General features: G+C 60.9%; 90 protein-coding genes and 3 tRNA genes (2 of these 93 cut by a window edge). 26 read left to right on the top strand and 67 right to left on the bottom strand.

Annotation, left to right across the window (positions count from 1 at the left end; genetic code table 11):
• The 11 genes from QWI20_RS16345 to iolC all read right to left on the bottom strand — a co-directional run.
• Positions 1–1,507, bottom strand: partial view of a methyl-accepting chemotaxis protein gene (locus QWI20_RS16345; protein WP_369306334.1) — the 5' portion only. 116 nt of this gene lie to the left of the window's left edge; the window shows 1,507 of its 1,623 coding nt (coding positions 1–1,507); it begins with the start codon at positions 1,505–1,507; its stop codon lies off the left edge, out of view.
• A 186-nt stretch (positions 1,508–1,693) separates the two neighbouring features.
• The gene (locus QWI20_RS16350; RefSeq protein ID WP_122537744.1) at positions 1,694–2,098 is read right to left on the bottom strand and encodes a TraR/DksA C4-type zinc finger protein; all 405 of its coding nucleotides are present in this window, start codon (positions 2,096–2,098) and stop codon (positions 1,694–1,696) included.
• A gap of 348 nt (positions 2,099–2,446) precedes the next feature.
• Positions 2,447–3,469 carry an ABC transporter permease gene (locus QWI20_RS16355; RefSeq protein WP_192174120.1) on the bottom strand — a complete coding sequence of 341 codons (1,023 nt, stop codon included), beginning with the start codon at positions 3,467–3,469 and terminating at the stop codon, positions 2,447–2,449.
• A gap of 109 nt (positions 3,470–3,578) precedes the next feature.
• Complete coding sequence (locus QWI20_RS16360; protein WP_369306335.1) at positions 3,579–5,141, bottom strand: sugar ABC transporter ATP-binding protein; 1,563 nt, start codon at positions 5,139–5,141, stop codon at positions 3,579–3,581.
• A gap of 79 nt (positions 5,142–5,220) precedes the next feature.
• Positions 5,221–6,147 (bottom strand): sugar ABC transporter substrate-binding protein, encoded by a 927-nt coding sequence (locus tag QWI20_RS16365; protein WP_369306336.1) that lies wholly within the window; start codon positions 6,145–6,147, stop codon positions 5,221–5,223.
• A 558-nt stretch (positions 6,148–6,705) separates the two neighbouring features.
• Positions 6,706–7,725, bottom strand: a complete 1,020-nt coding sequence (locus QWI20_RS16370) for a Gfo/Idh/MocA family protein (RefSeq protein ID WP_369306337.1) — start codon at positions 7,723–7,725, stop codon at positions 6,706–6,708.
• Positions 7,726–7,904: 179 nt separating this feature from the next.
• Positions 7,905–9,836: a 3D-(3,5/4)-trihydroxycyclohexane-1,2-dione acylhydrolase (decyclizing) gene (gene iolD / locus QWI20_RS16375; RefSeq protein ID WP_369306338.1), complete on the bottom strand. Its 1,932-nt coding sequence runs from the start codon at positions 9,834–9,836 to the stop codon at positions 7,905–7,907.
• Between the two features lie 211 nt (positions 9,837–10,047).
• The gene (locus QWI20_RS16380) at positions 10,048–11,547 is read right to left on the bottom strand and encodes a CoA-acylating methylmalonate-semialdehyde dehydrogenase (protein WP_369306339.1); all 1,500 of its coding nucleotides are present in this window, start codon (positions 11,545–11,547) and stop codon (positions 10,048–10,050) included.
• A 23-nt stretch (positions 11,548–11,570) separates the two neighbouring features.
• Positions 11,571–12,380: a 5-deoxy-glucuronate isomerase gene (gene iolB, locus QWI20_RS16385; protein WP_369306340.1), complete on the bottom strand. Its 810-nt coding sequence runs from the start codon at positions 12,378–12,380 to the stop codon at positions 11,571–11,573.
• A gap of 2 nt (positions 12,381–12,382) precedes the next feature.
• A complete protein-coding gene (gene iolE, locus QWI20_RS16390) occupies positions 12,383–13,336 on the bottom strand; it encodes a myo-inosose-2 dehydratase (RefSeq protein WP_369306341.1) in 954 nt (317 codons plus the stop codon).
• Between the two features lie 52 nt (positions 13,337–13,388).
• The gene (iolC, locus tag QWI20_RS16395; RefSeq protein ID WP_369306342.1) at positions 13,389–15,326 is read right to left on the bottom strand and encodes a 5-dehydro-2-deoxygluconokinase; all 1,938 of its coding nucleotides are present in this window, start codon (positions 15,324–15,326) and stop codon (positions 13,389–13,391) included.
• A gap of 246 nt (positions 15,327–15,572) precedes the next feature.
• On the opposite strand from iolC, the gene QWI20_RS16400 reads away from it, so the two are divergent.
• Both QWI20_RS16400 and QWI20_RS16405 read left to right on the top strand, forming a co-directional pair.
• Positions 15,573–16,499: a MurR/RpiR family transcriptional regulator gene (locus QWI20_RS16400; protein WP_369306343.1), complete on the top strand. Its 927-nt coding sequence runs from the start codon at positions 15,573–15,575 to the stop codon at positions 16,497–16,499.
• A 171-nt stretch (positions 16,500–16,670) separates the two neighbouring features.
• Positions 16,671–17,984 carry a methyl-accepting chemotaxis protein gene (locus QWI20_RS16405; RefSeq protein WP_369306344.1) on the top strand — a complete coding sequence of 438 codons (1,314 nt, stop codon included), beginning with the start codon at positions 16,671–16,673 and terminating at the stop codon, positions 17,982–17,984.
• Between the two features lie 484 nt (positions 17,985–18,468).
• Here QWI20_RS16405 and QWI20_RS16410 read toward each other — a convergent pair whose 3' ends face one another.
• From QWI20_RS16410 to blaOXA, 10 genes are all read right to left on the bottom strand, one after another.
• Positions 18,469–19,470, bottom strand: a complete 1,002-nt coding sequence (locus QWI20_RS16410; protein WP_369306345.1) for a lysylphosphatidylglycerol synthase domain-containing protein — start codon at positions 19,468–19,470, stop codon at positions 18,469–18,471.
• Positions 19,467–20,708 carry a cardiolipin synthase ClsB gene (clsB, locus tag QWI20_RS16415; RefSeq protein WP_369306414.1) on the bottom strand — a complete coding sequence of 414 codons (1,242 nt, stop codon included), beginning with the start codon at positions 20,706–20,708 and terminating at the stop codon, positions 19,467–19,469. Before clsB ends, QWI20_RS16410 begins: the two co-directional genes overlap by 4 nt.
• Positions 20,709–20,722: 14 nt before the next feature.
• Entirely contained in the window at positions 20,723–21,436 is a 714-nt protein-coding gene (locus QWI20_RS16420) for an endonuclease/exonuclease/phosphatase family protein (protein ID WP_369306415.1), read from the bottom strand.
• Between the two features lie 77 nt (positions 21,437–21,513).
• Positions 21,514–22,431: a DUF72 domain-containing protein gene (locus QWI20_RS16425; protein WP_369306346.1), complete on the bottom strand. Its 918-nt coding sequence runs from the start codon at positions 22,429–22,431 to the stop codon at positions 21,514–21,516.
• A gap of 142 nt (positions 22,432–22,573) precedes the next feature.
• Positions 22,574–23,209 carry a CGNR zinc finger domain-containing protein gene (locus tag QWI20_RS16430; RefSeq protein WP_369306347.1) on the bottom strand — a complete coding sequence of 212 codons (636 nt, stop codon included), beginning with the start codon at positions 23,207–23,209 and terminating at the stop codon, positions 22,574–22,576.
• A gap of 107 nt (positions 23,210–23,316) precedes the next feature.
• Positions 23,317–24,168, bottom strand: coding sequence for an ATP-binding protein (locus tag QWI20_RS16435; protein ID WP_369306348.1), 852 nt, complete (start codon positions 24,166–24,168; stop codon positions 23,317–23,319).
• Positions 24,169–24,173: 5 nt separating this feature from the next.
• Positions 24,174–26,792, bottom strand: coding sequence for a PAS domain S-box protein (locus tag QWI20_RS16440; protein ID WP_369306349.1), 2,619 nt, complete (start codon positions 26,790–26,792; stop codon positions 24,174–24,176).
• 185 nt (positions 26,793–26,977) lie between these two features.
• Positions 26,978–27,886, bottom strand: coding sequence for a glutaminase B (gene glsB / locus QWI20_RS16445; RefSeq protein WP_369306350.1), 909 nt, complete (start codon positions 27,884–27,886; stop codon positions 26,978–26,980).
• A 190-nt stretch (positions 27,887–28,076) separates the two neighbouring features.
• Positions 28,077–28,574 carry an HIT family protein gene (locus tag QWI20_RS16450; protein WP_369306351.1) on the bottom strand — a complete coding sequence of 166 codons (498 nt, stop codon included), beginning with the start codon at positions 28,572–28,574 and terminating at the stop codon, positions 28,077–28,079.
• A gap of 72 nt (positions 28,575–28,646) precedes the next feature.
• A complete protein-coding gene (gene blaOXA, locus QWI20_RS16455) occupies positions 28,647–29,462 on the bottom strand; it encodes a class D beta-lactamase (RefSeq protein WP_369306352.1) in 816 nt (271 codons plus the stop codon).
• Positions 29,463–29,753: 291 nt separating this feature from the next.
• Here blaOXA and QWI20_RS16460 point away from each other — a divergent pair, with 291 nt between their 5' ends.
• Positions 29,754–30,206, top strand: a complete 453-nt coding sequence (locus tag QWI20_RS16460; protein ID WP_369306353.1) for a thiol-disulfide oxidoreductase DCC family protein — start codon at positions 29,754–29,756, stop codon at positions 30,204–30,206.
• A gap of 5 nt (positions 30,207–30,211) precedes the next feature.
• Complete coding sequence (locus QWI20_RS16465) at positions 30,212–30,607, top strand: DoxX-like family protein (protein WP_369306416.1); 396 nt, start codon at positions 30,212–30,214, stop codon at positions 30,605–30,607.
• Between the two features lie 47 nt (positions 30,608–30,654).
• Here QWI20_RS16465 and QWI20_RS16470 read toward each other — a convergent pair whose 3' ends face one another.
• Entirely contained in the window at positions 30,655–30,954 is a 300-nt protein-coding gene (locus tag QWI20_RS16470; protein WP_369306354.1) for a hypothetical protein, read from the bottom strand.
• A 281-nt stretch (positions 30,955–31,235) separates the two neighbouring features.
• Between QWI20_RS16470 and QWI20_RS16475 the strand changes: the two genes are divergently transcribed.
• Positions 31,236–32,132 (top strand): serine hydrolase domain-containing protein, encoded by an 897-nt coding sequence (locus QWI20_RS16475; RefSeq protein ID WP_369306355.1) that lies wholly within the window; start codon positions 31,236–31,238, stop codon positions 32,130–32,132.
• Between the two features lie 550 nt (positions 32,133–32,682).
• On the opposite strand, the gene QWI20_RS16480 is transcribed toward QWI20_RS16475, so the two are convergent.
• The 3 genes from QWI20_RS16480 to QWI20_RS16490 form a co-directional block, all read right to left on the bottom strand.
• Entirely contained in the window at positions 32,683–34,632 is a 1,950-nt protein-coding gene (locus QWI20_RS16480; protein WP_369306356.1) for a hypothetical protein, read from the bottom strand.
• Complete coding sequence (locus QWI20_RS16485) at positions 34,632–35,657, bottom strand: type III secretion system chaperone (protein WP_369306357.1); 1,026 nt, start codon at positions 35,655–35,657, stop codon at positions 34,632–34,634. Before QWI20_RS16485 ends, QWI20_RS16480 begins: the two co-directional genes overlap by 1 nt.
• Before the next feature lie 229 nt (positions 35,658–35,886).
• Positions 35,887–36,708 (bottom strand): SDR family oxidoreductase, encoded by an 822-nt coding sequence (locus QWI20_RS16490; RefSeq protein ID WP_369306358.1) that lies wholly within the window; start codon positions 36,706–36,708, stop codon positions 35,887–35,889.
• 177 nt (positions 36,709–36,885) lie between these two features.
• On the opposite strand from QWI20_RS16490, the gene QWI20_RS16495 reads away from it, so the two are divergent.
• Positions 36,886–37,656, top strand: coding sequence for an SDR family NAD(P)-dependent oxidoreductase (locus QWI20_RS16495; protein ID WP_369306359.1), 771 nt, complete (start codon positions 36,886–36,888; stop codon positions 37,654–37,656).
• A 33-nt stretch (positions 37,657–37,689) separates the two neighbouring features.
• Here QWI20_RS16495 and QWI20_RS16500 read toward each other — a convergent pair whose 3' ends face one another.
• The 8 genes from QWI20_RS16500 to QWI20_RS16535 form a co-directional block, all read right to left on the bottom strand.
• Entirely contained in the window at positions 37,690–38,472 is a 783-nt protein-coding gene (locus tag QWI20_RS16500) for a hypothetical protein (RefSeq protein ID WP_369306360.1), read from the bottom strand.
• 77 nt (positions 38,473–38,549) lie between these two features.
• Positions 38,550–39,539 carry a twin-arginine translocation pathway signal gene (locus tag QWI20_RS16505; RefSeq protein WP_369306361.1) on the bottom strand — a complete coding sequence of 330 codons (990 nt, stop codon included), beginning with the start codon at positions 39,537–39,539 and terminating at the stop codon, positions 38,550–38,552.
• Positions 39,536–40,201 carry an alginate O-acetyltransferase AlgF gene (locus QWI20_RS16510; RefSeq protein WP_282371729.1) on the bottom strand — a complete coding sequence of 222 codons (666 nt, stop codon included), beginning with the start codon at positions 40,199–40,201 and terminating at the stop codon, positions 39,536–39,538. Before QWI20_RS16510 ends, QWI20_RS16505 begins: the two co-directional genes overlap by 4 nt.
• A gap of 8 nt (positions 40,202–40,209) precedes the next feature.
• Entirely contained in the window at positions 40,210–42,786 is a 2,577-nt protein-coding gene (locus QWI20_RS16515; RefSeq protein WP_369306362.1) for a bacteriophage N4 adsorption protein A, read from the bottom strand.
• Positions 42,783–44,891, bottom strand: a complete 2,109-nt coding sequence (locus QWI20_RS16520) for a glycosyl transferase family protein (RefSeq protein WP_369306363.1) — start codon at positions 44,889–44,891, stop codon at positions 42,783–42,785. The genes QWI20_RS16515 and QWI20_RS16520 overlap by 4 nt, the downstream gene beginning before the upstream one ends.
• A gap of 12 nt (positions 44,892–44,903) precedes the next feature.
• Positions 44,904–47,117, bottom strand: a complete 2,214-nt coding sequence (locus QWI20_RS16525; RefSeq protein ID WP_369306364.1) for a hypothetical protein — start codon at positions 47,115–47,117, stop codon at positions 44,904–44,906.
• Between the two features lie 50 nt (positions 47,118–47,167).
• On the bottom strand, positions 47,168–48,385 hold the full coding sequence (gene wecB / locus QWI20_RS16530) for a non-hydrolyzing UDP-N-acetylglucosamine 2-epimerase (RefSeq protein WP_369306417.1): 1,218 nt from the start codon (positions 48,383–48,385) through the stop codon (positions 47,168–47,170).
• 728 nt (positions 48,386–49,113) lie between these two features.
• On the bottom strand, positions 49,114–50,373 hold the full coding sequence (locus tag QWI20_RS16535; RefSeq protein WP_369306365.1) for a hypothetical protein: 1,260 nt from the start codon (positions 50,371–50,373) through the stop codon (positions 49,114–49,116).
• 369 nt (positions 50,374–50,742) lie between these two features.
• Between QWI20_RS16535 and QWI20_RS16540 the strand changes: the two genes are divergently transcribed.
• A complete protein-coding gene (locus tag QWI20_RS16540) occupies positions 50,743–51,366 on the top strand; it encodes a glutathione S-transferase family protein (RefSeq protein ID WP_369306366.1) in 624 nt (207 codons plus the stop codon).
• 217 nt (positions 51,367–51,583) lie between these two features.
• Here the strand turns inward: QWI20_RS16540 and QWI20_RS16545 are convergent, their stop codons facing one another.
• From QWI20_RS16545 to QWI20_RS16555, 3 genes are all read right to left on the bottom strand, one after another.
• Entirely contained in the window at positions 51,584–52,762 is a 1,179-nt protein-coding gene (locus QWI20_RS16545; RefSeq protein WP_369306367.1) for an MFS transporter, read from the bottom strand.
• A gap of 46 nt (positions 52,763–52,808) precedes the next feature.
• Complete coding sequence (locus QWI20_RS16550; RefSeq protein ID WP_369306368.1) at positions 52,809–53,507, bottom strand: haloacid dehalogenase type II; 699 nt, start codon at positions 53,505–53,507, stop codon at positions 52,809–52,811.
• A 179-nt stretch (positions 53,508–53,686) separates the two neighbouring features.
• Positions 53,687–54,814, bottom strand: a complete 1,128-nt coding sequence (locus QWI20_RS16555; protein ID WP_369306369.1) for a serine hydrolase domain-containing protein — start codon at positions 54,812–54,814, stop codon at positions 53,687–53,689.
• A gap of 144 nt (positions 54,815–54,958) precedes the next feature.
• Between QWI20_RS16555 and QWI20_RS16560 the strand changes: the two genes are divergently transcribed.
• From QWI20_RS16560 to QWI20_RS16575, 4 genes are all read left to right on the top strand, one after another.
• Complete coding sequence (locus tag QWI20_RS16560; protein WP_369306370.1) at positions 54,959–55,222, top strand: hypothetical protein; 264 nt, start codon at positions 54,959–54,961, stop codon at positions 55,220–55,222.
• A 49-nt stretch (positions 55,223–55,271) separates the two neighbouring features.
• Positions 55,272–55,511: a hypothetical protein gene (locus QWI20_RS16565; RefSeq protein WP_133776550.1), complete on the top strand. Its 240-nt coding sequence runs from the start codon at positions 55,272–55,274 to the stop codon at positions 55,509–55,511.
• Between the two features lie 255 nt (positions 55,512–55,766).
• Positions 55,767–57,344, top strand: a complete 1,578-nt coding sequence (locus QWI20_RS16570; RefSeq protein ID WP_369306371.1) for a diguanylate cyclase — start codon at positions 55,767–55,769, stop codon at positions 57,342–57,344.
• A gap of 86 nt (positions 57,345–57,430) precedes the next feature.
• The gene (locus QWI20_RS16575) at positions 57,431–59,050 is read left to right on the top strand and encodes a methyl-accepting chemotaxis protein (RefSeq protein WP_369306372.1); all 1,620 of its coding nucleotides are present in this window, start codon (positions 57,431–57,433) and stop codon (positions 59,048–59,050) included.
• A gap of 67 nt (positions 59,051–59,117) precedes the next feature.
• Here QWI20_RS16575 and cysC read toward each other — a convergent pair whose 3' ends face one another.
• Genes cysC through QWI20_RS16605 form a run of 6 tightly spaced genes read right to left on the bottom strand, consistent with a single transcriptional unit; the run spans position 59,118 to position 64,313 of the window.
• The gene (gene cysC, locus QWI20_RS16580) at positions 59,118–59,720 is read right to left on the bottom strand and encodes an adenylyl-sulfate kinase (protein ID WP_369306418.1); all 603 of its coding nucleotides are present in this window, start codon (positions 59,718–59,720) and stop codon (positions 59,118–59,120) included.
• A 28-nt stretch (positions 59,721–59,748) separates the two neighbouring features.
• Positions 59,749–60,531, bottom strand: a complete 783-nt coding sequence (locus tag QWI20_RS16585) for a class I SAM-dependent methyltransferase (protein ID WP_369306373.1) — start codon at positions 60,529–60,531, stop codon at positions 59,749–59,751.
• A complete protein-coding gene (locus QWI20_RS16590) occupies positions 60,500–61,702 on the bottom strand; it encodes a hypothetical protein (RefSeq protein ID WP_369306374.1) in 1,203 nt (400 codons plus the stop codon). Before QWI20_RS16590 ends, QWI20_RS16585 begins: the two co-directional genes overlap by 32 nt.
• 45 nt (positions 61,703–61,747) lie before the next feature.
• On the bottom strand, positions 61,748–62,479 hold the full coding sequence (locus QWI20_RS16595) for an SDR family NAD(P)-dependent oxidoreductase (protein WP_369306375.1): 732 nt from the start codon (positions 62,477–62,479) through the stop codon (positions 61,748–61,750).
• Positions 62,476–63,213, bottom strand: a complete 738-nt coding sequence (locus tag QWI20_RS16600; RefSeq protein ID WP_369306376.1) for a sulfotransferase family protein — start codon at positions 63,211–63,213, stop codon at positions 62,476–62,478. The genes QWI20_RS16595 and QWI20_RS16600 overlap by 4 nt, the downstream gene beginning before the upstream one ends.
• Positions 63,210–64,313 carry a transaldolase family protein gene (locus QWI20_RS16605; protein WP_369306377.1) on the bottom strand — a complete coding sequence of 368 codons (1,104 nt, stop codon included), beginning with the start codon at positions 64,311–64,313 and terminating at the stop codon, positions 63,210–63,212. The genes QWI20_RS16600 and QWI20_RS16605 overlap by 4 nt, the downstream gene beginning before the upstream one ends.
• Positions 64,314–64,988: 675 nt before the next feature.
• On the opposite strand from QWI20_RS16605, the gene QWI20_RS16610 reads away from it, so the two are divergent.
• Positions 64,989–65,531 carry a cytochrome b gene (locus QWI20_RS16610; RefSeq protein WP_369306378.1) on the top strand — a complete coding sequence of 181 codons (543 nt, stop codon included), beginning with the start codon at positions 64,989–64,991 and terminating at the stop codon, positions 65,529–65,531.
• Positions 65,532–65,563: 32 nt separating this feature from the next.
• Here QWI20_RS16610 and QWI20_RS16615 read toward each other — a convergent pair whose 3' ends face one another.
• From QWI20_RS16615 to QWI20_RS16630, 4 genes are all read right to left on the bottom strand, one after another.
• A complete protein-coding gene (locus tag QWI20_RS16615) occupies positions 65,564–66,775 on the bottom strand; it encodes a cytochrome c biogenesis protein DipZ (RefSeq protein WP_369306379.1) in 1,212 nt (403 codons plus the stop codon).
• Positions 66,776–67,012: 237 nt separating this feature from the next.
• Entirely contained in the window at positions 67,013–68,128 is a 1,116-nt protein-coding gene (locus QWI20_RS16620; RefSeq protein WP_369306380.1) for an HlyD family secretion protein, read from the bottom strand.
• A gap of 119 nt (positions 68,129–68,247) precedes the next feature.
• A complete protein-coding gene (locus QWI20_RS16625) occupies positions 68,248–69,927 on the bottom strand; it encodes an MFS transporter (RefSeq protein WP_369306381.1) in 1,680 nt (559 codons plus the stop codon).
• A gap of 95 nt (positions 69,928–70,022) precedes the next feature.
• Complete coding sequence (locus QWI20_RS16630; RefSeq protein WP_369306382.1) at positions 70,023–71,195, bottom strand: XdhC family protein; 1,173 nt, start codon at positions 71,193–71,195, stop codon at positions 70,023–70,025.
• Between the two features lie 459 nt (positions 71,196–71,654).
• Here QWI20_RS16630 and egtB point away from each other — a divergent pair, with 459 nt between their 5' ends.
• The 3 genes from egtB (at position 71,655) to QWI20_RS16645 (ending at position 76,191) form a co-directional block, all read left to right on the top strand.
• Positions 71,655–73,802 carry an ergothioneine biosynthesis protein EgtB gene (gene egtB, locus QWI20_RS16635; protein ID WP_369306383.1) on the top strand — a complete coding sequence of 716 codons (2,148 nt, stop codon included), beginning with the start codon at positions 71,655–71,657 and terminating at the stop codon, positions 73,800–73,802.
• Positions 73,803–73,938: 136 nt separating this feature from the next.
• Positions 73,939–75,036 carry an enoyl-CoA hydratase/isomerase family protein gene (locus tag QWI20_RS16640; RefSeq protein WP_369306384.1) on the top strand — a complete coding sequence of 366 codons (1,098 nt, stop codon included), beginning with the start codon at positions 73,939–73,941 and terminating at the stop codon, positions 75,034–75,036.
• 3 nt (positions 75,037–75,039) lie between these two features.
• A complete protein-coding gene (locus tag QWI20_RS16645; RefSeq protein ID WP_369306385.1) occupies positions 75,040–76,191 on the top strand; it encodes an acyl-CoA dehydrogenase family protein in 1,152 nt (383 codons plus the stop codon).
• A gap of 59 nt (positions 76,192–76,250) precedes the next feature.
• Here QWI20_RS16645 and QWI20_RS16650 read toward each other — a convergent pair whose 3' ends face one another.
• Together QWI20_RS16650 and QWI20_RS16655 are read right to left on the bottom strand one after the other, a co-directional pair.
• Positions 76,251–81,548 carry a DUF6543 domain-containing protein gene (locus QWI20_RS16650; protein WP_369306386.1) on the bottom strand — a complete coding sequence of 1,766 codons (5,298 nt, stop codon included), beginning with the start codon at positions 81,546–81,548 and terminating at the stop codon, positions 76,251–76,253.
• Positions 81,549–81,775: 227 nt separating this feature from the next.
• Positions 81,776–82,339, bottom strand: coding sequence for an NADPH-dependent FMN reductase (locus QWI20_RS16655; RefSeq protein WP_369306387.1), 564 nt, complete (start codon positions 82,337–82,339; stop codon positions 81,776–81,778).
• 331 nt (positions 82,340–82,670) lie between these two features.
• Here QWI20_RS16655 and QWI20_RS16660 point away from each other — a divergent pair, with 331 nt between their 5' ends.
• Positions 82,671–82,883, top strand: coding sequence for a hypothetical protein (locus QWI20_RS16660; RefSeq protein WP_192174094.1), 213 nt, complete (start codon positions 82,671–82,673; stop codon positions 82,881–82,883).
• 81 nt (positions 82,884–82,964) lie between these two features.
• Here the strand turns inward: QWI20_RS16660 and QWI20_RS16665 are convergent, their stop codons facing one another.
• The 4 genes from QWI20_RS16665 to QWI20_RS16680 form a co-directional block, all read right to left on the bottom strand.
• Positions 82,965–83,531 carry a GNAT family N-acetyltransferase gene (locus tag QWI20_RS16665; RefSeq protein WP_369306388.1) on the bottom strand — a complete coding sequence of 189 codons (567 nt, stop codon included), beginning with the start codon at positions 83,529–83,531 and terminating at the stop codon, positions 82,965–82,967.
• 92 nt (positions 83,532–83,623) lie between these two features.
• Positions 83,624–84,370, bottom strand: a complete 747-nt coding sequence (gene dnaQ, locus QWI20_RS16670) for a DNA polymerase III subunit epsilon (protein WP_369306419.1) — start codon at positions 84,368–84,370, stop codon at positions 83,624–83,626.
• A gap of 222 nt (positions 84,371–84,592) precedes the next feature.
• Positions 84,593–85,045 (bottom strand): ribonuclease HI, encoded by a 453-nt coding sequence (rnhA, locus tag QWI20_RS16675; RefSeq protein ID WP_172611340.1) that lies wholly within the window; start codon positions 85,043–85,045, stop codon positions 84,593–84,595.
• Between the two features lie 45 nt (positions 85,046–85,090).
• A complete protein-coding gene (locus tag QWI20_RS16680) occupies positions 85,091–85,849 on the bottom strand; it encodes a class I SAM-dependent methyltransferase (RefSeq protein ID WP_065986459.1) in 759 nt (252 codons plus the stop codon).
• A gap of 99 nt (positions 85,850–85,948) precedes the next feature.
• On the opposite strand from QWI20_RS16680, the gene gloB reads away from it, so the two are divergent.
• The 8 genes from gloB (at position 85,949) to fabI (ending at position 96,846) form a co-directional block, all read left to right on the top strand.
• Positions 85,949–86,728: a hydroxyacylglutathione hydrolase gene (gene gloB / locus QWI20_RS16685; protein WP_369306389.1), complete on the top strand. Its 780-nt coding sequence runs from the start codon at positions 85,949–85,951 to the stop codon at positions 86,726–86,728.
• A gap of 99 nt (positions 86,729–86,827) precedes the next feature.
• Positions 86,828–88,441 carry a LysM peptidoglycan-binding domain-containing protein gene (locus QWI20_RS16690; RefSeq protein WP_369306390.1) on the top strand — a complete coding sequence of 538 codons (1,614 nt, stop codon included), beginning with the start codon at positions 86,828–86,830 and terminating at the stop codon, positions 88,439–88,441.
• Positions 88,442–88,587: 146 nt separating this feature from the next.
• Positions 88,588–90,417 (top strand): extracellular solute-binding protein, encoded by a 1,830-nt coding sequence (locus QWI20_RS16695; protein ID WP_369306391.1) that lies wholly within the window; start codon positions 88,588–88,590, stop codon positions 90,415–90,417.
• Positions 90,414–92,324 carry an extracellular solute-binding protein gene (locus QWI20_RS16700; RefSeq protein WP_369306392.1) on the top strand — a complete coding sequence of 637 codons (1,911 nt, stop codon included), beginning with the start codon at positions 90,414–90,416 and terminating at the stop codon, positions 92,322–92,324. The genes QWI20_RS16695 and QWI20_RS16700 overlap by 4 nt, the downstream gene beginning before the upstream one ends.
• Position 92,325: 1 nt before the next feature.
• Complete coding sequence (locus QWI20_RS16705) at positions 92,326–93,399, top strand: microcin C ABC transporter permease YejB (RefSeq protein ID WP_122624745.1); 1,074 nt, start codon at positions 92,326–92,328, stop codon at positions 93,397–93,399.
• Position 93,400: 1 nt separating this feature from the next.
• A complete protein-coding gene (locus QWI20_RS16710) occupies positions 93,401–94,420 on the top strand; it encodes an ABC transporter permease (protein WP_074891214.1) in 1,020 nt (339 codons plus the stop codon).
• Position 94,421: 1 nt separating this feature from the next.
• Entirely contained in the window at positions 94,422–96,032 is a 1,611-nt protein-coding gene (locus QWI20_RS16715) for an ABC transporter ATP-binding protein (protein WP_369306393.1), read from the top strand.
• A gap of 19 nt (positions 96,033–96,051) precedes the next feature.
• The gene (gene fabI, locus QWI20_RS16720) at positions 96,052–96,846 is read left to right on the top strand and encodes an enoyl-ACP reductase FabI (RefSeq protein ID WP_037013635.1); all 795 of its coding nucleotides are present in this window, start codon (positions 96,052–96,054) and stop codon (positions 96,844–96,846) included.
• Between the two features lie 1,004 nt (positions 96,847–97,850).
• Here the strand turns inward: fabI and QWI20_RS16725 are convergent.
• From QWI20_RS16725 to tig, 6 genes are all read right to left on the bottom strand, one after another.
• Entirely contained in the window at positions 97,851–99,725 is a 1,875-nt protein-coding gene (locus QWI20_RS16725; protein WP_369306394.1) for a SurA N-terminal domain-containing protein, read from the bottom strand.
• A gap of 239 nt (positions 99,726–99,964) precedes the next feature.
• On the bottom strand, positions 99,965–100,252 hold the full coding sequence (locus QWI20_RS16730) for an HU family DNA-binding protein (RefSeq protein ID WP_272631174.1): 288 nt from the start codon (positions 100,250–100,252) through the stop codon (positions 99,965–99,967).
• Between the two features lie 121 nt (positions 100,253–100,373).
• Entirely contained in the window at positions 100,374–102,770 is a 2,397-nt protein-coding gene (gene lon / locus QWI20_RS16735) for an endopeptidase La (RefSeq protein WP_192174103.1), read from the bottom strand.
• A 201-nt stretch (positions 102,771–102,971) separates the two neighbouring features.
• A complete protein-coding gene (clpX, locus tag QWI20_RS16740) occupies positions 102,972–104,255 on the bottom strand; it encodes an ATP-dependent Clp protease ATP-binding subunit ClpX (RefSeq protein WP_037013640.1) in 1,284 nt (427 codons plus the stop codon).
• Between the two features lie 115 nt (positions 104,256–104,370).
• The gene (gene clpP / locus QWI20_RS16745) at positions 104,371–105,012 is read right to left on the bottom strand and encodes an ATP-dependent Clp endopeptidase proteolytic subunit ClpP (protein ID WP_122537614.1); all 642 of its coding nucleotides are present in this window, start codon (positions 105,010–105,012) and stop codon (positions 104,371–104,373) included.
• 91 nt (positions 105,013–105,103) lie between these two features.
• Complete coding sequence (tig, locus tag QWI20_RS16750; protein ID WP_369306395.1) at positions 105,104–106,414, bottom strand: trigger factor; 1,311 nt, start codon at positions 106,412–106,414, stop codon at positions 105,104–105,106.
• A gap of 490 nt (positions 106,415–106,904) precedes the next feature.
• Here tig and QWI20_RS16755 point away from each other — a divergent pair, with 490 nt between their 5' ends.
• A complete protein-coding gene (locus QWI20_RS16755; protein ID WP_369306396.1) occupies positions 106,905–107,690 on the top strand; it encodes a cyclopropane-fatty-acyl-phospholipid synthase family protein in 786 nt (261 codons plus the stop codon).
• 145 nt (positions 107,691–107,835) lie between these two features.
• Here the strand turns inward: QWI20_RS16755 and QWI20_RS16760 are convergent.
• The 3 genes from QWI20_RS16760 to QWI20_RS16770 form a co-directional block, all read right to left on the bottom strand.
• A tRNA-Leu gene (locus tag QWI20_RS16760) sits at positions 107,836–107,920 on the bottom strand.
• A gap of 56 nt (positions 107,921–107,976) precedes the next feature.
• Positions 107,977–108,052: transfer RNA gene (locus QWI20_RS16765), tRNA-His, on the bottom strand.
• Between the two features lie 59 nt (positions 108,053–108,111).
• Positions 108,112–108,188 (bottom strand) — tRNA-Arg (locus QWI20_RS16770).
• 310 nt (positions 108,189–108,498) lie between these two features.
• Between QWI20_RS16770 and folD the strand changes: the two genes are divergently transcribed.
• The gene (folD, locus tag QWI20_RS16775; RefSeq protein WP_369306397.1) at positions 108,499–109,353 is read left to right on the top strand and encodes a bifunctional methylenetetrahydrofolate dehydrogenase/methenyltetrahydrofolate cyclohydrolase FolD; all 855 of its coding nucleotides are present in this window, start codon (positions 108,499–108,501) and stop codon (positions 109,351–109,353) included.
• Positions 109,354–109,442: 89 nt separating this feature from the next.
• Here folD and QWI20_RS16780 read toward each other — a convergent pair whose 3' ends face one another.
• The 6 genes in view from QWI20_RS16780 to QWI20_RS16805 are tightly spaced (at most 52 nt apart) and all read right to left on the bottom strand, a layout consistent with a single transcriptional unit that may run on beyond the window.
• Complete coding sequence (locus QWI20_RS16780) at positions 109,443–111,248, bottom strand: ABC transporter substrate-binding protein (protein WP_369306398.1); 1,806 nt, start codon at positions 111,246–111,248, stop codon at positions 109,443–109,445.
• A gap of 52 nt (positions 111,249–111,300) precedes the next feature.
• Positions 111,301–111,573: a DUF2160 domain-containing protein gene (locus tag QWI20_RS16785; RefSeq protein ID WP_037013651.1), complete on the bottom strand. Its 273-nt coding sequence runs from the start codon at positions 111,571–111,573 to the stop codon at positions 111,301–111,303.
• Positions 111,574–111,584: 11 nt separating this feature from the next.
• Positions 111,585–112,385 carry a carbohydrate ABC transporter permease gene (locus tag QWI20_RS16790; RefSeq protein WP_074892149.1) on the bottom strand — a complete coding sequence of 267 codons (801 nt, stop codon included), beginning with the start codon at positions 112,383–112,385 and terminating at the stop codon, positions 111,585–111,587.
• 27 nt (positions 112,386–112,412) lie between these two features.
• The gene (locus QWI20_RS16795; RefSeq protein ID WP_133776582.1) at positions 112,413–113,279 is read right to left on the bottom strand and encodes a carbohydrate ABC transporter permease; all 867 of its coding nucleotides are present in this window, start codon (positions 113,277–113,279) and stop codon (positions 112,413–112,415) included.
• Positions 113,272–114,402, bottom strand: coding sequence for an ABC transporter ATP-binding protein (locus tag QWI20_RS16800; protein ID WP_369306399.1), 1,131 nt, complete (start codon positions 114,400–114,402; stop codon positions 113,272–113,274). The genes QWI20_RS16795 and QWI20_RS16800 overlap by 8 nt, the downstream gene beginning before the upstream one ends.
• A protein-coding gene (locus QWI20_RS16805; protein ID WP_074892082.1) for an ABC transporter ATP-binding protein crosses the window boundary here: on the bottom strand, positions 114,402–115,343 show its 3' portion. It continues 153 nt past the right edge of the window; the window shows 942 of its 1,095 coding nt (coding positions 154–1,095); its start codon lies off the right edge, out of view — the gene reads right to left on this strand; its stop codon occupies positions 114,402–114,404. The genes QWI20_RS16800 and QWI20_RS16805 overlap by 1 nt, the downstream gene beginning before the upstream one ends.

Consider the following 115,343-nt stretch of genomic DNA (forward strand, 5'->3'; position numbering starts at 1 on the left):
ACAGCACCGGCTGCTGGTGACTGCCGCAGCGAATGCCGGTGCGGTCGTCGAACTTGCGCTTGGTGCGGTTGTTTACCGCGTCGACCGCCGTATCCCCGGTCAGCGGCCGGCTGAACACCTGATTGTGGGTCGGCACGTAACCTTGCTGCGTGCAGGCGATGGCGAAAACCAGACCCTCATGTCGGGTCAGCAGCGGCTCCTGAATGGCCGGCAGCGTCTGATCGGTGTAGCGGTCGAAGCGCGTCTGGTACTTGGCCGGCGAGGTGTTGGGGATGGGCTGATAGGTGCGGTCGAACAGATCGGTCAGGCTGACCCGGCCCTGATCGATGTCCTGCTCGAACGTCGCGGCGATCTGGCTGGCCCCTTCCCGGGCGAGGTCGTAAATGCGCTGGTGATAATCATCCAGACCCACCTGAGCGAGGCGTTCGCTGATGGTTTCCGCCTGTTCTTCCATCTGCAACGCTGACTGCGCCAGGCGCCGGGTCTGGTCATCGCTGATCGCAAGGTCGCTGCGCATTTGCTCGACCGCCACGAACAGGCCGCTCAGTTGCTCCTGATTGGTCTGGGCACCGCGTGCGATCTCACCCACCTGCTGCTCTACCCCAACCGCCAGCCGAGCGATGTTCGCCAATTGCTGCCCAGTGGATTCCACCTGCGCCACACCGCCACTCAGGTCGCCCGACAACTGCCGAATCTGCTCGACCACCTGTCGGGTGCGCTGCTGAATATCCACGACCATCTCCCCCACTTCACTGGTCGCCGTCGCCGTGCGCCCGGCCAACCCGCGCACTTCGTCGGCCACAACGGCAAAGCCACGGCCGTGTTCGCCAGCGCGCGCGGCTTCGATGGCGGCGTTCAGGGCGAGCAGATTGGTCTGGCTGGCGATGGACTGAATCACCGCCGTCACACGCTGGATGTCTTCGCTGCGCTGGCTGAGGGCTTCGATGAGTTCACGGCTGCTGTCGGCCCGTTCGCTGAGTTGGTGCATCAGGCCGATGGATTCATTGAGGACGTTGAGCCCGGCGCCGCTGCTCTCCCGCGCCTGGCTGGCGGCGGTCAGCGCTTGCTGGCTCAGGGTCGAGGCGGCGCGTTCGGTGGCGATCATCACGTCTGCGCTGCTGACGATCTGCTCGGCGGCATTGACCTGAGACTGCAGCTTGCCCGCCAGTTGCCGGACCGAAAACGCCACGGCCGCCGCAGACAGCGCGTTGTGACTGGTGCTCCGGGACAAATCGCGGGTCAGACGGGTCATGTTGTCCTCGCCCGTCTGCGCAACCGCCACGGGCATTCGACCCATGACAAGCGGCGGCAACCACAGGAGCAACAGCCCAACGGGCAGGCACACATAAACCGACACACCACCCCAGGCCAGCGCCGCGAACAGCAGGCACAGCCCAAGGCTTTGCAGGGCGGGCGTCAGCCAGCGCGAACCGGCGGCGGTCTGCTTGTCGGGAGCCGCGTGAGCGGGCTGAGAGGGTGTTGCGGCGTGACGACCTTTCGCATCCATGTCCGGGACCTGCCCTGCTTTCATTATTGTGAAAGCATTAAACGCCCAAATAGCGGCCATGCGCCATGCGTCATTGGTGGTAGTCGGTCGGAATGTGTGACGAAGGAAGGGGTTACGCAGTCAGCGCGTAAAGGGTACGCACTGGAACGGTTCGACCACCCGTTGCGGGCGGTCGAACCCGAGGGATCACGCCTGACGCTGGTGGCGGTCGATCTGCTCGTGACGTTCCTGAGCTTCGATGCAGTACTTGGTGGTCGGGCTGATCAGCAGGCGCTTGAGGCCAATGGGCTCGCCGCTGTCTTCGCACCAGCCAAAACTGTCGTCAGCGATACGGCTCAAGGCCATTTCCAGCTGTGGCAGCATGCGCTGATCGCGGTCAATCACGTTCACCAGCCAGTGGCGCTCTTCTTCCACGGAAGCGGCATCGGCCGGGTCAGCCGGGGTGTCCAGGCTTTCGATCGCGATACGGCTCTGCTCGATGCGCTCGTGGATTTCGACTTTCATGGCTTGCAACAGGTCGACGAAGAACGCGTGCTGCTCGGCGTTCATGTAGTCATCGGCCGGCATCGCCAGCAACTTTTCCTTGGTCATTGATTTCTCTATAAAAAAACGTGCATTAAGGCGATCTCAAAGGTGCGCCTCAACCTGGCATTAAACGCGCCGTAGTCTCGAAGCGCCGCTTGGCACTCAATTTACGAGGGGCGGCAGTCTAAGGCCGGGTTCGGTACTCGGCAACATAATTGATCAGGATTCGTCCAACAAGGGTTTGAATACCCGGTGGCATTGGGTCGCGCCGGGGTTTTATCGCACCCTTCACCCGGCCCGGGCGTCCTCGAAACGAGGCAGATGGTGTCTGACCGACCGTGGCCTGATCGGTTCAAACCGATGAAAAACGAAAAGGGCCTGACAACAGGCCCTCTTTGATAACACCTGAGCGACTCAGCGCTTGAGCTTGCGCTTGTTGCGGTACTGATCGATGACCACGGCGATGACGATGATCAAGCCCTTGATGATGTCCTGCACGTAGGCATCGACGCCAACGAAGGTAAAGCCGCTGGCCATGACCCCGAGAATCAGCGCGCCGATGACCGTGCCGGTGATCCGCCCCACGCCACCGGCGAGGCTGGTGCCGCCGATTACCGCCGCCGCGATGGCGTCCAGCTCGTAGGAAACGCCCATCCCGGCCTGCCCCGTGGCCGCCCGCGCCGAGGCGACGACGCCCGCCAGCCCGGCCAGCAGACCGGCGATGCTGTAGACGATCACCAGATGACGCTTGACGTTGATGCCCGAGGTGCGCGCCGCCTGCATGTTACCGCCGATGGCGTAGGTGTATTTGCCGTACTTGGTGTAACGCAGGGCGATGTGAAAGATCACCGCGACCACCAGAAAGATGATCACCGGCATGGCGCCCTGGCCGATCGCGGTGTAGGAATCATTGAGCATGCTCACCGGCTGACCGCCGGTGTAATAGCGCGCCAGGCCCCGCGCCGACACCATCATGCCCAGCGTGGCGATGAACGGCGGGATGCCGGTGATGGCGATGATGCTGCCGTTGATCGCCCCGGCGAGCAGACCCACCCCAAGCCCGGCGATGACCGGCGCCCACACCGGCAGGTCGGTCAGCGACGGAAACACCGCACGGGTGTAATCCGACGATTGCGCGAGACTGGCAGCAATCATCGCCGACAGCGCCAGCACTGACCCTGACGACAGATCGATGCCGGTGGTGATGATGACCTGCGTCACGCCGATGGCCAGCAGGCCGATGATCGACACCTGCAGAATCATCAGCACCAGCCGCTGGGAATTCATCAGAAAGCTCTGATCGCGGACGATCCAGCCGAACAGCTCGAAAATCAGGCCGATGCCGATCAGCACCAGAAAAATGCTCAGTTCGGTGGGCAGCCGGCGCTTGTGTTTACGAGGCGCCAGCGCGGGTTTGTTTTCCAGCATCGCGTTCATCTTCATGTGTGCCTCTTGTTCTTGTTCGACCCGACTGGGCATTGCGACTGGGGCGTGAAGCGGTGCTCGAAACCGGCGCTTCAGTCGCCAGAGATCGTGTGAATGGGAGTCAGTGAACAGGGTTTCCGGACGCCAGGTGCATCACCCGTTCCTGGGTGGCCTCGGCGCGGTCGAGGGTGCCCATCATTTCGCCTTCGTGCATGACCATGACCCGGTCGCTCATGCCCAGCACTTCCGGCAGTTCGGAAGAAATCATGATTACCGCCATGCCTTCGCTGGCGAGCAGTGAAATCAGCCGATAGATCTCGGCCTTGGCGCCGACGTCGATGCCACGGGTCGGCTCATCGAGAATCAGCACCCGCGGGTTGGTCATCAGCCAGCGCGCCAGCAGGGCTTTCTGCTGATTGCCGCCGGACAGCGTGTCGATGCACTGCTCAAGGGACGGCGTCTTTACCCGCAGCTTTTTGCACATGTCTTCGCACAGCACGCGCAGGGCTTTCTGGTGGACAAACCCGTTGCCGACGTAATGGGGCAGCACGGCCATTTCCATGTTTTCACCCACCGACAGGCACGGAAACAGGCCGCTGAGCTTGCGGTCTTCGGTGAGCAGCGCAAAGCCTTTCTCGATGGCGAAGTGCGGGTCGCTGACCCGGATCGGCGTGCCGTCGAGGAGGATTTCCCCGCGCGTGCTCGGGGTGATGCCGAAGATCGTTTCAGCGACGTTGGTGCGTCCCGAGCCCATCAGCCCGGCGATGCCCAGCACTTCGCCGGCGTGCAGGTCAAACGACACGCCTTCAAACACGCCGTCCAGCGCCAGGTCGCGCACCGACAGCAGCAACGTGCCAACGGGCTGGTCGCGTTCGGGAAACAGCTGGGTCAGTTCACGGCCCACCATCATGGAAATCAGGCTGTCGCCGTTCATGCTGTCGGCCCGCTGCAGGCCGATGTAGGCGCCATCGCGAAACACCGCGACTTCATCGGCAATGGCGAACACTTCGTTCATCTTGTGGGTGATGTAGATGATGCCCTTACCCTGCGCGCGCAGGTCGGCAATGATCGAAAACAGGTGGGCCACCTCCGTCTCGGTGATGGCGGAGGTCGGTTCGTCCATGATCAAGACGTCGGAGTCATAGGAAACGGCCTTGGCGATCTCGACCATCTGCCGTTCGGCGATGCTCAGGTTGCCGACCATTTCTTCCGGATCGAGGTTGATGCGCAGGCGTTCCAGCAATTCTGCCGTGCAGCGGTGCATCGCGCGGTGATCGACCATGTGCAGGCCGTTGAGCTGCTCGCGGCCGATCCAGATGTTCTCGGCGATGCTCATGTGCGGCATCAGGTTGAGTTCCTGATGGATCATGGCAATGCCCGATTGCAGCGCCGCCAGCGGCGACTGGAACACCACCGGCTTGCCGCGCAGGCGGATTTCGCCGGTGTCGGGCTGGTAGATGCCGGCGATGATTTTCATCAGCGTGGACTTGCCCGCGCCGTTCTCGCCCATCAGCGCCAGCACGCTGCCGGGCCGCACGCGCAGTTGCACGTTGTCCAGCGCCACCACCCCGGGAAAGCCCTTGCTGATGTTGGTGATTTCCAGCAGATAAGGGTGCTCGGCGTCGCTCGCCATCCCGGACGCGGGAGGATTGTTTGAAGCCGAAGCGGTTGCGGAAGCGAACATGGTCACAGGCTCCTCGGGTGACAGGGCGGCAGAGGCACGGCGGCGCTCTGCCGGGTGTCAGTCGGTCTGAGATGAGCGGTTATTTGAAGGTGTTGACGTTTTCCGGGGTGATCAGCTTGAAGGGAATCACGATGGCCTGTTCGGGCAGCGTTTCCTTCTTCGCCAGCTTCACGGCCGCATCGATGGCGCCCTCGCCCTGCCCCTTGGCGTCCTGAAACACCGAGACCGAGAGGTCGCCTTTCTTCACGGCGCTCAGACCGTCCGGCGTGCCGTCGACACCGGCCACAAACACTTCGCCTTTCTTGCCGGCCTGCTTCAGGGCCATGGCGGCGCCGATGGCCATTTCGTCGTTGTTGGAGATAACCGCTTTGAAGTCACCGCCCTGGGTCAGCCAGTCATTGGTGACGTCCATGCCGCGCTGACGCTGCCAGGCGCCGGTCTGTTCCTGGGTGACTTTGATGTTGGGGTAGTTTTTCAGGACTTCTTTCACGCCCGCCGTACGGTCGCGGGTCGAGTTGTTGGCCAGTTCACCGAGCAAGATGACGACGTTGCCTTTACCGTCCATTTTCTTGGCCAGGTATTCCATCTGCATGCGCCCGGCTTCCTTGTCGTCGGAGGTCACGGAGGCGACGCCTGCGGGCAACTTGGGATCATCCGGGCGGCGGTTGACGTAGACCAGCGGAATGCCGGCGGCGGTGGCCATCTTGGTAATGCGGTTGGTCGCTTCGGTGTCGACCGGGTTGACGATCAGTGCATCGACTTTTTTGCCAATCAGCTCCTGCACCTGATCGAGCTGTTTGTTCACGTCATTGCGGCCATCGACGAACTGCAGATCGACGCCGCCCATGGCTTTGACTTTCTTGTCCATGTCCTCGCGCATGTAGGTCAGGTACGTGTCATCGAACTGAGACATGGACACGCCAATCTTCAGGTCGGCCGCCAGGGTGACGCCGCTGCTCAGCATCAGGGCCAGGGCGAGTGAGGTGAAACGGAGTGGGGTATTCATGAACGGTCTTTCTCCAGATTCTTGTTGTTGTAATAGCGGGATAACGACTGCTGGAGGGGCTGGCGTTTAGCGCGGAGCAGCAGACGCCGCGTCTGAAAGGTGCGCGACCGAGCCGCCCGATGCCCCGCACACCACAACGCCGCGGCTTTCGACGCAGAGCACGTGGGCGATGGTTTCGAGGGCGGATTCGAACGCGGGGGCAGCGTTGATCATTCTGCGGGCTACAGTGTGGAAAAGCGCGTGGGAAACAGCTCGGGGAATGGCGGGAAGCGCGAGTAAGAAGGGACGGCAAGCCTTGGCGGCTGATCTGAAGATGTTCATCGGCGGTACCTGTCTGCGATTGGCTTTCTTGTTTTTGTGTCGCTCGTTCGGCCTGCTGCCGGGAGACCCGACACCAGGCGCTGACGGCGATCGTCGGCAACCTGGAAATGACTCTATTGGAAAATAATTTCTACTTCAACAGCTTTTAGAATTAATTTCTATTTTCGTTTTGATGCGCCACGTACGACCTGTTGGTGGGTGTAGCGCAGTGCGTCACAGGGCATCTGCGTGTGCTTTTCACAGCACCACCACCCTGCCCTCCATCGCGCTAATCCTTGCGGCATCCAGCACCCTGGCCGAGGCCACCGCATCGTTTGCATCCACAGGATTACGCCCCTGATTCATCACCGCCTCCTGCCATTGCCGGTAAAACTCGGTCCAGCAGCCACGCTCCGACGGGACCCGCTCACGGTGCTCGCCCTGTTCGAACCAGCCCCAGCGTCGGTGTTCTTCCACGCCCCAGCGTTCGCCTTCGGACTTGGGTGACAACCCGGCGAGTGCGGCAGCCTCCTGACCGTCGAGGCCCTCCACGGTATAGCAGCCCTGTGAACCGTTGACCCGAAATCGCGGGCCCTGGGCGTTTTGCAGGCAGCTGCCCCAAAGGTGTGAGATCACGCCGCTGTTATGGGTCAGTGAAATAAAGAAGCCGTGATCGACCTTTTGCTCCGGCGTCGCGAACTCAAGCTCGGCGTACACCCGCTTCGCCGGCCCGAACAGCAGCAGTGCCTGATCCACCAGATGGCTGCCGAGATCCCGCAGAATGCCGCCGCCGCTTTCCTTGCCCACGGAGGAAGGCGAATAGCGCTCGACCCGGGACTCGAAGCGGCTGATCTCACCGAAAACGCCCTGATCGATCAGCTTGCACACGGTGAGAAAATCCGAGTCCCAGCGTCGGTTCTGGTACACCCCCAGCAGCACGCCCCGGCGTTTGGCGGCGTCCACCAGTTCCTGCGCCGCTGACGCATCCGGCGCAAACGGCTTGTCGCTGACGACCGGGACGCCGAGCTCGATGGCTTCAAGAATCAATTCACGCCGGGAGGCCAGCGGCGTCGAGATCACCACCGCATCGACACCGGCGGCGACCAGATCGGCCAGGCTGTCGAAGGCCGGGACTTTGGGGTAATCGTTGCGCAGGTCCTGACGGCGTTCCGGCGAACGGGTGACCACGCCGGCAAAGGTCGCGCCGGGCTGGCTGGCAATCAGCGGCGCGTGAAAGTAACGCCCGCCTTTGCCGTAGCCGATGAGTCCGATTTTCATGGGTAAGTCTCCTTGCTAACGCCCTGTATCTGGCTCCTGCAGGACAAATATGTCTCTGCAGGATGACAGCGCTCTCACTGTAGGAGTGAGCTTGCTCGCGATAGCTTTCCCTCCGGTACATATCGGTATCGGATACATCGTCATCGCGAGCAAGCTCACTCCTACAAGGGTCGTATAGATCAATACTGACGGGCCTTGGCCAACGCCGCTTTTTGTCGCTCGTACGCTTCGGCGGTCGTGCCCGTCGTCGACACCTGCGCCACGCCCACGCGCCACCACGACAGGTAGCCGTGGATCATGGTTTTCGGCAGTACCTTGATGTCGATCAGCGTCGAAACGGTCTGCGTACGGGCATCGGCCAGTGCCGCTTCCAGCTCCTGGGCGTTGCTGACCTTGTAGGTCTTGCAGCCATAGGCCGCGGCACTCATCGCAAAATCCACCGGCACGAAGTCGCCGTCCAGCTGACCGGTCTCGGGATTGCGGTAGCGGAACTCGGTGCCGAAACTGCCCATGCCGTTGCCCATCTGCAAATTATTGATGCAACCGAAGGCCATGTTGTCGAGCAGTATCACGTTGATCTTGCGCCGTTCCTGAATCGAGGTGGCCAGTTCCGAGTGCAGCATCATGTAGGAACCGTCGCCCACCAGCGCGTACACCTCACGCTCCGGCGCCGCCATTTTCACGCCCAATGCGGCATTGACCTCATAGCCCATGCACGAATAGCCGTACTCGACGTGGTAACTGTCGACACTGGTGCTGCGCCATGCCCGCTGCAGATCCCCAGGCAGACTGCCGGCCGCCGCGACGATCACCGCGTCGGTGGGCAATTGCTGATTGAGCACCCCCAGCACGCGGCTCTGGGTCAGGCACGAACCGGTCATCTCGATGAAGTCGCGCAGCACCTGCGGATCGAGATGGCCGCTGACTTCCGGCTCGAAATCTTCGGTCTGGTATTCCACGGCGTATAGCCGATCCACTTCCGCGTCCAGGGCAGCTCTGGCTTCACTCGGTTGATCACCCCACTGTGCGCGGTAGTCGCCCAACTGATCCGCCAGGGAACGAAGCGCCCGGCGCGCATCGGCCAGCACCTGCACGCCATCGAGTTTCTGCACATCGAAGGCGCCGACGTTGAGGTTGAGGAACTGAACGTCAGGGTTCTGGAACAGGGATTTCGAACCGGTGGTGAAGTCGCTGTAACGGGTGCCGACGCCGATGATCAGGTCCGCTTCCCGCGCCAGGGTATTGGCCGCCAGGGTGCCGGTCTCGCCGATGCCGCCCATGTTCAGCGGATGGGCGGAAACGATGGCGCTCTTGCCGGCCTGGGTTTCGCTGAACGGAATGCCGAAGCGCTCGGCGAACGCCTGCAGCTCGGCGGCCGCGCCGGAATAACGCACGCCGCCGCCACAGATCAGAAGCGGTTTGCGCTTGCCTTTGAGCAGCCCCACGGCGTCATTGAGCATGGCTTCGGTGGGCGGACGGCGGTCGATGCGGTGCACGCGTTTTTGCAGGAATGAATCGGGGTAGTCGTAGGCTTCGGCCTGTACGTCCTGGGGCAGCGCCAGTGTGACGGCGCCGGTTTCGGCAGGATCGGTGAGCACGCGCATGGCGTTGAGGGCCGCGCTCATCAATTGCTCGGGGCGGGTGATGCGGTCCCAGTATTTGCTCACGGCCTTGAAGGCGTCGTTCGTGCTGATGCTGAGGTCGTGGAACTGTTCGATCTGTTGCAGCACCGGATCGGGCTGGCGACTGGCGTAGACATCGCCGGGCAGCAACAGCAGCGGAATGCGGTTGGCCGATGCGGTGGCCGCGGCGGTGATCATGTTGGCGGCGCCGGGGCCTACCGATGAACTGCAGGCGTAGATCTTGCGCCGCAGGTGTTGCTTGGCAAACCCCATGGCGGCGTGGCACATGCCTTGTTCGTTGCGGCCTTGATGCACGATGAGATCGCCGCTGTCCTGCTCCAGCGCCTGGCCCAGGCCGAGCACGTTGCCGTGGCCAAAAATGGTGAACACCCCGGCGACGAACTTGCTCTGCACGCCGTCGACTTCGACGTACTGGTTATCGAGAAACTTCACCAGGGCCTGGGCCATGGTCAATCGAGTCGTGTTCATGCTTGCACCTTTTTGTTATTGGCGGTGATGAAAGCCTGCACAATTTCAGTTGGCGAAATGCGGTCACCTGTGGGAGTGACCGGGGTGGCGCCCCACCTTGCTCGCGAAGGGGCCATTGGGTCCGGCACATCCCTAGTGGTCGGAAAACCGCATTCGCGAGCAAGCTCGCTCCCACATTGACCGCGTGCGACAGACGGTCAGCGCAAATTCTCTACTTGGCCGTCGGCATGCTGAATTCCGCGCCCTTGGCGATACTGTCCGGCCAGCGCTGCATCACGCTTTTGTAGCGGCTGTAAAAGCGCAGGCCTTCTTCGCCGTAGGCATGGTGGTCGCCGAACAGCGAGCGCTTCCAGCCGCCGAAGGAATGCCAGGCCATCGGCACCGGGATCGGCACATTGATGCCCACCATGCCGACCTTGATGTTGCGCGCAAAGGCCCGGGCAATACCGCCGTCGCTGGTGAAGCACGACACGCCGTTGCCGAATTCGTGGGCGTTGATCAGCTCCACCGCCGAGGCAAAATCAGGCACGTGGACGATCCCCAGCACCGGCCCGAAGATCTCTTCCTTATAGATCGTCATTTCCGGCGTCACGTCATCGAACAGCGTGGCGCCGACGAAGAAGCCCTGTTCCGCGCCCGGCACGCTGAAGTTGCGCCCGTCGACGATCAGCTTTGCGCCTTCCTGCACGCCCTGAGCGATATAGCCCTCGACCTTGGCCTTGTGCACCGCCGTGACCAGCGGACCCATGTCCGAATCGGCGTTCATGCCGTTGCCGACCTTGAGTGCATCGATGCGCGGCAGCAGTTTGTCGATGAGTTTCTGCCCCACGTCGCCCACCACCACAGCGATGGAAATCGCCATGCAGCGCTCCCCGGCCGAACCGTAGGCCGCACCGATCAACGCGTCAGCCGCCTGATCCAGATCGGCATCGGGCATGACGATCATGTGGTTTTTCGCACCGCCGAGGGCCTGCACCCGCTTGCCGTGGGCCGTGCCCTGCTGATGAATGTATTCGGCGATGGGCGTGGAGCCGACAAACGAAATCGCCTCGATGCCCTTGTGTTGCAGCAGCGCGTCCACGGCCACCTTGTCGCCCTGCACCACATTGAACACGCCATCGGGCAGGCCCGCCTGTTTCAACAACTGCGCCATCAGCAGGCTCGCCGACGGGTCGCGCTCGGACGGTTTGAGGATGAAGCAGTTGCCGGTGACCAGCGCCATGGGGATCATCCACAGCGGCACCATCACCGGGAAGTTGAACGGCGTGACGCCGGCGCACACCCCCAGTGGCTGACGCAGGTTCCAGTTGTCGATGCCGCCACCGATGTTGTCGCTGTAGTCGCTTTTCAGCAGGCTCGGCGCGCCACAGGCAAACTCGACGATCTCGATGCCACGCACCACTTCTCCCTTGGCATCGGAAAATACCTTGCCGTGCTCGCGGCAGATGATGGCCGCCAGCTCGTCGTGATGCTGGTCGAGCAATTCCTTGAACTTGAACATCACCCGCGCCCGCCGCAGGGACGACTGATCCGCCCAGGCGGGAAACGCCGCCTGGGCAGCGGCAACCGCCTCGTCGACGGTCTTCAGTTCCGCCAGCGCCACCCGGGCCTGGACAGCGCCGGTGGCCGGATTGAACACATCACTGAAACGCTCGGCGCTGTCGTGAATCTGGCCGTTGATGTAGTGGCCGATGATCGGGGCAGTGCTCATTTCGAGCTCCTTCAAAAAGTGGGTTAAAGATCCAGCAGCCAGCTATGTTGCGGATCGTTGTGAAATTGCCATGCGCGCTTTGGCCCGGCCATCACGTTCAAATAATAGGATTCATAGCCGTACGGCACGCTGACCGGGTGATAACCCTTGGGCACCGTGACCAGATCGTTGTTCTCCACGGCCATGGCCTGATCGATACTGCGATCGTCGGTGTACACGCGCTGGAACACATAGCCCTGGGGCGGGTTGACCTGATGGTAATAGGTTTCTTCGAGAAAGCTCTGGTGCGGCAAATCATCCGTGTCGTGCTTGTGGGGCGGGTAGCTCGACGAGTGGCCCGAAGGCGTGCGCACTTCCACCACCAGCAGCGAATGCGCCGGCTCGGAATCGGGAAGGATGTCGCAGACGTAACGGGTGTTGGCCGCCCGGCCGCGCACGCTGCGTTTCATCGTGTCGGGGGTGATCACCCGCGCCGGCAGGTCTTTGGACGCATCGCCCGGCGCAGCGCACACAGCAATCTGCACCGCGCTCAACGCCGTGACTTCGGCCTGACTGCCCGGCGGCAGGTACACGGCGAAGGGCGATTTGTCCTCGAACACCGATTGCCGATCACCGAGGTTTTCCCATTTGAAACCGCCCTGCCCCGGCGCCTCGCCGCTGACGCTGATGCGGCCGCTGAGCAGCACCAGGCAGATTTCCTTGGCGCCCGCACTCACCGGAAGACGTTCGCCGACGCTCAATCGGTGGGCGGAGAAGCCGACGTACGTCAGCACACCGTCGGCCAGCGCGACCACGTCGCGCCCTTCGGCCTTGCTCTTGACCAAGAGATTCATGTTCACAGGCTCCTCTGTTCAGGCGGTTGTTGAGGTGCGTTCTGTTGTTGAGCCGCGCTGTTCAACTGCGCGGCGGCCAGCAAATGGCGCAGGGTCTCGTAGCCCTTCTTCGCGTAGGCATAGCTCGGCGCGACCGCCGGGTCCTGCTCCGCTTCGACCACCAGCCAGCCTTGGTAACCGGCCTGTATCAACACATCCAGCAGCGCGGCGAAATCGATGTCGCCATCGCCGGGCACGGTAAAGGTGCCGTTGACGATGCAGTCCGGAAAGCTCCAGAGATTGTTGCGCGCCAGCTGCACCACCGGCTTGCGCACGTCCTTGAAATGCACATGGCAGACGCGCTCGATGTGTTTGCTCAGCACTTGAAGCGGCTCGCCGCCCCCCATGTAGCAGTGACCGGAATCGAACAGCAGGCCGACTTCGTCGCCGGTCAGGGCCATCAGCGTGTCGATGTCCTCCGGCGATTCCACGTACGCGCCCATGTGGTGGTGATAGCCCAGACGCACGCCTTGGGACAGCGTGAAGCGGGCCAGCTCAGTGAGTTTGTCGGCATAGGCCTGCCACGCGCTGGCGCTGTGAAAGCGCGGCCGCTCGACCAGTCGGATGCGCTGGCCCTGAATCGAATCAGCCACTTCGCCGTAGACCAGCACCGTGGCGCCGTTGTGCTTGAGCAGTTCGACGTGGCTGGCGATAGCGTCAATTTCTTCGGCCGCCGAGCGGCTGGCGAGCCGACCGGAATACCAGCCCGACACCAGCGCCAGGTCATACGGACGCAACACATCGGCCACGCCTTGGGCGTCTTTGGGGAATTTGCCGTTGAGCTCGAAGCCTTCGTAGCCGATTTCCTTGCCCTCGCTGAGCGCGGTGCTCAGGGGCGTTTCGCCACCGAGGGCCGGGAGGTCGTCGTTGCTCCAGGAAATCGGGTTGATGCCAATTCGGATTGCAGAAGCGGGCATGGCTGCACCTTTATTGTTGTTATCACGTTCAACTGAACACATAGGCCCAGTATCAGGCCCGGGCGTCGCGCCAGGATTCGATCAGGAAACCGAAGTTGCTCTGCACCCGAGTGATCAGGTCTGCGTCATCGATTTCGCCCTCCAGCCAGGCGCGGCTGGGTTCGTGAAAAATCGTGCGGCCCACAGCAAAACCCCGGCAGGTGGTGCTTTTCGCCGCCTGACGAAAGCCGGCCGCGAGGGTTTCGGCCGGTGCGTTCAGCCCCAGCAACACCACGCCCCGGCAGTACGGATCGCGCTCGTGAATCAGCGCGTCGAGCTGCTCCCAGACCTCGGCGGGCTGCGACTCGATTTTCCACCAGGCCGGGTAAATGCCGAGGTTGTAGAGGCGCTTGAGGGAACGGTAGATGACATCCGGATGGGTCGAAGGATGATCCTTCGGCGGAATCACTTCCAGCAGCAGTTCATGACCGCTGGCCAGCGCTGCCTGATACAGGCCCAGCAACTGCGCTTCCTGTTCCAGTCGAAGCATCGGTTCGTCGTCCGGGTGGTATTGCACCAGGCACTTGATGATCTGTTCCTGAGGCCAGGCCAGTAACGTGCTGCCCACCGAACGCCCGTGCTCGAACGCCAGTGGGCGCGAGCCTTGCACTTCCACAGGCCGGGCCACCCACCAGCCGCGCCCGCTGGCGGCATTCAGTGAATCCTGACCAAAACGCTGATCCGCCAGCACGCCGACATCGGCGGCGATGCCGCGCTTGTTCAAATCGGCCTCGACCCGCGCGACCGCTTGAACAAAGAGCTGTTTGAGCTGGCTGATGCAGGCCGGATCACGCCCGGCCTTTTGCGCCAGTTCGACCAACTGCCCGCGGTGATCGAAGGCGAAGATGAACAGCGGCTGCCATTCGCGACGGGGCACGCTGACCCGGTGCAGACGTTGCAACACCGCGTCCTGATCGGGTCGAGTGATCGGCACCGGGCTGTTGAACAGGTATTCCAGCTCGACCAGCGTCGGCATGGCTGGCGCGCAGGCGTGCCGCGACACCACCAGACCGCCGCAGGCATTGGCCAACTGGCAGCAGCGCTCGTCGCTCTCGTCGTTGAGCCAGCCCTTGAGGAAACCGGACATGAACGCATCGCCCGCGCCCAGCACATTCAGCACTTCCACGCGTACGCCGGGGTAAATCGCGCCGTCTTCCAGCTTCGCCGGAATCGCCCCGTGAATCACCGTGCAGCCCTGGGGCCCGAGTTTCACCACCAGCGTCGCGGCACTGAGCTCGCGAACCCGGCGCAGGGCGCTGAGCAAATCGGTCGAGCCGCCGGCAATGAGGAATTCTTCTTCGGTGCCGACGATCAGGTCGAAGCGCGGCAGGATGCGCTGCACGTGCTGGCTGACGGTGTCGTTGGCGACGAAGCGGGTTTCGCCGTCAGCCTTGCCGGCCAGGCCCCACAGCACCGGGCGGTAATCGATGTCGAGGACGCGTCTGACGTTGTGTTTTTCGGCGTAGTCCAGCGCCTGACTGCTGGCGCGGAACACCTGATCGGTGGAGAAATGCGTGCCGGTGATCAACAGCGCCTTGCTGGAGGCGATCTGCGCTTCATAGATGTCTTCAGGCTGCAGCGCCATGTCGGCGCAGTTCTCGCGGTAGAACACCAGCGGGAAGGTTTCGCGGTCCTTGATGCCGAGCAGCACCATGGCGGTCAGGCGTTCGGCGTCGACCTTGATGCCGCTGACGTCGCAGCCCTCCCGCGCCAGGGATTCCACCAGGAACCGGCCCATGTGGTCGTCGCCGACGCGGGTCAGCATGGCTGACTTCACCCCCAGCCGGGCGGTGCCAAAAGCGATGTTGGCGGAGGAGCCGCCGAGGTATTTGGCGAAACTGCTGACGTCCTCCAGGCGCGCGCCGATCTGCTGCGCGTAGAGATCGACGCCCAGGCGCCCGAGACAAATAACGTCCAGCTGACGCCCAGTGGCAAAACGAGTCTGGCCCATGCCGGCCCCTCTTCTTTTATTGTTATTGATTTGATTACTGTTGGCCTTGCCCACAAGCGAGGTGCTTGCTGGCGAGTTCGTGGATGCAGACTAGAACGGCGCCGGGGCTTGATCAATGAATTTTTCTAAATTATTTTCAGGTGGAATATTTATTCCACTTTGCATTGCGGGTCGCAGCCTGCAAAACTGGCCGCCTGTCTTCCCGCACAACCTGCCACGCCACAACCCGCCAAAGGATTCGCACGTATGTCCAGCCTCGATCAGCCAGGCTCCCCCGATACCGGAGCCGACGGCGCAACGCCCGTCACCGCCGCGCCGGAGACCGCCGATGCACTGCTCAAGCTGATCACGGCCGAATACGAGAGCCTGCCGCGCCAGCTCAAGCGCATTGCCAGCTACATGAGCCAGCAGAGCGACCGGATCATGGTCGACCGCATCAGTGACATCGCCCGGGAATGCGAAGTGCATCCTTCGGCCATCGTGCGGTTTTCCCAGCGCTTCGGCTTCAGCGGATTCAGCGAGATGCAGGCCCTGTTCCGCGAGGCCTACACCCACAAAGCCACGCCGGTGCAGAACTACCAGCAACGCATTCGCAGCATGATCGCCAATAAATCGCAGAAGGCCAGCGCGGGCGACCTGGCCCGCGAATGCGTGAACGCCACGCTGTCGGGGCTTGAGCGTCTGGCGCTGGAACTGGACGACGAGGCCTTCGAGAAAGCCGTGGACCTGGTGGTCAACGCCGACAACATCTACGTGGTCGGGGTGCGACGCTCGTTCGCCGTCGCCGACTATCTGGTCTACAACCTGCAGCACACCAACAAACGCATCCACCTGATTTCCGGCCTCGGCGGCAGTTACCGCGAGCAGATGCGCAGCGTGCGTGCCAATGATCTGGTGATCGCCATCAGCTTCACGCCCTATGGCAAGGAAACCCAGCACTGCCTGCGCATTGCGCAGCATCATCAGGCCAAGACGTTGATCATTACCGACAGCAACCTTTCGCCGCTGGCCAAACGCGCCAATGCCGTGCTGCTGGTCAACGAGGGCAGCTCGTTCGCGTTTCGTTCGCTCAGCGCCACGTTGTGTCTGTGTCAGGCACTGTTCATTGCCGTGGCCTATCGCCTGGAGCTGAAGGTTGACGAAATCGCCGAACAGGCCGGCTTCGATGACTGATGACTGATGACCTTGTACAAACCCGACGAGCTGTATAACTTTCGTATAGCTTTTTAACATCACCTGCGTGATTATCTGCTGCACTGCACATGGAATTCGCATCTGAGCTGCTTCTCGCTCGCAAGGTCATGGATCAGGACCACACCTCATCCACTTGCCTGAGCCGCCATCATGTTTTTTGACTCGTCCAAGAACAAAACCATCCAGGACCTGCAACTGACCGTCGCCCATCAGGCCAGCCTGTTGGAGGCCATCAATCGCTCGATGGCCAGCATCGAATTCGATCTGAACGGTGTGGTGCTCAAGGCAAACGACAACTTCTTCAAAACCATGCGCTACCGGCCCGAACAGGTCATCGGCAAGGAACACCGCATGTTCTGCACGCCGGAGCATGCGCGCAGCCCGGAGTACGCGCAGTTGTGGTCGCGCTTGCGTAACGGCGAGTTTGTGTCGTCGACGTTCCAGCGCATTGCGGGCGATGGCAGCACGGTGTGGCTGGAGGCCAATTACAACGCGGTCAGGGATTCGGACGGCAAGGTCATCCGGGTGGTCAAGTACGCGATGGACGTAACCGCCAGGCTTCAGGCCGAGAGCGAAGCGCGCAACAAACTGCAGGCCATCGACCGCGCCATGGCCATCATCGAGTTCGATCTGGACGGTACGATCATCGCCGCCAACGACAACCTGTTGCGCTTGCTGGGCTATAGCCGGCAGGAGCTGTTGGGTAAAAACCACAAGATGCTCTGCCCGCCGGAGTTGGCCAACAGCGCCGATTACCAGGATTTCTGGCGTCGGTTAAACAAGGGTGAGTTTTTCAGTGATCAGTTCAAGCGCGTCGGCAAGCAGGGTCAGACGCTGTGGCTGGAAGCGTCTTATAACCCGGTGTATGACGCCAGCGGCAAGCTGTGGAAAGTGGTGAAGTTCGCGTCGGACGTCACCCCGCGTATCCAGAAGCACGAGGCGGATTCCCACAGCGCTGCCCAGGCGTATCACATTTCGGTGCAGACGCAAAAGTACGCCGAGCAGGGCACCCTGGTGATTCAGCAGGCGGCCAGTGAGATGCGTCAGATTTCGCAGAACATTGATGACTCGTCGCGGATCATTGGTCAATTGGGTGAGCGGTCGGAGCAGATTACGGCGATCGTGAATACGATTCGCAGTATTGCGGATCAGACGAATCTGCTGGCGTTGAATGCGGCAATCGAGGCGGCCCGGGCCGGTGATCAGGGTCGTGGCTTTGCGGTGGTGGCCGATGAGGTTCGGCAGTTAGCGGGGCGCACGAGCCGGTCGACGCAGGAGATTTCGGAGATGATTCAGGTGATTCAGGCCGAGACGCGTCAGGCGATTGTGAGTATGGACAATACGCGGAGTACGGCGGTGAAGGGTGTGGATCTGGCGGATCAGGCGGGGGATGCGATTGTGCAGATCAGTTCGGGGACGAATGATGCGGTGGATGCCGTGAGGATGTTCGCGGGGCGGGATTGATCTTTAACGTCAAGAGCGTCTGCCTGGGGGCAGACTGTTTCGCCTTCGGCGAGTTACTTGATAAAGCCCCAAGTAACCAAGGGCTTGTGCTCCTGGTTAGGTTCCTCCTTCGTCGGAATACCCTCACTCCGACGACGCTCCGTGGGCCCGCGCCGAACGGACATCCATGTCCTGACGGCGCTCTCGCCGCATCCATGCGGCTCGGCCCACTGCGCGTCGTCTGCGTTCGGCCTGCACCCAAGTCGCGATTGGCGGTGTCCAGCCTGTCTGCGTACGAAGATCAAAAGCAGATTAAAAGCTTCCCGGCTAAAGCCGGTCCTACCCAATTCAACTGACTGCTGATCGTTCCCACGCTCCGCGTGGGCATGCATACCGTGACGCTCCGCGTCACCCGACACCGGATCTTTGAAGGGGACTGATTTATTTACAACGCTTCACCGTAAATTAATCTGTCCCCGGCCTGCCAACTAGCCCATCTCCCCACTCACGACTGCCCTTCATTCCTGAGCCGCATGGCTTTCGCGCGCTTCTCCAGTACCACATACACCACCAGCGCGATCATCAGCGGGATGAGGAAGTAGATCACCCGATAGCCAATCAGCGCAGCCAGCAGTTGGCCTTTGCTGAATTGGTGTTGCATGAGGGTGATGAAAACGGTTTCGAGCACGCCGAGGCCCGCAGGGATGTGGGCGATGACGCCGGCGATGCTGCTGATGAGCAGGATCCCGAGCACCGCCGGGTAGAAGGCTTTTTCCGGCAGCAGCACGTAGATGAGCAGCGCCATCAATCCCCAGTTCAATGCGCCCAGCAACGTCTGGCGCATGGCCTGATTCAGCGATGGCAGCACAAACTGTTGCTTGCGGATGGTCCAGGTGCGTTTTTTCGAGAATCGGCAGGCCAGGAAGTACGCCAGGCAGACGGCCAGCAAGACGAAGCCGATCAGTTGCAGCGTGGTGTCGCCGATCTTCCAGCCTTCGGGCAGGTCGACGAAATCACCCGCGAACACAAACCCGGCCAACAGCATGTAGCCCAGCCAGTTGGTGATCAGGCTCAGGCTGAGGATGCGGGTGATGGTCGGCACGTCCAGGCCCAGCCGCGAATACAGGCGATAGCGAAGCGCGATGCCACCGACCCAGGAACTCAGATTGAGGTTGAAGGCGTAGCACACGAAGGTCACCGGAATGATCTGTTTCACCGCCAATTTGTGTTCGGTGTAGCGCCGGGCCAGGACATCGAAGCAGCAGTACGTCAGGTAACTGCCGGCGGCGATGACGAAGCCCAGCGCCAGGGTGCTGAGCTTGTAGGACTCCAGCGCGTGCATCACCTCGTTCCAGTCGAGGTTTTTCATCAGTGTGAACAACAACACCGGCACAGCGATGAAGAAGAACAGCGTGAAGGCGCGCTTCGCCCACCTCAGCCACGGACGATGCTTGCCCGCGTCGGCCGGTTTCTGCTCGCGGGTGGACGCTTGGGAGACGCCGGTCATAGGGATTTCTCCTGATCGGCCGGTGCTTCATTTTTAAGCGCAGCGGCCTCCGGCAGGGTTTCCGGCGCGCGCAGGGGTTTCAGCCGTGGGCCGTGCACCGGAAACAGACCGGCAATCGCCGGGAAGTGCCGCAGGAAGTGGAAGCTCAGGAAAATCATCGGCGCGCGCCACCACTGCCCTTTCGCCAAGCCCTTGAGGTTGACCTGTTTGCTGTGGGCCACGGCCAGGTCGCGCAGGTGTTCGTGCAAGCGCTGGTTCAACGCGTGGTCGCGGATAAACAGATTGGCTTCCAGATTTAGCGCCAGGCTCAGCGGGTCGAGATTGCTGGAACCGACGGTTGACCACTCGTGGTCGATCAACGCGACCTTGCCGTGCAGCGCCCGTTGTTTGTATTCATGGATGACCACGCCTTCGCGCAACAGCCAGGTGTAGGTCAGGCGCGAACACACGCGCACGAAGGGCATGTCCGGCTGGCCCTGAAGGATCAACGTGACTTTCACCCCGCGTCGAGCGGCGTTGCGCAGTTCGCGCAAGAACCGGTAGCTGGGGAAGAAGTAGGCGTTGGCGATGGTGATGCGCTGAGTCGCGTTGCGCATCGCCAGCAGGTATTGCTCTTCGATGTCGGTGGTGTGGTTTCGGTTGTCGCGTTCGGCGAGAAGCATCCGCGCGCTGCCGGCCTGACGCGTCACCGGCTTGAGCGGCGTGAAGGTTTTGCGCACGGCCGGGCCGAGCATGCCCAGGGTCGAGCGATAAATGTCGGCAACAATCGGCCCGCGCACCAGCACGGCGTAGTCCTGCTTGGCGGTAATGCCGGTGTCAGCCATATGGTCGACGCTGTAGTTGATCCCGCCCATGAACGACGTCTCGCCGTCGATCACCACCACTTTGCGGTGCAGGCGCCGGAACAGGTTGGTGCGCATGCCCATCAGTTTCGGGCGCGGGTCGAACAGCTGAATCTGCACGCCGGCTTCGATCATTTTGCTGACGAAGGCCGTGCTCAGGTCGCTGGTGCCGTAGTCGTCCACCGTGATGACCACCCGCACGCCACGGCTGGCGGCGGCGATCACCGCCTGCTGCAAGCCCTCGCCCACGCGGTCTTCGAAAATGATGAACGTCTCGATCAGCACTTCCTCGCGCGCCGCACGAATGGCGTCGAAGACCCGGGCGAAAAAGTCTTCGCCATTGATCAGCAACTCCACCGAGTTGCCGTCGCGCCAAAGGCCGCACATCGCGCCCATCGCTCTCATACCCCTCATAGCGTTACCTCCACCGCCAAAGGCGCATGATCGGAAAGGTGCGACCAGGGGCGATTGGACATCACCCTGGGCGACCGGATGTGCGCGTTACGCACGTAAATACGGTCCAGACGCAGCAACGGAAAGCGCGCCGGGAAGCTTTTCGCTGGCGCACCAAAGGATTCAACAAAGACCTCGCGCAGCCCGGCAGGATTCAACACGTCATCCGCCTTCTGCCGCCAATCATTAAAATCCCCGGCGACGATCACCGGCGCATCGGCTGGCAGACGCCCCACCAGATCGGCGATCAACTTCAGCTGCTGCTGGCGATGGACCTCTTTCAGGCCCAAGTGCACACACACCGCGTGCAGCTCGCCGAAATGCGGCACGTCCAGCACGCAATGCAGCAGGCCGCGTTCTTCGGTGCCGAGGATAGAGATGTCGAGGTTGTCGTGACGGAGGATCGGGTACTTGGACAGCAACGCATTGCCGTGGTGGCCGTGGGGATACACGGCATTGCGGCCGTAGGCGAAATCCTTCCACATGCTGTCGGCGAGGAATTCGTACTGCGACGTGGTCGGCCAGTTCTTCACGTTCTGCGCATGGTCCTGATGCTCGCCGTGGACTTCCTGCAGGAAGACGATATCGGCGGACACCGTGCGCACGGCATCGCGCAGCTCCGGGAGAATGAAGCGCTTGTTGAGGAAACCGAAGCCCATGTGCATGTTCATCGTCAGCACGTTAAGGGTGACCGAGGCCGACGCGCTTTGTCGTCGGCCGTTGAGGTCTTCGGGGATCAGGGCACTGGTCACAACGTGGCTCCATGCAAATCGCCTGGCGCAACTTCCAGGTTTTCAGTGAGATTGAAACGCTCAAGCAACCGGCGGGCGTCGTAGGGGGCGCGGACCTTGATGTCGTTGTCGAAATAGCAAAAAACGTCGCGGGACTTCCGCGCGCGGGGGGCTTTGTCCACGATCAGTTGAGCATCCTTGGGCTGCGCGCCCTGCTGCCAGGCATCAATGCGGTCGCCCCAATGCTTGATCGCCTCGTCGGAATAGCCGCTGGCGTAGAGTTCCTTGTCGCCATGCAGGCGGACGTAGACAAAATCGGTGGCAAGGTCTTCCACATGGGGCCACTTGCCGGCGGTGTCCGCCACCACCAGCGCCACCTTGTATTTGCGCAGCAGCGCGACGAACTCAGGCACCAGAAAGCTTTCATGGCGAATTTCAACGGCGTGACGCAGCTTCAGGCGCGCCGGAATGTCCAGATAACCCGGCTGCTGCAACCGTTCTGCGCATTTGCTGGCGCAGGCCTTGGCGGCTTTACCGTCATGGGGCAGCAGTTTAAGAAAGTGCTCGAAGCGCTCAGCGTCGAATTTGAAGTTGGGTGCGAACTGCCAGAGGATCGGTCCCAGTTTTTCCTTGAGCTGAAAAACACCGGAGGCGAAGAAATTGGCGACGGGTTCGTCGATCTCTTTAAGGCGCCGGACATGGGTGATGTAGCGCGGGCCCTTGACGCTGAAAACAAATCCCTGTGGCGTGTCGTCGTACCAGCGCGCGTACAGCTCAGGCGATTGCAGCGAATAGAACGAGCCGTTGATTTCGATGCTGTTCACGGCTCTGGAGGCGAATTTCAACTCGTTTTTCTGCGTCAGGCCGTCGGGATAAAAATCCCCGCGCCATGGCGTGTAACGCCAGCCTGAAATGCCGATGCGAATGTCGCCCATGCCCGTGCTCTCTGATGTCCTGCCGCGGCACCTGCCTCGACACTGGTGAACTAGAGATAAGAAGCTTGAGAACGTGGCAGGTTCCCTGGCTTTTTGCCGGCGTTGCGGCGCAAATTGCCGCAGGCTGCGCCATCGCCTGCCCTCAGGACCCGGCCGAGGCCCTTTTGATCTTTTCTCGCGCGCCGCAGATATTCATCTGGCACCAACGGCGACGACCATTTTTTGAGGTATCGAGAAACAGCCAGTCGCAGTCCGGCGTGGCGCAGGCCTTGAGCCGGGCCATATCGCCGGAGGTGAGCAACGTCGCCGCCTGAACCGCGAGACGACCGATAAACCCGGCCGTCATCGAACTCAGGTCTTCACCGACACGCCAACGCCAGATCACACCCGCCGGGGTCAGCACCAGCAGGCGCTGGTCGGCAGTGTCGGCCAGCGCCTGATTCAAAGCATCAAGGCCGGCGGGGTCAGTTTCATGGTCCAGCGCTATGGGCAGTAACAACCGATACAGCGCTTCACGAAAGTCGATCAACCGTTGAAACGCCGTGAGCGTGTGCCAGGAAGAACGCCCCACCACGGCCATACAGTGCTGATGCTCTTCAGCATCGATAATCCCGGCATGACAGAACCAGTGGACGATGTCCTCCAGGTTGCTCAGTTTGTCGACAACCTCCCGCAACCCCGTGCCCGGGCGGCGACCGTCACAGGTATTGAGGTAATCCAGCACCGCGGCCCCGCCGACGAGGCGGATGGCATTGATCTTCAGTTGTCCGATAGACATGGCATGCCCTCAGTGTGCAGCGACGAGGGAATGATGGCAGAGAAGTGAGGGGGTGCTAAGGTTTCGGACGGTTGTGGGGTGGGTCGCCGCCACTGGCCTCCCCCTCCTTATGAAGACGGCCCTCCAAGCTGAGCAAGGCTCGCCGCCAGCTCGCTCTTGCGGAACGGTTTGGTCAGGCGCGGTAAATCCGGGTCGATGCCTTCATGTTCGGCATACCCTGAGACCAGCAGGATTGCGGTCCCCGGTCGGGAGTTTCGGACCCGTCTGGCCAGGTCGGTGCCACTGATGCCCGGCATGAGGTGGTCTGTGACGATCAGGTCGACATGCTGCCCGGTGCTCAGCAGTTGCAAGGCTTCCTCGCCGGAGGAGGCTTCGATCACGCGGTAGCCCAGATCGGCCAGCATGTATGACGTGCTGGCGCGCACCAGTTCTTCATCGTCGACCAGCAGTGCGATCCCGCGCAGGGAGCGTCGGTCCGGCGCCTCATCGATGCGCAAGGCGGCTGTCGGCAGGGTCATGGCGCGTGGCAGCCACAGCTCTACGTTTGTCCCCAGAGCCGGCGAGCTCTGAATCGTCAGCGCACCGTTCAGCTGGGACGCCAGGCCATGCACCATCGACAGACCCAGCCCCGTGCCTTTGCCGACGCCCTTGGTGGAGAAGAACGGTTCCACCGCCCGGGCGAGCGTGGTGGCATCCATGCCAATGCCGGTGTCCGCAACGGACAGGCAGAGGTAGTCGCCGGTCGGCAGCCGGGAGCGGTGACCCTTGCACACCCACTCGGTGCTCGCCGAGATCCGCATCGTCCCGCCTTCAGGCATGGCGTCGCGCGCGTTCACGGAGAGATTAAGCAGCGCCATCTCAAGCTGGTTCGGGTCCGCGATCGCGGCTGGCAGATCGGGTGGCGCATCGACGACGACCCGGATTTGCGGGCCGGTGGTGCTGGCGACGAGATCGCCCATGCCGTTCACCAGCTTCGCCACGTCGACCGACACCGGCTGGCCAGCAACCGCTGCACAAGTGTCCTGGCGCGATCGGCCGATTGCACGGCGCCGGAAATCAACCGCTGCTCACGTTCACCGCCCACGCCTCGGCGCTGGAGCATATCGAGGGTGCCGACGATGGGGGTGAGCAGGTTATTGAAGTCATGGGCCACACCGCCGGTGAGTTGCCCCATGGCTTCCATCTTCTGACTCTGGCGCAGCGCCTCCTGGACTTCTTCCCGCTCGGCGATGGCCTTGGCAATCCGCCCTTCGAGCGTGGCATTGAGTTCGCGCAGCTCTTCCTCGACGTCCTTGCGGGCGGTGATCTCAACCACCGTGCCGGTGACGCGCAGGCAGCGGCCGGCGGCGTCGAACACGCCCCGCCCCTTGGCGGCCACCCAGCGAATCACGCCATCGTCCCTGCCGACGGTGCGGTAGTCGACGTCATAAAGCGCGCGGCGTTCAGGGTCGCTGGCTGCCTTGAACGCCGCGATCGTGGCGTCCCGGTCCTCGGGGTGCAAGCCGTCGTAAAAGTCTTGAATCGTGACTGGCACGTCAGCCTGGATGCCGAACATTGCCTTGGTTCTGGGCGGCCAGATCAGCGTATCGTGAACGATGTCCACGTCCCAGAAACCGATGTCGGCGTGTTCGACGGCAAGGCGCAGGCGCTCTTCGCTTTCGCGCATTCGCATCTCGGCGCCCACCCGCTCGACATGCGCCCAGCAGCGCTCGACGACTTCCCTGACCAGCAGGACTTCCGAGGGCAACCAGTCGCGAGGCTGATCCTGATGAACCGCCATCATGGCCGTCAGCCGGCCATTCTTGACCAGCGGGCAACAGATGATCGCGTCGATGCCAATGCCCCGGAACATCTCCAGGCCCTCGCTGGCGGCGAGTTCTGCGGCGACGTCGCGCACGATCAGCGTGCGGCCTTCGCGCATGTCAGCCGCCGCCCGTGGGCCGAAAAGATCGAGGCTGTAGGTTCCGGCCGAGCTCTGGATGCCAGCCGCGTTGTAGTCGCTGCGAATCCAGAAGCGGTCATTATCGACGTCGACATCCGCGTAGGCGCAGCGCGACACGTTGAGCCTGCGCCCGAGCATCTCGGTGGCGGCGAGCATCGCGTCTTCGGCCCGGCGAATACTGAAAAGGCGGCTGTCGAGCTCATCAAAAAAGCTCAGTCGCGACGCGCTCTCTTGCAGCGCCGCTTCGGCCTGGTGCTCGGCCGTGCGGTCGCGGAAGATTTTCACGAAGCCGCCCTGCTCCGTGGCCAGCGGCATCATCAATCCGGAGCCCCAGAAGCGCGCACCATTTTTATCAACGTGCCAACGTTCGTTGACGGCCCGCCCCTGCGCAATGGCGAGTTCGAGCTCGCCCTGGAACACTCGCTCCGCCTGGTCCGACTCGGTGTAGAACAGATCGCCCTCACGACCCATGACTTCGTCGGCACGGTAGCCGATCACGCGCTGGGCGCCGATGTTCCACCCGGTGACCGTGCCTTTCGCGTCGAAGGTGATGATCGCGAAGTCCTCTGCGCCTTCGACGATCTGGCGGTAGCGCGCCTCGCTGCTGCGGATTGCGTCCTCGGCTCGCGCACGGTGCACGACGAGGCCCACCGTTTTGACCACGAAATCGCAGATCTCCAGATCCGCCGATAACGGCTCGCGCAGCTCGGCGTGATACATGACAAACGTACCGAGCATGGCGCCCTGCGCCGACCGGATAGGGATTGACGCGCAGACGTGCAAACCGTGTTCGATGGCCTGCGCCCGGAACTCGGCCCACTGCAGGTCATGGGCAATGTCAGACACGAACGCCAGTGGGTTCGGGGTCGTCGCGCGACTGCCTGAACCAGCACTTGGGCTGACAGTGATGTTTTCCACAGCGTTGATAAACGGAGGGGGCAGGCTCGGTCCGGCGCAATGCTGCAGCTGACCGCCCTCCTCGCTCAGGAGCAGGATGCTGCCCAGGAAACGGGACGGCGACAGCGCCTCCACCTCGCGGACGATCGCGTCCAGGGCAACATTCAGCGGCGTTTCTTCAACAGCCAGTTCAAGGGTACGGTTCTGCGCGGCCCCGAGCGCCGCCGCGCGATTGCGTGCCTGGGTCAGCCGTGCGTTCTCGATGGCGATGGTTGCCAGCCGCGCCAGGCTTTCCAGGCGCTTGACCGTGTCGTCGTCGTGACTGCGGACCTGCGACCAATAAGCGCCGAGCGCCGCGACCGGAACAGGTCGACCGATGGGTGCCATGACCAGGCTACGGACGAAGGTTGGCGCGTAGGCGTCCTGCGGGATGCGTGGATCGAGCCGGACGTCACGGATCGCAATCGTCTCGCCGCGACGCATGACCCATCCCGAAACGCAGTGGTCGGCCGGATAGGTCTGACCTTGCCAGAGCGGCGAGACTGCATCCTCGGCGATATAAGAACAGCGTCCCTCATCCTGAATAATGACCGCAACGCCATCCGCGCCGACCGTGGCACGGGCCACGTCGCGGAGCACGGCGACGACCTCGTCCACTGATTCCGCCATCACTAGCCGCTCACTGGCGTTCAGCACATGAGACAGGCGCTCATCGCCGCTAGGATCGACTGGAACAGTCGTCAAACGGATCTCCCGACATCGCCACGGCATCCCGCAGACTGGTTCGAACTGGACAGGGTAAAGCGGCATTGTATCGGGTAACTCTTCGCCCTCGACACGGCTGGAATCAGCTTTTTCGGAAAAGCGACCAACGCGCGCAGGTCATTCTTTTGAGTGATTCCGCAAACGTGAAACGACCACGCCGGCTGTCAGAAAACAGACCAGCCTATTCGCGAACTCAGCAACTCAAGCGCCGCCATTCCGGCGAGGGAATTCCCGGCGGCATTCAGCTCCGGCGACCACACGCACACGGTGAACTGCCCTGGCACGATCGCCACGATTCCGCCCCCTACCCCGCTCTTGCCGGGCAACCCCACGCGGTAGGCGAAATTGCCGGCTTCGTCATACAGCCCGCTAGTGGCCATGATCGAGTTCACTTGCTGAGTCTGGCGCGGCGTGAGGATTTGCTCACCGCTGTGTTTGCAGAACCCGTTGTTCGCCAGGAAGCAGAACGCCCGGGCCAGATCCAGACAGCTCATCTTCAGCGCGCAGCAACTGAAATAACTGCGCAGAACAGTCTCGACCTCGTTATGGAAGTTGCCGAAGGACTGCATCAGGTACGCCATCGCCGCGTTGCGTGCGCGGAATTGGTATTCGGAATCCGCCACACGGGCATCGATCAACACGTGGGGATTGCCCGACAGCCGCCGTACGAAATCGCGCATCGATAATGTCGGTGCGGCGAAACGGGATTGGTTGATGTCACAGATCACCAAAGCGCCGGCGTTGATAAAGGGATTACGCGGCCGCCCGCGCTCGAACTCCAACTGCACCAGCGAGTTGAACGGCTGACCCGACGGCTCATGACCCAGACGCTCCCAGATGGCTTCACCGGAATGGCCAATCGCCTGAACCAGGCTGAACACCTTGGAAATGCTCTGCACCGAAAACGGCTCCAGCGCATCGCCGGCGCAGTAATAGCTCCCATCGTTGCCATACACGGCAATGCCCAACTGCTGCGCCGGCACATCGGCCAGCGCGGGAATGTAATCAGCCACCTTGCCCTGGCCGATCAAGGGACGCACTTCGTCGAGAATCTCGTTCAACAGCGTTTGCATGGAAGGTCCTGGCGTTGATCCCCTGACGGCAGCAGGGGTTAGGGTTCATGACGAATGCTGGAGGGGTGAGATCACACTTTTGGGCAGGATTATGGTTTTTGTTGCGGGTGGGTGTGCACTTTTGGGTTGGCAAGCGTGGGTTGGCCGACAGCGCTTATGGGGCGGATTTTTTGGGAAGTTTGCCCTGCCATCAGATCGAGGTGTCGGGACTGAATGCTTGCCGCAGCGCCGCGATGGCTAGGTCAACAGATGGGCCTTCTATGGATGGCGGATCGGGACGCTCACAGAACTCTCGCCACACGAACAGGGTCAGTTCTGCGCCGTCGGTTTGGCTGGAACCGTCAGAAAGCGAGCCGAAGGTTTGCAGCGATCTGTAGCGTTCGTCCTGCCAGAACAGCGCCTCGACCCATGGGTAGATCGGGATGAAATGGAAGTGAATGGAGTGACCCGCGTCATGGCCGAAACGGCCAATGTAGAGGCGTTTGGGGTGCAGGTGGGTTTCGATGGCTTGCTGGATTTTCGCCTGTAATGGACCTAGCTCGGTCAGCGCTTCGTTTGGCAGGGTTGCCAGCGAGTGGGTCATCTGCTTTGCGCTGAGCATCAGGTAGCCCGGGAGGTGGCTGTCCAGGCGGTGGTTGATGAGCCAGTGGGTGGTTTCGTGGATGACGAAGCTAGGGGGTATATGCATAAGGTGGCCCTGTACGCTGATGACAGCTCTATAACGGTCAAGACGGATGCCGCCCGGCCCGCCGCGTTTCACTCATCGCTTCACCAACGATCTGGCCAGCTCGGGCCACTCATCCATTAACGCATCACGAACCCGTAGTCCTGCGGGCACCGGCTGCGCGTGGTCATCTTGAGCGAGACGGGCGAAAACCAGGGAATGTTCGCCCTTCGTCGCCCAACCGACAAACCATCCGTATCCATGAGCCTCATCGCTTTTGCCGTCTCCCATCCGAGGAAATGCTGTGCCTGTTTTACCGTGAACATTCCAACCATCTGGCCGCAGCGCAATTTGCGAAATTCGGCTCGTCATATCGTAGGCATGAGGGCTCACGGGTAGTTGACGGTTCACCAGTCTGTTCAGAAAAGTGATCTGTTCGCGAGGAGAGATTTTCAACGAGGAGCTGATCCAGGCACGATCAAGGCCGTTGTTTTGTCCCGGATCCCCCGTCAGGTCGGTATTTCCGTAATCGAATGACTCGGCATATCGCTGGACTGCAGCCTCCCCGAGCGCATGAGTGACGCGTTGCGAGAACCACACCACGGAATACTGAAACCACCGCGTTGCATCGGTCGGCTCCAGCCATGCAGCTCCGCCCCAGTCAGGATCACCGGGACGGTACGGCAAAGTAGGAGAATGCTCGTTTTGCAGAAAAGCTGCGTCAAAGCCCATCAGGCTAATGGCGATCTTGAACGTTGAGGCGGGGGTGACTCGACTTCGGCAATCACCCTCTTCCAGCAGGACCTCACCGTTTTTAGCATCGGCGACAAGGGTGCAAATAGTCCCGGCCAGTGGTGATGAAATGTTGAATCCCAGAATCAGTACACCTAACGCAACGCCTCGCATAAACATCAGTTCTCTTCCTTTAGACGACGATACAAAAGCCTATCCCTCCGGGAATATGACTCCGCAGTTCGATCAGACTCTCTCCGAGCCGCTTATCCAACATCAGCTTTTCTCAGGGCTCTTCGACGGTCCGCTTATGGCCGGCCGGATCAAGTGCAAGGTAAGCGAAATTCCCTACTCTGCGCATCAAAATCGAATCCAAGGCATTTGGTTGCACAGACGACTCCTTTGCCTTGACTGGAAACGCTACGACAGCGCGCCATACAATGCTTCCATCGCCCCCGCAGAGAATCCAGCATGCCTGTCTCATTGGTCCGCCCTGCCCCCGCCCCGCTTCTGGCCCCTGGTGAAACCGTGGTGCTTTTCGACGGCGTCTGCAAACTGTGTAACGGCTGGGCGAAGTTTCTGATCCGGCACGACCGTCACCATCGCGTTCGACTGGCAGCGGTGCAGTCGCCCGAAGGTCAAGCCTTGCTGGCGTGGGCAGGGTTGCCCGTCGATGCGTTCGACACCATGGCGGTCATTCGCGACCAACATTACTGGGTGCGCTCGGAGGCATTCTTCGAAGTGGTTACTCTGTTGCCGGGAGCGTGGCCAATGTTTCGGGTGCTGCGTATTTTTCCACAGTGGTTTCGTGACTGGGCTTACGACCGCGTCGCGCTAAACCGCTATCGTCTGTTTGGAAAACACGAGTTGTGCATGCTGCCAACACCTGACCATCAACGGCGCTTCCTCAAGGGATTTTCGTGAAGGGGATGCGCCAGGTTCACTGGCTGGCACGCGGCAGCCTGGCTTTCATGTTCGCTTACCACGGCCTGGTGCCGAAGCTCATCGCATTAAGCCCCGGCGAGCAGATGCTGTTGCAGGCCCACGGGCTGGAACATTCAACATGGTTGGCGCAGGCGGCAGGCGCGGCAGAACTGGTGCTGGCCGCAGTGTTGCTTCTTCTACCTCGGCTCAACTGGCCGCTGCTGCTCGGCGGACTCATCCTGCTAGCTCTGCTGGTGGATGTGGCGATCATGCAACCCTCAATGCTCTTGGACGCGTTCAATCCGGTCACGTTGAATGTGGCGGGAATGGCGCTATGCGCCATCGCGTGGGCTACAAGGACAAGGGATCAGTCACCTTGGGGAAGTCAGGAACGCAGCTGAACACTAAGAACATTAGGTGACGAATGTCAGCCTGGAACGATAGCGGACTACTTGCCGGTCAGGAACGTATAGATGAACAAGCCGAAAAAGGCACCACAGGACAGGTAGGCCATTGCCATCAAGCACTTTCCTGCCTTCTCAGCGCTCCCCTTGCCCTCGCGATACACAATGCTGCCCGTCACCCCGAAAAAAATAACGGGCAACATATAGGCCCGAAAATGTGCGACCACTTGCGCCCGCTCAGGCAAAAACCAGATGAGAATCAAGAAAAACAGCAATACGCCGTACGCTAATCCAGCGAATACGAAGGAGCCGCTGAGTGTTTTATTGCGTTTGGCTTGAGTCATATTTCCGCTTCCTTGCGCATTGACGAGCAATGTAAATGCCCCGAAATATCCTACTTGAAGCGAACGGCCTGACGGCAGGCTTTGGGGAGCATCTGCAGTGGACCAGAACAGTCTTCGATAAAAGCAACTACGCCGGCCAGAATAACGATATTTCCCTGCCTGAAACAACGTCCTCCAAAGGACGAATGAATCCATCAGATGTGCCTCGAAGGCCTCCGGCGAATAAGATCAAATGAGATATCGTGTCGAGCCCTCGACCCGCAAACATCCCAAGGACGCCAATGCTCAGTTCACTCATATCAAATGGTCAGCCACAAACGCCTAACCCCTCAGAACTGATGGTGCCCTGGTGGAGTTTCACGAAAACAGTCCTGGCGGCAACAGCCCTCTCATTGGTGCGTGATGGGCTGATCGGGTTGGACGAACCTATTCCCGATCAGCTTTTCACGTTACGCCAGCTACTGCGGCATGAAGCAGGTCTCGCTGATTATGGCGAACTGGCGGAGTATCACGCCGCCGTTTCAAACAGCGAATCAGCCTGGTCAACAGACGAAATGATGCAGCGCCTGGACGTCACTCGACTTCGATACAGCCCCGGAACCGGCTGGCGCTATTCAAATGTCGGATACATGCTGATCGGCAGGCTTATTGAGCGGCTAACTCATCTGACGCTTGATGAAGCGGTCAATCAACGGGCACTAAGCCCATTGGGCGTGTCAAACGTTCGTTTCGCCAAAACGCGAGCAGACTTACAAACCTCCCCTCTTGGAAGTGCCTCTAATTACGACCCCGCCTGGGTCTATCACGGCTTGCTGGTCGGCCCAATATCGCAAGCAGCGGTATTCCTGGATCGACTGCTGTCCGGTGATCTTCTCCCGAAAAGCCTACTTCAGGAAATGCAGGCAGCGCGGGGATTGGGCGGCGCGATTCCCGGGCGCCCATGGGTCAATGCCGGCTATGGCCTCGGTGTCATGCAGGGTTCGATTGACGGCGGGTTTACCCTATGCGGACACACAGGCTGCGGGCCTGGCAGCGTCATTGCCGTTTACCGTATAGATGACGGCGACACATCGGCGTGTTGCGCAGCGTTTGAGGCGAACGCCAGTGAAGGAGCGGTCGAAGCCTTTGTTGCTGGAGAACTGGTACAGGTCTTGCGGCAAGAGACGGAAGGCGTATAAGCCCTTTTTTGCCTCAGCTTTGTGGTTATTCGGCGATTGACCGCTTTGGGTCGAAAGCAGCCGGTCGTGGCTGACCGCTTCCGACCTAGGTCGGCCGCTCGTTGAAGTCAGCTAGCTGCCAATTGCAGCCGCCCAGGGTAGAAGCTGAATGTCGGCGGTTGCATGTACTGACATTTCGATCCACGACCTATAAGCACTTGTAGTTTCAGCAGGCGCCGTAACGCACGCGATGGCTGCGACATAGGCGTTGCAGAACAAAACACACGCTCTGGGGAATCAATAAACTGCCTTCGAAACGATATCCCGTCGCAGCACGCGTCGGAGGTAAATCGGGGCCTCTTCCGGGCCGGCCATCGCAACTAACGGCGGGCAAAATAACCCGGTTTCTGGGGGTGATGGTATCGATCATCTTGCCGGTAATCGGTGTTTGGATTGGGCCCCAGATCCCCGAGGCCCCGCCCTGCCCGGTCTTGGCCAGCTTGATCTTGCTGAGGATGGAGGCGGCGGATCGGGTAGGTACCTTCACCGCACGCTGACATCCCACTGCCGATTACGGCTTCCCGCTCGAGCTATCTGCCAAGTCCAGATTTATGCTCTCAGGTGCAGGCGCCGCCGCATCGCTTGGCTCGACAGGTGTGGCTAAGGCAGCGGCGGCTTGAGCGGCGGTCGGCGTAGATGCGGGCGCGGGCCGAGCGGCAGCGGCGGCACGAGCAATGGCAGCGGCACCGGCAGCCACGGCGGCCGGCGAACGGGCAGGGCCCGCGGACGATTGGCCTACGCCCACATTAGCAAAACGGGCTTGAGACCTCATAGAGGCTTGGGCCAAGGCGGAAGTCGGCACTGGCGCTGGTTTGGGTGCACTTCGGCTCGCCGGTGTTGCCGGGGCAAGTGTGCTGGCCTGGGCGGCTGGTTGCGGGGCCTGGGCAGGTTGGGCTGGAACCGGCTGGGCGACAGGCGCCGGTGCAATTGGAGTTGGCTGCGCTTGCGCCGGTGCGATTGGCGCTGGCTGCGCTTGCGCCGGCGCAACTGGAGTTGGCTGCGCTTGCGCCGGTGCGATTGGCGCTGGATGCGCTTGCGCCGGCGCGACTGGAGCTGGCTGCGCTTGCGCCGGCGCAACTGGAGTTGGCTGCGCTTGCGCCGGTGCAGTTGGAGTTGGCTGCACTTGCGCCGGTGCTACCGTGGCGGTAACACCCGCCTGGCCGCCGGTAGTCTGGGGGCTACCGGTATTCAATGCGGCGCGGGCAGCCCGGTTGCTGGCATGGGCATTGTAGGTCTTGTTGACCGTTTCGTAGGTCAAACCAAACATGGCAGCGGCGCCAGCGTTATTAAAGAACTGAGACACAGCGGGCGAGACCTTGCCCTTGGTCAGAGTGTCCAGCGCCAGGGGCAGGGCCCCTGAAATATTGTTCCAGCTCAAGCGCGCAGGAGAATGGTCAAGCAAACGCTCATAGTCCTTGAGCGGTAACAATTTGCTTGCATCGGTCTGAAGCTTTTGCGTATCGCCCACTTCAGCAAGGCTGGCGTGCTTGCCTCGGTAAGCATCCACTGTCTCGATGGCGGTGTTAGCCAAGGCGCGTATGCCCGCCACCGTGTTGATCGCGCTGTTGAGCGCCGCGCCGGTCAGTGGTTTGCCATGCTCATCATTAACCGTTGGGCCCGCCGCCGATTGCCCGGCGGGCAAGGCATGGCCGATCACCGCATCTTGCAGGTAACCCATGGCCAGGGTCATCGCTGAGTACGTCCAGGCATTGGCGTTCGTATGATCGGAATTGACACCATGGGTGCTCGTGCCGTTGCTGCTGGTGGTGGTGGAGACGGTCGCCTGCAAGGTTTCGCGGCTGGCGGCGTAGGTCAGATTGCGCATCTGGGTCGCCAGCACCCGGGCAGCCAGGGCGCCATCGCCATGGCTGTGGCTCAGCGCGGACATCACCAGGAAAGCGGCGTCGGCCACGATCTCGTTGCGCGTCACATTGCGCGAGTCGCTCTTATGTTCGGCTGTGAGCGCGGCTTTTTCGGTCGGCGTCTTGCTCTGCCACTGCTCGGGGCTGAGGCCAAAGTGGCCCCTCACCCCCGCTTCCGGGTCCGGGTGTTCCAGGCGTGAATGACGATAGAGGTTCGCCGCTATCTTGGTGCCGGACACCGCCACTTGGGCGGCCATCAACGCCGGGGCACCCTGGTCCTGAAGTATTGGCAGCATGGCATTGTAGGCATGCATGAACACTTCTTCGCGGGCGAAGGTCGTGGCCCCGCAGGTCACCGCCTGTTGCAACGCGTGCCCCGCCATGGCGCCCATGGTGCGGCCCGAAGGCAGGCTGTTCCGCGTATCGTCAATGAGCATGCCACCCGTCGCCAATGCCGAGTGACCAGCGTTGCGCAAGCGGTCCTGCAGAGTAGGTGGTTGATGCCCCGCATTGCCTGCGTTGCCTGCGTTGCCTGCAGACGGCTGCGTGCTGGGCAGTAGAGGGGCCGTAACGTGGTTATTGCCAATGCCGCCAACCATCAGATATTGCTCCCGTTCAAACGCCTGCCGGAGGTAGCCCCAGGCCGCTGATTACTGTCAATGCCAACGGCCAGGGTCACGAAACGCACCAGCCAGCTCGCCAAGTCGTCGCCATCGAGCCCAGTACTGTCCCAGCGCGCTTGCAGACTGGCGCCAGCCGGTGCCAGGGCGACGCCACATTGGGCGCCGGTCATCAAGTACAGATTGCTCTGCAACGCCGCGCCGCGTTGCTCATTGCCGTTCAGGGCAACCGCCACCGGCGTGCTGAGCAACAGGTGGCGTTGGTCGGGGTCGGCGATAATGTCGATGTAGCGATCATTCACCTTAAGCGAGCCCACGCTACCGAACGCCTGGCCTGGCAGCGGCACTTGAAGAGCAGTGAAGGCCCGCTCAAGCAAAGGTCGGTGCCACTGGTCGTTGATCTGCTGCTGAGCGATGGCGTCGACCTTCTCGCCCAGCTGCGCCAATTGCGAGTTGGCCGGTGCCATATCCGCCGAGGGCTGTTCGGGAGGATTTTCGCTGGCGTTGGCGGCGGCTATCAGCGTGACCAGCAGGCTAGCCCCCAGCGCTTGCATCTGCTCGAGGGCCTTGATCAGCGCCTGGCTGTCGTTATGGTGGTAAAAGGGCAATTGCTTGACCAGCAGCGTGGCGCCGCTTGCATCCTGGGCCCACACGCAGGTGTCCAGGGCCATGCTCACGCAGTTGGCGCGCAGCAGGGCCTCGCGCCAAAGCAAAGGGCTGATCCCGGTCGGCGACTGAATGAACCCCAGCAGGGACCATCTGGGCGGTTCCTCTTGCTGGCGGACCATCACCACGTTCAAGGGTGACAGCGTCAGCATGCCGTAGCGTGTGAAAGTGGCGGCTGCCTGGGGCGACAGACCCAGTGCGCGGGCCACTTCGGTCAGCCAGGAGCGGGTGTCGTCCCCCATTGGCGGGAGGCCGTTCAGCGTCGTGTCGGCGGGCGCATTGCGGGCCCGGGGCGAGCGAGACGGCGTAGAAAAACGCAGGTTGGGGTCTGTGAGCATGAAATCACCAATCCGTCAGCGCCTTCTTTTAAAGCGCCCTGGCACGTGGGAAGCTGCTACCAGGGGCGTTACAAGTAGGCAAGGCATGTTCGTAGCTGTGTGTGGTACCAGCACGCAGATCGGTTCCCCGCCATGTACTGCATTTTTGTACTGCCGAGGGGTCAAAGGCTGCTCCCAGCGATGGCCCCTTATCGGGCAGAACCGTCTCTCGCCCCCGCGACATTAATGCCTAGGTTTCGCTGTCACCTACGATTGCGGGAGTCGCAGCCGTTCCGGCTAACAGCCCACCATCAATGTTGAACTCACTGCCCGTGATATACGTGGCTTCATCCGACGCGAGCAACAAGGCCAGAGCGGCCACCTCTTCAGGCATTCCGAATCGCCTGAGCGGCGTGTCTCGAACCAGCGCAGCCATTCGCGCTTCGCGACCGGCATCGCTGCCTAACATGGGTTCCCACATGGGGGTCAGAATGGCCGCCGGGTGTATCGAGTTGCATCTAACCTTCAGCCCTTGTTCGGCGCAGTAAAGCGCCACCGTTTTAGTGTGATTGCGGACGGCAGCTTTGGAAGACGCATACGCGGCGGCACCTGGAATGCCCACCAGACCGGAGCGAGAGGAGATGTTAACGATGGAACCGGCGCCTGATGGGCGCATGGAGCGAATGGCGTATTTGCATCCGAGGAATACACCGTCGAGATTGGTTTGATGCACCGAACGCCAATCTTCCAGCCGTGCATGTTCCGGGTCATGCCGCACAGCGCCATCCTCGAATCCGGTGATGCCCGCGTTATTCACGAGAACATCCCAACGGCGGCCGTCATTTGAAATCTGCCCGGCCAATCGTTGCCAATCTTCTTCACGCCGCACATCCAGACGCAGAAAACAGGCGCCCCCCCCCAACGCGCTTGCAACCGCACGACCAAGCGCTTCGTTGATATCCGTGACGTAAACGAAGCAACCTTCTTGCACAAAGAGTTTTGCAATGGCGGCACCGATGCCTTGAGCCGCGCCGGTAACGACGGCTGTCTTGGAGGCCAGTTTATTTTCCATAAATGATTTTATCTCCAGGGTAAGGCGTGTAGAGCGCCCATGATAACGAGCCAATGTCCTGTGCCATGATCACGGTTGGCGAAGAGGCTAGTCCATAACCGAACGCCACGAAACCTGAACTTCAAAACCTGACTCAGGGTCATAAAAACACTTCAGCCACGCCCCTCAAGGTGCCTTATGCGTTTGATACCCGAATTGAACAGCGACGCTCACGTGCTGATTTGCGGCGCCAGCCGAGGTATCGGCCTGGCGCTCTGCGCGGCGTTGCTGGCTCGCGATGATGTGGCTCAGGTGTGGGCAGTAGCGCGAAACGCCACCACCTCCCTAGAGCTGGCAACCCTTGCAGCGCAATATGGCGACCGTCTGAAACGCGTCGACTGCGACGCGCGTAATGAGCAATCCCTCGAAGCGCTCGTCAGCGAGACGCTTGCAGGATGCGATCATCTGCACCTGGTTATCAGTGCGCTGGGCATTCTTCATCAGGACGGCGCCCGAGCAGAAAAGGGGCTGGCACAACTGACCCTTGCGGGCCTGCAAGCGAGCTTCGCGACCAACACCTTTGCGCCGATCCTGCTGCTAAAACACCTGCTTCCGTTACTGCGCAGACAGCCTGCTACGTTCGCGGCGCTCTCAGCGAGGGTTGGCTCAATCGGCGATAACAGATTGGGTGGCTGGTACAGCTACAGAGCCAGCAAATCGGCGCTCAACCAGTTGCTGCACACGGCCAGTATCGAATTGAAACGCCTGAACCCTGCCTCGACTGTCCTGGCCATACACCCGGGCACGACCGACACGGAGCTGTCTCGGCCCTTCCAGGCGAACGTGCCTGAGGGCCAACTGTTCGAACCGGCGTTCTCGGCGGAGCGCATTCTTGAAGTGGTCGGCGCACGCGGGCCGGCCGACAGCGGGACCTTCTGGGACTGGAACGACAAACCTATTGTCTGGTGACGTGTTCCACTGGCGAAAACATGACTTCGATCATTACTTCGCCAACGCTTTCACCAACGCCGGCGTCACGTAATGCGGGCCATCGAACAGGTACAGCGGGTAGCCGTCATAGGCGGCCAGCTGCGGTTTGAGTTCGGCAGCCGTCGCGGAGCGGAAGCCGCCGCCATAGTTGGGGCGGAAGGCTTCGACGATGATGCGCACGCGGTCCTTGCCCAGGCGTTCGCGCAGGGTGTCGGCATAAGTGCGGGCGACCGGTGCGCTGCGGGCGTAGACACCAACGCCGTCCTGAAAGAACACGCCGATGTCGTCTGGCAGCCATTGCTTGAGCCAGTCTGCAGTGGCGGCCGGGCCGATGTTGGCGCCGTCATAGACGCTGATCCACAACGGCCGCGGAAGCTTGGCCAGCAGCGCGGGTAGCTCCTTGGCGCGGGTCCAGCTGGGGTCGACTTCAGCCGGGAAGTAATAACCGGTGACGTGCAACGGCGTCGGCAGTTTGGCAATGCGCTCCGAGACGGCGGCCAGTTGCTCGATGTTGTCCCGGGAGCGGTTCTCGCTGAAATATCCGGCCAGGCCGATGATTACATCCTGGGCCCAAGGTTCTTTGGCAATACGTGCCCAATCGGGCAGCACCGGTACGCTCGGCAGACCGGTGCCTGGCACGAATGCCTGATCGTCGACCACGGTCCATTGCACCATCAATTCCCTGGCACCGAGCTGGTCCCATTGCCCCTTGATGCCGACTGTTTTGTTATCGGGCTGCCAGACAATTCCAACGATGCCCGGGTCCAGCCGTTTTTGCGTGGTGGCGTAAAACATGGCGGTGCCTGTGACCAGTGTCGCTGCAAGCAGCAGAACACCTAGAGTGGCACGCCGGGGGGTCCTGCCGAAAACTTTCAAGGAAGCGCCTTTTTGATGCGCTGGTGCCACTGGTTCAGCGACGTCACGCCCTTGGCATTCCATTGGGTTGCTGCATCAGGGCCGAGATGGAACTGACCCTCATTGAACTGCCAGACGATCACCTGCGGCTTTTGCTGAGCAAAATCCGGCGATTCCAGGTATTGCAGCAGTGTCGCCCAGGGGCCGACGTCGCCGGGGTTCCAGGTCAGTGTGACCGGGCGGTCCAGGGCGTTGGACAGTTTCTGCGTGTAGCCAAGGTAAGGCTGCACGAAGCTGTTGCCGATGACCTGAACAGGGGCCGGGGCGTCGTCGATCAGCAGGTCTTTCTCGACCTGATGGCGCACGGTGTAAATGTCTCGGCCGATGGCCTTGCGCTTGATGGACGGCAGGAAGTTACTGGCCAGATCGCCGAAGGCGCGCTTGTCGAACCATTCCCCCAGCACTGCACCGCCGCCGGGTTCACCCTGCAGGCGATAGCGTCCGGTGATCAGTTTCGCAGTGGCATCGGCCGTGTTTTCGGCGCTCCAGGCGGTCCAGTGGTAGTCGGCCCGGTAAAACGCCGTCTGCTTGCCTTGCTCGGTGGCTTGCAGGATCGGCTTGATGTTCAGGGTCGTCAGGCCAGCCTTGGCCAGTTCGCCTTGCAAACGGTCGTAGCGCTGCACCACGGCCGGGCTCAACGGATGGTCGGCAGGCAGCCGTTGGGCGTAGAACGGCGCTTTCATCGGCACCACCAGCACCACGAGGGCGATTTTCTCCCGTTCAAGTTGCTGCTGGACGTCCTTGATCAGGGCGATGTCGCGCGCAATGCCGGGGTTGTCGACAGTGTTCAGGCTTTCCCACGCAGGAAATAACCAGCCGCCCTGCCCGGTGATCACTGCCGAATCGGCTTGGGCAGCGGCGCCGGACAGGCTCAGCAGCGCGCCGGCAATCAAGCCGGATACCGAAGGACGGCGCAGGATGTGGCGAGGTTTTACTAGAAAGGTCATGGGGCAGTCTGGTCAACGAGGCCGATCAGGCGGGGGGTCTGGCGTGAGCCGACCAGGAACAGGCTGTAACGGTCACCGGCCTTGAAGGGCTCAAGCTTGAGCGGCAGGCTGGCGCTTTGATCGCAGCTGGCAATCAGGGTCGCCTGCACCGGATTGATGGTGCGCTGCGCCTGGCCATTGAGCGGCAGCTGGCTGAACACGCTGGAGCCGTTGGCCAGCTTGATCTCGGCTTTGTCACAGCCGGCGCTGAGGTTGTAGACGTTGAGTTCGGCGCGCAAGTCTTTGCCCCGCGGCTGCGGGTCGATCACCACCCGGGGGGCGGCCGCTGGATCGCTGTTCAAAATCACCGTGACAAAGGCGTTTTTCGGCACGTTCAGGCCCTTGAGCTCACGCTGGTTGACCGTAATGCGCAGCGGTTGCCGCGAATCCACCACCTGGAAAGGACTGGCCACCACCGACTGCGCAGACAGGGCAACGCCGGGCTTGTTGTCCACGCTCACTTGCACGGCGCCGTCGGCGGGATTGACCACCCGCACCCAGGCCGAGCCTTCCGGCAGTTTCGGCGCATAGAGTTGGGCGATTTCCGACGCAGCCTGAGCCACTGTCGACGCCATGCCCAGGCTCAGTCCGAGCCCCATCAGCCAATACATACGAGGGTGCATATCCGTCCTCAATAGGAGTAAGTCAGGCGAGCGAAAACACCTTTGGCGCGGTCATCGCCAGACACTTTCACTCGGTATTGCAGCGAAAAATCCACATAGGAGCGCGGCGCGTTGTACGCGTCTTCGCGGAACCAGTAGCGCACGTTGTTGCCCACGCCGACGCCCGCAGCATGGCCGGAAGCGTATTCGGTGCTGCCGTCGGAGCGGCTGTCGCTGTCCATCTTCGAGTCGTAGTCGTACGCGGCCACCACGTGGGGGAATGTCACCCAGCGCGAGCCGGCGCCGCCGATGGCGTAGCTGCGACCGCCTTGCCATTCGCTGTTGATGTAGTTGCGCGAATCGTTGACGTAATGACCGGTCTCGGCGAACAACTGCGACGTCCACCAGCTAGGGACATCAACCCGCAAATCGGTGCCGATGCTGGAGCCATAACCCAGGCGCAACAGCCAGTCGCCGTCGATGTCGGAGGTTCCCAGAGGAAAGGTCCGTTCCACGGCCGCCATGACGTTCAGTGTGGTGAACGGCTTGACCCGCACGCCCAAGGCGCCTTGCAGCGCATCCAGGCCGGTGTCCGAGTCGCTGTTCTTGCTCCACAGCGTGTCGGTGACCCGGCCATAGAGTTCGACGAAACGGGCGTTGCGGTAACCCAGCGGACGCCACGACAGTTCAGTGCTGTTTTGTAGGCTGTCGTTGCTGCTACTGCCGCTCCCGCTGTTGCCATTGCTGGTGCCGGTACTGGGCGCCGAGCTCAGGCCACTGCTGGAACTGTTGCCGCGATAACTGGTGGTGCTGGTCAGTCCCCAGGTGCGCGACACATCGGCCACGGCGCGGCGGGTGTCGAACAGTTGCTGGTCGGTCATGTCCAGTTCGCCGCTATTCCTGGCGTCGATCACCCGCTTGAAATAGCCGACAGCGTGTTCGTCGTCATTGACCCGCATCGCGTTGTAGGCCGCGTCCTGAGTCGCCGTCGGCGCTAGAGGCGTGGCGGCGTCTGCCTTGCGGAATGACTCATGGGCGCTGTCATCGTCGCCAGCCTGTACCGAGAGGTAAGCCACTTGCAGGTCGCTCATGCCGTCCAGCTCACCAGCGTCGCGGGCGACCTGCAGGCGTTCCCGCGCCGTGCGACGCTGGCCCAGGGCAGCATAGAGGCTGGCTTCTTCATACGTGGGCAGGCTGCCCAGGGCCAGGGCCTGAGTGAAGTCCTTGCGGGCACCGGCATCGTCACCAGTCTGCTGGCGCAATCGACCGCGCTGGGCCAGCAGACGAGCATCGTCACCATTGGCTTGCAGGCCATCACTGGCCGCCCCTATCGCTTCGGGCAGGCGCTTCTGCTCGGTCAGGGCACTGACCAGCAGGCTGCGATACGCCGGATTCTGCGGCGCCCGGCGAATGGCTTCGCTGGCCAGGGCCGCCGCCGAAGTGGCGTCCTTGCGGGCCAGCGCCGCGTAGGCCTGCACCGCCGTGTCCGTGCCGCCATCGCGCTGGTTGCCCGGCCAGATATCGCAGATCAGGCCGAACGCACTTTCTTGGCAGTTGAGGGCGGGCGCCGGAAAGCGCGTCGCGGTTTTCAGGCCACTGTTCTTCTGGCGCAACGCGACCTGGGCGGCGGCGCGACGGCGAGCGACTTCTCCGCCCGTGTCAGCGGGCAGCTTCTGCAATTGGTCCAGGGCCTGTTGCGGCTCGCTGTTGGCCAGCGCCAGGTCGGCGGCGAAAAAGCGAATCTCGCGCACTTCAGAATCCAGCAAGCCTTCGATGGACAAGGCCCGGTTCAGGTCGGCCTGTGCCGCCTGAGTCTTGCCCTGACGATCCAGGGCGTAGCTGCGCAGAATCCACGGCGCGGTTTCGCCATCGTCCTGGGCCAGTGCGCCGGTCGCGGCCAGTTCGGCGGCGCGGTAATCCTGGGCCGCGATCAGCGCGCTGATCAGCAACTGCTGGTGAGCGCCGATTTCCGGTGCCCAGGCCACGGCCTTGCGGGCCTGATCCACGGCCAGCGGCAGGTTGCCTTGTTCCAGCGCGCGATAACCGGCGATAGCCAGTGGCGCGGCCAGTTGGCGGCGAATGGCTTCGCGGCGCATCAGCAGGGTGTCGTCATCCGGGAAAACCCGCAGGGCTTCGGTGGTGGCCTGATCGGCTTCCTCCAGATGCTGTTGGCGTTGCAGGGATTCGATCAGCAGCAGGCGGTAATCCATGCGCTTGGGTGCCTGGGCGATCGCTTTGCGAGCGGACTGCGCGGCGACGCCGAAGTTGTCGCGATCATAGGCTTTGAACGCTTGGGCCGCCGCGCTGAAACCGGGGGCCGGGCGCGAAACCGATTGCGGGTAGCGCTTGGGGTTGTCGCGTTGCTCCTTGTCGCGTTGTGCCTGCACGATCAGCCGGTTCAGACGGGTAACATCGGCCCGCTGGCGCAAGGCTTCACGGGCCTTGGCGATGGCCAGGTCGTAGTCCTTGCGGTCGTAGGCGGTGTAGGCCTCACTGGCGGCCTGGTAAGCAGGACCGGTCAACGGCAGCGGCAGCACTTCGCCATGGACCAGCGCAGGCAAAAGGGTCAGCCCCGTGGCCATGAGCGTCAGGAAGGGGCGGTTCATGCCGGGAGCTCCGTTGGGTAATGACTGTGCTGACGGGCCACGGCCTGTTCGATGGTGGTCCGCGGCAGCACGCCGCTGTCGACGAGGTAGTCGCCAATGCGGCCATGGTGCTGCGGGCGGTAATTGAGCATGGTGCGGTTGAACACGTCGCGGTCCAGCAGCCCCATTTCGATCAACAGGTCACCCAGCATCGGCGCGCGGGCATTGGGCACCGGCTGGCCGTCGAGCGCGTTGACGTTGCGCAATTGCGCGACGATCTCGCTTTCACGTGCAATCAGTTGCACCGGCTCGCTGCCCAGCTCATCGCTGATCTGTTGCAGACCTTCAGCGGACAGCGGGCTGGCGACAGCGATCTGCGCACGGCCTGCCTCGTTGATGCCCAGCGGCACAACACGCCAGCGCAGGGCAAACTCGTCGGCCAGCAGCGAGGCGTCGGCTTTGTGGGCGACATCGAACACCCGCGGCAGATCGTTCTGGAACGCGATGGCTTCAGCCAGGGTTTCGTCATCCAGCCAGCCGTGGCTGAGCAAAATGCGGCCCAGTGGCATGTGGCGGGTTTGTTGTTCGTCCAGTGCCGTTTGCAGGTTGGCGTCGTTGATCGCCTGCCAGGACAGCAACACGCTGCCCAGCTTGCGCGGTGCGGCGGCCACCAGGTCGGTGGACGGGAAGTCGTGCATGGTCTTGTCCCAGACCAGCTTGCGATTGAGCGCCTTGCCGACCAGAAACATGCGCCACGCCCGGGAGGCGGCCATGAAATTGACGAAGTTGCCCACCACCATGCGCGGGATCGACAGCAAACCGTGCTGCCAGCCATACAGCACCGTCGTGAAGTAGCAGCGGTGCAGGATGCGCCAGCCCAGGGCTAGGCCGTTGGCAATCAACAGGTACTTGATCCAGCCGTTGGATTCAAACGGCGTCGGGAAACTCACGTTCCACAACCCGCTCTGGCGCAGAATAATCAGCGCCACCAGTTGCACCAGAATGACGTAGGCCAGGATGCTGACAAACGCTGTCACCACGCCCTTGCGGTCGCGAAACAGCAGGTACCGGTTGGCCAGCGAGCCGTTCCAGCCCATCTGCTCCCAGCCTTGCAGGCCGATGCCCAGGGTCCAGCGCGCTTTCTGGCGGAACGCCGTGCGGAAGGTGTCCGGGAAGAATTCACGGACACACAGCGGCATCTTCAGGGTGGATTCATAGGGTTTGCGGAACCACGATTTGCGCAGCACCCGGAACTCCACCGGGAAGCGTACGAAAATGGCGTTCATGCCGACTTTGGCCAGGCGCGCGCCAACGTCGTAGTCCTCGGTGAGGCTGTCGGTGTTGAACGGCTGGTTCTGGGTTTCCCCGGCCAGCACTTTCAAGGCCCGGTGCGAGAAGCAGGTGCCGACGCCGGCCGAGGGCACGGTATCGGTCATGCTTTCGCGGACCACCAGGTCCTTGCCATGCCATTCGGCAAACTCGTCCATGTACGTGCCGGCTACCCATTCGTACCAGTTGCGCTCCAGGGAAACGACCGGCAGCTGAATCATGTCCTTGCGCGGCAACAGGTAGTTGAACAGGCGCAGTTCCAGCGGGTGCAGCACGTCTTCGCTGTCGTGCAGCACGACACCGGCGAAGGTCATGCCGTGGGTCTGTTCATGCAGGAAAATCGCCTGAATCACCCAGTTCAGGCAGTCAGCCTTGCAGGTCGGCCCGGCATGGGGGACTTCAACGCGATGCAATTGCTTGTAGCGCCGACGCATGCGCTCCACCTCATCGATGGTGCGCTGGTCGTTGATGTAGGTGCCGACGAAGACCACGTAGTTCTGGTAGTCGAGGGTCGACACCATGTTCTCGATCATCGGCGCGATGACGTCGTATTCCAGCCAGGCCGGCACCATGATCGCCAGTGGCTGTTCATCCCGGTCCAGCAATTGCCGGGCGGTCAGTGGCCGGTATTTGCGGTCCGCAGTGAACTTGCGAAACAGGCGGCGAGACCAGTACCACAGATCAATGAACAGATCGTCCAGGCTGGAGATCAGGATCAGCACCGCGACCACAATGGTCGCGACCTCCAGGAAGCTGTAGTAATGAGCCAGCCAGTACGGCCAATAAAGCGACGTCATCGAAGGGTTCCGTTACTGGCGATTGCGACGGGCGCTACGGCCGGCCAACATCAGGATGAGCACCAACAGGATGCCGCCGGGAATCAGCCACAACAGCGAAGGCGTGCGCCAGGCGTCGAGGCCCTTGGGCTCTTCTCTGTCGATGAACTGGCTGCCGCTTGGATCCTGGGTATCGAAGGTGTTCACAACACCGTTGTCGCCCAGGATTGACACGTCGCCGCGGGTCAACAGCACCGGCTTGGCAAACACAGGGGCGTCGCTGCCAAGAACGCGATAGACCAGACCGTGCTGACCACCGGCATCCACCGCCTGCAATGACGCCAGGTGGTTGAGCGGCGACAGGTCCAGCAGCGGCTGGTCCTTGTGGTTGATACGCAGGCGACCCTGGTCATCGACCTGAACCGATTCCTTGCTGTCCTTGAGCGGCAGCTCGAAGGCCAGGAAGTCTTTGTCCGGCGTGACCGTGGCTTTAGGGTCGCTGCTGACTTTCAATTCAGCGCGCAGCGGCGAAACGCCCGCACCGTCAGCCACCGAGATCACCTGCGGCAAGCTGCTGGCCGGGTGATCCAGGTAAGCCTGGGGCACAAGGATCTGCGCGTTCGCGGCGTAACGGGCGGCCATGCCGGAGAAACCGTCATCCAGGGAAATCTTGTCCAGCACGATGTGGCTGGTCGGCAATACGGAAACCGGGAACGCCTGCGGCGTTTCCAGGCAGCGATCACTGACGGGCTGACGCTGGAACGAGACCCGCAGGACGTTTCTGGAACCCAGGGCGTAGCTCGGGATGCGCGCTTCGATGCGTTGCTTCTCGCCGTTGGCAAGCAACTGTTGCGCGCCGATCAGGTAGTCGTTGAGGAACAGTGACGCCACCGGAGCGGTGTCCGAAGCGCCAGGGGCGGCGGACACATCGATCACGGCCTTGACGGGCAGGCGACCGTCGTAGGCCACGCTGCCCAGCGGGAACGAAGCGCTCCAGTCGGACTTGGCGAGCACGTCGATAGGGCCGGGGTTGCCGCCCAGATTGGTCAGGGCCACACGGCCGTCGGCACTCAGCGGCATCTGCGCTTCGCTGACGGTCAGCGTGCGACTGCGTGCCAGTTTGTTCCATGCGCTGCTGAACAGGGCCATGGCCTTGCCGGCCGCGTCAGGGGCGATCATCAGTACCGGACGAGTGCCGAGCAACGCCAGACGCACATTGTCCGTACCTTTGGCGGCCATACCGGCGTTCACGTGACGTTCGCGCCATTGAGTAAACGCGCCGCCCGCAGAGGCATCCAGACCTTGAATCTGGCTTTGCAAGGCGTCCAGGGATTCGTTGATCGCCTTGAGCAATTGCGGGTCGTTGATGGCCAGGTCCGCCTGCACATCAGGGGTCTGGCCGAGCATCAGCAATGCGCCGATTTCCGCCGGGTTGGCCAGGGTATGCGGGCCTTTGCCGTTGAGGGCGGCGAAGGCCGGGATGCTCTGCAGTTCGGCCGGAATGCGCAGGCCGCTCAGGTCAACGCTGTCCTGTACGGCAGGAAACGACAGGATGCGCGCATGTTTGCCAATCCGTTCAAGGGCCACGCCCAGGCGCCAGGCGGCGTCGTAAGAGCCGGCTGCCAGGCTGCCCGGAGCGACCATGATGCCCGGCTTGCCCGGCAATGCGGCCCAGGCAGCGCCGACGTCCTGCAACAGGTTGGCGTCGTAGCTGTAATTGAGGCGGGTGTCCGGTTCGATGCGCAACACGTTGCCAATCGCGCGTTCGTCTTCACACAACACGCGAGAAACGATCGACGACCAGGCCACGCCCAGGCGCACCGAGCCGCTGTTGCGAGCGGCTTTGTCGACGCCCAGCGTGGAGCTGGCGTTGCCTTGTGCTTCGCTGAGCCCTTCGGCCCGTACCGGATAACCGTCCAGGGACAACAGCAAGGTGTTGCGACCGCCCTCCCCGTTGAGGTAACTGGCATCGAAGGTCAGCGACGCGTCGGTCAACGGCACACCGGCTGGAACCGGCAGGTACAGTTCGCGGCGCGAATCCGTGGAACCGAGCACGATGGGTGCATCGATGCCCAGATCGCTCAGGCGGATCTCCCGGTGTTGCTGGGTATCGGCATTGAGTCGGTTGATCGCCTCGGTGAGCGGGCTGTCCGCCGCCAGGGCAAAGTTGGGCACGAGCGCGAGCAGGCTCACGCCACAGACAAGGGCGCTAAGCGCGCCCGTTTGGGTGGCAACGGAAGACTTCATTAAGGCAGATCTCAAGCTGATAGAGGGGCGGGCGGTCGTTCGATCGGTCTTTACTGGTACGTGGAGGCCGGGCGGCTGCTGTCCGGTGTCGGGGCGCTTCGCCCATGCTCAAGGTATTTGGGCACGTGCAGCTGGCCGACCACGAAGTCGTTGACCGGGCGGCCCATCAAGGCATCGACGATGCGCGAACTGGCTTTGCCGTCGCCATAGGGGTTGGCCGCCTGGGATGCGCGACGCCACAGCAGGTCATCGTCAAACAGCGCGTTGACGCCGCTGATGATCGAGTCCGGTGACGTCCCGACCAGCCGCACGGTGCCGGCCGCAACGGCTTCGGGCCGCTCGGTCACCTCGCGCATGACCAGTACCGGTTTCCCCAGGCTCGGCGCTTCTTCCTGCACACCGCCGGAATCGGTAAGGATCACGTGGGCGCGCTGCATCAGGCGCACGAACGCCAGGTAATCCAGCGGTTCGATCAGGTGCACATTGGCCAGATCGCCCAAGTGCTCGGTGACCGGGCCCAGGACGTTAGGATTCAAGTGCACCGGATAAACGATCTGGATATCGCTGCGCTTGGCCAGTTGACGCAAGGCTTTGCAGATATCCAGGAAGCCGTCACCGAAGTTTTCCCGACGATGGCCGGTCACCAGCAGGACTCTGCGGTCGTCCCGCAGGAACGAGAATTGCTGATCCAGCCGGGTACGCAGGTCAGCGTTCTCCTCAATGCGTCGAGCGGTCAACTGCAGGGCATCGATGACCGTGTTGCCGGTCACGAAGGAACGCCCTTGCAAGCGCTCGCCCAGCAGATTGCGGCGCGACTCATCGGTCGGGGCGAACAGCAGGTCGGCACTCAAATCGATGCAGCGGCGGTTCATTTCTTCAGGCCACGGGCTGTAGATGTCACCGGTGCGAAGACCGGCTTCGACATGGCCCACGGGGATGCGGCGATGGAAGGCACACATCGACGCCACCATGGCGGACGTGGTGTCGCCGTGCACCAGCACGCGGTCCGGCCGGGTGATTTCCAGCACCGGATCAATCGCTCCGTACAGCGCGGCGGTCAGCGAGTTGAGGGTCTGGTGCGGCGTCATCACATCCAGCGTGAAATCGGCTTTCAGATCGAACAGCTCCAGCACCTGCTTGAGCATGCTCTGGTGTTGGCCGGTGATGCAGATCTGCGAGTGAATACCCGGCTCTGCAGCCAGCGCTTTCACCAACGGCGCCATCTTGATGGCTTCCGGACGTGTACCGAAAATCGACAGGATCTTAATCCCGGAATGACTACGAGCGATGATGCCCTCCTCACACGGCTTGTCCGCGCCTTCTCAATGCTCCAGGCGTGATCGCCTCTTGAGCAAACAGAGATACTGAGTTTATGGGGCCGGGGACTTAATCAGAATGGAGGCTTGATATTTCACTTCGTGTGAGATGGCGCATTGCCTTGCTTCCCGGAGCAGGCCGGATTATTAACATTAATATCGATGACTGCAAAGGCAGATATGCAAAATGAATGTTTAATTCGCACGTGTGAAACTTTCGAAGTAATGAACAGTCATTTAGGGGTTTTGCTTTAGTTGAGGAGGGCAACTTACGAAGCAACTAAACATGCGTTTGGACCAGTGTTTCCGGGGGACCGAGCGTTAACACGTGCCGCTCGTCTGCAAAATTGGATCTTTTCTTATATACCGTTGTCGCGACGAACGCTATAGCAGGGACTGTATAGAAATACTTAATCCAGCGCACTTCCGATAGTCACCCTAATGGCGCCTGTATATTGTCGAAACCGACAGCGAGAGTGTCTGACAATACATGTCGAGTTGCAAGTCCGTTATGTATCGAAAGGGAAATAGTTGAGCCGTCACGCGGAGGCATTCATGGCGCGGCTAAAGTTTCCGATGGGCCAGTCTGTTGCGCTGTGATGAGTCCCGAGACTTGCTCAGCTTCACGTTCGTCCCTGCCCGACATGCCTCCCAAAAGGGAAACATGCGGCAGGAATCGTTTAGAGCATGCCGGCGATATTGCGCACCTCTTCCGGCGCCGCCTTGGATTCAGATAACGCCCCGGCATAGGCGCCCGCCAACATTGCTGCCGGGTTGCCGCGACCGCCGATCATGCCTTCAGCTGCGCCTTTGGCGGTGTCGACTGCGCCTTCGACGCCGCCTTTGATCATCCCGCCAATGCTGCCGTCCGAGTCGCCAATGCCGGTCAGCACATTGCTCAAACCGGGAATCATCCACAGCGCTTTGCCGGCTTCGCCAGCGGCCCAAGGCAGGTTGTCCTTGTTGCCACCCTTCTCAGTCACATGGGTGTCATTGGTTTTGTCGAGGCGATGGTCGTCCTTCAAAGCGGCGTAGCCCTGCTCGGTGAAGTCTTTCCAGTTGCCCGCCGGTGTGCCGTGGCGCGCATCACCGTCTTTGGTGATGCCTTCCAGATCACCGTTGCCGGCCAACTCGCCACGATCCGCGTCTTTGGCGGTATGGGATGCATCGATGTAATTCAGCACGCGCGCGGCGTTATAGGCCGCATCGGCACGGGCCTCAGGGTCCTTGTTGTTCGCCGTCCAGTCACCGAGCTGCTTGTAAGCCCCTTCACGGTTGATGTCTTTCTGGTCGCCTAACTTGGCCAGGATGGGGTTGGCCGCGATGATTTCATCGGCGCTGCGGGTGTCGCCCTCTGGCCTGCCGGTCGCCTCGGTAGGCTTGGTGGACGTGTCCTTCTCAGTGTTGACCGCGGGCGCTTGCGTTTGGGTGGCCGCCACTTGCGTGGGAGCCGCCGCGCCCGTTTTGGCCGGCTCGCCGCCAGCAGCTTCCGAATTCGCCCCGCGATTGAATGCCTGCAACAGCGCCCCAACCAACTTATCCAGCAGCTGTAGCAGGGGTGAGTTCTGCGTCGATTGCTCACCACCGTTGCCCAAGCCAGGGCTTTGTTGAGTCAGGGATTGGCTTTGCAACGCCGACGGCCCGCCATTCCCGGCAGGGCTGCCATAGTTGACCGCGCCCGTGGTGGACTGAGTAGCGTACTGCGAATTCTGCGTGCTCTGATCAGCCCGATAGATGGCCGAGCCGCCGCTGGCCAGAGCCCCTGTGCCTTGAGCCACGTTGCTGAAGTTGCCGGTGGCTCGGCTGCCGCCGTTACCGGAATCAGTCGGGGTGTTCGACGGCTTTGCAGCGTCAGGGGTTGGTTTGCCGTCGGGCTTGGAAGCATGGGGAGTGATATCAGGTGTCTTGGGCGGCGAGGCGCCGAGTCCGGGTAATTTCACGTTTTTTCTCCAAACTGAAAGGTCGGTTGGCAGTGCCCCAAGCCCACTCATGGCCGCTTGCACGGGTGCAGGCGTGCTGGATGTCGTAACGGGGCGATCGCTGTGAGGTTCGCGTGGTGAGTGGGTAGCCCTTGTGTGGCGCTGGAGGGCAGATCGGTTCCGCGTAAAGAAATGGGTCCGAAGGATGCTTATCTTTGCGGTGCATGCGGATACATCCGCAAACGAATGATCTTCCCGTCGCGCGCTTCTGCGAGCGCGCTACTGCAAACGATGACCGAAAGAGAACGGCCATAAGCGTTCAACAAAATGCCCCTTGACCCATGCACCATCGCCATAGACGATTTCCCATCTCAAGACGAGGACTAAGACATGGTGCGGATTCTGGGCAGAGCGACTTCGATCAACGTGCGAAAGGTTTTGTGGGCCTGTACGGAGATCAACATCCCTTTCGAGCGTGAAGACTGGGGCGCAGGTTTCAAACCCACCAGCTCGCCCGAATTCCTTGCATTGAATCCCAATGCCATGGTCCCGGTCATCCAGGATGATGGTTTCACTTTGTGGGAATCCAACGCCATCATTCGCTACCTTGCCACGCGCTATGAGGCGTGGGCGCTGTATCCCACCGAAGCGAGAATAAGGGCAAGAATCGACCAATGGACCGATTGGCAAGCCTCAGACCTCAACCGGTCCTGGAGCTACGCATTCATGTCGTTGGTCAGGTATTCGCCTGCCCATCAAGATCCTGCCGCGCTTGCCGCCGGGTGCGCGGATTGGGCCCGGCACATGCAAATACTGGAGCGCCAGTTGGCTTCGACGAGCGCATATGTCGCCGGTGACAAGTTTTCGCTGGCTGACATACCGATGGGTCTCTCGGTCAATCGATGGTTTGAAACCCCGATGGAACATCCCGAATTGCCAGCGGTGAGGGATTATTATGAGAGGCTCAACGAGCGCGTCGGCTTTCGTTTGCATGGCAGAAATGGGGAGCCATAGGGTCGATATCTAATAGGGGTACCCGTAAGGAGCGCCTGTTGCAGCTTTCGGCCCAGAGTGTGTAAAAAAGTACTGTCGGCGCATAGCGCCGACGGTTGTTAGCTAAGTAGGTTCGCGGCAAGCCCTTCTGCGTATGCGTCTGCTCAACACGTCTTGCTTAATGATCAGCGTTTGCCTGGGAGCAAGAAGTCTAGTTCGTAGATACCCCGCCCCGCGCTCAAGAACGAAGCCTCGCCCCCGAAATTCCATGCAGCAAAACCGCAGAGGCCACGAACGCCAGCGAAGCGCCCGCAACATTCGCAAAATACCCGGCGCTCAAGCCATACAGCCAGGCACTCAACAATCCACCCAGCGTGCCGCCCGTTTGATAGACCGCGTTGAGCGATGAGTTGAGACTCCCCCTTCGCGACGCTTCAACCAGCCGCATGGCATCGCCCAATATCAGCGCCAGCATCAGGTCTCGCCCGAACGCGAAGGCCATATAGGCCGCGCCTTGGGCAATCGGCGAGCCCACGCCCCATGGGATCACCTGAACCACCGCCGCGATCGCCATCGAGGCAACGGCGCATAAGCGCAACGGATTATTGAATCGACTGGCAAGCCTGGCGGAAAGCACCGCGCCGAAGAGTCCGCCGACCTCACCAATGAAAATGACCGAGCCCACGGTATCGACGCCAAATGACGAAAGCCCATGTTGCACGAGCCAGCTCGGATACAGCCCCAGAAAAATGTACACGCCAATCGACCAGCAAAAGTACGCCGCCATCAACGGGCGGGTGCCGGGGCTCGCCGACAGCGACGTCAGCCGCTCCTTGTACATCGCCCAGCTAATTTGGGAAGAGGACAACGAGGCTGGAGGCGGTGCCGGAAAGGTAAGCGCCAGACCGGCAAGGGTGGCGCAGACAACCGCCAGGCCAATGACCGTGACTTGCCAGGACAGCAGTCCTCCGACAACGATGCCCATCGAGAGTGAGCACAGAAAGGCAATCGGCGCTGCGGTGGTGACATACCCGGCCGCCCTGGCGCGTTTGGCCTCGGGGACATAGTCCGCCAGGGCGGCAAAAATGGATGCGCCAATCATCGGCATGAACAGGCCTGTCGCCGCACGGCTCAGCACGATCATTGAGGCGCTGTGGGATGCGGCGGTGAGCAGGAGCGTTAGGCAGCAAGCCGCGCCGCCCACGATGATGAACAGCTTCCTGCCGAAGCGATCTATCAGCGGGCCAAGCGCCAGGTTACTGATCAGCGCCACCACCGGAAAAGCAGCCAAAATCCACCCGGACTCGCTGGGGGAAAGGTGCAGATCACGCTGAATGAACGGCAGCAGCGGAATCATCATCACCACGTTGAAGTTGATGATGAAGAACGCTATCCAGAGGATTCCGGTAACCAGCACGTGTGCCCCCCTTATAAGCGTGGTGTCCGACAGTCGAGCCGGCGTGTCAGGACGGCATCAGCAACTGCGGCAGTCCGCTAAGGTCCTTCAATACAGCGTCAGGTTTCCACGCGGGATCGAGGGGTTCGCCCTCTCGATCAATCCAGACGCAGCGGATCCCCAGTTCCTGGCAGACTTTCAAGTCACTGAACTGCCCCATGGCGACATGGATCGTCTCATCTTTTTTAACGCCCATCGTGGCGTAGGCATGGTGGAACAGTTGGTGATCAGGCTTGTAGGCACCGGCCTGCTGGGCCGTGATGACAAAATCGATCGGTGTACCAATTGCCGTGATGGTGTCGGCAATCAGGTCATCGGAGGTGTTGCTGATGACGGCGATCCGGTAATGCTGGCGCAGCCGGGCAAGGGCTTCGGGTACGTCAGGGTGGGGCTCGATCCTCCTCAGGGTCGCGAGCAACGTTTCCAGATCTGCCGCCGTGGCGTCATGACCGGCTTCACGCAACGCCTGGTTCAGGCTCGCACCGAGTACCGTTTCGTACTCAAGGAAAGGCGATTGTTGCTGATGCTCCATCGCTATCTCACGCAGCCGCGCCGCGAAACTTGCGATGCTTTCCTTCGAGGCCGTAACCGTCAGATGCCGCTCAAGGATGGAGGCAGCCGCTCGCCGTACGGCGTCATGCCATTGAACAAGGGTGCCATAGCAGTCAAAAGTGATGACTTTGGTGCGGGAATCAAGCTCAAGCATGGACGTGTTCTCCGAGGCTGCGCAGTGAGGTCGCGTGCTGATCCGGAATGTACGGGTAGGCGCTTAAACTCAGTAGTCAGCTTGCTTGAAGAGTTCCGCGGGAATGCGCGTCTGATCGGTCGAGCGATGTTGTCCCTGCTCATGAATTGACCAAAATTGTTGCAACAACATTAACCGGATCACGCCCGCCCGAGCCTGCAGACTTCCTGCGCTTCCATTCCCAGCGTTGTCGATTCGAATATTCTGGAAGCGGACCAGGCATCGGGCCCTGAGTGCATCGAACCCACGTTTGTGAGGAGGGCCAACACGCAGTCGGTTTCTTCGAACCACCACGTGGTTGCGCTAAACCCGAGCACGTTCCCGCCATGACCAATCACAGGCCCGTATGGCGTAGAAGCACGGAAAATACCCAGCCCCATCTGCCTGCCGGGCTGAGCGGGGAGCCAGGCAAACAACTGCCGTTGCATCATCGGGCCTAGCAACCGCCCGGATTTCAAGGCCGCCATGAACGTCACGATGTCCGATGCTGAAGACACGATGCCCCCTGCAGCCCACTCCACCGACAACTGACTGGATGAAACGTCCAGCAAGCCTGGGCCGGCGTAACGGCAGGAAGGCGCGACGCCGGCCGCTTTTAGAAAACATTCGCTCGCCCAATGGTAGCGTCTGGAAATGCCCGAGGCTGTGAGTCCTTCAGCGTCTTCAAGACCGGTCGAGGTCATCTTGAGCGGGCTGATAATGCGCTGTTTCAGCACATGTTCAAGGGGCTGAGAAGTCACCGCTTCAATGAGCAAGCCCAGTAATGTGTAGTTGGTGTTGGAGTAATGGAAACCTTCACCCGCCTCAAATACGGCGCCCACGCCACGGATGTAATCCAGTGGCTCAGAATGGGACCAACGTTTGCCGGGCGTCATGTGCTCGCCTCTCCCGTCACGAATCCATCGGGCGTCATCTTCCCAACTCGCGATGCCGCTGTAGTGGGACAGCAACTGGCGAAGGGTTACGGTTGCGGCATTCGCAATGCCTTTCAGCATCGGCACTGGGAGGTACTGAGCCAAGGTGTGATCGAGACCGATACGCCCCTCCTCCACCAGTTGCAACGTGACCACCGCGACAAACACCTTGGTTATGCTGCCCACGCCAAAGGTGCAGCCGGGATGTGCCGGCATGTTCTGCTCAAGATCGACATACCCGGCAGCCCCTTCCCACATCACGCCCCGACTGTCCCCGACGGCTAACGCAAGGCCAGGGACCCTGGCAGGCGCGAGGCGATCGATGAATGCTTGAAGATGCGAATGTGAAGTCATTGCCTGGGTCTTCTTGAGTCAGTTCCATCCGCAGCATCCGCGCCGTCGGTGGCATAGCCAAACTTTTTGCATCTTGCTGGACGTTGTCTACGCTGAAAAGCGATGAGGTCATGAGGACCTCGACGTTCGCTCAGGAGTATTACCATGCACAAGCTCGTTTCGTCTGCGCTCATCACGGCGCTGATAACTGCGTCCGTTGTTCCTTTGGCCCTCGCCGAAGACGAAATAGCAAAGGGGATTCGTCACGACAATCGTGAGCTGGACAAGGGCGTGGATCATGATGCCAAGGAAGCAGACAAAGGCGTCAAGCATGACGCCAACGAAGTGGATAAAGGCGTTAAACATGACGACGATGAGCGTCATAAAGCGGATAAGCATCTGGATAAGGAAGCCAAGAAGCATCTCTAAATGCGCTAATTTCTGCTTATTAATGGCTGTTATTTGAAAGGAGTGGTCGATGCGTTTTCTTTCTTTATCTCTGCTTGCAGCACTTATCGTCACAGGACCTGCGTTTGCCAAGGATGATCACCACGAATGTGAAGCAGCACTCGACAAGCTGAAGGCAGCGACAGAGGCTGACTTCACCTCGTCAGGTCACCATGAGCATCAGCAAGCCAAAGCGGCCCATGAGTCGGGCGACTTCAAGAAATGCGCCGACCAGGCCAACAAGGCGCTGGCGCACATGAAGCAGAAGTAACTGCGCGCACAACGGTGAGACCTTCGGCAAAGGCAATGTCGGGCGCATTGCGCACACCGCGCGATAACAGGAACCCAGGCGCATGGATGCAATACCTGGCCTCATTGACGGTGTACGCAAAGCGCCTTGGCGATAGACGAGGAAACGCAACCATCGCGGGCGTTGGCGAGCACATTGCCGCGTATCTGGCCAGATCTGCCGGTAACGGTACGATAGCTGCATAGAGCGTGCACGAGCCAATTTGATGACGCGCCCATGAAGCCGCTGTACCTGACATCGACCAGGCTTGCCCCTTCCGTACTGACCAAAGCCCTGATTGGTTTCATTGCTTTGGTGTGTCTTTCGTTGATCCTGGCTACCGCCTGGCAAATGAACCAGTCGCGGATAGAACGCATCGCTACCGCCAAAATAGCCATGTCGAATATCGTTCTGGCGGCCGAACAGCAAGCTCAGGATACGGTGCGGCAGGCTGACAATACGCTGCGCGATCTCGTGGAGCGCGTGCAGCACGACGGCGTAGAGGGTGAACAGCGCGCTCGACTGGAAAAGCTGATGGCTCAGGCCGTGGTGAACGTCGATGGCATTCAGGGGCTGTTTATCTACGATGCCCAGGGCAACTGGGTCGCCAACTCCTTCTCCCAGGGCGCGCCGCTGAAAAACAACAGCGACCGTGCGTACTTTGCCTATCACCGCGACAGTACCGATGAGTCCATCCACATCGGCTCCATTGTCGAGAGTCGCAGCACGGGGGACATGGTCATCCCGATCAGCCGACGCATCAACGGGGACGACGGTACATTTGCAGGTGTGGCGTTGGCGACCGTGCCCGTTGCCTATTTCCAGACTTTCTTCAAACGCATGGATGTGGACGACAAGGGCGTGATTTTCCTTGCGCTGAACAACGGCGACCTCCTGGCCCGGCGACCGACGCTCACCGCACTGATGACAACCAATGTGGCCAAAGGGGATCTGTTCATCCGATACCTGCCCTACAGCGACAGCGGTACCGCCGTGATCAAATCTGTCGTGGATGGTGTGGAAAGGATCTATGCCTATCGGCGCGTCTCCGGGTTACCCATCGTCGCCGCCGCTGGCGTGTCATGTGAGCATGTATTCGCACCCTGGTGGTCGTATGCCTACCGATCAATAGCCTCCATTGGCGTGATCACGTTCGCACTGATGTTGCTGGGTTTTCTGCTGTACCGGCAAATCCGGCACCTGATCACTGCGGAAAATGAACTGAACACCGCCAGGAACGCGCTGGAAATCATCGCCCGGACAGACAGTCTGACCCACCTGCCCAATCGCCGTTGCTTCGACGCCGCCTTGCAACAGGAGTGGGGACGAGCGTCCCGGAATCACTCATCCATCGCCATCATTCTGTTGGATATCGACTGGTTCAAACAATACAACGACCGCTACGGCCATCTGAAAGGAGACGACTGCCTGAGCGAGGTCGCGGCGCTCATCGCAAGCTGCATCAACCGGCCGGGGGATCTGGCGGCGCGATTTGGCGGCGAAGAGTTTGTGATCCTGTTACCTGAAACTCATTTGGCGGGTGCGCTCATCATCGCCGAAAAGGTCAGGTCAGCGATTGAAGCTGCGCAGATAGAGCACCCCACAAGCCCGATGGGCGCCGTCACGATCAGCTCCGGCGTGGTGGCGATCAACGCGCCTGAAAGAGAAGGTTATAAAGCGGCTCTGGAGGAAGCAGACCGGCTTCTCTATTGCGCTAAAACCAAAGGCCGCAACCGTGTGGAGGGGCATTCAATGGCCCCTGCCGCAAAACTGCAGTTCATCTCCCGACCTGCTCTGGACCCCGGTCACTGCTGATTCCCGACGGAACGCTTCAAGCGTTGCAACCTTGGGTCGATAGCGTGTTGAACCTATAAGCCATTAACGGAAAACAGGAAGCTCGCATGCGCCTTAGAAACCTCAACCTGGCTCCACGAGCCGCCCTGTTTTTTGCCTCGATCATCATTTTGGTTTGTGTGCTGGGCGTATTTGCCGTTGTACAAATGGGTAAGCTCAGGGACTCCGAAAAAGACGTCGAGCTGAACTGGATGGCCAGCATCCGCCAGACGGCGTTGATGAACAACACCGCCCTTCGCCTCAGGCTCGAAACCCAGCGCGGCCTCGCGGACCCTCAGTCCATTGAAAAAAACATTGAAAACTTCGCGGGTTATCGCAAAGCCTTTGTCGACGCGGTCGCGGGTTATGAGCCGCTCATTGCCAGTGACAAAGAACGCTCCTTTTATACGCCGGTGAAAAACAGCGCCGATGCCTACGCCAAACAGCTGGATATTCTGGCGCCGCTGATGAGACAGGGCGATATCGCGGCTGCGGTCAGCCTGGTCAGTTCGGGCATCCGCCCCCTGACGAACACGATGGAAACCCAGATCAAAGAGTTGACCACCTTTAACGACGAAGGCGCAGTGCAGGCGGGGCAAACCGCAACCGCTCTTTATGACAACGGGCTTTGGCTGGTTGTCGGGCTAATAACAATTGTGGTCGTCCTGACGATTGGTCTGGCATTGCTGCTGACGAAAAGCATCACGAATCCGATCAACGATGCACTGTCTGTCGCCGAGCGAATTGCCGCCAGTGACCTGTCCAAAGAAGTGTTGGTCAGCGGCACGGATGAAGCCGGACGCCTGTTGAAGGCGCTCTCGCAGATGCAGACCAACCTTCGCGCCACCATCATGCAGATATCCGACTCCTCGACCCAACTGGCGTCGGCGTCTGAAGAGATGACTGTCGTGACCGAGGAATCAAGTCGGGGCCTTGTTTCCCAGAACGATGAAGTCAATCAGGCGGCCACCGCGGTCACCGAGATGAGCGCCGCCGTGGACGAGGTCGCGCGTAACGCGGAGTCGGCTTCCGTAGAGTCCAAGCGCACCCAGGGCTTTACCGAGGTCGGTCTGGCGCGGGTGGCGCAGACACTGACGTCCATTCAAAAGCTGAACGTCAATGTTGAAAACACCAGCGAACAGATTCAAGGGCTGTCAGATCGTGCCCAGAGCATCACGAAAGTTGTCGAGGTGATCAGGGCCATTGCAGAGCAGACCAACCTGTTGGCGTTGAACGCCGCGATCGAGGCCGCACGGGCTGGCGAGCAAGGCCGCGGGTTTGCGGTGGTGGCTGACGAAGTCAGGGCTCTGGCCCATCGCACACAAGTGTCGACCCAGGAAATCGAGCAGATGATTGCGGCCATTCAGGGTGATTCCGATCAGGCCGTGAAGGCGATGAATACGAGCAGGGACCTGGCGACCGAATCCTTGGGCGTTGCCCAGGAGGCCAGTACCTCTCTGGACCAGATATCAACGGCCATTATTCAGATTAATGAACGTAACCTCCTGATCGCCACAGCCTCTGAAGAACAGTCCCACGTCGCCCGGGAAGTGGATCGCAACCTGGTCAGCATTCGCGAGCTTGCCATCCAGAGTTCTGCAGGCGCCGCCCAGACCGCGACTGCGTGTGGCGAGATGTCAAAGTTGGCGGTTAACCTCAATCAACTGGTCAACAAATTCGTGATTTAAAAAAACCGTCGGGGGACGCGTTCACGATTCGTCCCCCGTCACGTCCAGCGACCTTCCCCCGATTCCCTTACCCCCGCGCCAACAACCAGTCATCAATCATCCTCACCGCCCGCCCCACCTCAACCTGATCACTGCGAATATGCAGTTCCGGAAACACCGGCGGTTCATACGCCGAATCCACGCCGGTAAACCCCGGAATTCCCCCGGCCCGAGCTCTGCGGTACAACCCCTTCGGATCCCGCGCTTCAGCCACCGCCAGCGGTACATCCACAAACACCTCCACAAACCGCGCACTGCCAACAATCGAGCGCGCCAGATGGCGTGCCGCGCGGGTCGGTGAGATCAGCGCGACCATTACCGTCAACCCCGCTTCAACCATCAACGCCGCGACTTCCGCCACTCGCCGCACATTTTCTTCACGATCCTCCGCAGAAAAACTCAAGTCGCGGCACAGACCGGTGCGCACGGAGTCGCCGTCCAGAATGCAGGTCGTCAACCCGCGTGCGCGCAGCACCGGGTTGAGGCTGTCGACGATGGTGGATTTGCCCGCCGCCGACAGGCCGGTCAACCAGATGACCCGGGGTCTGGCGACGCACGTGGGCGCAATGATCTGAGTGAACGGATACGGCACCAGGTTGTTGTGCTGCGTCAGGCCAGGGGTATGGCTGATCATGACAATGCTCCTCCTTGAGTCAGGCTCAGGCGTGGGCCTGGTGGATGATGAAGTCCACGTTCATGACGTCGTAAATCGGTTTGAAATCGCCGTACGCATGGGGGGCGCGGAAGCCGGCCGCGCGCAGTTCTTCCTGCAACTGGCGCGGACGAATCGGGCATACCCGCAGCCGGTACTGCGCCCCGTCGGCGAAGCGATAGACGAACTCGCACACCGATTCGTCCAGCTCGCCGAGGGTGACGCTGGCGGTGTCGCCGCAGTAGTAATAGCGCCCCGATGACCTGAAGCGGCCGGCAAGGATGGCTTCGAAATTGCGCTGATCGATCAGCAGCAGTCCACCGGGCTTGAGCATCTGCCGAAACCGTTTCAGCACGGCGATGCGCGCCTCGCGGTCGAACACGTGGCACAGCGAACTGCCGAGGCACAGCACCGCGTCGAACGTGCCCAGCACACGAGCGTCCAGCGCTTGCCAGTCGCAACGATGGACCGGCACATCGACGCCCAGCCGATCGAAGTTGCGTCGGGCCCGCTGCACCATGGTCGGGCTCCCGTCAGAGGCAGTGACGTCGAAGCCGGCCTTGTGCAACTGCGCGGCGTGAAAGCCGCTGCCGGTCGCGGCATCCAGCACACGCCAGCCTCCCGTCCGGCGCAGCAAATCATAAAAGAACGACCCCTCGCCGGCGGCGCGCTTGTCCCAGTCGATCAATTCATCCCAGCGCTCGACGAAGTCCACGGCGTATTGCCCGGCATAGTCGTGATCGGCGACGGCGAGTCGGTCAGCAGGCGAAAGCGCGATGACCGGCGGCATGGGCGGCGACTCCTGTGTGATGACCGCTGTTGTGCTGAGCGCCCTCGGCATACGCCAGGTATTTGCTGCCCAACTCCTCAGCCCACGCGGCGGCGTCGCAGACGCGCATCTCGGCCATGGCGAAATTCAGTTCACGCTGCATGACCTGCATCTGTGCCTCACCGAACACCGCCGTGCCGTCGGCGCGAATCAGTTGGATGCCGTCCAGCCGCTGCCCTGCTTCGTTGACCTTGATCGCCTCTTCCCGGGTCACGCCGTACGGCAGGTCGAGCAGCACCTTGCCCATGCCGACCTTGACGGGATAACCGCCGGGCAACCCCTGGGGGCCGGGACCGTGGACCCGCACCTCATGCTCGGCGTGAAGATTTTCCAGCACCGTCACGGCCGACATGGCGGTGAGATATTGCCCGTCAACGCCGCCCAACCGGCTGAATTCACGGGCGACGCAACCGAAAATAGCCTCCGCCGTATGTTCGTCGGTGCGCTCTTCGCCATCAATCCAGTACGTCAGGTTGAAGCTGGCTTCGGGCCGTTGCGGCGGCAGGCCATGGCGGGGGACGCTGTGGCTGAAATAGTGGTGGCCAACGAGTTTGGCGCAGACCTGCGTGGGCAGGCAGCCGGACAGATGCGCTACGGCGCTCCGGGTGGCAGGAATCAGGTTGGCGATATTGCCGATGCCGACGTCCGGCGCCATGCCGACCTTGTAAAGAATCGGATTGACTGCATCAGGGAACGCCGCGTTGACCACCAGACTTTTCGGGCAGGACTGTTTGACGGCTCGCATCAGCGCGTAGGCCGGCGCCAGGTGCATCGGCAGCCAGGGCCCGAGCTGCGCCTGATCAAGAGCAGCAAAGCGTTCGGCCGGCAATTGCGTGATCACTCGCCAGGATTGCAGCGAGGCACAGTTGAGAATGATGTCCGGCCGGATCTGCAACAGCGTTTCCGCATTGCGGCCGATGCACAATTCGCGCAGGTCCATCTGATGGCTGTGAATCTGGATCGTGACGTTTTGTTGCAGCGCGGCCAGTCGGATCAGATTGCACATCCGCGTGGCCTTTTCGAGATCGCGACTGGCGACGTGGAATTCAAATTGATTGCGAGGGGCCAGGATCTGCAGGATTTGCAGGCACAGGTTGCCGCCGCCAACGATGAGCAGTTTTTTGCGGTGCATGGTGTTCTCCCTGGAAGACGTGAGGGACGGTGGTGTTCCCGATCACTAGCGCGGGTAAGCGCCGTTATCCACTGCGATGACTTTTCCGGTCAGGTGACGGCTCTGTTCCGACAGCAGGAACAGAATGACGTCGGCCACGCCGTCTGGCTGGATGGGCTCCTTGATGATTTCCTGTCGCTCGTACTCCCTGCGACGGGGATCGGGAATACGGTCATGAATCGAGGTGTCGCGAATCAGCCCCGGGGACACGGCGTTCACCCTGATCCGGGGAGCGAAGTTCCAGGCGTTGGATTTGGTCAGGCCGATCACGCCCGCCTTGGTCGCGCCGTACCACGCATCCATGCTCCCGACCTCCCCTGCCACCGATGTGATGTTGACGATGCTGCGCGAGTAGCCCGCCGCCGACTCCCGCCGCGCGAAGTCCTTGGACAGGCATCCCAGCGACTTGAGGTTGACGGCCCAGATCTCGTCCACTTCCCAGTCGCTGTAGTCGTAGACACTCTTGCCGTGATAGATCCCGGCGTTGTTGACCAGGGCATGCAGCGAACGATGTTTGTGGAGGTCGTACAAGTTGCTGATAAACGACTGATAGACGTGTGCCTGGGAGAAATCCGCCAAGTGGGTTTCCAGCCGATGCGGGGGCAGACGCGCCTGCAACGCTTGCAGTCCCAGGCGGTCCTTGTCAGCGGCGATGACGTAGTAGCCGGCCTCGGCGCAAGCAAGGGTAGTGGCCTTGCCGATGCCATTGGCGGCGCCCGTGATGACGATTTTTTTCATGGCTGTCCCTCCTCCGTGAACTGATTCATACGCTCGTAGAAAGGTCGATGCAGCTGGTCATACGTCATCAGGTGGGGATTGGCGTGCAGAGGACGCGGGTCGAAATCGGCACTGTCCGGCATGATCGTGGTGCTGTGCTCGGCCTCCTTGTGCCAGCTGCGCCAGGCCTTCCATTGCTCGGGGCAGGTTGCACTCCAGCTCAATGCCTCGGCCATGAAATCCAGTTGCAGGTGGTCGCAAAGCCTGCGCACGGTGCGCTCCGGGTGGCTGGCCAGGTCCTCGGCGTTGATCACACAGGGGGTGTGGCCGGTCAGCCGCCTGACCTCGCGGAAGATTTCGTACAGCGCTTGATGACCGATAGCGTGCGCCGGCATCTCCGGGAAGATGGCGTGATGGGACAGAATCGCCCGGGCCGGATCGCGAATGATGAAGACGTTCTGTTGCTCCGTTAGAAACTCGGCGTCGGCCTTCAACCGGTCGAGGCAGTGATAGGCCATGTCTTTGTGAAAAACATGGGCGCGCTGGCGGGTGGCACGCAACAGGGCCTTGATCGCTTCGTAGTCGCGGGGCATCGCGCAGTTGAGGTTCCCATGGGGAATGGCTGACTGTTCGTCGAACGCCATGTGCGAAAAAGGCTCGTGGAAAACCTCGAAATCACCGCGCTCGATGAACACCCTTTCCAGCACCGTCGATCGCGAGCGCGGATGAGCCCAGAGGGCAATCATGCGGTTCATGCCCGCCCCTCCACGGTCGCTGGACGACGCGCGATGCGAGGCGCGACACCTGGCGGATCCAGGGTGTCGTTGATGAAACCCTGCAGGCGCTGCACGCCCAGGCGTACGTCATTGCCTGCGGTCAGGAACGCCGGATGACGGGCGTATTCGTCCGGATTCAGGCCATCCTCAAAGTACGCCTGGTTGAAATACGGAATGGCCAGGAGACGATCAAGGACTTTGCCGGGGATCTGCACCCATTCCGTCGCCGGCGCGATGCTGCGCCCGGCCTGCTGGCGACGCACAAGATACTCGATGAGCCGAGGCGTCAGCGTGTACAGCGTGGTGTCAGCGCCCGTGCGCTGCAGATGCCAACAATGCTCGCGCCCACGCGCATCGGTGTCGACCTTGATGCTGCACAGCAACAGTTGCACCGGTGTCTCGCGCCGGCGAATGAGCGCCTGCATCGCCTGATACACCGCCAGCTCCGCCCAGCGCGTGTCTCTGGGCCGGAGTTTGTTGCAGCAGTGACGCGCCTGCCGCGCAAATTCCGGTTCCGCACCCAGTCGGCCAATCATGAAGCTGACCACGTAACGCGCCCGCTCCGTGCTCACCCCGTTGACGAGCGCCCGCTGACGCCCGGCGTGAACGGCCCTGAGGCAGGCATCCAGCTGGGAAACGGTAAAGCAGAAAGTGTTGTTGATCGAGCAACCCCGCGCCACCAATTGTTCGATGGCGCGATAGCCCTGGGCGCTGCCCGGGATCTTGATCATGATATTCGGCGCCAGCGCCGCCAGCTCCAGCCCGCGGACAACCAGCGCGTCCTGATTCATCCAGTGCCCGCCCTCGATTTGCGCCGACAGCCAGCCGTATCGTTGCCTTGAACGCTTGAACAGCGGCAGCAACGGTTGAGCGCTGTCGATGACCACCTGGTTGTAGAGCTGTCGCAGCCGAGCGTCTGCCGACATCGAAGGGGGCAGGGTGTGGAGAAAATCACGGTAATGAGCGGCATTGCTCATGACCGCCTGACTGATCAGCGTCGGGTTGGTGGTGGCCCCGCTGACGCCGGCATCCGAACTACCCGGTTCATCGGGCAATAATCCGGTTATAAGATCGCGCATATCCGGATAAGCCTGCACCAACTTTTTGCCGCACTCCTTATATACAGTCGGTGACGAATCAAACCAGACTTGCGCATCGGAGTTATGACATTTTAAAAGGTGAACGAAGCCTGAAACATCCATAACAATGCCCTTCCCTTTTCGATAGATTCACGAACGTCGAGGCCCCGGTTGCATATGGGCAAAATGCCAGCTTTTTCAGGCTGATAGTCAGGGATCTGAGCCGTCGAGGCATTTAAGATGGATCCATTGGGATAACCTGTCAAATGCAATTAGCCGGGTTGCTAATGCCAAATAGGAATAAGAGTTATGATTTTCAACGTCGAATATGACGACGAGTACATATTAAAATTTCCTCCCTTTTTTGAAGTAACTCAAACGAATGAAATTCAGTATTCCATACAACATTCAGTGCAGATTTGTATTGATGAGTGGCTAATCGTAATAAACGTCACACCCTGAACTGCCGAATTAATCAGTCATGGTACTTATATTATTGAGTTGCCAAGATGCAAGCGCATGTGTCGTCAACGCGTTTCCCCAGGAAAAAGCGAAGGCCTTGTCGCAGCGCGCCCTGCACGTTCTACTCGACGGCTGCCAGACGTTGGGTTATGAAAGCGCTGCGGCAGTGACTGCGCCGCGCCAGATCAAAAAAACAGACCAAGAGAGCTGACCGTGAGCAAACCTTCCGATACCGAACGCTACAGCTACAAAGCCCGCTGGTTTCACTGGGTGATGGCGATCCTGATTGTGCTCGCCTACGCGCTGATCCTCAGCCGTACCCAACTGGCCCGTGGCAGTGATGCGCGAACCTTCGTCGTGCAAACGCATTTCTGGGTCGGCATCGTCGTGCTGGTCATGGCGTTTTTCCGCATTGCCGAGCGCCACCGCCATACGCCGCCGGGCATCACCCCGCCCCTGGAGGGCATCTTGCGTCTGGCGGCCACGTTGTCCCATTACGCGCTGTACGCCTTCCTGTTCGCGCAACCCCTGCTGGGTCTGTTCACCGTGCTGCTGGAACGCGGCGCCCTGCCCATCCCCCTGACCTCCCTGAGCATTCCGGCGCCATTCGACATGTCCAAGGACACCGCCGAAACACTGGAGCATTACCACATCCTGCTGGGCACGATTTTTTACTACGTCATCGGCCTGCATGTGGTCGCGGCGATCTGGCACCACTTCGTGCGCAAGGACAACACTGTCAAACGCATGGTGTAAGCGCGACCCTTCCTTCGTCAGCGCCTCTCGCTTCAGCCCTTTCCGTGGGCCTCGTCGAGGAGCTGGCGAATGACCTGCTCCTGGGTGTCGTAGGCGCCTTCGCCAAAGTGGGTGTAGCGGATCTGCCCCCTGGCGTCGATGAGGTAATGCGCGGGCCAGTATTGATTGTCGAAAGCGCGCCAGATGGCGTAGTCGTTGTCGATGGCGATCGGGTAATTCAGGCCCAGCCTGGCGACATGCTTGCGCACGTTGTCGATGACCCGTTCGTACGGGTATTCGGGGGTGTGCACGCCGATCACCACCAGGCCTTCCTTCTCGTACTTCTTCGCCCATTGGTTAACGTAAGGAACGCTGTGCTGGCAATTGATGCAGTCGAAAGTCCAGAAGTCGACCAGCACCACCTTGCCGCGCAGGGATGCCTCATTCAGCGGCGGCGAGTTAAGCCACGCGGTAGCGCCGGACAACGAAGGCATCGCGCCTTGGCTGCTGACGTCCGGTGCCGCTGCGGCTTTGACGCTGGAGACGACGTAATCGATGACTCTGGGCACGCCGCGGAGCAGGCCCTTTTCCACCGCTGCTGCGCCCTCGGATGAGGTGCCGGCGAGCAGTTGATTCTGCGAGCCCGTGGCGATGGTCACGGCCACCAGCAACGCAGCGAACCCAACGCCACGGCGCAGCCAGGCAGTGACCGGCAGCGACAGTTTCAGCCGCGCGAGCAATCCGCGTCCGGCGAAGATCAGCCCCCCCAACGACACTGCGCTGCCAAGCCCGTACGCCAGCAGCAACAGGCTGGTCTGCGCGCTCGGCCCTTGCAACATGGCGCCGGTAAGAATGATCCCCAGAATCGGCCCGGCACACGGCGCCCATAGCAGCCCGGTGGCAACGCCGATCAGTAATGAAGCAGACGGACCGGACAAGCGCCGCGTGGCGGGGTCGAGCCGATTGCCGAGCGCCACCAGCGGCAGCATCAGCCAGTGACCCACGCGGGCGGAAAGCAGCGACAGGGCAAACAGCGTCAGGACCACCAGCGCGACGTCGCGGCCGATACCGTTTGCCGCCACCACCCAGTCGCTGCTCACCACCGCCAGGCTTGAGACCAGCGCAAACGTCAGCGTCAGCCCCAACAGGGTCATCAGCACCGACCCCGCCGTCCGATCGGCCCGGGCAAACAGAAAGGGTACGACCGGCAGGATGCAGGGGCTGAGCACCGTGACGATGCCGCCCAGAAACGCGATCAGAAACATGGGCGGTCACCCACATCGCTGATGAGCGTGGCGGACAGAAAGGCGAAGATGAGTTTCTTCCAGTTCATGGCGGGCTCCGGGCACTGGGCACGTTGGATGTAGCAGCGGCCGAGGCGTGATGCCTCGGATCCGCCATTCAACGTCCGGGAGGTGTCGCCGGTGTGTCCGGGAAATCAGTGAATGAATAAGTACGTATCTGCCGTGGAGCGGGATACACGGCGATACCGGCGGGCCGATTCAGCGGCCGTTCACTGAATCCACCTTGCCATCCACGGGGTCCGGCGGCACGGCGCCGTCCTGACTGGTGTCGATGCTCACCACCACCGACATCCCCGGGCGCAAACGGTCCACGTCATGCTGATCGTCGTCGATGGTGATGCGCACCGGAATGCGCTGGGCGATTTTGACGAAGTTGCCGGTAGCGTTATCAGCAGGCAGCAGGCTGAACTCGGACCCCGCCGCCGGCGAGATGCGCTGCACCCGGCCGCGCATTTTCAGGTTTTCCAGCGCGTCGACGGTGAAGCTTACCGGCTGGCCCAGACGCACGTTGGCCATCTGGGTCTCCTTCATGTTGGCGATAATCCAGCGCGGGCGCGGCACCAGCGCCATCAACTGCGCACCGGAGTTAACGTACGCCCCCAGGCGCACCCCGATCTGCCCCAGCTGACCGTCCCGAGGTGCAGTGATGCGCGTGTTGGTCAGGTCGATCCGCGCCAACTCGATGGCCGCCTCGGCGTTCTTTACCGACGCTTCCAGCGAGCCGCGATTGACGATCACCGTTTGCAGGTCCTGACGGGAAATCTCCAGCGCCGCCTTGGCTTCGGCCAATGCTGCCTTTGCTTGTGCATCGGCCGCGCAGGTCACGTCGAATTCGCTTTTCGACACCGACCCATCGATCACCAATGCCTGCCCCCGGCGAAGGTCGGCAGCGGCCTTGTCGCTCTGCGCCTGGGCGTTTGCGATAGCAGCCTGACGTTGGGCAATGGTGGCCTCGGCGCTGCGCCGCTGTTGCAGATTATTGGCCAGCGCGGCCTGCTGAACGCCCAACTGGGCAATGCCCTGATCCAAGTGCTGCTGGTAAATCCGGTCGTCGATGCGCACCAGCAGATCGCCCTGCCTGACCCACTGGAAATCCTGCACCGGCACTTCGTAGACGTAGCCGCTCAGTTGCGGGCCGATAATCGTGGTCTGCCCGCGAATCAGAGCATTCTCGGTGCTTTCGATCGGGCTGCTGAACGGTGGCAACTGCCACGCATACAGCACGATGAGGACGCCCGCCAGAGCAATGCCGCCGAACAGAATCGCCGACACCAGGCGTATGCGCGCCGAACGCGGTTGCGTGGTGGCCGGCATGACCGCTGGCGCAGGCGCTGCGGAACTCGCCTGTGACGGGGCGGCGTTGGACGGCGCATTGCCAGAAGAGCCGCCTGAAGCGCTGTTTGGAGGGGTGCCAGAAGGTTTGCCAGGTTCTGTCATGAAGGTTGAGCGCCAGAAGGTGTTAAGGGAGATGCTGAAGGTGTCGCCGGCGTAAACGGCGCGACCGGCTCCGTGGTGATCCACAGCCAGGTGGCGCGGCCGGTGATCCAGATCATGGTCAGCACCGCGATGACCGCGATCAGCATGAATACGTCGTTGTAGGCCAGGGTATTGGCCTCGCGGGTGGCGGCGGTTGCCAGCGAGCGAATGCCCAGGCTGGTGCGCGCGGCCGGATCGGCGATGGCCGAAATATACGCACCGCTCGCGCTTTGCAGGCGCGATTGCACCTGAGCGTCGATCAGCGTGACGTGCTCGACGATGTGCGCCGAATGGAATTTCTCGCGCCAGACCTGAAAGGTGCCCAGCAGCGCCGAGCCGATCAGGCTGCCGACGTTCTGGGTGATCCCGAACATCACCGAAAAACTGACCATGTTGCGCGGGTTGCTGATCACCCCGCTGATCCCCAGCACCAGGGTTGGCCCCAGAAAGAAGGTGCCGCCGAACGCCAGCAAAAACTGGCTGAAATACATCTGCGGTTCACGGGTCAGGCTGGTGGAGAAGCTGTCCATGCTCGAACCGATCGCCATCAGTGCCAGGGAGATGATCAGCGGCTTGAACAGGTGCTGCGGATCAATCGTCAGCGCGCTGACTGCCAGGCCGGCGACGCTGCCCAGCAGCATGAACAGGTACAGCGTGTGCAGCTGCTCGGTGCCCTGATTCATCCCCTGAAGAAAACCGACCGCGCCGGTGGATTGCTCCGACAGCACGATCCGCGTCAGCAGCACGCCGAAGGCGAAGCGGATCATCCGGCCACTGCCCAGCCAGCGGGTGATCAACAACGGTCGGGTGCGGTTGTGCTCGATACACAGCCCGGCAAGGATCAGCACGATGGACGACGCCAGGGCGATGCCGATCCAGGGCTCTTCAAGCCACCATTCGATCCGCCCCAGCGACAACGCCGCGCACAACGCCGCGAAGCCTGAAGCGAGCAAGGCAAAGGTCAGGAAGTCGAGTTTTTCGAAGGCTTTGAAGCGGTCACCGGGGGGCAGTTTCAGAATCAGCACGCAACCCAGGGACAGCAGGCACATGCCCAGTTCGAACAGGTAAAGCCCGCGCCACTCGGCAATCTGCAGCAGGTCTTCGGACACCAGTCGCGCCAGCGGCGTTGCCAACTGCGCGGTGCCGAGGCCCAGCACCAGGGCTTTCATTCGCCACTTCTGCGGGAAGGCCTGAATCATGTAGTACAGGCCCAGCGAACTCAGTGCCGCGCCGACCATGCCGTGAGCAGCGCGAACGGCGATGGCCGATTCGATGTCGTTGACGAACAGGTGCGCGAAGGTGACCAGCGCGTACAGCACCAGAAATACTTCGGTGAACGCGCGCAGACCAAACTGCTGGCGAAACTTCACCAGCAGCAGGTTCATCGACACATTGGTCATGACGTACGCGGCGGGCAGCCAGGCAATCTCGGCCTGGGTGGCACCCAGCGAGCCTTGCAGGTATTGAAGGTTGGCGACCACCAGCGCGTTGCCCAGCCCGCCGGTCAACGCCACGATCACGCCGACGATGGCATACGCCCAGCGCTTGGGCGTTGCGTGCAACGGCGTCGACGGCGAGCCCGGCAACGTCGGTCGCTCGTGGGGAGCCCAGTCGTGCGGTCTGTACTTGTCGTTCATTGAGCGGACCTGATGAATGCCGTGCCGAGCCACTGAAAAAGCGATGGGGCCAGCCGCTATGAAAGCGGCCGCCTGTGAAGGCTAGCTGAGCATTCTCAGCTAATCATTCTCAGCTCCCGCGCCTGCTCCAGTGTGACATCCACCGCATGAATGCTAGCCTGCCGGTGCTTGAGCATCCCGCCGCTGCGGCCGTTGAACACCGCGTTGATCTCGGCGAGGATCGACAACGCCACGCTGTGGGGCGCGTCACCGCCCAGGTCCAGCCCGACCGGGTAATGCAGGCTGGCCTGGGCAGCGGCTTGACGGGCCTGATCCGGCAGCTCGTCGAGCAAACGTTCGGTGCGGCTGCGTGGTCCGAGCTGCCCAATGTAGCGCGGCGTGGATTGCAGCACCTGTCCCAGCCAGTGGCGGTCCTGGCTCAGGCTGTGGGTCATCACCACCACGGCGGCATCGGCGACCATCCCGTGCAATTCGGGCATTGGCTGCAGCGGCGCCGACAGCACCTGATCGGCCTCGGGAAAACGCTGGGGCCGGGCGAAGTGCGAGCGCGCATCGATCACCGTGATGTGCCAGCCCTGCAGACGCGCCATGCTGACCAAGGGCATCGCGTCATGGCCGGCACCGAAGACCACCAGTCGACGCGGGGCTGCGATGAACTCCAGCAGCACTTCAACGGCACCGTCCGCGCTTTCGTAAATACGTGTGGCCGAACGGCGGGCGTCGAGCACCGTTTTCAGGTCCTCGGCCACGGCCGTCGCCAGCCAGCGTTCGCGCATTTCGATGTGCACCTGCCCGGATGAACGAATCGCCACCCGCTCACCCAGCGCCGTGTGGCGTTCGCTTTGCGTACCGATCACCGTCGCCAGCGCAGCGCCAACACCGCTGGCCTTGACCTCACGCAACACGTCGACCACCAGACTTGCCGCCCGGGGATCTATCCGTTCGAAGAGGATGTGCACCGTGCCATTGCAACCCAGGCCAAAGCTGAGTTCGGCGTCTTCGAGTTCGTCGTCGTCCTCGCCGGTGCTGTACGTGCGCAGGGACGGCTTGCCATTGGCGGTCAGCCACCAGGCCTTTTTGCTGACGTCGCTTTCGAGGCAGCCGCCGCTCACGGTGCCGGTCGCCTCGCCCATCGGGGCGATCACCATCCGCGCACCCGGACGTCGGTACGCCGAACCCTCGACCTTGACCACCGTGGCGATCACCACTTCCTGCTGCCCGGTCTGCGCTTCATCGAGCGCCCCCAGCAGACTGGATAGATCATTCATGCGCGTCCCCAAAAACCGGTTTATTCATCTGGCGTGATTCACTTTTAACCTTACCTCTAACCTGCAACGCCCCTGCCCTCTCGGGCAAACGTGCTGTTGTGCAGACTGTGCGTCGTCGCGCAGGTTCAGGTTTTGCCTGCAAAACACGTGTTGTGCGCAGCGCACTTGCAGCGAATGGCCAGCAGGTTACCGCAGACGGCGCGCGGATTGGCCATCGGTCACCCGCGGCGCGAATCAGCCCGCGCCGGGACTACACTCGGTGCGTGCCGTTAAATCCATGCAAAACGCTGATGATCCAAGGCATCAACGTAGTCATGGGAAGTGGCCGTCCTTCATTTGGATATTTCGGTTGAACATTCCGAGCGACGCGAGCCTCAAACCCTGAATCGCCGTACCGCCTGGCTGTGTGGAATCACTCCACCGGGTCCACCGGGCATCGGCTACGCCGGAGAGCACCTGATGACGCGCCAATTACGCCAGCTTCGCGAAACATCCTCCACGCACACCCTGTGCCAGCGCTTTCAAAGCGTGCGCGACCGTACCGAATTTCTGGTCGAGCCGCTGAGCGCCGAGGACATGGTGGTGCAGTCGATGCCCGATGCCAGCCCGGCCAAATGGCACATGGCGCACACCACATGGTTCTTCGAAACCTTTCTGCTGGCGCCGAACCTGCCGGCCTACGAAGCGTTCGATCCGACGTTCGGCTACCTGTTCAATTCCTATTACGAAGCTGTCGGCCCGCGTCATCCGCGTCCGCAGCGCGGCCTGATGACCCGGCCAAGCGTCGATCAGGTCCTGGCCTACCGCAGGCACGTCGACGAAAACATGACGACGCTGCTGCTGACGCCGCTCAGCGACGAGATGACCAGCCTGATCGAACTCGGCCTGGCCCACGAAGAGCAGCATCAGGAACTGCTGCTGATGGACATCCTTCATCTGTTCAGCCTGTCGTCCCTGAAACCCGCCTACAGCCCGCGCTGGCCGAAAGACCTGTCGGGCCGTCGCGGTCATTTCAAGCCGCTGAGCGCCGGCCTGACCGAAATCGGCCACGACGGCGACGGCTTTTCGTTCGACAACGAAGGCCCACGCCACACCACGTATTTGCAGTCCTTCGAGATCAGCGACCGGCTGGTGACCAACGGGGAGTGGTTGAGCTTTATTGCTGACGGCGGCTATCACACCGCTGCGTTGTGGCTGTCCGAAGGCTGGACCCTGGTGCAGGAAAATGGCTGGAATTCGCCGATGTACTGGCAGCACGACGAGAACGGCTGGAAGCGCATGAGCCTGCGCGGCCTTGAGTCGATTGACCCTTCGGCGCCGGTCACGCACATCAGTTACTACGAAGCCGCCGCGTTTGCGCTCTGGGCCGATGCGCGCCTGCCCACCGAAGCCGAATGGGAAGCCGCCGCCCGCGCCGGTTTGCTGGAGCAAGTGGACGATGTGGCCTGGCAGTGGACTCAAAGTGCCTACAGCGCCTACCCCGGTTTCAAGCCCTCAGTGGGCGCAGTCGGTGAGTACAACGGCAAGTTCATGGTCAATCAGATGGTCCTGCGCGGTGGTGCCAGCGTTACGTCGCCCGATCATTGCCGCCTGACCTACCGCAACTTCTTCCACGCCGACAAACGCTGGATGGTGTCTGGCCTTCGCCTGGCCCGTGATAGCCGTCAGCCCGGCGTGGTGGACCCGAATGACAGCGAGTTTGCCCGCGACGTGGTGGCCGGTCTCGGCGCCCCGGAGAAAACCCTGTCACCCAAGTATTTCTATGACGCTGCGGGTTCCGACCTGTTCGAAGCCATCTGCGAAACGCCTGAGTACTACCCGACGCGCGCCGAAACCGGGTTGCTGAAACGCATCGCCGGCGAGATCGCTGCGACGGTTCCGGCGGGCGCGGCACTGGTGGAATTTGGCAGTGGCGCCAGCGAGAAAACCCGTCTGCTGCTGGATGCTGCGCCGCACATCGGCGTTTACGTGCCGATCGACATCAGTGTGACGGCATTGAACAAGGCCGCGCGGTCCCTGCGCCAGCGTTACCCGGCGCTGATCGTCGCGCCGCAAGTCGACGACTTCACCCGCGTACTTACGCTGCCTGAAGAAGCCGACGGCCACACCCGCGTGGGTTTCTTTCCGGGCTCCACCATCGGCAACTTCAGCCACGAGCAGGCCGTTGATTTTCTCCACGGGGTCCATGACGTGCTGGGTGAAAACGCCCATTTCATCGTTGGCGTCGATCTGGTGAAGGACGAGCAGACACTGGTGGCGGCGTACGACGACGCCGAGGGCGTGACCGCGCAGTTCAACAAGAATCTGCTGACGCGCATCAATCGGGAGCTGAGCGCCGACTTCGACGTCTCTGCTTTTGATCACCTGGCCGTGTGGAACGCGGAACAGGCCTGCATGGAAATGCACCTGGTCAGCCGCAAACAGCAGAGCGTCACCGTTGCCGGTCACACCTTCCGCTTCGCCGCCGGGGAACGCCTGCACACTGAGAACTCCCACAAATTCACGGTTGAGTCGTTCACCGAACTGGCCGCGCGTGCGGGCTGGACCGTCAGCGAATGCTGGATCAGCGACGCGCCGGAGATGGCGTTGTTCAGCTTGCAGGCGTGACAGATGATGGGCTCATTCCCGCCGGAAACTTCATTGTCATTTGCAAAATGGCGCTGGTAGCATCCGTTCGCACCCTCACGGACCCCGGCAATACAGCCGGGGATTGAGCACAACAATAATCAACAGGGAGTCAGCGATGACGGCTCAGGTAATACCTGCCGAATACGCGGGCCAGCAATCAGCCTGCGCGAGCGTTCTGTCCGACGTACGCAATCACATTGGTCACCTCACCCTCAACCGCCCCCAGGGCCTCAACGCCATCGACCTGCACATGGTCCGTCAGCTGCAGTACCAGCTGGACGCCTGGGCGAAGGATGACAACGTTTACGCCGTGGTCCTGCGCGGTGCCGGCGAAAAGGCATTCTGCGCCGGCGGCGACATCCGCTCGCTGTACGACAGCTTCCAGGCCGGCCGAACCGAGCACCTGGATTTCTTCGTCGAAGAATACGCGCTGGACCTCACCCTGCATCATTACCGCAAACCCGTGGTCGCCCTGATGGACGGCTTCGTGCTGGGCGGTGGCATGGGCCTGGCCCAGGGCGCGGACCTGCGCGTGGTCACTGAGCGCAGCCGTCTGGCGATGCCGGAAGTGGCAATCGGTTATTTCCCTGACGTGGGCGGCAGCTACTTTCTGCCCCGTGTGCCCGGCGAGTTGGGGATTTATCTGGGCGTTACGGGCGTGCAGATTCAGGCCGCCGATGCGCTGTATTGCGGGTTGGCGGACTGGTACCTCGACAGCGAACGCCTCAATGACCTCGATCTGCAGCTGGATAACCTGAAGTGGAGCCTGACCCCGCTCAAGGATGTGCAGGGCGCGCTGGCGAAACTCGGCGTTCAGCACTTGCCTGCGCCGCCGCTGGCGAAGCTGCGTCCGGCCATCGATCATTTCTTCGGCCTGCCGGACGTCCCGAGCATCATCGAGCAACTGTCGCAAGTGAGCGTCTTCGATACCCATGCCTGGGCCCTCGACACCGCCCAGTTGATGCAAACCCGTTCACCGCTGGCGATGGCGGTCACGCTGGAGCTGTTGCGCCGCGGCCGGCACCTGCCGCTGGAGAGCTGCTTCGGCCTGGAGCTGCATCTGGACCGCCAGTGGTTCGAACGAGGTGACCTGATCGAGGGCGTTCGTGCCTTGATCGTAGACAAAGACAAGAAACCGCAATGGAGCCCTTCCAGCGTGCAGGCCCTGGATGCCGAGCACGTCGCAAGCTTCTTCAGCGGTCATGAGGCGTGACCTATGCAAGATCTTGAACTGACCGAAGAACAAGTAATGATCCGCGACATGGCGCGGGACTTCGCGCGCAATGAAATCGCGCCCCATGCCCAGGCCTGGGAACAAGCCGGCTGGATCGACGACGCGCTGGTGGCGAAGATGGGCGAACTGGGCCTGCTCGGCATGATCGTCCCGGACGAATGGGGCGGCAGTTACATCGACTACGTCGCCTACGCGCTGGCAGTCGAGGAGATCTCCGCCGCCGACGGTGCCACCGGCACGTTGATGAGCGTGCACAGTTCAGTGGGCTGCGGGCCGGTGCTCAACTACGGCAGCGACGCGCAGAAACAACAGTGGCTGGAAAAACTCGCCAGCGGCCAGGCCATCGGCTGCTTCTGCCTGACCGAACCCCAGGCCGGTTCCGAAGCCCATAACCTGCGCACCCGCGCGGAGCTGAAAGACGGCCAATGGGTGCTCAACGGCGCCAAGCAGTTCGTCAGCAACGGCAAGCGCGCGCAGTTGGCGATTGTCTTCGCCGTGACCGACCCGGAGCTGGGCAAGCGCGGCCTGTCGGCATTTCTGGTGCCCACGGACAACCCCGGTTATCGCGTCGACCGTATGGAACACAAGATGGGCATCCGCGCCTCCGACACTTGCGCGGTAACCCTGAGCAACTGCCGGATTCCGGCGGAAAATCTGCTGGGTGAACGGGGCAAGGGGCTGTCCATTGCCCTGTCTAACCTGGAAGGCGGCCGCATCGGCATCGCCGCCCAGGCCTTGGGCATCGCCCGCGCGGCATTCGAGGCGGCGTTGGGTTATGCCCGCGAGCGTGTGCAGTTCGACAAGCCGATCATCGAACACCAGAGCATCGCCAATCTGCTGGCCGACATGCACACCCGCATCAACGCTTCTCGCCTCTTGGTCCTGCACGCCGCGCGCCTGAGAACGGCGGGTAAACCCTGCCTGTCGGAAGCGTCCCAGGCCAAGCTGTTCGCTTCTGAAATGGCCGAGTGGGTCTGCTCCAAAGCGATACAGATTCACGGCGGCTATGGCTATCTGGAAGATTACCCGGTGGAGAAATACTACCGGGACGCGCGGATCACCCAGATCTACGAAGGCTCCAGCGAAATCCAGCGCCTGCTGATCGCCCGCGAGCTGCGGCACTACGGGCTGTAAGGGTCACGCCCCTCCCCCCCCCAGAAACGCCGAGCCCCTCAGGGCTCGGCGTCTGTCACTCAGCGACCGCCCGGCGCGGGGCTCGGCACGACAAAGCTGCGTCGCCCCAGCCGCAGAATCAGCAGGGTCACCGAATCGGCATTGGCCAGAATCACCTGGCCGCGTTTGCGTGCATCGCTGAGAAACACGTCGCGGGCCTCCTCCAGGGTTTTGCTGCGCGTGAGCTTCAGGATTGCATCGTGTTCAAAGCCCTCTTCCTCATCAAAGTCACGCCACTCGCCCTCCCTCAACTGCAGAAACAGCTCATCCCGGGCGCTCAGATGCGACAAGCCGTACGCCTGCAGGCGTTCGATATCTGCTTTGAGCTTGATATTGTTGGCGTTGTTTTCGAGCAGCAGGTCTGTATAGGGCGCCGTGGTTTCCAGGTAGGCAATGTCATGGGTATCGAGCACCAGGTGCGAGAGTTCGTGGATCAAGGTCGTCGCGCGGTAATGGGCCGGGAAATCGAATCCCTCCAACGCGGCCTCCCGCTTCAGCGGAAACTGCGGCGCATCGAAATACCGGTCAGTCAGAAACACGCGTTTTTTCGGGTCTCTTTTGATGACGAAGCCCATGGTGGCTCCGTGGCCTGCGCGGTTGGTGCCCACCACAAACCGTGGCGATGAGTAGGGCGACAAAGACGCATCCATGACCTCGTCGAAGATTGCCTTGATCGCGCGTTCGGTATCGACCAACAGCTCGTGGTCGGGCGAACTGACACCGAAAAAGTCACCGATGATCTGCGTGACGCGCGGGTCCAGCGGGGCGCCGGGGGCATGAACGTTGAGGTTGTCCAGGGCGTTTTCCAGATACCGCTTGGCCTGTAAATGGGCTTCGCCAATATGCCGCGCGCGCTCGCGATAGAACTTGCGTATGTCGGCCATGCCACTGGCTTCAATGAGCATTACGTCATCAGCGCTAACATCGGCAGCGTGTTTACGCAGTTTGGTCAGTGCCCCTCCGCCGCCCTTCAGACCGGACTGGATATCCAGCTGCCAGCGTTGATTTTCATCCAGCATGAGGCGCGGGCCAACCGTTCGGTCAGCACCGATAATCATCCAGCTGCCATCCCCGGCCTGGCGGCGCACCTCATAGACCCGTCCGGCGACCGCTGCGTACGCCTTCCCGTTGTTCGGATCCATGAACAGATTCAGCAAGTCATCGCGGCGCAGGTCTTTCAGCGAGATATTTGGGGCCTGCAGCGCATGCAGGCGGGCCAATTGTTCAGCGGTGAGCGTGACGCCACCCCAGTAGACGACCGGCGTCGGTACCTCCTCGTCCGCCACCAGATCGCCGCCGATCAACTCGTCTTTTTCAGCCTGCTCCCGGGCTGTCACCATCACGCCCAACGCAGCAGAAAATTCGGAGATGGCCTCCCCCCAGTGACGCCCTGACGCAGAAGCGGCCGACGCGCGAAACAGCGTATGGCTCTGCCACAACGCAACCATAGTGGCAAACTTGCCGGGCACAATGCTCAGTGCCTGCTCCAGTCCCAGGTAAGCCAGAAACTTGCGCGAAGCCTGATCGGCCTCCTCGGTCGTAACCGTGTTGGACTCGCCGACGTGAACCAGCAGGCTCACGGTGTCGGTGAACATGAACTGCAGCGCGTTACCTTTTTCTTCCGCCAGAGCAATCGTGACCGGCCCTGGCGTGTTTGTCGGCACATCGCCCGGCCCCTGATCAAAGAACGGCAGATGAGGCTCAACGAACCCGCCGTGCTCATAGCGCTTGCGAATCTCCGGGTCCAGTCGCTCCAGCAGCAGCCGTTGCAGGCTCGCGTCGCTGCGGATATCGGCCAGCAGCGCGGCCAGCGTGGTGTACTCGCGGAAGATGAAATCCGGATGGAACACGGCGTGCAGAATCACCGGGCCGCTGTCAGCGTCCTCGGCGCAGATCAGATAGACACCCCTGACGGTGTCTGCCGTCATGCCTTCGTCTGCGACCAGCCGCAGCGCGCTGATGATCGTCCGCTCATCGTCGAGCGGCTCGCGGGCTATCCCGTCGGGCATTTCAACCACTTGGGAGATGAATGCGCAGGCTCGGGGGCTCAGCTGTCCTTTCAGCTTCAGCTCCATCGCCACCGCCTGCATCATCGGTGGCATCTGGTTGACAAAAAGCTTGCTGCGTTTCAGCCATTTCCCGTCCGTCGGGTTCAACGTCTGACGCAGCAGCGTTCGGAACCCGGCGCCGACGTCCAGCCGTCGGACAGTCCTGCGCACGTAATCGGGGGTGATCACGCTGGCCCCATCAGACTGATCGGCGGAATGGATGCTCAGCACCGCGTCCGGGATGTCAACGAAGCGGTTGATGGCGTAGTCCGTCAGTGACTCGCTGCGTTCGAGGGTGGCGGCGGGAATTCCTGAAGGGATCTGTCCGATGCCGGGGGGCGCGGCGACGTAGCGGCGGTGAGTGACGGTGATCTGGTCAGGGTCCAGAGTGCGCTCGGGGAAATCCTTGCGCATCTGTTCAACCAGCCGGTCGCGTGCGTACTCGGAGAGCGTCGGGATGTCGAACAGAAAGCCATCGCCCCCTTCGCAGGCCATGAAATAACGGCGCGATAGCGCGTTATAGGCGCGAAGATCGCTGACAGAAGCCGACTTCATCCAGTCCGGCAACATCTCTTGAAACAATGAGGTATCGATGCGTATCGCCAGCGCATCAAGCATGTCGACCAGTTGCGTGTCCAGTTCAGTGGCCCCGGCAACGCGCCTGAACAGCCCGGCTTCGAAACGACAGCGGCGGGCGCGGGCGCACAGTTGCTGGAGGTTCTGTAGCTGGCGGTCAAACACACTTTGCTGCAACGCCTCGATCGCGTGGCCGTCGCAGCGAGTGAAGCGGACGCGAACCTGATCCGCTGGCTGCGTTTGGAGTTGGGTGCGCAGCAGCGCACGGTCGCGCTCCCCCAACAGCCCCAGCCAGTGCTCGCTGTGCTTGCGCCGCAGTCGCCTGCCCAATGTTTCGCTCAACGCCTGAGGCGAGGCAAAATGCTGCCAGCCCCGCCGGCCGCTCCAGAGCATCACGCCGGCATCGGGCGCCAGCGGCTGCCAGAGCGCCATCGAATCGCTAAGGGTGGCCCCCGCCTCTGCGCCATAGACCAGCGACAGCGAGAACACTTCGGTGATCGCCGCACCCGATTCTGTTCTCTGGGCACGGACAGGCGCGTTCATGACTTGCATGGCCATACGGGCAGGCTCGCTCTTGACTGCCCCCGTTCGCTCCCTGACCGCCAGATCCAGCCGCAATGCGTCTTCCCTGAGCACCAATGCCATGGAAACCGGTTGTAGCTGCCTGTCGCCCATACGCGCAAGGGCCGTGCGTGATCGTCCGAAACGCTCAAGGTAGCGTTCGACGAAATCCGCTGCCACGCGCTTGAGCATGAAGTTGATGAGCTCGATATCAAGGTGCGCCCCTGCGGCTTGACGGGTGAGCAGCAGTTGCGCCGTGTGTTCGAGGGGATCAGGACGGTGTCCGCTGACGCGCTCCAGCAAAAGCGCCAGCAGATCCATCGACGTGGCGTGCAAGGACTCACTGATGGCGACAGAGTCCGACTCCACATCGGAGGCGCCGAGCGGCTGCGACTCCAGCCAGCGCACCCGCACCTCGCCCGCGTACAGGCCGCGCGCCGAGGCCACGCATAAATAGCTTTGCAGCGCCTCCTCTGCATAGCTCACCAAGACGTTATCCAACTGGCGCAGATGCGCCGCATTGGTATCGGACACCTGAGTTTTCTCTATCCAGGAGGGCGTTGACAGCTGCAATTCAGGCGGCTCGGCGGTTTCGGAGACTGCCGGCTCTTGACCATTACTATCACCCTCCGGGTGCGGAGCGACCAAAATCAGGTCATCGGCGGCGCTGCTGCACCAGACGGCCGCAAAGTTCACCGGCTGATCATGCCGCCAGCGTCCGGCACTGAAATGCAGCTGACGCGGATCGATCAGCTGGCGCACGTCCAGCGCATCGTCATACATCGCTGACACCTTGACCGGGTCGGTCGACAAACCCGTGACGTACTGCAGATTGCGCAGCTGCAATGCCAGGATGGAATCCACCCGTTCGCGGAACAAGGGCCCGTCGACACTATCGAGCGAAAGCGTCAAGGCACCTTCACGCAGCAACAGTGGCTGGTCCACAAGCGCCAGTGTCGGGCGCAACAACTCGCGGCCTTCCGGGGTTGAGCAAAAAGAACTCAGCGCCGTCAGGTTGGCGAATCGACGCAGGCCGTGCTCCGGCGTAAACCACAGCAGCGGCAGATCGGCGGGGCTGAAATCGAAAACCAGCGTACCGGCCAGTGGCGTGGTCGTGCCGTCGGCCACGTGCAGCACAAGACGTCTGCAGCGCAAATGAGCTTCTGACGAGATATAGCGCGGACCGGACATGAGCAACGGCCTCACCGTTTCCTGCTCTTGCCGAGTGAGATGGCCCTCGTGGCCGTAGCGATTTAGCTCGTGGCACAGGCTAGTCGCGTAGATCTGGACAGCCATGTCGCGGCAGGAACCGGTAGCGCGTTGCTCGCTCCAGTAATCGCGCAGCAGTTGGGCAAATCGGTCAGGCAACGCTGGCGTTGTGTCGGCTATTGCCCGAGCGAATAATTCCGCGTCGCTATCGCTTACCACCCTCCCCTGCGCATCGAGGAATTGCTGCGTCACCCCCGCATTCTGATTGGAACCGCAAAACGCTTCAAACGCCGTTTGAGCGAGGGTTTGAGTCATCAACACAAGTTCTTCGTCGGCATTGAAAGCCGGTTGAATCATGTGCATGAGGTGCCTCGCCGGATCAATCTGCTTATCCGGAAACAGCCGAAGGAGTTGCAGGGCCATCGTTGACGTGACAGCGCGGGACAGGTCTGGCGTCAGCTTCAGTTGCTCGGTGAACTGCCTGACCGAATGGGCTTGATACTCAACGATGGCCTGCATCTGCGACTGAAAAACATCCTCGTCGATTTTTTCGTACTCGAACGAAGCTGCAGGGTCATTGCTCACAAATCGCGTGAGCAGTGTCTCCAATAGCTGCGAGCGACCGTCGAAGGCCTCGACCCCGGACGCCAGGGTAAACAGGAAAATCCGTGGATCGGCGGTCTGGGCATGGCTGAACATCAGCGCAGCACCGAGCTCCAGCGAACTGGGCGGCCCCTCGTTGAGAATCAGCCGGTCGACCCGCACCGGGTCGGGATCATCGGCGGCCATCGCGCCTGCCGCGCCTCTGAGCCAGGTCTGTTCGGATGAGCGGAGCACGCCGGCCGCGAAGGCGTGGTCGAGTTCGTCGAGAAAGCGCTGTCGCAGTGACGCGCTGCTGAAATACGTGGTGGTAACGGTGGACATGACAACTCCTTGAGCACAAGCGCCCACGGCCGGCGTTGGCCGGGCATGGGCAGGAAAGGCTGGGAGCGTAGGGAAGAAATCCACCGCGACTGCGGTACATAACGCTGTACACGGGCAAGGAAATTCAGGATTGAATGGCGAAGACGCGGCGACGTACGGCCATGAATGCGAAAGGCCTGCACGTTGAGTGGCGTGCAGGCCTTTTCATCAGAAGACAGTCCAGCCGATCAGACTTTCAGGGTGCGCTCAACATGGCCGGCGAATGCATCAATGATGTTCTGCAGGAACGGGCGGGTCTTCTCGCTCAGCTTGCCGTGTTCGTCAAAGAAGGTGCCCGCGTTGCCCAGGTACGCTTCCGGCTGCTGCATGCACAGCACGTCGAGGAACACGAAGCACTGGCGCAAATGCTGATTGGCACCAAAACCGCCGATCGCACCCGGCGACGCACTGACCACCGCCGCCGGCTTCGCACTGCCCCAGGCGCTTTTGCCGTAGGGGCGCGAGCCGACGTCGATGGCGTTTTTCAGCGCGCCCGGCACCGAGCGGTTGTATTCCGGGGTAACGAACAGAAACCCGTCTGCACCCTGCAAGGCCTGACGGAAGGCGGTGTAAGCAGCAGGCGGTGAATCATGGTCGATGTCTTCGTTATAAAGCGGCAGGTCGCCGATTTCGACGATGCTCAGTTTCAGGCTTGGCGGCGCCAGTTCGGCCAGTGCACGGGCCACTTTGCGGTTGATGGAATCTTTCCTCAAGCTGCCGACGATGACTGCAATCGAATGAACCTGGCTCATGAAACGGACCTTCTGCTGTTGGAGGAGATAACAGTTATAGATGAAACATGTGCGCAATTCTGTGTTGTTTTTCCGTTGCTGATCATCGAAACGTTCGATGCTGTAGCGTGGGTTATCGGCGCATGCGCGTCGCGCGGGCCGCGCTGCCGTCGGTCGCCACTATTTTTCCGAGGGCCGAAAACTCCCCCTGAAAACCGCGGTCTGACAGCCTTAGGCGAATAAGGTCCTGATAGAAATTTGGGAATTACCTTACAAGCGGACACGGTTTATTCACTCGCGGTGTTAGGATGCGAGCGAAAACGAGCAGTTATTTCCAGAGGTTACAAAGCAAATGGCTTCAGTTCTAGTTGGGCAATTTCATGCGCGGGACGCGGAGGGACGCGTTTACTCGGTGCATGAATTCCGTGAATCACAGCCCGATGAGGCTGATGGCAAGGAGCCCGTTTCAACTTATCGCCTGGCCATTGGCGACCGCGTCAAGCACTTGAGCGGAGAGGAATTCGAGTTGATTCAAAGCAAGGTCGTACTGACAAGAGAGCGCTGAGGCGCTGCTGCAAGCCCGGCTCTTGACACACAGGCCGCTCACTTTGCGCGGCCGCGAGTCAGGCCATAAGGGCTTGCGGCTTCAATCGACGACCGGCGCGTCGAACAGCAGATACCAGAAAATCGCCGCCTCTTGCGTACCCGGGTCTATCGCCCGGTACCGCAGATGATCCACCCCGCCGACCACAAACCCGTAGCGCTCATATAACCGGCACGCCGCCAGATTATTGTTCTGGGTTTCCAGGGTGATGCCCGGCAAACCACGCTTGCGGCTCCAGAACTGCGCCACGTCCAGCAGCTTTTGCGCCACGCCGTTGCGCCGCGCCCCGGTGTCGACCGCCAGCTCGTCGATGTGGGCGAAACCGTTCCAGTGCTGGCTGACCACCACATGGCCGACAGGCTGTTCATCGAGCCAGGCCACCAGCACAGTGCTGTCTGCGGCGTCCCGATAATTGCAGAACTCTTCGGAATCGATGCCGTAGTTTTTCAGGTAAGGCTCGACCGTATCCACTTGCCAATGCGCCACTGGCTCGCCGATCTGCACCCGCGCATAGCCGGTGACCGTGAACGTGAATTCGCTGTTGAGGATGTAATCCTCGAAGCACTCGTCAGCGACACGAATGCTGAAAGTCGGGCTGGACGTTTTCACCATGGGCCTCCTGCACCATTACCGGGATCGACATCACCTTCTATCAAGGCCGCCGCTTGACGCAAGCAGGGCCTTGAACGCCGCTGCCATCGTCAGGCTTCGGCCTGAGTCTGCGCCTCGATCAACTGGGTCCACAGGGCCGGGGCACCGGCGGATTTGGCGATCACGGCCAGACGTGCTTCGTGCTCCGCCAGCTCGGACTCGCTGGCGACGATGATGCGGCCCGGCGTGCGGTTGGCGATCCTGCGTATCTCGGAAGGACGGTCGGCACCGCCCTCGCCATCGTTGTTGCCCGCCAGCGACAGGGTCGTCTGGCCACCGGTCATCGCCAGATAGACTTCCGCGAGAATCTCGGAGTCGAGCAGGGCGCCGTGCAGGTCGCGGCCGGAGTTGTCGACGTCGTAGCGTTTGCACAGGGCGTCGAGGCTGTTGCGCTGGCCCGGATGCCGCTCGCGGGCCATGGCCAGGGTGTCGAGGATGGTGCAATAGCTGCTGAGGTTGGCGCGATCGTGCTGGCCGATCAGGGCAAATTCGTTGTTCAGAAAGCCGACGTCGAACGCCGCGTTGTGGATGATCAGCTGAGCGCCTTTGATGAACTCGAAGAATTCATCGGCGACTTCGGCGAAACGCGGTTTGCCGATGAGGAACTGGTCGGTGATGCCGTGAACGCCGATGGCGCCCTCGTCACTCTCACGGTCCGGTTGCAGGTAAACGTGGAAATGCCGCCCGGTCAGACGCCGGCCAATCAGCTCGACGCAGCCGATTTCGATGACCCGGTGGCCGTCGGTAACGGGCATACCGGTGGTCTCGGTATCGAGGACGACCCTTCGTTCAGTGATGATGTTTTGTACAGTCATTGCCTACCGCCTCAGCTTCAGGCGCGGATATTAGCATGGGGGTTTTGGGATGTGCGCAACCTTGCCAGACCGCACCTGCCAGTGTGGGAGCAAGCTTGCTCGCGAAGGGCCGATCCATCCACGGGGTCCCTGATGGCAGAAATATCTTTTCGCGAGCAAGCTCGCTCTCACAGTTTTATCCGGCGTCACCGTTCACGACTGTCATCAAGCGTGCTTGATGCCGCGCACTTCATCCACACCGCGGTTGGCCAACTGGTCGGCGCGTTCGTTGCCGGGATGGCCGATATGCCCGCGCACCCACTTCCAGCTCACGTTGTGCCGGCTGACCTGCTCGTCCAGTTGCTTCCACAGATCGGCATTTTTAACCGGTTCCTTCGCTGCTGTCTTCCAGCCGCGCTTCTTCCAGTTGGTCATCCACTCGGTGATGCCTTTCATCACGTACTGCGAGTCGGTCACCAGGATCACTTCACAGGGACGCTTCAGCTCTTCCAGCCCGCGAATGGCGCCGAGCAGCTCCATACGATTGTTGGTGGTGTTGGCTTCACCGCCCCAGAGTTCTTTTTCGACGCCTTTGCACACCAGCAACGCGCCCCAGCCGCCGGGACCCGGGTTGCCCTTGCAGGCGCCATCGGTGAAAAGTTCTACGGTATCGCTCATTACGATGTTTCCAGAAATTGAGAAAGCGTGGCGCCTGCCTGTGAATCAAGGCTCGGGCGTGCGCCGATTGACCTTGGCCATCGGCAGCGGCAGCAGTTTGCCCATCGGCTCGCGACGCGGCATGCGCACAGGCCGCAGCCCCACACTCATCTTGCGCGCGATCAATAGATAGAAGCCGCCGCCGGGACTTTGCCAGCCATCGCCGAGACGTTCGAGTCCGGCCAGACGGGCCTGCCACTTGGGCGAAGCGAGCGGCGGACGATAGCACCCGAAGCGCCGTTTCTCCAGCGCGAAGCCCAGCAGGTTGAGCCAGTCGCCGACCCGTGAAGGCGAGATGCAGCGGGCCCTGCGCAGGGCGTCATTGGCGAAAAAATGGCGGATGCCCCAGGTGCTCCAGGGGTTGATGCCGACGATCACCAGATGCCCGCCGGGACGCACGCTGCTGGCGGCTTCGCGCAACAAACCGTGGGGCGACAGGCAGAAATCCAGACCGTGCTGCATGACCACCACATCGGCGGCGTGCTCGCTCAACGGCCAGGCCTGCTCTTCGCAAACAATTTCAACGCCCGGCAACGGCGCGCCCAGCCGCACGTTGCGCTGCACTTGCTTCGCCGCCGGCGGCGTTTGTGCCGACGGGCCGTAATGCACCAGATAGCCGCCGAAAAAACGCTCGAGCTCTTGTTCCAGCACACGGCTTTCTTCTTCCAGCAACAACTGCCCCAGGGGCCCGGACAGCCAGTCGCGGGCTGCGCTGATCAGCTCAAGCCACTCGGGATCGGCCTGGGCGAACGCTTCATCGGTCATTTCCGGTCTCCATGAGAGGGTCATTGCGATAGAGACTCGCCTCGAGTCTGTTCAGACCCTAAGATGCTTCTCTATGTTTCCAGCCAAGCGAACCGCGCCATGATACAGGTCGATGCCCTGCCCGCTTTCAGCGATAACTACATCTGGTTGTTACAAGACAATGCCGCCAAGCGCTGCGCCGTGGTGGACCCGGGTGATGCCGCCCCCGTCATTGCCTGGCTTGAGCGCAACCCGGACTGGCGCCTGACCGACATTCTCATCACCCATCACCACGCGGACCACACCGGCGGCGTCGCGCAACTGAAAACACTGACCGGCGCCAAGGTCTACGGCCCGGCCAACGAGAATATTCCAGCGCGGGATGTAGCCCTGTCCGACAACGATCAGCTCACCGTACTCGGCCTGACATTTGCCGTCCATGCAGTCCCCGGACACACCTTGGGCCACATCGCCTTTTACCACGCCGACGCGCAGCAGCCGCTACTGTTCTGCGGCGACACGCTGTTCGCCGCCGGTTGCGGCCGGTTGTTCGAAGGCACCCCGCAGCAGATGCATCACTCCCTGAGCCGGCTCGCCGAGCTGCCCGACAGCACCCTCGTCTACTGCGCCCACGAATACACCCTGAGCAATCTGCGCTTTGCCGTGGCGGTCGAGCCGGAGAATGCCGACGTGCTGCAGCGCTTCGAGCAAGTGACGCAATGGCGCGCGCAAAACCGCATCAGCGTGCCGTCGACGCTGGCGCTCGAGCGCACGACCAATCCTTTTCTGCGAGCCTCCGTCATCTCCGTGAAACAAAAAGCAGACGAACGGAGCGGAACCCACAACGCAACGCCCACAGAGGTCTTTGCGGTGCTGCGGGCATGGAAAGATAAGTTCTAAACAGGCGGCGAATCAGCACGGAAATTCTGAAAGGTTGACCGTTCAGCAGCCGCTTTCTAGAATCGCCCGACATTTTCGCCTGGAACTATCCCCCAGCCAATGTCGTCATCTATACGTAAAACCTTCAATTCCGACACATTGACTCGGTTGGCCCAGGCAATCGCGGTCGTCGCGAGCGCGACACTGGCAGGCTGCCTGAGCACCGGCGGCCATGAATCCGGCAACGGCGCCAGTGCTGCACATCCCGTCGCCAGCACCAAACCCAAACCTGTTTATATCGCGCGCAAACCTGTGCCGCTGGCCCCGCCCCATGATGTCTGGGAGCGCATGCGTCAGGGTTTCCAGCTGCAAGACGGCAACGACCTCAACCCGCGCATCGATCAGCAACGCCTCTGGTACGCGAATAACCCGTCGTTCCTCGAAACGGCCGGTAACCGCGGCAGCTTGTACATGCACTACATTGTCGAGCGACTGGAAGAGCGCAACATGCCTCTCGAGCTGGCACTGCTGCCGGTGATCGAGAGCGCGTACAACCCGATGGCCTTGTCGCGCAGCGATGCAGCGGGGATCTGGCAGTTCATTCCGTCCACCGGCCGCTACTTCAACCTGCGCCAGACCAATTTCTACGACGGTCGCCGAGACATCACGGCGTCCACCACGGCAGCGCTGGATTACCTGACCAAGCTGCACGACATGTTCAACGGCGACTGGCTGCTCGCACTGGCAGCCTATAACGCCGGCGAAGGCACGGTCAGCCGCGCCATCGAACGCAACGAAAAGCTCAACCTGCCCACCGATTACTGGAACCTGCCGCTGCCGCAAGAGACCCGCGACTACGTGCCGAAACTGCTGGCGCTGTCCCAGGTGGTCATGTCGCCGGACGCCTATGGCGTCAACCTCAACCCGATCGACAACAAGCCGTACTTCCAGGTGGTCGAGCTGAATCAGCGCATGGACCTGTCGAAAGTCGCGGCCATGGCAAACATCGACGAAGACGAGCTGGTGCAGCTGAACCCTGCGTTCAAGAAGCGCCTGACCATCGACGGCCCTCAGCACTTGCTGGTGCCCACGTCGAAATCCCAGTTGCTGACCACCAACCTGTCGAACATGAAGCCCGAAGAGCTGGTCGACTGGCAGCAATACCGCGTACGTCCGGGCGACAGCCTGGCCAGCATCGCCAGTCGCTACAAGGTCTCGACCAGCACCCTCAAGGACATCAACAAGCTGTCCGGCAACCAGGTGAAACGCGGCCAGGCGCTGACGATTCCGGTGCAGCCGGGCATGCAGTATGCGATGCCGGTGTTCGAGGAAGTCGCCGAGGTGGACGAGAAGCCCGCGCGCACCCGCAGCTACAGGGTGAAGAAGGGCGATAATCTGGTGCAGATCGCGCGCATCAACAAGGTCGACGTCAAGGATTTGCAGCACTGGAACAAGCTGTCCGGCCAGAACCTCAAGGTCGGCCAGACCCTGGTCATGCAGGACAACAGCAAACCGGCGAAAGCCAGCTCCCGTGCCGTGGCCAAGGCTGACAGCAGCGCCAGAGGCGAAGACGCCGGCAAGAAATCGATGCAGTACAAGATCCAGAAAGGCGACTCGATGTACCTCGTCGCCAAACGCTTCAACGTCGAAATGCAGCACCTCAAGCGCTGGAATCCGCGCAGCGGCCAGGCGCTCAAGCCAGGGCAGACACTGACGGTTTATTTGCCCCATTGATCTAGCGCCCGCCGCGCCCTCGTGGGAGCCAGCTCGCTCCCACAGACTCTCGCCTGGGTCGGCACCCTCCAGCCGCCCGCCCCACCCTTTTTCCAGCCGATACAAGCTGTTACTGTGACCGACCGCTGCCTGGATCGACCGCCGACTTGATACGTCACCTGCTGCTGACTTTCAGCCTGGTCTTGAGCACGACAGCCGCCGCGACCATCAGCGAAAGCCATGGTTACGCACAATTCGGCGTCCTCAAGTACCCTGCCAGCTTCACGCATTTCGACTGGGTCAATCCTGAGGCGCCGAAGGCTGGCACCCTGCGAATCATGGCCAACGGCACGTTCGATACCCTCAATCCCTACACCTTCAAGGGCAGCAGCCCGATTTCGACGGCCAACTTCGGCCAGTACGGCGTCAGTGAGCTGAACGAACCGCTCATGGTCGGCACCGGCCAGTACGACCCCTCCGGCGATGAACCGACCTCCAGTTATGGCCTGATCGCCAAAACCGTCGAGTACAGCGACGACCGCAGCTGGGTCGTGTTCAACTTGCGCCCCGAAGCGCGCTTTCACGACGGCAAGCCCATCACCGCCTACGACGTGGCGTTTTCCTACAGAACGCTGCTGAAGGACGGTCACCCGCAGTACCGCACCGCGTTGCAGGAAGTGCAGCGGGTGGACATCCTCAACCGCCACCGCATTCGTTTCGTGTTCAAGCGCTCCGGCAATCCATTACTGATTCTGCGCCTCGGCGAGCTGCCGGTCCTGCCGCAGCACTACTGGAAGAACCGCGACTTCAAGGCCACCTCCTTCGAGCCCCCGTTGGGCAGTGGCCCGTATCGCATCACCCAGGTGCGGCCGGGGCGCAGTCTGGTGTTTGAGCGCGTGAAGGATTACTGGGGCAAGGACCTGCCGGTCAACCGCGGCAAGTACAACTTCAACCGGGTGGAAGTGGAGTTCTACCGCGACGCCGATGTGGCGTTCGAAGCGTTCAAGGCCGGTGAGTTCGACATCTACATCGAGCATCAGGCGAAGAACTGGCTCACCGGTTACGACTTCCCGGCGGTGACTGAGGGCAAGGTGATCAAGGCGCAGATCCCGCACCAGATCCCCACCCAGACCCAAGGGCTGTTCATGAACACCCGCCGCGGCGCGTTCGCCGACATCCGCGTGCGCGAAGCGCTGGGGCTGATGTTCAACTTCGAGTGGACCAACCGCACGCTGTTCAACGACGCCTACATGCGCTCGACCAGCTACTACCCCAACAGCGAATTCACCTCCAGCGGGCTGCCCGCCGGCCGCGAATTCCTCATGCTCGCGCCCTACCGCGAGCAGTTGCCGGCCAGGCTGTTCACCCAGCCCTTCGCTGTGTCGAAAACCGACGGCGGCGGCGTGCCCCGGGATTCCATTCGCAAGGCGCTGGGGCTGCTGGCCGACGCCGGCTGGACATTCACCGAGCGCGGCCTGACCAACAGCGCCGGCCAGCCGTTGCGTTTCGAAATACTTCTGGTCAATCCCAATCTAGAACGAATCCTGCAGCCCTACATCGAAGACCTCACGCGGATCGGCGTCAACGTGCACCTGCGCACCGTTGACCGCGCCCAATACAAACAGCGGCTGGACCAGTTCGATTTCGACATGATTCTGATGACCCTGAACCAGACCTTGAGTCCGGGGCTGGAGCAATGGCAGTACTTCCATTCCAGCCAGGCCAACATCAAAGGCAGCAAAAATTACGCGGGTGTTGCCAACCCGGTGGTCGACAACCTGCTCAACCAGTTGCTGGCGGCAAAAACCCGGGATGACCAGGTGGCGGCCACCCGCGCCCTGGATCGCGTGTTGCTGTGGCAGCACTACATGATCCCCAACTGGTACCTCAATAATCATCGTCTGGCGTACCGCAACCGGTTCGCCATGGTCACCACCCCGCCCTACACCCTGGGCCTGCGTGCGTGGTGGCTCAAGCCTTCGGAGAAAACCCAATGACTGCCCTGCGCTCCCTGACCCGCGCCGGCGGCCTGTTTCTGAGTCCGTTCGTGCTCGCCCCGCTGCTGCTGGGCGTGACCTGTGCAACCCAGGCGGCTCCGCAACACGCCATCACCCTGTACAACGAAGCGCCAAAATACCCGGCCGACTTCAAGCATTTCGATTACGTGAACCCGGACGCGCCCAAAGGCGGGATCCTGCGCAGCGCCGGTTTTGGCGGCTTCGACAGCCTCAATCCGTTCATCAGCAAAGGCGTGCCGGCCGGCGACATCGGCCTGATCTACGACACCCTCGCCCGGCAGGGCCTGGACGAGCCGTTCACCGAGTACGGGCTGATCGCCGGCAAGATCGAAAAGGCCCCGGATAACAGCTGGGTGCGCTTCTACCTGCGCCCGGAAGCGAAATTCAACGACGGCCATCCGGTCCGCGCCGAAGACGTGGTGTTCAGCTTCGAGACCCTGATCAAGGACGGCTCCCCGCTCTACCGCAGTTACTACGCGGACGTCGATCAAGCCGTCGCCGAAAACCCGACCACGGTGCTGTTCAAGTTCAAGCACAACAACAACCGCGAACTGCCGCTGATCCTTGGCCAGTTGCCGGTGCTGCCCAAGCATTGGTGGGCAACCCGAGACTTCAGCAAGGGCAACCTGGAAATTCCACTGGGCAGCGGGCCGTACAAAGTGGTCGAGGTCAAGGCCGGGCGCTCGGTGCGCTACGAGCGGGTCAAGGATTACTGGGGCAAGGACCTGCCGATCAACAAAGGCTTCTACAACTTCGACCGGCTGTCCACCGACTACTACCGCGACAACACGGTGGCCCTCGAAGCACTGAAAGCCGGTGCCTTCGACTACTGGCAGGAAATGGCGGCGAAGAACTGGGCGACGGCCTACGACGTTCCGGCGGTCAGAGAAGGTCGTCTGATCAAGGAAGAAATCCCCAACGGCAATCCACAGGGCATGCAGGGCTTTATCTTCAATCTGCGCAAACCGATGTTCCAGGACGTGCGGGTGCGTCAGGCCCTCAGCCTGTTGCTCGACTTCGAGTGGACCAACAAGCAGCTGTTCTTCGGCAGCTACACCCGTACCAAAAGCTATTTCGACAATTCCGACATGGGCGCCAAAGGCCTGCCGACGCCGGCCGAGCTGAAGATTCTCGAACCTCTGCGCGGCAAGCTGCCGGAATCGGTGTTCACCGAGGCATTCAAACTGCCGGTCACCGATGGCAGCGGCATCAACCGCGAGCAACAGCGCAAGGCGTTCCAGCTGCTCAAGGAAGCCGGCTGGAAGATCGTTGGCGACAAGATGGTCGACACCGAAGGCAAGCCCGTCACCATCGAGTTTTTGCTTGCCCAGACCGAATTCGAGCGCGTGCTGCTGCCGTACAAACGCAACCTGGCCGACATCGGCATTGACCTGGAAATCCGCCGTGTCGACGTCTCCCAGTACATCACCCGCCGCCGCTCACGGGACTACGACATGATCGTCGGCAGTTTCCCGCAATCGAGTTCGCCGGGGAACGAGCAGCGCGAATACTGGGATTCCTCTGCAGCCGACAAGCCGGGCAGCTACAACGTGATCGGCCTCAAGGACCCGGCGGTCGACACGCTGGTGAACGGTTTGATCAACGCCGACTCGCGCCAGAGCCTGATCGACCACACCCGCGCCCTCGACCGTGCGCTGCTGTGGGGCTACTACGTGATCCCGAACTGGCACATCAAGACCTGGCGCGTGGCGTACTGGGATCACCTGGGTCATCCGGGCAAAACCCCGCTTTACGACATCGGCACCGTGACCTGGTGGGTCAAACCCGACGCGACGCCGGCCATTCCCGTGCAGGCCGCGCCGGACGCCGCCGAGCCTGAAGCAGCCCAGCCTGAAACCGACCAGCCAAAAGGCACGGAGCGATAACATGCTGGCCTATATTCTGCGGCGTCTGTTGCTGATCATCCCGACCCTGTTCGGCATCCTGCTGATCAACTTCGTCATCATCCAGGCGGCGCCCGGCGGTCCGGTGGAGCAGATGATCGCCAAGCTCGAAGGCTTCGAAGGCGCCACCAGCCGCATCGCCGGCGGCGGCGCGGAAGTCTCGGTGGCCGGCTCGACCTATCGCGGCGCACAGGGCCTGGACCCGAGCCTGATCAAAGAAATCGAGCACATGTACGGCTTCGACAAATCGGCGCCGGAACGCTTGTGGATCATGGTCAAGAACTACGCCCATCTGGATTTCGGCGACAGTTTCTTTAGGGACGCCAAGGTCATCGACCTGATCGTCGAGAAGATGCCGGTGTCGATCTCCCTCGGGCTGTGGAGCACCTTGATCATGTACCTGGTGTCGATCCCGCTGGGGATCGCCAAAGCAACGCGCCATGGCAGCCATTTCGACGTGTGGACCAGCTCGGCGATCATCGTCGGCTACGCCATCCCGGCGTTCCTGTTCGCCATCCTGCTGATCGTGGTGTTTGCCGGTGGCAGCTATTTCGACTGGTTCCCGTTGCGCGGATTAACGTCGAGCAACTTCGATGAGATGAGCTGGCTGGGCAAAGTGGGCGACTACTTCTGGCACCTGGTGCTGCCGATCACCGCGCTGGTCATCGGCAACTTCGCCACCATGACCCTGCTGACGAAAAACAGCTTTCTCGATGAAATCGGCAAGCAGTACGTGATCACCGCCAAGGCCAAGGGCCTGACCCAACGCCGTGTGCTTTACGGCCACGTATTCCGCAACGCCATGCTGCTGGTGATCGCGGGTTTCCCGTCGGCGTTCATTGGCATCTTCTTTACCGGTTCCCTGCTGGTGGAAGTGATCTTTTCCCTCGACGGCCTTGGCCTGATGAGCTTCGAAGCCGCGATCAACCGCGATTACCCGGTGGTGTTCGGCACACTGTTCATCTTCACCCTGCTGGGGCTGGTGGTGAAACTGATCGGCGACCTGACCTACACGCTGGTTGACCCACGCATCGACTTCGACCGCAGGGATCATTGATATGACGCTGTCCCCTCTCAATCGACGCCGCTTCGAACGCTTCAAGGCCAACAAGCGTGGCTGGTGGTCGCTGTGGCTGTTTCTGATTCTGTTCGGCGCCAGCCTGGGCGCCGAGCTCATCGCCAACGACAAACCCCTGGCCGTGCGCTACGACGGCGAGTGGTACTTCCCGGTGTTCAAGCGCTACCCGGAAACCACCTTCGGCGGCGAGTTCCCGCTGGAGGCGAACTACAAGAGCCCGTACATCAAGGAGCTGCTGGCGGCCAAAGACGGCTGGACGCTGTGGGCACCGATTCCGTTCAGCTACCAGAGCATCAACTACGACCTGAAAGTCCCGGCCCCTGCCCCGCCCTCGCGGGAGAACCTGCTGGGCACCGACGATCAGGGCCGTGACGTGCTGGCGCGGGTGATCTACGGCTTCCGCGTGTCGGTGCTGTTCGCCCTGACGCTGACGATCCTCAGTTCGATCATCGGCGTGATCGCCGGGGCGCTGCAGGGTTTCTACGGCGGCTGGGTCGATCTGATCGGCCAGCGCTTCCTGGAAATCTGGTCCGGGCTGCCAGTGCTGTATTTGCTGATCATCCTCGCCAGCTTCGTCCAGCCCAACTTCTGGTGGCTGCTGGGCATCATGCTGCTGTTTTCGTGGATGAGCCTGGTGGACGTGGTGCGCGCCGAGTTTCTGCGGGGCCGCAATCTCGAATACGTGCGCGCCGCCCGGGCGCTGGGCATGGAGAACGGCGCGATCATGTTCCGCCACATCCTGCCCAACGCGATGGTCTCGACCATGACTTTCATGCCGTTCATCCTCACCGGCGCGATCGGCACCCTGACCGCGCTGGACTTCCTCGGCTTCGGCCTGCCCGCTGGCTCGCCGTCCTTGGGCGAACTGGTGGCGCAAGGCAAATCCAACCTGCAGGCACCGTGGCTGGGCATCAGTGCCTTCGCCGTGCTGGCGATCATGTTGAGCCTGCTGGTGTTCATTGGCGAATCCGCCCGCGACGCATTCGACCCGAGGAAATGAGATGAATCAGGACAATCTGGTCGAGATCCGCGACCTCTCCGTCGAATTCGTGAACGGCACCAACGTGCAGCGGGTGGTCGAGGGCATCAGCTTCGACATCCGCAAGGGCGAAACCCTGGCGCTGGTCGGCGAAAGCGGATCGGGCAAGTCAGTCACCGCCCACTCGATCCTGCGATTGCTGCCCTACCCGCTGGCGCGGCACCCGACCGGGACGATTCGCTACGCGGGTGACGACCTGCTGAAAGTCAGTGAGAAACGCCTGCGGGGCATTCGCGGCAATCGCATCGCAATGATCTTCCAGGAGCCGATGACCTCGCTGAACCCGCTGCAGTCCATCGAAAAGCAGATCAACGAAGTGCTCGGTCTGCACAAGGGCCTGACCGGCAAAGCCGCGACGCGACGGACGCTGGAGCTGCTGGATCTGGTGGGCATTCCGGAACCGGCCAAGCGCCTGAAAGCCCTGCCCCACGAGCTGTCCGGTGGCCAGCGTCAGCGAGTCATGATTGCGATGGCCCTGGCTAACGAGCCCGAGCTGTTGATCGCCGATGAGCCGACCACGGCGCTGGACGTCACGGTGCAGCTCAAAATCCTCGAGCTGCTCAAGGAATTGCAGGCCCGGCTGGGCATGGCCTTGCTGCTGATCAGCCACGATTTGAACGTCGTCCGGCAAATTGCCAACCGAGTATGTGTCATGCAGCGCGGTTGCATCGTCGAACAGGCATCGTGCGAAGAGCTGTTCCGCGCGCCGCAGCATCCGTACACCCGGGAACTGCTCAGCGCAGAGCCCAAAGGCGGGCCGGCGAACAACCCGCCGGGCGCGCCAATGCTGGAGGTCGAGGACCTGCGGGTCTGGTTTCCGATCAAGAAAGGCGTGTTCAAGCGCACGGTCGATCACGTCAAGGCGGTCGACGGCATTCACTTCAGTCTGCCCAAGGGCCAGACGCTGGGGATTGTCGGCGAGAGCGGCTCGGGCAAATCGACGCTGGGCCTGGCGATCCTGCGGTTGATTCGCAGCGAAGGCGAGATACGCTTTCACGGGCAGTCGCTCGCGGGAATGAATCAGCACCAGGTCAGGCCGCTGCGGCGGCAGATGCAGGTGGTGTTTCAGGACCCGTTCGGCAGCCTCAGCCCGCGCATGTCAGTGTGTGACATCGTTGGCGAAGGCCTGCGGATCCACAAGATGGGCACGCCGGTGGAGCAGGAAGCGGCGGTGGTCGAAGCGCTCAAGGAAGTGGGTCTTGATCCGGCGACCCGGCACCGCTACCCCCATGAGTTTTCCGGGGGACAACGGCAAAGGATCGCCATTGCCCGGGCATTAGTGTTAAAACCGGCGCTGATTTTGCTGGACGAGCCGACTTCGGCCCTCGACCGCACCGTTCAGCGTCAAGTGGTGGAGCTGTTACGCTCCCTGCAAACCAAGTACAACCTGACGTATTTGTTCATCAGCCACGATCTGGCGGTGGTCAAGGCGTTAAGCCACCAGCTGATGGTGGTCAAGCAAGGCCAAGTGGTCGAACAGGGTGTGGCAGAAGACATCTTCGCTGCACCGCAACATCCTTATACACAGCAGCTGCTGGAGGCCGCCTTCTTGGCGCCGGCAGCTGTCGATTAACCTGAAGAGGAACAAAACAATGGGTTTTCTCGCCGGTAAGCGCGTCCTGATCGTCGGTGTCGCCAGCAAATTGTCCATCGCATCCGGTATCGCTGCCGCCATGCACCGCGAGGGCGCTGAGCTTGCCTTCACGTATCAGAACGAAAAACTCAAGAAGCGCGTCGAGGAATTCGCCGAGAGCTGGGGTTCGAACGCTGATCTGTGCTTCCCTTGCGACGTCGCCAGCGACGAAGAAATCGCCAAGGTCTTCGAAGAGTTGAGCAAGAAGTGGGACGGCCTGGACTGCATCGTGCACTCCGTGGGCTTCGCGCCGGGCGACCAGCTGGACGGTGACTTCACCCAAGCCACCACCCGTGAAGGTTTCCGTATCGCTCACGACATCAGCGCCTACAGCTTTGTGGCCCTGGCCAAAGCCGGCCGCGACCTGATGAAGGGCCGTAACGGCAGCCTGCTGACGCTGTCGTACCTGGGCGCAGAGCGCACCATGCCGAACTACAACGTGATGGGCATGGCCAAGGCCAGCCTTGAAGCCGGCGTCCGTTACCTGGCCCGCAGCCTCGGCCCGGAAGGTACCCGCGTCAACGCAGTATCGGCTGGTCCGATCCGTACCCTCGCGGCGTCGGGTATTTCGAACTTCCGCAAAATGCTGGCGGCTAACGAAGCCCAGACTCCATTGCGTCGCAACGTGACCATTGAAGAAGTGGGTAACGCTGGCGCGTTCCTGTGCTCTGACCTGGCGTCCGGTGTCAGTGGCGAGATCATGTACGTCGACGGTGGTTTCAACACCACGGCGATGGGTGATCTGGAAGGTTGATGGTTGCCTGCCCGTTTTCAGCGTGATGACGCTCTGAAGACGGTCGCAAGACCTGCAAGCGCCTGTTCGCTGGCGAAAACGGTGGATCAGACGGCCCTGAGGCTGAATGATCTGCCGTTTTTTTTCGTCCTACGTTTGGCGCTGCTTTCGACGTGAGAATTCGAGATCACGGTGGCGCTGACTGGATCTGCCTAATGGCAGATATTTCGCCTCCGGCGAGTTACTTGGAAAAGCACCCCAAGTAACCAAGGGTGCATGCTCCTGGCTAGGTTCCTCCTACGTCGGAATTCCCTCACTCCGACGACGCTCCGTGGGCCCGCGCCGAACGGACATCCATGTCCTGACGGCGCTCTCGCGGCATCCATGCCGCTCGGCCCACTACGCGTCGTCTGCGTTCGGCCTGCACCCAAGTCGCGATAGGAGTCGTCTGGGCGTTATGTGCACGAAGATCAAAATCAGCAGCAAAGCAGGTAGATCAAAGGCTTCCCGGCTAAAGCCGGTCCCACTAAAAAGCACACCGCGTACACATTGTGGGACCGGCTTCAGCCGGGAAGCTGTTGATCTGCTTTTGATCTTGATCTTCAAACACAAAAGATCCAGACACCGCCAATCGCGACTTGGGTGCAGGCTGAACGCAGGTCTCGCGCAGTGGGCCGAGCCGCATGGATGCGGCGAGAGCGCCGTCAGGACAGGGATGTCCGTTCGGCGCGAGCCCACGGAGCGGGACCGGAGTGAAGGAACCCTGACGAAGGAAGGGCCAAACCAGGAGCAAGCACCCTTGGTTACTTGGGGTGCTTTTCCAAGTAACTCGCCGAAGGCGAAATGTCTGCCGTGAGGCAGAAGCCTTTGATCCTGGCGCAGTAAGCCGCGCCGCAGACCAGGGGACAGATTAATTTACGGTGAAGCGTTGTAAATAAATCAGTCCCCTTTCACGCTTTCACGAGACACAAAAAAGCCCCGACTCTCGCGAGTCGGGGCTTTCTGTTAGCAGCGTTCTGCGTCGATCAATACTTCTCGATCTTCGCCGCCGCTTCCAACTGCTTACGGTAGGCCGCGAAATCCTGCTGACCCTCACGGGATGACAGGAAACGACGGTACTGGCTCTTCTCCTCATCCGACGCCGGAGCCGCCTGATTCACGCCGTTCAGACGCACAATCACAAAGCTGCCATCCGCTGCCGTCTGGCTGCCATAAACCGGCTTGTCCTTGCCTTCCGGCTTCGGCATACGGAACACCGCCTGCAGCACCTGAGGATCAACACCCTCCTGGCTGCGTGAGGCCGCTTCCACGACCTTCCAGCTCTGGCCTTCCTGCTTGGTCGCCGCATACGGCACCTTGCCGTCACGCAGGCCTGCCAGCAGCGCCTCGCCCTTGGCCTTCACCGCATCGCTGGCATGTTCTTTCGCCAGTTGCGCACGAATTGGCGCCGACACCGCCTCCAGTGGCAATTGGTCAGGCTGACGGTGCTCTTTGACATGCACCACCACCACGGTCTCCGGATCCAGCTCCAGCGCAGAACTGTTGGAACCTTCTTCCATCACTTCCGGACTGAAAGCCGCCTGAATCACCGCACGGTTGGCTGCAATGCCTTCGCCACCCTCACGACCAAACGGGGCAGTCGTCTGCACTTTCAGACCCAGGTCCTGAGCCGGCTGCGACAGATCCGACGCTTCGAACGCAGCATCTTCCAGCTTCTTGCTCGCATCGACGAACTTCTGCTCGACCTGCTGAGACTTCAGCTCGTGGGTCAGCTTCTCCTTCAGGCTGGCGAATGTCGGCACCGACGGCGCTTCAACGCCCAGCAGCTTGATCAAGTGCCAGCCGAACTGACTGCGAACAGGGGCGGAAACCTGATCCTTGTTCAGCGCGTACAGCGCGTCTTCAAAGGCCGGGTCATAGACACCCTTGCCGGCGTAGCCCAAGTCACCGCCCTTGGTGGACGAGCCCGGATCCTGAGAGAACTCCTTGGCCAGCGCAGCAAAATCTTCGCCTTTGGCCACGCGCTGCTGGATTTCTTCGATCTTGGCTTTGGCCTGAGCGTCCGTGGTCTTGTCGTTGACTTCGATCAGGATGTGCGCCGCGCGGCGCTGCTCGGCCAGGTTGGCGATCTCTTTCTGATAAGCCGCCTGCAGGTCTTCATCCTTCACTGACACCTTGTCGAAGAACGAAGACTTCTTCAGTTCGATATAGTCGAGCACCACTTGCTCAGGACTCAGAAACTCTTTCGCGTGCTGGTCGTAGTGCGCCTTGATCTCATCGTCGGTGACTTTCACGCTCGACGGGTCGGCCGGCAGGGTCAAGGTGGCGAAATCACGGGTCTGTTTTTCCAGGCGGGCAAAGGCGTCGACCTGGGCGTCAGTGACGAACGCACTGCCGCCGATACCGGCACGAATCTGGCCGATCAGCATTTCCTGACCCAGAATCTGGCGGAACTGCAGACGGGAATAACCGAGCTGGCGAATGACCTGATCGAAGCGATCAGCGCTGAATTTACCGTCGACCTGAAATTCAGGGGTCAGCAACATTTGCTGATCCAGCGCGGCTTCGGAGAAGCCGAACTTCGAATCAGCGGCGCCCTGCAACAGCAGCTTGCGGTCGATCAAGCCTTTGAGGGCCGAATCACGCAGCATCTTTTCGTTGAGCATTGCAGGGTCGAAATCCTTGCCCAGCTGTTGCATCAGCTGTCGGCGTTGCATTTCAACCGCTTGACCCAGTTCAGCCTGGGTGACTTCTTCGCCATTGACCTTCGCAGCATCCTGCGAGTGGCTGGTGGCGCGGAAAATGGCATCGAACCCGGTCAGGGCCATCAGAGCGATGATGACCCCGATGATGGTTTTGGCAATCCATCCCTGTGAATTGTCCCTGATATTCTGCAGCATGTATCCCCCAGAGGGTTGTACTCGACTCACCAGGCTGCTGCACACGGTAACGCGGAGCGTGGGTTGAATCCGGATAGAAGAAAGGCGCATCCGAGGATGCGCCTTCTCGTAACTTGCAAAGCGGGCGGGGTTCGATGTGCGTTCCCCGAGTGACAGTCCAGCGCTTGAGCAACCGCACTTGCCGCTTCACGCCCCGAACAGAGATAACGCTGTCCTGGGCGGGCAAAGTAAAAAGAAACTTAGTTGACGGCTTCTTTCAGAGCTTTACCGGCTTTGAAGCCTGGTTTCTTGGCCGCTGGAATTTCCAGGGTTTTACCGGTCTGAGGGTTACGGCCGGTACGGGCAGGACGATCAGTGACGGAGAAAGTGCCGAAGCCTACCAGTACAACAGAGTCGCCAGCCTTGAGAGCGCCAGTGACGGATTCGATTACAGCGTCCAGCGCACGGCCAGCAGCAGCTTTCGGGATGTCAGCGGATGCGGCGATGGCATCAATCAGTTCCGACTTGTTCACTCTAAGTCCCCTTATATATTTGAGTATTTCTAAGTTTTTTTTGGTGTAACCAAACGAACACTGAGCGGCCTGAACAGGCTTGAAGAGCCGCTTTATAGCAAGGGCTCCAAAAACCTGTCAAGGAAGGCCTCCCAGACTAATGCGTGCTGATCCTCTCCTTGGCGTCAGACTCGCGCTTTTCATCCTTGGCAACCATCTCGGGAGCCACGTCCGGCAAGGGCTCCGGCGCGTATTGCAGCGCAATTTGGAGGACCTCGTCAATCCATTTAACCGGTTTGATCTGCAGGTCGGCCTTGATGTTGTCCGGGATCTCTTTGAGATCTCGCACGTTCTCTTCGGGGATGATCACTGTCTTGATGCCACCACGGTGAGCGGCCAGCAATTTCTCCTTGAGACCACCGATAGCCAGTACCTGTCCGCGCAGGGTGATTTCACCCGTCATGGCCACGTCGGCTCGGACCGGAATCCCCGTCAGTGCCGACACCAGCGCTGTGCACATGCCTACGCCTGCGCTCGGGCCGTCTTTTGGCGTCGCGCCTTCCGGCATATGGATGTGCGTGTCGCGCTTCTCATGGAAGTCCAGAGGGATGCCCAGGCTCTTCGCACGGCTACGCACAACAGTCAGCGCGGCAGTAATCGACTCGACCATCACATCACCCAGCGAACCGGTCTTGATCAATTGACCCTTGCCCGGAACAACCGCCGCTTCGATGGTCAGCAGCTCGCCGCCGACCTGCGTCCAGGCCAGACCGGTCACTTGGCCCACCTGGTCCTGCTGCTCGGCCAGGCCATAACGGAATTTGCGCACGCCCAGGAAGTTCTCGAGCATGTCCGCTGTCACGGTCACGGAAAAACGCTTCTCGTGAGCGTGTTCCTTGACCGCCTTGCGGCACACCTTGGCGATTTGACGCTCAAGGCTACGCACGCCGGCTTCACGGGTGTAATACCGGATGATGTCGCGAATCGCCTCGACTTCGAACTCGATCTCGCCTTTCTTCAAGCCGTTGGCAGCAATCTGCTTGGGCGAGAGGTACTTGGTCGCGATGTTGATCTTCTCGTCTTCGGTGTAACCAGGCAGACGGATGACTTCCATGCGGTCGAGCAGCGCCGGCGGAATATTCATCGAGTTGGCGGTGCACAGGAACATCACGTCGGACAGGTCGTAATCGACTTCCAGGTAATGGTCGTTGAAGTTGTGGTTTTGCTCGGGGTCGAGCACTTCCAGCAACGCCGACGCCGGGTCACCGCGCATGTCGCTGCCCATCTTGTCGATTTCATCGAGCAGGAACAGCGGGTTGCGCACACCGACCTTGGTCATTTTCTGGATCAGACGGCCTGGCATCGAACCGATGTAGGTGCGACGGTGACCGCGAATCTCAGCTTCATCGCGCACGCCCCCAAGGGCCATACGGACGAACTTGCGGTTGGTGGCGTGGGCAATCGATTCGGCCAGCGAGGTTTTACCCACGCCAGGAGGACCGACCAGGCACAGCACCGGGCCACGAATTTTCTTCACGCGCTTTTGAACGGCGAGGTATTCGAGGATCCGCTCTTTGACTTCGTCCAGACCATAGTGATCGGCGTCGAGGATGTCTTCCGCGCGGGCGAGGTCCAGGCGGACCTTGCTTTGTGCCTTCCACGGGACCTGGACCAGCCAGTCGATGTAGGAGCGAACGACGGTGGCCTCGGCAGACATCGGCGACATCTGCTTGAGCTTGTTCAACTCGGCGGTGGCCTTGGTCATCGCGTCTTTGGGCAGGCCGGCGGCATCGATGCGCTTTTTCAGCTCCTCGATTTCGTTATGACCTTCCTCGCTGTCGCCGAGCTCCTTCTGAATGGCCTTCATCTGCTCATTCAGGTAGTACTCGCGCTGACTGCGCTCCATCTGCTTTTTCACGCGACCGCGGATGCGCTTCTCGACCTGCAGCAAGTCGATTTCGGCATCCAGCAACGCCAGCACGTGCTCAACACGGGCCGACAGGTCAATGATTTCGAGAATTTCCTGCTTCTGCTCGATCTTCAGCGCCATGTGGGCAGCCATGGTGTCGACCAGACGACCCGGCTCATCAATGCTGTTGAGGGAGGAAAGCACTTCAGCCGGGACTTTTTTGCCCAGCTGTACGTATTGTTCGAACTGAGCCAGGAGGCTGCGAACGAAGACTTCGGATTCACGATCCGGCGCGTCGACTTCATCGATCAGCGCAACCTCGGCGCGGCAGTGGCCGTCGACCTCAATGAAGCGCTCGACCGAGCCACGCTGTTCGCCTTCGACCAGAACCTTCACAGTGCCGTCCGGCAGCTTCAGGAGCTGCAACACGGTGGCAACGGTGCCAACGTTGTACAGCGCCTCTTCACCGGGATCGTCGTCGGCCGGGTTCCGTTGCGCCAGCAGCAAGATCTGCTTGTCGCCGGACATCGCCGCTTCAAGGGCCTCGATCGACTTCTCGCGCCCCACGAACAGCGGGATAACCATATGCGGGTAAACCACAACATCGCGCAGTGGCAAGAGAGGCAGTTCAATGGTCGTCTTCATGATTTCGCCTCTACGGCGGCCTTCAGGCCATGGACAGATATAAATAAGCTGAAAATCAAGATGGGGGTTGAACCTTAAAAAAACAAGCGCCGGCTTGAGTTAAAGCGAAAGGACTCGGAAACGCGGACCGGCTTTGAAGGAAACGCGAAAAGGGCCCGAGGGCCCTTTTCGTTTCCAGTCGCCCTGTGCGTTGCCAGCAGGCTACGCGTCGGGTGCCGCCTTGGCAGGTGGCTCGCTGTTTTCGTAAATCAACAGCGGCTTGGAGGTGCCCTCGATCACGCTCTCGTCGATCACCACCTTGCTCACGTCGGACTGCGACGGGATCTCGTACATGGTGTCAAGCAGAACGCCTTCGAGGATGGAGCGCAGACCGCGAGCGCCGGTCTTGCGCTCAAGCGCACGACGGGCTACCGATTTCAGCGCATCCGGGCGGAACTCGAGGTCCACGCCTTCCATCTCGAACAGCTTGCCGTATTGCTTGGTCAGCGCGTTCTTCGGCTCGGTCAGAATCTGCATCAGCGCAGCTTCGTCCAGCTCGTCCAGCGTCGCCAGAACAGGCAGACGACCCACGAACTCCGGAATCAGACCGAACTTGACCAGATCGTCAGGCTCGACTTCACGCAGGGACTCGCCGACCTTCTTGCCCTCTTCCTTGCTGCGTACTTCGGCATTGAAACCAATGCCGCCCTTGGTAGAGCGATTCTGAATGACCTTTTCCAGGCCAGAGAACGCACCGCCGCAGATGAAGAGGATATTGCGCGTGTCCACCTGCAGGAATTCCTGCTGTGGGTGCTTGCGACCACCTTGAGGCGGTACGGAAGCCACGGTGCCTTCAATCAGCTTCAGCAAGGCTTGCTGTACGCCTTCGCCCGACACATCACGAGTGATGGAAGGGTTGTCGGACTTGCGCGAAATCTTGTCGATTTCGTCGATGTAGACGATACCCATCTGGGCCTTCTCGACATCGTAATCGCACTTCTGCAACAGCTTTTGAATGATGTTCTCGACGTCCTCACCCACATAACCGGCTTCGGTCAGGGTGGTGGCATCGGCAATGGTGAACGGAACGTTGAGCAGACGTGCTAGCGTCTCGGCCAGCAAGGTCTTGCCGGAGCCCGTCGGGCCGATCAGCAGGATGTTGCTCTTGCCCAGTTCAACGTCGTCGTTTTTCTTGTCGCGCTGGTTCAGCCGCTTGTAGTGGTTGTACACCGCTACTGCGAGAACCTTTTTGGCACGTTCCTGACCAATGACGTACTGGTCAAGGATGCCGCTGATTTCTTTAGGCGATGGCAGTTTATGCGCGCTGCTCTCGGCCTGTGCTTCCTGCACCTCCTCGCGGATGATGTCGTTGCACAGGTCGACGCACTCGTCACAAACAAATACCGAGGGGCCGGCAATCAACTTGCGCACTTCATGCTGGCTTTTGCCGCAGAAGGAGCAATAAAGCAGTTTGCCGTTGTCCTCGCCGTTGCGGGTGTCAGTCATTCGATCGATCCAATCCGGTAGGCTTGCAACACAAGATGAGGGCAATTGCTCGATTTTTCAAGTCCACAGGCGGCACGGATGTATCAACCGCCCGGGATCATTGCCCTTCACGCAATCATTTGGTCATTTGACGCCGGTCGATCACCGAGTCCACCAAACCATATTCAGCAGCGCGTTCGGCGCTCATGAAGTTGTCGCGGTTGGTGTCGCGTTCGATCGCTTCCAGGGTCTGGCCGGTGTGGTGCGCCAGCAGTTCGTTCAGACGTTGACGGATGAACAGGATTTCCTTCGCGTGGATGTCAATGTCCGACGCCTGGCCCTGAAAACCGCCCAACGGCTGGTGAATCATGACGCGGGAGTTCGGCAGTGCGAAACGCTTGCCCTTGGCACCACCGGCCAGAAGGAAAGCGCCCATGCTGCACGCCTGACCCATCACGGTCGTGGAAACGTCCGGCTTGATGAACTGCATGGTGTCGTAGATCGCCATGCCCGCAGTCACCGAACCGCCTGGGGAGTTGATGTAAAGATGGATGTCCTTGTCCGGGTTTTCCGCTTCAAGGAACAGCAGCTGCGCCGAGATGAGGTTGGCCATGTAATCTTCAACCGGACCGACGAGGAAAATGACGCGTTCCTTGAGCAGGCGGGAGTAGATGTCATAGGCGCGCTCGCCACGGGCGGACTGCTCGATAACCATCGGGACCAGGCCGCCAGCGGCCTGGATGTCAGAGTTCTGCTGAATATAAGAATTGCGGGACATGTCTCGCATTCACTCCCAAATAGTCATGTCTTGAATACGCATAAGCCAGCGCGAAGGCTGGCTTATGGTGTTTTCGAACGAGAGAAGGAAATCAGTCGGCTTGTGGAGCTTCAACCGGCTTGACTGCCTCTTCGTACGAGACCGCTTTGTCGGTCACGCTCGCTTTCTGCAAAACAGTATCCACAACTTGTTCTTCCAGCACAACCGAACGAACTTCGTTCATTTGCTGTTCGTTCTTGTAGTACCAGGCCACAACCTGCTCTGGCTCCTGATAAGCGGAAGCCATTTCCTGGATCAGCTCGCGAACGCGGGTGTCGTCAGGCTTGAGGTCGAATTGCTTGACGACTTCAGCCACGATCAGACCCAGTTCGACGCGGCGCTTGGCCTGCTCTTCGAACAGCTCTGCCGGCAGTTGGTCAGGCTTGATGTTGCCGCCGAACTGCTGAACAGCCTGAACGCGCAGACGGTTCACTTCGTTTTCCAGCAGCGCTTTAGGCACTTCAATCGGGTTGGCGGCCAGCAGACCGTCCATTACCTGGTTCTTGACCTTGGACTTGATGGCCTGACGCAGCTCGCGCTCCATGTTCTTGCGAACTTCGGTGCGGAAGCCTTCGAGGTTGGTTTCCTTGATGCCGAACTGCTTGAAGAACGTTTCGTTCAGCTCAGGCAGGGTCGGTGCCGACACGGTGTTGACCGTGACGGTGAACTCGGCGGTTTTGCCGGCCAGTTCCAGATTCTGATAATCATCAGGGAAGGTCAGGTTCAGAACGCGCTCTTCGCCGGCTTTGGCGCCGACCAGACCGTCTTCGAAGCCCGGGATCATGCGACCCGAACCCAGCACCAGCTGAGTGCCGGTGGCCGAACCGCCAGCGAATGCTTCACCGTCGATCTTGCCGACGAAGTCGATGTTCAACTGGTCTTCGTTTTGTGCCGCACGGTCAACGACTTCGAAGCTGACATTCTGCTTGCGCAGGATTTCCAGCATGTTGTCCAGATCGGAATCAGCGACGTCAGCCGACAGACGCTCGACGGAAATGGACTCGAAACCGGCAACGGTGAATTCAGGGAATACTTCGAAAGTAGCGATGTACTCGAGGTCCTTGCCCTTTTCGAAGGTCTTTGGCTCGACGGAAGGTGCGCCAGCCGGGTTCAGCTTTTGCTCGACGACGGCTTCGTAGAAGGTCGCCTGGATCAGGTCGCCCAGTGCTTCTTGACGAGCACCGTCTTCGTAACGCTGGCGGATCACGCTCATAGGCACTTTGCCTGGGCGGAAGCCCGGGATCTTGGCTTTACGTGCGGTCTGCTGCAGACGCTTGTTGACTTCAGTCTCGATGCGCTCAGCGGGCACGCCAATGGTCATGCGGCGCTCGAGAGCGGAAGTGTTTTCAACAGAAACTTGCATTGATATTCCTCGTTGCACAGACGTTAGCCGGCCGTTTCCGACCCCAGAATCAAGGGCAAGCATTCTAGTGGGTCAAACTCAAGAAGTCACCCTACTGAATAAGGGTAAATACAGTGAAATGATTCACAGGGCGCGCGATCAGTGCCGATTGCAGCCACAAACGCGTTGGGACGGGCCCGAGACCACCCATATAAAGGAAAGCCATTTGCGCCGACTGTCGACCAGGCCTCGGGAGAATGGCGCTCGCAACACTACCCGCCGATCAACCTCCCCATTCACAGCATCGGCAACTCAACACCCTGCAACGTCAAAAACGCCGGACGGCGCTCTCAACTGCGGCGCCAGCAATCACGCCACTCTCAGCAGGAACTGCCACGCGTGGGCGGCTCGCTTTTTACCGAAAAACCGCCAACGACGCTGCTTCAGCAACCCATTACTTAAAATGCGGACTAGCATTGATCCAGGTAAAACAAACAGCCAGGGAACGGACATGAAGTCACAACTTTGTACGCAGGAAAAACTCGCTTCCAGGCTCTATCAGGATTGGGCCGCTTTCTTCGGGACACCTAACCATATGCATCGCAAGATATGGGAGTGGGTCTTCGCGGCGGAGGCGCTGCGCTGCAATGGATTTCTGCAGCCTGGCCAGGAGGGGCTCGGGTTCGCTGTCGGCTCGGAACCACTAGCATCGGCCTTCGCCAGCAAAGGCGTGAAGATCCTTGCCACAGATCTGGACACAGGCGAAGCCGTTGAAAAAGGCTGGCTCATCAATAATGAGCACGCAGAGAACAAAGCATCACTGAACGAGCGCAAGCTCTGTAACGAAGCCGAGTTCAACAGGCTTGTCAGCTTCGAATTCGCCGACATGAACAATATCCCCTCAGCGTATGAGGGCAGATTTGATTTCAACTGGTCGTCATGTGCTTTCGAGCACCTGGGGAGCATTCAACACGGTCTGGACTTTGTCAGAAACTCCATGAAGGTCTTGAAGCCTGGCGGCCTTGCAGTACACACCACGGAGTTCAATGTCTGTTCAGATGACGACACGATTGAAGAAGGACCCACGGTCATCTTCCGCAGGAAGGACATTCAATTACTGATCGATCAACTGACCGATGACGGCTACAAGGTTGCGGACATGGACTGGAACATGGGGACCAGCCCGCTCGACTATCACGTTGATCTGCCTCCCTATAAGCAACATGTCCATCTCAAGCTTCAACTTCAGGGCTACACCACCACTTCCATTGGCCTGATTATCCGCAAACCTTACTGACCGGCTTCCGCTGACACCAGGACTGGGCAGGGCTGCGGGGTCCGGCTCACCCAGCCTGCCAGGCGGTTGTTCAAGACGAAAAAAAAGCCGCACAAGGCGGCTTTCTTTCATCCCTCAACACCCGAGGTATTGCGAGAGTTGTAACTGGTGCGGACGGAGAGACTCGAACTCTCACACCTTTCGGCGCTGGAACCTAAATCCAGTGTGTCTACCAATTCCACCACATCCGCGTTTGAAGCGCTTAAAGCAAAGGCGCCAGATTATGAATCTGGCGCCTTTTCGAATATGGGGTGGACGAAGGGGATCGAACCCTCGACAACGGGAGTCACAATCCCGTGCTCTACCAACTGAGCTACGCCCACCATATTGCGTTGTAACCGACGCATTCAAACTGAATGCTACTTGTGCCAAAGCTGCCTAATGGCGCACCCGGCAGGACTCGAACCTGCGACCATCCGCTTAGAAGGCGGATGCTCTATCCAGCTGAGCTACGGGCACTTATTTCATTTGCCTTCGTGAGACTGCAAATTAAGAGCTTTCAATCACGCTGAGCCGATCTTAACTCTACCTGACTTATTCAACCTTTCGACTTGATCCGCCGCTTCCGGCTTATCCTGTGTGGGGTTGTGCCCGACAAGTGCGACGAATCTTATAGACGGTCCAAAAGGTCGTCAACACTTTTTTCTAAAAAATTCAGTTAATTAAAGGGCTTAGCTTATTAAGCGGACCAACCGTCTTTGCCCTTGCGTCAGGTCATGCGAGAATGCGCGCTCTTTTTCCCTCCCCTTCCGATGGTTAATCACGCGTAATGACTGCAAAACTAATAGACGGCAAAGCGATCGCAGCCAACCTGCGCCAGCAGATCGCCCAACGAGTCGCCCAGCGTCGCGAGCAAGGCCTGCGCACGCCCGGCCTCGCGGTGATTCTGGTCGGCAGCGACCCCGCCTCTCAGGTTTACGTCTCGCACAAACGCAAAGACTGCGAAGAGGTCGGCTTCATCTCCCAGGCCTATGACCTGCCCAGTGAAACCACCCAGACCGAACTGACCGATCTGATCGATCACCTCAATGACGACCCGGCCATCGACGGCATCCTGCTGCAACTGCCGCTGCCCGAGCATCTGGAATCCTCCAGCCTGCTGGAGCGCATCCGCCCGGATAAAGACGTCGACGGCTTCCACCCCTACAACGTGGGCCGGCTGGCCCAGCGCATTCCGTTGCTGCGCCCGTGCACGCCCAAGGGCATCATGACCCTGCTGGAAAGCACCGGTGTCGATCTGTACGGCAAGGACGCAGTCGTCGTGGGCGCTTCCAACATCGTCGGCCGTCCGATGGCGATGGAGCTGCTGCTGGCGGGCTGCACCGTGACCGTGACCCATCGTTTCACCCAGGATCTGGCCGGACACGTCGGTCGCGCCGATCTGGTGGTCGTGGCAGCGGGCAAGCCGGGCTTGGTCAAGGGTGAGTGGATCAAGGAAGGCGCCATCGTTATTGACGTCGGCATCAACCGTCAGGATGACGGCAAGCTGGTGGGCGATGTGGTGTACGAAACCGCCCTGTCCCGCGCCGGCTGGATCACGCCGGTGCCAGGCGGCGTCGGCCCGATGACCCGCGCCTGCCTGCTGGAAAACACGCTGTATGCGGCTGAGACGCTTCACGGCTGATTTCCCAAGCCCCGAGCCCAAAGCGCGCACATGAAAAACGGCACCCGAGGGTGCCGTTTTTTTATGCGCCGAACGTAGAAGCGTGCAGGTTACTTCTTCGCGGCTTCCCAGCTCTTCAAGAGGTCCGAGTAAGCGATGGTTTCGCCCTTCGGTTTCTCGTTGGCCAGTTTGCGTTGTGGCGCGAGGAATGCACCGTTGCTCTTCTCGGCCTTGGTGTACCACTCTTCGGCCGAGGTCTCCGGGTTCATCTTCGGCGCGCAACCGCTTGGTTCCTGAACCTTGGAGCGCTCGATGCGGGTCATGATTGCATCCTGATCCTTGGCAAGACCGTCGAGGGCCGCCTGCGCGGTTTTCTCGCCGGTAACGGCTTCAGCCACATGACTCCACCACAGCTGAGCCAGTTTCGGATAATCCGGAACGTTGGTGCCGGTAGGCGACCATTGCACGCGGGCCGGGCTGCGGTAGAACTCCACCAGACCACCGAGTTTCGGCGCCAGCTCGGTCATCTCTTTGGAGTTAATGTCCGATTCACGAATCGGCGTCAGGCCCACGATGGTTTTCTTCAGCGAGACGGATTTCGACGTCACGAACTGCGCGTAAAGCCAGGCGGCCAGGCGTTTCTTCTCTTCGGTGGACTTGAGGAAGGTCCAGGAGCCCACGTCCTGATAACCCAGCTTCATGCCCTCTTTCCAGTAAGGACCTTTTGGCGATGGCGCCATCCGCCATTTCGGCGTGCCGTCGGCGTTCATGACCGGCAGACCTGGCTTGGTCATGTCAGCGGTGAAAGCGGTGTACCAGAAGATCTGCTGAGCGACGTTACCCTGGGACGGCACCGGGCCGGATTCGGAGAACGTCATGCCCGCTGCTTCAGGCGGCGCGTAGGCCTTGAGCCAGTCGATGTACTTCTGAGTGGCGTACACAGCGGCCGGGCCGTTGGTGTCGCCGCCGCGGGTGATGCTCGAACCGACCGGGTGGCAGTCTTCTACGCGAATGCCCCACTCGTCGACCGGCAGACCATTGGGCAAGCCTTTGTCGCCGCTGCCGGCCATGGAGAACCAGGCATCGGTGAAGCGCCAGCCCAGGGACGGGTCTTTCTTGCCGTAGTCCATGTGGCCGTAGACTTTCTTGCCGTCGAGCTCTTTGACGTCTTCGCTGAAGAACTTGGCGATGTCTTCATAGGCGGACCAGTTCACCGGAACGCCCAGCTCGTAGCCGTATTTGGCCTTGAATTTGGCTTTCAGGTCAGGACGCTCGAACCAGTCGGCGCGGAACCAGTACAGGTTGGCGAACTGCTGGTCAGGCAGTTGATACAGCTTGGCCGGCGTGATGACTTTGCCGGACGCGTCTTTGACTTCAGGCGAAGTGGTGAACGAGGTACCGATGAAGTCCTTCAGGTCGAGCGTCGGAGAAGTGACTTTCGCCCCTTCCGGGCTGGCCATCAGGTCTGTCAGAGACATCGCCTTGCCGTAGCGGAAGTGCGTACCGATCAGGTCGGAGTCGTTGACCCAGCCGTCATAGATACTCTGGTTGGACTGCATGGCGGTCTGCAGCTTCTCGATCACGTCGCCTTCCTGCAGCAGGTCGTGGGTGACCTTGATGCCGGTGATTTCGGTGAACGCCTTGGCCAGGGTTTTGGATTCGTATTCATGGGTGGTCAAGGTTTCGGAAACCACCTTGATGTCCATGCCGCGGAACGGCTCGGCGGCCTTGATGAACCACTCCAGTTCCTTGAGTTTCTCGGCATCGGAGAGCGTGCTCGGCTTGAACTCGCTGTCGGCCCACTTCTTGGCCGCATCCTCGTACTGATCAGCCCAGGCCGACACGCTCAAGCCACTGAGCATTACCATCGTCGCTACCGTCACACTATGTCGCAGCTTGTTTTTCTTATTGAACATAGACACCTCTTGTGTTGATTCTTATGTGATCCCGCGTTTCGCTTAAACCTTCTCAACCCCAACGCATTACCACCAACAGCCAAACCAGGGACAACCCGGAGGCCACCCAGATATTCCAGCTCGTCGCGCCGATGACCAGCAGATGCAGGTAGGCACTTCCGAGCAGGCCGATGAACAGACGATCGCCGCGTGTGGTGGCAATCGGTAGAAAACCACGACGTTCAATGCTCGCCGAACGCAGTTCCCAAGCCGTCATCGCAACCAGAATCGCCGCGATGGAGGCAAAGAAAATAGCAGTTGGCAGGGTCCAGGACATCCACTCCATTTTTCGACTCCTCAGACACGACCAAGAGCGAAGCCCTTGACCACGTGATTACGAACGAACCAGATAACCAGCATGCCCGGCAGAATGGTCAACACCCCCGCCGCTGCCAGCACCCCCCAATCGATCCCCGAGGCCGAAACGGTACGGGTCATGACCGCTGCGATCGGCTTGGCGTTGACCGAGGTCAGCGTCCGCGCCAGCAGCAACTCGACCCAGGAGAACATGAAGCAGAAGAACGCCGTGACACCGATGCCCGAGCCAATCAGCGGGATGAAAATCTTGCCGAAGAACTTGGGAAAGCTATAGCCATCGATGTAGGCCGTTTCGTCAATTTCCTTGGGAACGCCAGACATAAAGCCTTCCAGAATCCACACCGCCAGCGGCACGTTGAACAAGCAGTGTGCCAACGCTACCGCAATGTGCGTATCGAACAGGCCGATGGACGAATACAGCTGGAAGAATGGGAGCAGGAAAACCGCAGGTGGCGCCATCCGGTTGGTCAGGAGCCAGAAGAACAGGTGTTTGTCGCCGAGGAAACGATAGCGTGAAAACGCGTAGGCCGCAGGCAATGCGACGCTCAGCGATATCACCATATTCAGGCAGACGTAGTACAGCGAGTTGATGTAGCCGCTGTACCAGCTTTCGTCGGTAAAGATCACCTTGTAGTTCGCCAGCGTGAAGTCCTGTGGGAACAGGGTCAGGCCGCCGAGGATTTCGGTGTTGGTCTTAAACGACATGTTGACCAGCCAGTAGATCGGCACCAGCAGAAACAGCAGGTAGATCCACAGCGGTATGAGCTTTTTGAACGACACTTTCTCGCGCTTGTTCATGGGCGCTCCTCAGTTCTTTTCGCTGTGGGTCATGGCGGTGTAGAACACCCACGACACCAACAGAATGATCAGGAAATACACCAGCGAGAACGCCGCCGCAGGGCCCAGGTCGAACTGGCCGAGCGCCATGGTCGTCAGGGTCTGGCTGAGGAAGGTCGTCGAGTTGCCCGGACCGCCACCGGTAAGCACGAACGGCTCGGTGTAGATCATGAAGCTGTCCATGAAGCGCAGCATCACGGCGATGAGCAGCACGCTCTTCATCTTCGGCAGCTGGATGTGTCGGAAGACCGCCCAGTTGGACGCCCGATCAATTCGCGCCGCCTGGTAGTACACGTCCGGAATGGCGCGCAGACCCGAATAGCACAGCAACGCCACCAGCGAGGTCCAGTGCCAGACGTCGATCACCAGCACGGTCACCCAGGCGTCCGACGCATTGGCCGCGTAGTTGTAGCTGATGCCCAGCACATCGTTGAGGATCCACCCGAGCAAACCAATGTCGCCACGGCCGAAGATCTGCCAGATGGTGCCAACCACGTTGAAGGGGATCAGCAGCGGAATGGTCATGACGATCAGGCACAGCGAGGACCAGCGTCCCTTGGTCGGCATGGTCAGGGCGATGCCGATGCCCAGCGGGATTTCGATCAGCAGCACGCAGGCGGAGTAGATGAACTGGCGCAGCAGCGAGTCATGCAGGCGCGGGTCCTGCAGCACTTGCCGGAACCAGTCGGCGCCGACGAAGTAACGACTGGACTGGTCGAAGATGTCCTGCACCGAATAGTTGACCACGGTCATCATCGGGATGATGGCGCTGAACGCCACCAGCAGGAACACCGGCAGCACCAGCCACCAGGCCTTGTTGTTTTGCACTTTAGTCATGGGACACCTCGCTGGCCGGCAGTGTGTTCGTCGCGGCCTCCAGCAGAAATTCATCGGCGTAGAGCATCAGCCATTGCGCAGGGAAACTGATCCAGGCCTGGCCCTGGGGCACCGGCTTGTCTTCCTGCACACGCACTTTCAACAGCTGGCCGGCCAGTTTCAGGGTGAGGATCTTGTAGGTCCCCAGGTCCTCGACGTAGGTCACTTCGGCCTGCATGGCGTCATCGACCGGGCCGTCCCAGACGTGCACGAACTCGGGACGAATCCCGACTTTCAACGTGCTCCACTGAGTGGCTGCAAGGCGCTGCTGCAAGGCGTCGGACAACGGCAAATGAATGCCGCCGAACCCGACGCCGCCCGCTTCAGGCTTGACCTCGATGAGGTTCATGCCGGGGCTGCCGATGAAGTAGCCAACGAAGGTGTGGTGCGGTTTTTCGAACAGTTCGCGCGGGGTGCCGAACTGGACGATCTGGCCGCCGTACATCACCGCGATCTTGTCGGCGAAGGTCGAAGCCTCCAACTGATCGTGGGTGACGTAGACCATGGTGATGTTGAACTGCTCGTGAATCTGCTTGAGCTTGCGGCGCAGCTTCCACTTCAGGTGCGGGTCGATCACGGTCAGCGGTTCGTCGAACAGAATCGCCGAGACGTCATCGCGAACCAGCCCGCGGCCCATGGAGACTTTCTGTTTTTCGTCAGCAGTGAGGCCTTTGGCTTTCTTCTTCAGCAACGGCTGCAGGTCCAGCACGTCGGCGATTTCCTGCACCTTGATCTTCACTTTCGCTTCCGGCATGCCCTGATTGCGCAGCGGGAAGGCGAGGTTGTCGTACACCGTCATGGTGTCGTAGACCACCGGGAACTGGAAAACCTGAGCGATGTTGCGCTCTTCCGGCGACATGTCGTTGACCACGGTGGTGTCGAACAGGACCTTGCCTTCAGACGGGCTGAGCAGGCCGGAGATGATATTGAGCAGGGTCGACTTGCCGCAGCCGGACGGGCCGAGCAAGGCATAAGCGCCGCCCTGCTCCCAGATGTGGGTCATTTCGCGGATGGCATAGTCTTCAGGGCCGGTCGGATTGGCGCTGTAGCTGTGCGCGAGTTGTTGCAAGCGGATCTCGGCCATCAGGCAACCCTCGCCATGCGCAGGCCCGGCGCCTGAATCAGGCCGCCCTGCTGATCGAATACGAACAGTTTGTGAGTCGGGATGTACACGCGAATCGGCGTGTCCACGTCGTACTCATGGACGCCCGGCAAATGCAGCACCAGCGAGAAATGCTCGTTGCGCACGTGCAGGAAGGTTTCCGAACCGCTGATCTCGGCGAGCTCGACGGTCACCGCCAGTTCGAGATCGTCGTCGTTGGACGGCACCAGGCTCAGGTGGCTCGGGCGCACGCCAAAGCGGTACTCGCCGTCGCCGATGGTGCGCAGGTCAACATTGAGCGGGAAGTGCACGAAGTTGGCGAAGCTCACTTCGTTGCCTTCGATGCGGCCTGGCATCAGGTTGATCGGCGGCTCGGAGAACAGCTCGGCGGCCAGCACGGTTTTCGGCTGGTGATAGACCTCGGGCGTCCGGCCGCTCTGGATGACGCGGCCTTCGTGCAGAATCGTGGTGGTCCCGCCCAGCGCCAGCGCTTCGTTCGGCTCGGTGGTGGCGTAGATGGCGATGGTATTGCGCGTTTCGAACAGCTGGCGCATTTCCTGACGCAGCTCTTCGCGCAGCTTGTAGTCGAGGTTGACCAGCGGCTCATCGAACAGAATCAGCTCGGCGTCCTTGACCAGCGCCCGCGCCATGGCCGTGCGCTGCTGCTGGCCGCCGGACAACTCGAGGGGGTGACGGCTGAGGAATTTTTCGATGCGCAGCATCTTCGCGGTTTCGCGAACGCGGCGGTCGATTTCGTCCTTCGACATCTTGGCCTGGCGCAGCGGCGAGGCGATGTTGTCGTAGACGGTCATGCTCGGATAGTTGATGAACTGCTGATAAACCATGGAGACGTTGCGATGACGCACCGCGACCTGGGTGACATCTTTGCCATTCATCAGTACCCGGCCGCTGTCTGGCTTGTC

The sequence above is a fragment of the Pseudomonas sp. W2-17 genome, from assembly GCF_041060445.1.
In the GTDB taxonomy this organism is placed as follows: Bacteria; Pseudomonadota; Gammaproteobacteria; order Pseudomonadales; family Pseudomonadaceae; genus Aquipseudomonas.

Coding starts and splice junctions, on each gene's coding strand:
- QWI20_RS16350 (WP_122537744.1), bottom strand. CDS start 2,098: ATGACCAAGGAAAAGTTGCTGGCGATGCCGGCCGATGACTACATGAAC.
- QWI20_RS16355 (WP_192174120.1), bottom strand. CDS start 3,469: ATGAACGCGATGCTGGAAAACAAACCCGCGCTGGCGCCTCGTAAACAC.
- QWI20_RS16360 (WP_369306335.1), bottom strand. CDS start 5,141: ATGTTCGCTTCCGCAACCGCTTCGGCTTCAAACAATCCTCCCGCGTCC.
- QWI20_RS16365 (WP_369306336.1), bottom strand. CDS start 6,147: ATGAATACCCCACTCCGTTTCACCTCACTCGCCCTGGCCCTGATGCTG.
- QWI20_RS16370 (WP_369306337.1), bottom strand. CDS start 7,725: ATGAAAATCGGACTCATCGGCTACGGCAAAGGCGGGCGTTACTTTCAC.
- iolD (WP_369306338.1), bottom strand. CDS start 9,836: ATGAACACGACTCGATTGACCATGGCCCAGGCCCTGGTGAAGTTTCTC.
- QWI20_RS16380 (WP_369306339.1), bottom strand. CDS start 11,547: ATGAGCACTGCCCCGATCATCGGCCACTACATCAACGGCCAGATTCAC.
- iolB (WP_369306340.1), bottom strand. CDS start 12,380: ATGAATCTCTTGGTCAAGAGCAAGGCCGAAGGGCGCGACGTGGTCGCG.
- iolE (WP_369306341.1), bottom strand. CDS start 13,336: ATGCCCGCTTCTGCAATCCGAATTGGCATCAACCCGATTTCCTGGAGC.
- iolC (WP_369306342.1), bottom strand. CDS start 15,326: ATGGGCCAGACTCGTTTTGCCACTGGGCGTCAGCTGGACGTTATTTGT.
- QWI20_RS16400 (WP_369306343.1), top strand. CDS start 15,573: ATGTCCAGCCTCGATCAGCCAGGCTCCCCCGATACCGGAGCCGACGGC.
- QWI20_RS16405 (WP_369306344.1), top strand. CDS start 16,671: ATGTTTTTTGACTCGTCCAAGAACAAAACCATCCAGGACCTGCAACTG.
- QWI20_RS16410 (WP_369306345.1), bottom strand. CDS start 19,470: ATGACCGGCGTCTCCCAAGCGTCCACCCGCGAGCAGAAACCGGCCGAC.
- clsB (WP_369306414.1), bottom strand. CDS start 20,708: ATGGGCGCGATGTGCGGCCTTTGGCGCGACGGCAACTCGGTGGAGTTG.
- QWI20_RS16420 (WP_369306415.1), bottom strand. CDS start 21,436: ATGAACATGCACATGGGCTTCGGTTTCCTCAACAAGCGCTTCATTCTC.
- QWI20_RS16425 (WP_369306346.1), bottom strand. CDS start 22,431: ATGGGCGACATTCGCATCGGCATTTCAGGCTGGCGTTACACGCCATGG.
- QWI20_RS16430 (WP_369306347.1), bottom strand. CDS start 23,209: ATGTCTATCGGACAACTGAAGATCAATGCCATCCGCCTCGTCGGCGGG.
- QWI20_RS16435 (WP_369306348.1), bottom strand. CDS start 24,168: ATGGGCGATCTCGTCGCCAGCACCACCGGCCCGCAAATCCGGGTCGTC.
- glsB (WP_369306350.1), bottom strand. CDS start 27,886: ATGCAAACGCTGTTGAACGAGATTCTCGACGAAGTGCGTCCCTTGATC.
- QWI20_RS16450 (WP_369306351.1), bottom strand. CDS start 28,574: ATGCATATACCCCCTAGCTTCGTCATCCACGAAACCACCCACTGGCTC.
- blaOXA (WP_369306352.1), bottom strand. CDS start 29,462: ATGTTTATGCGAGGCGTTGCGTTAGGTGTACTGATTCTGGGATTCAAC.
- QWI20_RS16460 (WP_369306353.1), top strand. CDS start 29,754: ATGCCTGTCTCATTGGTCCGCCCTGCCCCCGCCCCGCTTCTGGCCCCT.
- QWI20_RS16465 (WP_369306416.1), top strand. CDS start 30,212: ATGCGCCAGGTTCACTGGCTGGCACGCGGCAGCCTGGCTTTCATGTTC.
- QWI20_RS16470 (WP_369306354.1), bottom strand. CDS start 30,954: ATGACTCAAGCCAAACGCAATAAAACACTCAGCGGCTCCTTCGTATTC.
- QWI20_RS16475 (WP_369306355.1), top strand. CDS start 31,236: ATGCTCAGTTCACTCATATCAAATGGTCAGCCACAAACGCCTAACCCC.
- QWI20_RS16480 (WP_369306356.1), bottom strand. CDS start 34,632: ATGGTTGGCGGCATTGGCAATAACCACGTTACGGCCCCTCTACTGCCC.
- QWI20_RS16485 (WP_369306357.1), bottom strand. CDS start 35,657: ATGCTCACAGACCCCAACCTGCGTTTTTCTACGCCGTCTCGCTCGCCC.
- QWI20_RS16490 (WP_369306358.1), bottom strand. CDS start 36,708: ATGGAAAATAAACTGGCCTCCAAGACAGCCGTCGTTACCGGCGCGGCT.
- QWI20_RS16495 (WP_369306359.1), top strand. CDS start 36,886: ATGCGTTTGATACCCGAATTGAACAGCGACGCTCACGTGCTGATTTGC.
- QWI20_RS16500 (WP_369306360.1), bottom strand. CDS start 38,472: ATGTTTTACGCCACCACGCAAAAACGGCTGGACCCGGGCATCGTTGGA.
- QWI20_RS16505 (WP_369306361.1), bottom strand. CDS start 39,539: ATGACCTTTCTAGTAAAACCTCGCCACATCCTGCGCCGTCCTTCGGTA.
- QWI20_RS16510 (WP_282371729.1), bottom strand. CDS start 40,201: ATGCACCCTCGTATGTATTGGCTGATGGGGCTCGGACTGAGCCTGGGC.
- QWI20_RS16515 (WP_369306362.1), bottom strand. CDS start 42,786: ATGAACCGCCCCTTCCTGACGCTCATGGCCACGGGGCTGACCCTTTTG.
- QWI20_RS16520 (WP_369306363.1), bottom strand. CDS start 44,891: ATGACGTCGCTTTATTGGCCGTACTGGCTGGCTCATTACTACAGCTTC.
- QWI20_RS16525 (WP_369306364.1), bottom strand. CDS start 47,117: ATGAAGTCTTCCGTTGCCACCCAAACGGGCGCGCTTAGCGCCCTTGTC.
- QWI20_RS16540 (WP_369306366.1), top strand. CDS start 50,743: ATGGTGCGGATTCTGGGCAGAGCGACTTCGATCAACGTGCGAAAGGTT.
- QWI20_RS16550 (WP_369306368.1), bottom strand. CDS start 53,507: ATGCTTGAGCTTGATTCCCGCACCAAAGTCATCACTTTTGACTGCTAT.
- QWI20_RS16555 (WP_369306369.1), bottom strand. CDS start 54,814: ATGACTTCACATTCGCATCTTCAAGCATTCATCGATCGCCTCGCGCCT.
- QWI20_RS16560 (WP_369306370.1), top strand. CDS start 54,959: ATGCACAAGCTCGTTTCGTCTGCGCTCATCACGGCGCTGATAACTGCG.
- QWI20_RS16565 (WP_133776550.1), top strand. CDS start 55,272: ATGCGTTTTCTTTCTTTATCTCTGCTTGCAGCACTTATCGTCACAGGA.
- QWI20_RS16570 (WP_369306371.1), top strand. CDS start 55,767: ATGAAGCCGCTGTACCTGACATCGACCAGGCTTGCCCCTTCCGTACTG.
- QWI20_RS16575 (WP_369306372.1), top strand. CDS start 57,431: ATGCGCCTTAGAAACCTCAACCTGGCTCCACGAGCCGCCCTGTTTTTT.
- QWI20_RS16585 (WP_369306373.1), bottom strand. CDS start 60,531: ATGCCGCCGGTCATCGCGCTTTCGCCTGCTGACCGACTCGCCGTCGCC.
- QWI20_RS16590 (WP_369306374.1), bottom strand. CDS start 61,702: ATGCACCGCAAAAAACTGCTCATCGTTGGCGGCGGCAACCTGTGCCTG.
- QWI20_RS16595 (WP_369306375.1), bottom strand. CDS start 62,479: ATGAAAAAAATCGTCATCACGGGCGCCGCCAATGGCATCGGCAAGGCC.
- QWI20_RS16600 (WP_369306376.1), bottom strand. CDS start 63,213: ATGAACCGCATGATTGCCCTCTGGGCTCATCCGCGCTCGCGATCGACG.
- QWI20_RS16605 (WP_369306377.1), bottom strand. CDS start 64,313: ATGCGCGATCTTATAACCGGATTATTGCCCGATGAACCGGGTAGTTCG.
- QWI20_RS16615 (WP_369306379.1), bottom strand. CDS start 66,775: ATGTTTCTGATCGCGTTTCTGGGCGGCATCGTCACGGTGCTCAGCCCC.
- QWI20_RS16620 (WP_369306380.1), bottom strand. CDS start 68,128: ATGCCGGCCACCACGCAACCGCGTTCGGCGCGCATACGCCTGGTGTCG.
- QWI20_RS16625 (WP_369306381.1), bottom strand. CDS start 69,927: ATGAACGACAAGTACAGACCGCACGACTGGGCTCCCCACGAGCGACCG.
- QWI20_RS16630 (WP_369306382.1), bottom strand. CDS start 71,195: ATGAATGATCTATCCAGTCTGCTGGGGGCGCTCGATGAAGCGCAGACC.
- egtB (WP_369306383.1), top strand. CDS start 71,655: ATGACGCGCCAATTACGCCAGCTTCGCGAAACATCCTCCACGCACACC.
- QWI20_RS16640 (WP_369306384.1), top strand. CDS start 73,939: ATGACGGCTCAGGTAATACCTGCCGAATACGCGGGCCAGCAATCAGCC.
- QWI20_RS16645 (WP_369306385.1), top strand. CDS start 75,040: ATGCAAGATCTTGAACTGACCGAAGAACAAGTAATGATCCGCGACATG.
- QWI20_RS16650 (WP_369306386.1), bottom strand. CDS start 81,548: ATGTCCACCGTTACCACCACGTATTTCAGCAGCGCGTCACTGCGACAG.
- QWI20_RS16655 (WP_369306387.1), bottom strand. CDS start 82,339: ATGAGCCAGGTTCATTCGATTGCAGTCATCGTCGGCAGCTTGAGGAAA.
- QWI20_RS16660 (WP_192174094.1), top strand. CDS start 82,671: ATGGCTTCAGTTCTAGTTGGGCAATTTCATGCGCGGGACGCGGAGGGA.
- rnhA (WP_172611340.1), bottom strand. CDS start 85,045: ATGAGCGATACCGTAGAACTTTTCACCGATGGCGCCTGCAAGGGCAAC.
- QWI20_RS16680 (WP_065986459.1), bottom strand. CDS start 85,849: ATGACCGATGAAGCGTTCGCCCAGGCCGATCCCGAGTGGCTTGAGCTG.
- gloB (WP_369306389.1), top strand. CDS start 85,949: ATGATACAGGTCGATGCCCTGCCCGCTTTCAGCGATAACTACATCTGG.
- QWI20_RS16690 (WP_369306390.1), top strand. CDS start 86,828: ATGTCGTCATCTATACGTAAAACCTTCAATTCCGACACATTGACTCGG.
- QWI20_RS16700 (WP_369306392.1), top strand. CDS start 90,414: ATGACTGCCCTGCGCTCCCTGACCCGCGCCGGCGGCCTGTTTCTGAGT.
- QWI20_RS16705 (WP_122624745.1), top strand. CDS start 92,326: ATGCTGGCCTATATTCTGCGGCGTCTGTTGCTGATCATCCCGACCCTG.
- QWI20_RS16710 (WP_074891214.1), top strand. CDS start 93,401: ATGACGCTGTCCCCTCTCAATCGACGCCGCTTCGAACGCTTCAAGGCC.
- QWI20_RS16715 (WP_369306393.1), top strand. CDS start 94,422: ATGAATCAGGACAATCTGGTCGAGATCCGCGACCTCTCCGTCGAATTC.
- fabI (WP_037013635.1), top strand. CDS start 96,052: ATGGGTTTTCTCGCCGGTAAGCGCGTCCTGATCGTCGGTGTCGCCAGC.
- QWI20_RS16725 (WP_369306394.1), bottom strand. CDS start 99,725: ATGCTGCAGAATATCAGGGACAATTCACAGGGATGGATTGCCAAAACC.
- lon (WP_192174103.1), bottom strand. CDS start 102,770: ATGAAGACGACCATTGAACTGCCTCTCTTGCCACTGCGCGATGTTGTG.
- clpX (WP_037013640.1), bottom strand. CDS start 104,255: ATGACTGACACCCGCAACGGCGAGGACAACGGCAAACTGCTTTATTGC.
- clpP (WP_122537614.1), bottom strand. CDS start 105,012: ATGTCCCGCAATTCTTATATTCAGCAGAACTCTGACATCCAGGCCGCT.
- tig (WP_369306395.1), bottom strand. CDS start 106,414: ATGCAAGTTTCTGTTGAAAACACTTCCGCTCTCGAGCGCCGCATGACC.
- QWI20_RS16755 (WP_369306396.1), top strand. CDS start 106,905: ATGAAGTCACAACTTTGTACGCAGGAAAAACTCGCTTCCAGGCTCTAT.
- folD (WP_369306397.1), top strand. CDS start 108,499: ATGACTGCAAAACTAATAGACGGCAAAGCGATCGCAGCCAACCTGCGC.
- QWI20_RS16780 (WP_369306398.1), bottom strand. CDS start 111,248: ATGTTCAATAAGAAAAACAAGCTGCGACATAGTGTGACGGTAGCGACG.
- QWI20_RS16785 (WP_037013651.1), bottom strand. CDS start 111,573: ATGGAGTGGATGTCCTGGACCCTGCCAACTGCTATTTTCTTTGCCTCC.
- QWI20_RS16795 (WP_133776582.1), bottom strand. CDS start 113,279: ATGACTAAAGTGCAAAACAACAAGGCCTGGTGGCTGGTGCTGCCGGTG.
- QWI20_RS16800 (WP_369306399.1), bottom strand. CDS start 114,402: ATGGCCGAGATCCGCTTGCAACAACTCGCGCACAGCTACAGCGCCAAT.